This window comes from Cellulomonas avistercoris, from assembly GCF_014836445.1.
GTDB lineage: Bacteria > Actinomycetota > Actinomycetes > Actinomycetales > Cellulomonadaceae > Cellulomonas > Cellulomonas avistercoris.
Map to the genome: position 1 here is coordinate 117469 of NZ_JACSQV010000001.1, position 115343 is coordinate 232811.

At 74.3% G+C, this 115343-nt stretch carries 103 protein-coding genes, 4 tRNA genes and 1 riboswitch (1 of these 108 running past the window's edge); of the genes, 90 read left to right on the forward strand and 17 right to left on the reverse strand.

Annotation, left to right across the window (positions count from 1 at the left end):
- Window positions 1-73: 73 nt before the first annotated feature.
- On the reverse strand, window positions 74-472 hold the full coding sequence (locus H9657_RS00540) for a TOBE domain-containing protein (protein WP_191779290.1): 399 nt from the start codon (window positions 470-472) through the stop codon (window positions 74-76).
- 105 nt (window positions 473-577) lie between these two features.
- On the opposite strand from H9657_RS00540, the gene H9657_RS00545 reads away from it, so the two are divergent.
- Entirely contained in the window at window positions 578-1033 is a 456-nt protein-coding gene (locus tag H9657_RS00545; RefSeq protein ID WP_191779292.1) for a molybdenum cofactor biosynthesis protein MoaE, read from the forward strand.
- Window positions 1034-1052: 19 nt separating this feature from the next.
- Here the strand turns inward: H9657_RS00545 and H9657_RS00550 are convergent, their stop codons facing one another.
- Both H9657_RS00550 and moaA read right to left on the reverse strand, forming a co-directional pair.
- On the reverse strand, window positions 1053-1358 hold the full coding sequence (locus tag H9657_RS00550; protein ID WP_191779294.1) for a MoaD/ThiS family protein: 306 nt from the start codon (window positions 1356-1358) through the stop codon (window positions 1053-1055).
- 4 nt (window positions 1359-1362) lie between these two features.
- On the reverse strand, window positions 1363-2412 hold the full coding sequence (gene moaA / locus H9657_RS00555) for a GTP 3',8-cyclase MoaA (protein WP_191779296.1): 1050 nt from the start codon (window positions 2410-2412) through the stop codon (window positions 1363-1365).
- 87 nt (window positions 2413-2499) lie between these two features.
- On the opposite strand from moaA, the gene H9657_RS00560 reads away from it, so the two are divergent.
- Genes H9657_RS00560 through H9657_RS00570 form a run of 3 tightly spaced genes read left to right on the forward strand, consistent with a single transcriptional unit; the run spans window position 2500 to window position 4716 of the window.
- The gene (locus H9657_RS00560; protein WP_191779297.1) at window positions 2500-3747 is read left to right on the forward strand and encodes a molybdopterin molybdotransferase MoeA; all 1248 of its coding nucleotides are present in this window, start codon (window positions 2500-2502) and stop codon (window positions 3745-3747) included.
- The gene (gene moaC, locus H9657_RS00565; protein ID WP_191779299.1) at window positions 3744-4223 is read left to right on the forward strand and encodes a cyclic pyranopterin monophosphate synthase MoaC; all 480 of its coding nucleotides are present in this window, start codon (window positions 3744-3746) and stop codon (window positions 4221-4223) included. The genes H9657_RS00560 and moaC overlap by 4 nt, the downstream gene beginning before the upstream one ends.
- Entirely contained in the window at window positions 4216-4716 is a 501-nt protein-coding gene (locus H9657_RS00570; protein ID WP_191779301.1) for a MogA/MoaB family molybdenum cofactor biosynthesis protein, read from the forward strand. The genes moaC and H9657_RS00570 overlap by 8 nt, the downstream gene beginning before the upstream one ends.
- 21 nt (window positions 4717-4737) lie before the next feature.
- On the opposite strand, the gene H9657_RS00575 is transcribed toward H9657_RS00570, so the two are convergent.
- Window positions 4738-5079 (reverse strand): cupin domain-containing protein, encoded by a 342-nt coding sequence (locus tag H9657_RS00575; protein ID WP_191779303.1) that lies wholly within the window; start codon window positions 5077-5079, stop codon window positions 4738-4740.
- Between the two features lie 293 nt (window positions 5080-5372).
- Between H9657_RS00575 and H9657_RS00580 the strand changes: the two genes are divergently transcribed.
- Window positions 5373-6794 (forward strand): MFS transporter, encoded by a 1422-nt coding sequence (locus tag H9657_RS00580; RefSeq protein ID WP_404813121.1) that lies wholly within the window; start codon window positions 5373-5375, stop codon window positions 6792-6794.
- Entirely contained in the window at window positions 6794-10963 is a 4170-nt protein-coding gene (locus H9657_RS00585; protein ID WP_191779304.1) for a bifunctional nitrate reductase/sulfite reductase flavoprotein subunit alpha, read from the forward strand. The genes H9657_RS00580 and H9657_RS00585 overlap by 1 nt, the downstream gene beginning before the upstream one ends.
- Before the next feature lie 16 nt (window positions 10964-10979).
- Here H9657_RS00585 and H9657_RS00590 read toward each other — a convergent pair whose 3' ends face one another.
- On the reverse strand, window positions 10980-12563 hold the full coding sequence (locus H9657_RS00590; RefSeq protein WP_404813122.1) for a molybdopterin-dependent oxidoreductase: 1584 nt from the start codon (window positions 12561-12563) through the stop codon (window positions 10980-10982).
- A gap of 195 nt (window positions 12564-12758) precedes the next feature.
- Here H9657_RS00590 and nirB point away from each other — a divergent pair, with 195 nt between their 5' ends.
- The 6 genes from nirB (at window position 12759) to H9657_RS00620 (ending at window position 19734) form a co-directional block, all read left to right on the forward strand.
- Window positions 12759-15317, forward strand: coding sequence for a nitrite reductase large subunit NirB (gene nirB, locus H9657_RS00595; RefSeq protein ID WP_191779306.1), 2559 nt, complete (start codon window positions 12759-12761; stop codon window positions 15315-15317).
- Window positions 15314-15733: a nitrite reductase (NAD(P)H) small subunit gene (locus H9657_RS00600; protein ID WP_191779308.1), complete on the forward strand. Its 420-nt coding sequence runs from the start codon at window positions 15314-15316 to the stop codon at window positions 15731-15733. The genes nirB and H9657_RS00600 overlap by 4 nt, the downstream gene beginning before the upstream one ends.
- The gene (cobA, locus tag H9657_RS00605) at window positions 15730-16998 is read left to right on the forward strand and encodes a uroporphyrinogen-III C-methyltransferase (protein WP_191779310.1); all 1269 of its coding nucleotides are present in this window, start codon (window positions 15730-15732) and stop codon (window positions 16996-16998) included. The genes H9657_RS00600 and cobA overlap by 4 nt, the downstream gene beginning before the upstream one ends.
- 8 nt (window positions 16999-17006) lie before the next feature.
- Window positions 17007-18116 carry a uroporphyrinogen-III synthase gene (locus H9657_RS00610; protein ID WP_191779917.1) on the forward strand — a complete coding sequence of 370 codons (1110 nt, stop codon included), beginning with the start codon at window positions 17007-17009 and terminating at the stop codon, window positions 18114-18116.
- Window positions 18113-18853, forward strand: coding sequence for a sirohydrochlorin chelatase (locus tag H9657_RS00615; RefSeq protein ID WP_191779312.1), 741 nt, complete (start codon window positions 18113-18115; stop codon window positions 18851-18853). The genes H9657_RS00610 and H9657_RS00615 overlap by 4 nt, the downstream gene beginning before the upstream one ends.
- A gap of 86 nt (window positions 18854-18939) precedes the next feature.
- Entirely contained in the window at window positions 18940-19734 is a 795-nt protein-coding gene (locus H9657_RS00620; protein WP_318241202.1) for a glycosyltransferase family 2 protein, read from the forward strand.
- A gap of 241 nt (window positions 19735-19975) precedes the next feature.
- Here H9657_RS00620 and H9657_RS00625 read toward each other — a convergent pair whose 3' ends face one another.
- The 4 genes from H9657_RS00625 to H9657_RS00640 form a co-directional block, all read right to left on the reverse strand.
- Entirely contained in the window at window positions 19976-20143 is a 168-nt protein-coding gene (locus H9657_RS00625) for a hypothetical protein (protein WP_191779314.1), read from the reverse strand.
- 416 nt (window positions 20144-20559) lie between these two features.
- A tRNA-Val gene (locus H9657_RS00630) sits at window positions 20560-20634 on the reverse strand.
- Between the two features lie 16 nt (window positions 20635-20650).
- Window positions 20651-20721, reverse strand: a tRNA-Cys gene (locus tag H9657_RS00635).
- A gap of 49 nt (window positions 20722-20770) precedes the next feature.
- Window positions 20771-20842, reverse strand: a tRNA-Gly gene (locus H9657_RS00640).
- A 184-nt stretch (window positions 20843-21026) separates the two neighbouring features.
- On the opposite strand from H9657_RS00640, the gene H9657_RS00645 reads away from it, so the two are divergent.
- The gene (locus H9657_RS00645) at window positions 21027-21890 is read left to right on the forward strand and encodes an aminotransferase class IV (RefSeq protein WP_191779316.1); all 864 of its coding nucleotides are present in this window, start codon (window positions 21027-21029) and stop codon (window positions 21888-21890) included.
- A gap of 82 nt (window positions 21891-21972) precedes the next feature.
- On the opposite strand, the gene H9657_RS00650 is transcribed toward H9657_RS00645, so the two are convergent.
- Window positions 21973-22401, reverse strand: a complete 429-nt coding sequence (locus tag H9657_RS00650) for an SsgA family sporulation/cell division regulator (RefSeq protein WP_191779318.1) — start codon at window positions 22399-22401, stop codon at window positions 21973-21975.
- Window positions 22402-22756: 355 nt separating this feature from the next.
- Here H9657_RS00650 and H9657_RS00655 point away from each other — a divergent pair.
- From H9657_RS00655 to H9657_RS00750, 20 genes are all read left to right on the forward strand, one after another.
- Window positions 22757-22828, forward strand: a tRNA-Val gene (locus H9657_RS00655).
- 80 nt (window positions 22829-22908) lie between these two features.
- The gene (locus tag H9657_RS00660; RefSeq protein ID WP_191779320.1) at window positions 22909-24975 is read left to right on the forward strand and encodes an NAD(+) synthase; all 2067 of its coding nucleotides are present in this window, start codon (window positions 22909-22911) and stop codon (window positions 24973-24975) included.
- 122 nt (window positions 24976-25097) lie between these two features.
- Entirely contained in the window at window positions 25098-27110 is a 2013-nt protein-coding gene (gene thrS, locus H9657_RS00665; RefSeq protein ID WP_191779321.1) for a threonine--tRNA ligase, read from the forward strand.
- A 3-nt stretch (window positions 27111-27113) separates the two neighbouring features.
- Window positions 27114-27686, forward strand: a complete 573-nt coding sequence (locus tag H9657_RS00670; RefSeq protein ID WP_191779323.1) for an HIT family protein — start codon at window positions 27114-27116, stop codon at window positions 27684-27686.
- A 7-nt stretch (window positions 27687-27693) separates the two neighbouring features.
- Window positions 27694-28305 carry a phosphatidylinositol phosphate synthase gene (pgsA, locus tag H9657_RS00675; RefSeq protein WP_191779325.1) on the forward strand — a complete coding sequence of 204 codons (612 nt, stop codon included), beginning with the start codon at window positions 27694-27696 and terminating at the stop codon, window positions 28303-28305.
- Complete coding sequence (locus H9657_RS00680) at window positions 28302-29357, forward strand: phosphatidylinositol mannoside acyltransferase (RefSeq protein ID WP_191779327.1); 1056 nt, start codon at window positions 28302-28304, stop codon at window positions 29355-29357. Before pgsA ends, H9657_RS00680 begins: the two co-directional genes overlap by 4 nt.
- A gap of 14 nt (window positions 29358-29371) precedes the next feature.
- Window positions 29372-30559 carry a glycosyltransferase family 4 protein gene (locus H9657_RS00685; protein WP_191779921.1) on the forward strand — a complete coding sequence of 396 codons (1188 nt, stop codon included), beginning with the start codon at window positions 29372-29374 and terminating at the stop codon, window positions 30557-30559.
- On the forward strand, window positions 30556-31230 hold the full coding sequence (locus tag H9657_RS00690; protein WP_191779329.1) for a hypothetical protein: 675 nt from the start codon (window positions 30556-30558) through the stop codon (window positions 31228-31230). Before H9657_RS00685 ends, H9657_RS00690 begins: the two co-directional genes overlap by 4 nt.
- Window positions 31231-31392: 162 nt before the next feature.
- Window positions 31393-32307, forward strand: coding sequence for a pyridoxal 5'-phosphate synthase lyase subunit PdxS (gene pdxS / locus H9657_RS00695; protein ID WP_191779331.1), 915 nt, complete (start codon window positions 31393-31395; stop codon window positions 32305-32307).
- Window positions 32304-32924, forward strand: coding sequence for an NUDIX hydrolase (locus H9657_RS00700; protein ID WP_318241203.1), 621 nt, complete (start codon window positions 32304-32306; stop codon window positions 32922-32924). The genes pdxS and H9657_RS00700 overlap by 4 nt, the downstream gene beginning before the upstream one ends.
- A 52-nt stretch (window positions 32925-32976) precedes the next feature.
- Window positions 32977-33588 (forward strand): pyridoxal 5'-phosphate synthase glutaminase subunit PdxT, encoded by a 612-nt coding sequence (gene pdxT, locus H9657_RS00705; protein WP_191779333.1) that lies wholly within the window; start codon window positions 32977-32979, stop codon window positions 33586-33588.
- An 89-nt stretch (window positions 33589-33677) separates the two neighbouring features.
- Complete coding sequence (locus H9657_RS00710; protein WP_191779335.1) at window positions 33678-34433, forward strand: YebC/PmpR family DNA-binding transcriptional regulator; 756 nt, start codon at window positions 33678-33680, stop codon at window positions 34431-34433.
- A gap of 88 nt (window positions 34434-34521) precedes the next feature.
- On the forward strand, window positions 34522-35088 hold the full coding sequence (gene ruvC / locus H9657_RS00715; protein WP_191779337.1) for a crossover junction endodeoxyribonuclease RuvC: 567 nt from the start codon (window positions 34522-34524) through the stop codon (window positions 35086-35088).
- A gap of 91 nt (window positions 35089-35179) precedes the next feature.
- The gene (gene ruvA, locus H9657_RS00720; protein WP_191779338.1) at window positions 35180-35788 is read left to right on the forward strand and encodes a Holliday junction branch migration protein RuvA; all 609 of its coding nucleotides are present in this window, start codon (window positions 35180-35182) and stop codon (window positions 35786-35788) included.
- Window positions 35781-36869, forward strand: coding sequence for a Holliday junction branch migration DNA helicase RuvB (gene ruvB / locus H9657_RS00725; RefSeq protein WP_404813123.1), 1089 nt, complete (start codon window positions 35781-35783; stop codon window positions 36867-36869). The genes ruvA and ruvB overlap by 8 nt, the downstream gene beginning before the upstream one ends.
- Before the next feature lie 131 nt (window positions 36870-37000).
- Window positions 37001-37393, forward strand: a complete 393-nt coding sequence (yajC, locus tag H9657_RS00730) for a preprotein translocase subunit YajC (protein ID WP_191779340.1) — start codon at window positions 37001-37003, stop codon at window positions 37391-37393.
- A gap of 83 nt (window positions 37394-37476) precedes the next feature.
- On the forward strand, window positions 37477-39273 hold the full coding sequence (gene secD / locus H9657_RS00735; RefSeq protein WP_225214343.1) for a protein translocase subunit SecD: 1797 nt from the start codon (window positions 37477-37479) through the stop codon (window positions 39271-39273).
- Window positions 39273-40358, forward strand: a complete 1086-nt coding sequence (gene secF / locus H9657_RS00740; RefSeq protein WP_191779342.1) for a protein translocase subunit SecF — start codon at window positions 39273-39275, stop codon at window positions 40356-40358. Before secD ends, secF begins: the two co-directional genes overlap by 1 nt.
- Window positions 40355-40933, forward strand: coding sequence for an adenine phosphoribosyltransferase (locus H9657_RS00745; RefSeq protein ID WP_191779343.1), 579 nt, complete (start codon window positions 40355-40357; stop codon window positions 40931-40933). Before secF ends, H9657_RS00745 begins: the two co-directional genes overlap by 4 nt.
- Before the next feature lie 98 nt (window positions 40934-41031).
- The gene (locus H9657_RS00750; protein WP_191779345.1) at window positions 41032-43422 is read left to right on the forward strand and encodes a RelA/SpoT family protein; all 2391 of its coding nucleotides are present in this window, start codon (window positions 41032-41034) and stop codon (window positions 43420-43422) included.
- A gap of 31 nt (window positions 43423-43453) precedes the next feature.
- On the opposite strand, the gene H9657_RS00755 is transcribed toward H9657_RS00750, so the two are convergent.
- The 3 genes from H9657_RS00755 to H9657_RS00765 all read right to left on the reverse strand — a co-directional run bounded on the left by H9657_RS00755 (window position 43454) and on the right by H9657_RS00765 (window position 46694).
- Window positions 43454-44041 (reverse strand): hypothetical protein, encoded by a 588-nt coding sequence (locus H9657_RS00755; protein ID WP_191779347.1) that lies wholly within the window; start codon window positions 44039-44041, stop codon window positions 43454-43456.
- 74 nt (window positions 44042-44115) lie between these two features.
- Window positions 44116-45915, reverse strand: coding sequence for a DUF349 domain-containing protein (locus H9657_RS00760; protein WP_191779349.1), 1800 nt, complete (start codon window positions 45913-45915; stop codon window positions 44116-44118).
- Complete coding sequence (locus H9657_RS00765) at window positions 45912-46694, reverse strand: peptidylprolyl isomerase (protein WP_191779351.1); 783 nt, start codon at window positions 46692-46694, stop codon at window positions 45912-45914. The genes H9657_RS00760 and H9657_RS00765 overlap by 4 nt, the downstream gene beginning before the upstream one ends.
- Window positions 46695-46901: 207 nt before the next feature.
- Here H9657_RS00765 and H9657_RS00770 point away from each other — a divergent pair, with 207 nt between their 5' ends.
- The 7 genes from H9657_RS00770 (at window position 46902) to H9657_RS00800 (ending at window position 54418) form a co-directional block, all read left to right on the forward strand.
- Window positions 46902-47624 carry an MBL fold metallo-hydrolase gene (locus H9657_RS00770; RefSeq protein WP_191779352.1) on the forward strand — a complete coding sequence of 241 codons (723 nt, stop codon included), beginning with the start codon at window positions 46902-46904 and terminating at the stop codon, window positions 47622-47624.
- A 76-nt stretch (window positions 47625-47700) separates the two neighbouring features.
- Window positions 47701-49086 (forward strand): histidine--tRNA ligase, encoded by a 1386-nt coding sequence (hisS, locus tag H9657_RS00775; protein WP_191779354.1) that lies wholly within the window; start codon window positions 47701-47703, stop codon window positions 49084-49086.
- Between the two features lie 71 nt (window positions 49087-49157).
- Window positions 49158-49796 carry a hypothetical protein gene (locus H9657_RS00780; RefSeq protein WP_191779355.1) on the forward strand — a complete coding sequence of 213 codons (639 nt, stop codon included), beginning with the start codon at window positions 49158-49160 and terminating at the stop codon, window positions 49794-49796.
- Window positions 49797-49827: 31 nt separating this feature from the next.
- Entirely contained in the window at window positions 49828-50871 is a 1044-nt protein-coding gene (locus H9657_RS00785; RefSeq protein ID WP_191779357.1) for an Rv2578c family radical SAM protein, read from the forward strand.
- 121 nt (window positions 50872-50992) lie between these two features.
- Window positions 50993-52774: an aspartate--tRNA ligase gene (aspS, locus tag H9657_RS00790; protein WP_191779359.1), complete on the forward strand. Its 1782-nt coding sequence runs from the start codon at window positions 50993-50995 to the stop codon at window positions 52772-52774.
- Between the two features lie 14 nt (window positions 52775-52788).
- Window positions 52789-53556 (forward strand): GNAT family N-acetyltransferase, encoded by a 768-nt coding sequence (locus H9657_RS00795; RefSeq protein ID WP_191779361.1) that lies wholly within the window; start codon window positions 52789-52791, stop codon window positions 53554-53556.
- 82 nt (window positions 53557-53638) lie between these two features.
- Window positions 53639-54418, forward strand: coding sequence for an SDR family oxidoreductase (locus H9657_RS00800; RefSeq protein ID WP_191779362.1), 780 nt, complete (start codon window positions 53639-53641; stop codon window positions 54416-54418).
- Between the two features lie 20 nt (window positions 54419-54438).
- On the opposite strand, the gene H9657_RS00805 is transcribed toward H9657_RS00800, so the two are convergent.
- The 3 genes from H9657_RS00805 to H9657_RS00815 form a co-directional block, all read right to left on the reverse strand.
- The gene (locus H9657_RS00805) at window positions 54439-55893 is read right to left on the reverse strand and encodes a lipase maturation factor family protein (protein WP_191779364.1); all 1455 of its coding nucleotides are present in this window, start codon (window positions 55891-55893) and stop codon (window positions 54439-54441) included.
- Between the two features lie 79 nt (window positions 55894-55972).
- Window positions 55973-56395: a ribosomal maturation YjgA family protein gene (locus H9657_RS00810; RefSeq protein WP_191779365.1), complete on the reverse strand. Its 423-nt coding sequence runs from the start codon at window positions 56393-56395 to the stop codon at window positions 55973-55975.
- A gap of 23 nt (window positions 56396-56418) precedes the next feature.
- Window positions 56419-58650, reverse strand: a complete 2232-nt coding sequence (locus H9657_RS00815; protein ID WP_191779367.1) for an MMPL family transporter — start codon at window positions 58648-58650, stop codon at window positions 56419-56421.
- 108 nt (window positions 58651-58758) lie between these two features.
- Between H9657_RS00815 and H9657_RS00820 the strand changes: the two genes are divergently transcribed.
- The 32 genes from H9657_RS00820 (at window position 58759) to nusB (ending at window position 92210) form a co-directional block, all read left to right on the forward strand.
- Complete coding sequence (locus H9657_RS00820; RefSeq protein ID WP_191779369.1) at window positions 58759-60168, forward strand: replication-associated recombination protein A; 1410 nt, start codon at window positions 58759-58761, stop codon at window positions 60166-60168.
- Between the two features lie 233 nt (window positions 60169-60401).
- The gene (gene rpsD, locus H9657_RS00825; protein ID WP_191779370.1) at window positions 60402-61028 is read left to right on the forward strand and encodes a 30S ribosomal protein S4; all 627 of its coding nucleotides are present in this window, start codon (window positions 60402-60404) and stop codon (window positions 61026-61028) included.
- A 151-nt stretch (window positions 61029-61179) separates the two neighbouring features.
- Window positions 61180-61545 carry a DUF948 domain-containing protein gene (locus H9657_RS00830; protein ID WP_191779928.1) on the forward strand — a complete coding sequence of 122 codons (366 nt, stop codon included), beginning with the start codon at window positions 61180-61182 and terminating at the stop codon, window positions 61543-61545.
- Entirely contained in the window at window positions 61542-61925 is a 384-nt protein-coding gene (locus H9657_RS00835) for a hypothetical protein (RefSeq protein WP_191779372.1), read from the forward strand. Before H9657_RS00830 ends, H9657_RS00835 begins: the two co-directional genes overlap by 4 nt.
- Window positions 61926-62018: 93 nt before the next feature.
- Window positions 62019-64712 carry an alanine--tRNA ligase gene (gene alaS / locus H9657_RS00840; RefSeq protein ID WP_191779373.1) on the forward strand — a complete coding sequence of 898 codons (2694 nt, stop codon included), beginning with the start codon at window positions 62019-62021 and terminating at the stop codon, window positions 64710-64712.
- Window positions 64705-65289 carry a Holliday junction resolvase RuvX gene (ruvX, locus tag H9657_RS00845; protein WP_191779375.1) on the forward strand — a complete coding sequence of 195 codons (585 nt, stop codon included), beginning with the start codon at window positions 64705-64707 and terminating at the stop codon, window positions 65287-65289. The genes alaS and ruvX overlap by 8 nt, the downstream gene beginning before the upstream one ends.
- A 7-nt stretch (window positions 65290-65296) precedes the next feature.
- Window positions 65297-66508: an endolytic transglycosylase MltG gene (gene mltG, locus H9657_RS00850; protein WP_191779377.1), complete on the forward strand. Its 1212-nt coding sequence runs from the start codon at window positions 65297-65299 to the stop codon at window positions 66506-66508.
- Window positions 66505-67356, forward strand: coding sequence for a shikimate dehydrogenase (locus H9657_RS00855; RefSeq protein WP_191779379.1), 852 nt, complete (start codon window positions 66505-66507; stop codon window positions 67354-67356). The genes mltG and H9657_RS00855 overlap by 4 nt, the downstream gene beginning before the upstream one ends.
- 122 nt (window positions 67357-67478) lie before the next feature.
- On the forward strand, window positions 67479-69152 hold the full coding sequence (locus H9657_RS00860) for a GspE/PulE family protein (protein ID WP_191779380.1): 1674 nt from the start codon (window positions 67479-67481) through the stop codon (window positions 69150-69152).
- A 95-nt stretch (window positions 69153-69247) separates the two neighbouring features.
- Window positions 69248-70768 (forward strand): type IV pilus twitching motility protein PilT, encoded by a 1521-nt coding sequence (locus tag H9657_RS00865; RefSeq protein ID WP_318241204.1) that lies wholly within the window; start codon window positions 69248-69250, stop codon window positions 70766-70768.
- Window positions 70768-72003 carry a type II secretion system F family protein gene (locus H9657_RS00870; RefSeq protein WP_191779384.1) on the forward strand — a complete coding sequence of 412 codons (1236 nt, stop codon included), beginning with the start codon at window positions 70768-70770 and terminating at the stop codon, window positions 72001-72003. The genes H9657_RS00865 and H9657_RS00870 overlap by 1 nt, the downstream gene beginning before the upstream one ends.
- A gap of 11 nt (window positions 72004-72014) precedes the next feature.
- Window positions 72015-72458, forward strand: coding sequence for a type II secretion system protein (locus tag H9657_RS00875; RefSeq protein ID WP_191779386.1), 444 nt, complete (start codon window positions 72015-72017; stop codon window positions 72456-72458).
- Window positions 72459-72620: 162 nt separating this feature from the next.
- Entirely contained in the window at window positions 72621-73055 is a 435-nt protein-coding gene (locus H9657_RS00880; protein WP_191779388.1) for a prepilin-type N-terminal cleavage/methylation domain-containing protein, read from the forward strand.
- A 364-nt stretch (window positions 73056-73419) separates the two neighbouring features.
- On the forward strand, window positions 73420-73890 hold the full coding sequence (locus tag H9657_RS19470) for a prepilin-type N-terminal cleavage/methylation domain-containing protein (protein WP_318241205.1): 471 nt from the start codon (window positions 73420-73422) through the stop codon (window positions 73888-73890).
- A gap of 102 nt (window positions 73891-73992) precedes the next feature.
- On the forward strand, window positions 73993-75852 hold the full coding sequence (locus H9657_RS00890; protein WP_191779390.1) for an Ig-like domain-containing protein: 1860 nt from the start codon (window positions 73993-73995) through the stop codon (window positions 75850-75852).
- Complete coding sequence (locus tag H9657_RS00895; RefSeq protein ID WP_191779392.1) at window positions 75849-76538, forward strand: PulJ/GspJ family protein; 690 nt, start codon at window positions 75849-75851, stop codon at window positions 76536-76538. The genes H9657_RS00890 and H9657_RS00895 overlap by 4 nt, the downstream gene beginning before the upstream one ends.
- Complete coding sequence (locus tag H9657_RS00900) at window positions 76535-78124, forward strand: RICIN domain-containing protein (RefSeq protein ID WP_225214347.1); 1590 nt, start codon at window positions 76535-76537, stop codon at window positions 78122-78124. Before H9657_RS00895 ends, H9657_RS00900 begins: the two co-directional genes overlap by 4 nt.
- A 25-nt stretch (window positions 78125-78149) precedes the next feature.
- Entirely contained in the window at window positions 78150-78935 is a 786-nt protein-coding gene (locus H9657_RS00905; RefSeq protein ID WP_191779396.1) for a prepilin peptidase, read from the forward strand.
- A 139-nt stretch (window positions 78936-79074) separates the two neighbouring features.
- Window positions 79075-80142 carry a type IV pilus assembly protein PilM gene (pilM, locus tag H9657_RS00910; RefSeq protein ID WP_191779398.1) on the forward strand — a complete coding sequence of 356 codons (1068 nt, stop codon included), beginning with the start codon at window positions 79075-79077 and terminating at the stop codon, window positions 80140-80142.
- Complete coding sequence (locus H9657_RS00915) at window positions 80139-80852, forward strand: fimbrial assembly protein (RefSeq protein ID WP_191779401.1); 714 nt, start codon at window positions 80139-80141, stop codon at window positions 80850-80852. Before pilM ends, H9657_RS00915 begins: the two co-directional genes overlap by 4 nt.
- A gap of 1 nt (window position 80853) precedes the next feature.
- On the forward strand, window positions 80854-81636 hold the full coding sequence (pilO, locus tag H9657_RS00920) for a type 4a pilus biogenesis protein PilO (RefSeq protein WP_191779403.1): 783 nt from the start codon (window positions 80854-80856) through the stop codon (window positions 81634-81636).
- Window positions 81637-81709: 73 nt separating this feature from the next.
- A complete protein-coding gene (locus H9657_RS00925; RefSeq protein WP_191779405.1) occupies window positions 81710-82933 on the forward strand; it encodes a glycosyltransferase 87 family protein in 1224 nt (407 codons plus the stop codon).
- Entirely contained in the window at window positions 82930-84162 is a 1233-nt protein-coding gene (locus tag H9657_RS00930) for a glycosyltransferase 87 family protein (protein WP_191779407.1), read from the forward strand. Before H9657_RS00925 ends, H9657_RS00930 begins: the two co-directional genes overlap by 4 nt.
- A 13-nt stretch (window positions 84163-84175) precedes the next feature.
- Window positions 84176-85393 (forward strand): chorismate synthase, encoded by a 1218-nt coding sequence (gene aroC, locus H9657_RS00935; protein WP_191779409.1) that lies wholly within the window; start codon window positions 84176-84178, stop codon window positions 85391-85393.
- Window positions 85394-85497: 104 nt separating this feature from the next.
- Window positions 85498-87051 carry a peroxidase family protein gene (locus tag H9657_RS00940; protein WP_191779411.1) on the forward strand — a complete coding sequence of 518 codons (1554 nt, stop codon included), beginning with the start codon at window positions 85498-85500 and terminating at the stop codon, window positions 87049-87051.
- A gap of 76 nt (window positions 87052-87127) precedes the next feature.
- Complete coding sequence (locus H9657_RS00945; protein WP_191779413.1) at window positions 87128-87691, forward strand: shikimate kinase; 564 nt, start codon at window positions 87128-87130, stop codon at window positions 87689-87691.
- Window positions 87688-88809, forward strand: a complete 1122-nt coding sequence (gene aroB, locus H9657_RS00950) for a 3-dehydroquinate synthase (protein ID WP_191779415.1) — start codon at window positions 87688-87690, stop codon at window positions 88807-88809. The genes H9657_RS00945 and aroB overlap by 4 nt, the downstream gene beginning before the upstream one ends.
- A 153-nt stretch (window positions 88810-88962) precedes the next feature.
- On the forward strand, window positions 88963-89871 hold the full coding sequence (locus H9657_RS00955) for a DUF559 domain-containing protein (protein WP_191779417.1): 909 nt from the start codon (window positions 88963-88965) through the stop codon (window positions 89869-89871).
- Window positions 89872-89986: 115 nt separating this feature from the next.
- Entirely contained in the window at window positions 89987-90577 is a 591-nt protein-coding gene (locus H9657_RS00960; RefSeq protein ID WP_191779419.1) for a hypothetical protein, read from the forward strand.
- A gap of 16 nt (window positions 90578-90593) precedes the next feature.
- Window positions 90594-91022 carry a hypothetical protein gene (locus H9657_RS00965; protein WP_191779421.1) on the forward strand — a complete coding sequence of 143 codons (429 nt, stop codon included), beginning with the start codon at window positions 90594-90596 and terminating at the stop codon, window positions 91020-91022.
- A gap of 206 nt (window positions 91023-91228) precedes the next feature.
- Window positions 91229-91792, forward strand: a complete 564-nt coding sequence (gene efp, locus H9657_RS00970) for an elongation factor P (RefSeq protein ID WP_191779423.1) — start codon at window positions 91229-91231, stop codon at window positions 91790-91792.
- A gap of 1 nt (window position 91793) precedes the next feature.
- Window positions 91794-92210: a transcription antitermination factor NusB gene (gene nusB / locus H9657_RS00975; RefSeq protein WP_191779425.1), complete on the forward strand. Its 417-nt coding sequence runs from the start codon at window positions 91794-91796 to the stop codon at window positions 92208-92210.
- Between the two features lie 36 nt (window positions 92211-92246).
- On the opposite strand, the gene H9657_RS00980 is transcribed toward nusB, so the two are convergent.
- Complete coding sequence (locus tag H9657_RS00980; RefSeq protein WP_225214349.1) at window positions 92247-94583, reverse strand: putative bifunctional diguanylate cyclase/phosphodiesterase; 2337 nt, start codon at window positions 94581-94583, stop codon at window positions 92247-92249.
- Between the two features lie 195 nt (window positions 94584-94778).
- Here H9657_RS00980 and pyrR point away from each other — a divergent pair, with 195 nt between their 5' ends.
- The 18 genes from pyrR to ribD all read left to right on the forward strand — a co-directional run.
- Window positions 94779-95378: a bifunctional pyr operon transcriptional regulator/uracil phosphoribosyltransferase PyrR gene (gene pyrR / locus H9657_RS00985; RefSeq protein ID WP_191779429.1), complete on the forward strand. Its 600-nt coding sequence runs from the start codon at window positions 94779-94781 to the stop codon at window positions 95376-95378.
- Window positions 95375-96430: an aspartate carbamoyltransferase catalytic subunit gene (locus H9657_RS00990; RefSeq protein ID WP_191779432.1), complete on the forward strand. Its 1056-nt coding sequence runs from the start codon at window positions 95375-95377 to the stop codon at window positions 96428-96430. Before pyrR ends, H9657_RS00990 begins: the two co-directional genes overlap by 4 nt.
- Complete coding sequence (locus tag H9657_RS00995) at window positions 96427-97755, forward strand: dihydroorotase (protein ID WP_191779434.1); 1329 nt, start codon at window positions 96427-96429, stop codon at window positions 97753-97755. Before H9657_RS00990 ends, H9657_RS00995 begins: the two co-directional genes overlap by 4 nt.
- The gene (locus H9657_RS01000) at window positions 97755-98303 is read left to right on the forward strand and encodes a PH-like domain-containing protein (RefSeq protein WP_191779436.1); all 549 of its coding nucleotides are present in this window, start codon (window positions 97755-97757) and stop codon (window positions 98301-98303) included. Before H9657_RS00995 ends, H9657_RS01000 begins: the two co-directional genes overlap by 1 nt.
- On the forward strand, window positions 98300-99520 hold the full coding sequence (gene carA, locus H9657_RS01005; protein WP_191779438.1) for a glutamine-hydrolyzing carbamoyl-phosphate synthase small subunit: 1221 nt from the start codon (window positions 98300-98302) through the stop codon (window positions 99518-99520). Before H9657_RS01000 ends, carA begins: the two co-directional genes overlap by 4 nt.
- A complete protein-coding gene (gene carB / locus H9657_RS01010) occupies window positions 99520-102858 on the forward strand; it encodes a carbamoyl-phosphate synthase large subunit (RefSeq protein WP_191779440.1) in 3339 nt (1112 codons plus the stop codon). The genes carA and carB overlap by 1 nt, the downstream gene beginning before the upstream one ends.
- The gene (gene pyrF / locus H9657_RS01015; protein ID WP_191779442.1) at window positions 102855-103703 is read left to right on the forward strand and encodes an orotidine-5'-phosphate decarboxylase; all 849 of its coding nucleotides are present in this window, start codon (window positions 102855-102857) and stop codon (window positions 103701-103703) included. Before carB ends, pyrF begins: the two co-directional genes overlap by 4 nt.
- A gap of 198 nt (window positions 103704-103901) precedes the next feature.
- Complete coding sequence (locus H9657_RS01020) at window positions 103902-104816, forward strand: hypothetical protein (RefSeq protein WP_191779444.1); 915 nt, start codon at window positions 103902-103904, stop codon at window positions 104814-104816.
- A gap of 136 nt (window positions 104817-104952) precedes the next feature.
- The gene (gene mihF, locus H9657_RS01025) at window positions 104953-105264 is read left to right on the forward strand and encodes an integration host factor, actinobacterial type (protein WP_191779445.1); all 312 of its coding nucleotides are present in this window, start codon (window positions 104953-104955) and stop codon (window positions 105262-105264) included.
- A gap of 105 nt (window positions 105265-105369) precedes the next feature.
- Window positions 105370-105936, forward strand: a complete 567-nt coding sequence (gmk, locus tag H9657_RS01030) for a guanylate kinase (RefSeq protein ID WP_191779447.1) — start codon at window positions 105370-105372, stop codon at window positions 105934-105936.
- Between the two features lie 136 nt (window positions 105937-106072).
- Entirely contained in the window at window positions 106073-106339 is a 267-nt protein-coding gene (gene rpoZ / locus H9657_RS01035) for a DNA-directed RNA polymerase subunit omega (protein ID WP_191779449.1), read from the forward strand.
- A 9-nt stretch (window positions 106340-106348) separates the two neighbouring features.
- Window positions 106349-107599, forward strand: coding sequence for a bifunctional phosphopantothenoylcysteine decarboxylase/phosphopantothenate--cysteine ligase CoaBC (gene coaBC, locus H9657_RS01040; protein ID WP_191779451.1), 1251 nt, complete (start codon window positions 106349-106351; stop codon window positions 107597-107599).
- On the forward strand, window positions 107596-108795 hold the full coding sequence (gene metK / locus H9657_RS01045; RefSeq protein ID WP_191779453.1) for a methionine adenosyltransferase: 1200 nt from the start codon (window positions 107596-107598) through the stop codon (window positions 108793-108795). The genes coaBC and metK overlap by 4 nt, the downstream gene beginning before the upstream one ends.
- A gap of 76 nt (window positions 108796-108871) precedes the next feature.
- On the forward strand, window positions 108872-111016 hold the full coding sequence (locus H9657_RS01050) for a primosomal protein N' (protein ID WP_191779455.1): 2145 nt from the start codon (window positions 108872-108874) through the stop codon (window positions 111014-111016).
- A gap of 39 nt (window positions 111017-111055) precedes the next feature.
- Window positions 111056-112027: a methionyl-tRNA formyltransferase gene (gene fmt, locus H9657_RS01055; RefSeq protein WP_191779457.1), complete on the forward strand. Its 972-nt coding sequence runs from the start codon at window positions 111056-111058 to the stop codon at window positions 112025-112027.
- Window positions 112024-113559, forward strand: a complete 1536-nt coding sequence (locus H9657_RS01060; protein WP_191779458.1) for an RsmB/NOP family class I SAM-dependent RNA methyltransferase — start codon at window positions 112024-112026, stop codon at window positions 113557-113559. The genes fmt and H9657_RS01060 overlap by 4 nt, the downstream gene beginning before the upstream one ends.
- A 66-nt stretch (window positions 113560-113625) precedes the next feature.
- Window positions 113626-114297 (forward strand): ribulose-phosphate 3-epimerase, encoded by a 672-nt coding sequence (gene rpe, locus H9657_RS01065; protein ID WP_191779460.1) that lies wholly within the window; start codon window positions 113626-113628, stop codon window positions 114295-114297.
- Window positions 114298-114364: 67 nt separating this feature from the next.
- Window positions 114365-114498: riboswitch (FMN riboswitch) on the forward strand.
- Between the two features lie 86 nt (window positions 114499-114584).
- Window positions 114585-115343: the 5' portion of a bifunctional diaminohydroxyphosphoribosylaminopyrimidine deaminase/5-amino-6-(5-phosphoribosylamino)uracil reductase RibD gene (gene ribD / locus H9657_RS01070; RefSeq protein WP_404813124.1), read on the forward strand. Its footprint extends 369 nt past the window's final position; the window shows 759 of its 1128 coding nt (coding positions 1-759); it begins with the start codon at window positions 114585-114587; its stop codon lies off the right edge, out of view.

Sequence of the window (115343 nt, forward strand, 5' to 3'; positions counted from 1 at the left end):
GGCGCCCCGGGGGCCGGGGCGCCGCAGCCGGTCACGACGAGCGCGAGACCGACGGCGGCGGCGCGGGCGCGCCTCATCGGCCCTCGACGTGCTCGACGGCGACGTCCGTGGCCTTGACCGAGGCGACCGCGACGACCCCGGGCTCGAGGCCCAGCTCGTCGGCCGCCTCGCGGCTGATGAGGGAGACGACCCGGTAGGGGCCGGCCTGGATCTCGACCTGGGCCATCACGGTGTCGCGCACGACGCGCGTGACGATGCCCCGCAGGCGGTTGCGGGTGGAGCGGCGGGCGCTGCCCGGCTCCGGCTCCGCGCCGAGGGCCCGTGCGAGCTCGGCGAGCGCGAGGCCGTCGACCTCGTGGTGGCCACCGGGACCGCGCGTCGACGCGAGGCGGCCGGAGTCGATCCAACGCCGCACGGTGTCGTCGCTCACCCCGAGCAGCGTCGCGGCGTCCGTCACCCGGTAGGTCGGCATGGGGCCAGACTAGGCGCGCAACGCCGCAGGTGCGGCGGGATCCGGCTGTCGGCACCGCAGGTGCGGGATCGACCCGGGATCGGCGCACCGCCCTAGGCTGGTCCGGTGACCACCGACGACTCGCGCCTGCACGCGCCCGCCCGCCGCGTCGCCGTCGCGCAGGTCACCACGGACCCCGTCGACGTCGACGCGCTGGCACGTGCCGTGGGGGACGACGCCGCCGGCGCCGTCGTCACGTTCGCCGGGGTCGTCCGCGACCACGACCGCGGACGCGGCGTCACGGGCCTGGAGTACGTGGCGCACCCGGACGCGCAGGACGTCGTGCGCCGCGTCGTCGCCGACGTCGCGGCCCGCAGCGACGTCGACGCCGTCGCGTGCGTGCACCGCGTCGGCGTGCTCGCGGTGGGGGACTGCGCGCTCGGCGTGGCGGTCTCGGCCGCCCACCGGCAGCAGGCCTTCGCGGCCGCGGCCCTGCTCGTCGACGAGATCAAGGCGCACCTGCCGGTGTGGAAGCGCCAGGACCTGGCGGCCGGCGGCCACGAGTGGGTGGGCAGCGCCTGACCCGACCGGCTACCGGCGTTCAGCCGCCCGCGAAGGGCGGCAGCACGTCGACGCGCACGGCGGCGCCGACGCGAGCGTCGCGGTCGCGGTGCAGCACGCCGTCGACGAGCAGCGCGCAGCGTGCCGCGACGTCGGCCAGTGCCGGGCCGTGCCGCTCGGCGAGTGCGTCGAGGAGACCTCCGACGGTCGTCCCGGGCGGCAGGTCGACGTGCTCCTCCTGGACGCCCGCCGCCTCGGCCGCGGCGGCGAAGTACCGGACCTCGACGCGGCCGGTGCGCACGCCGGTGCCCGTCGTGCCGCCCACCGGTGCGGGCTGGGGGGTCATCGCGTCATCCTCCGATCGCGCTCATGGTCCGTGCGGGCTGCAGGAAGGTCGGGTCGTCGATGCCGTGGCCCGCGGCCTTGCCCAGCATCGCGGAGCGCCACGCGTCGGCCACGGCGTCGTCGTCGGCGCCGCCGCGCAGCAGCCCGCGCAGGTCGTCCTCCTCACGCGCGAACAGGCAGCTGCGGACCTGCCCGTCGGCGGTCAGGCGGGTCCGGTCGCACGCGCCGCAGAACGGCCGCGTCACCGAGCCGATGACGCCGACCGTGGCACCCGGGAACCCGCGGACGTGCCAGGTCTCGGCCGGGGCCCCGCCGCGCGCGCCGTCGGGCTCGGCCTCGAGGACGAACGCCGCGGCGAGCGCGTCGAGGATCTCCTGGGCCGTCACGAGGTCCTCGCGCCGCCACGAGCCGTGCGGGCCGAGCGGCATCTGCTCGATGAAGCGCAGGTGGTACCCGTGCTCGAGCGCCCACGTCAGCAGCGGCACGGCCTCGTCGTCGTTGACGCCCCGCACCAGCACGGTGTTGACCTTGACCGGCGCCAGCCCCGCGGCCGACGCCGCGGCCAGCCCCGCGAGCACGTCCGCGTGCCGGTCACGACGCGTGATGGTCGCGAAGCGCGCGGGGTCCAGGGAGTCCAGGGACACGTTGACGCGGTCGAGCCCCGCGTCCGCCAGCGCGCGGGCGCGCTTGTCCAGCCCGAGCCCGTTGGTCGTCAGGGCCGTGCGCACGGGTTCCCCGTCCGCGGTGCGCAGCTGCCCGGTCGCCGCGACGATGCCCTCGAGCCCGCGCCGCAGCAGGGGCTCACCGCCCGTGAACCTCACCTCGCGGATGCCGAGCCGCTCGACACCGATGCGGACCAGGCGCACCACCTCGGCGTCGGTGAGCACGGTGTCGTCCGGTGCCCACGGCAGCCCCTCGGCCGGCATGCAGTAGCTGCAGCGCAGGTTGCACCGGTCGGTCAGGGACACGCGCAGGTCGGTCGCGACCCGGCCGTACCGGTCGACCAGGCCCCCCTCGCGCGGCGCCGCGGCACCCGCGGCGCTCACGGCTCGCATCCTGTGATGATACGGACACCCCTGCGCGCCGCACGCGCCTGCCCGCCGCCGGGCGGGGCGGCCGGTGCGTCGCAGTAGGTTGGGCGCATGGTCGACGCCCCCGCCGGAGCAGCGCTCGCGGTGCGCACGGTCCGCTCGCTCGACGAGCACGCCGCGGCCGTGCTCGCGCTGGCAGGGCCACTGCCGGCGGTGCACGTCGCGATCGGCGAGGCCCGCGGTCGCGCGCTCGCGTCCGACGTCACCGCCGCGGTGGACCTGCCGCCGTGGGACAGCTCGGCGATGGACGGTTACGCGGTGCGGGCGGACGACCTGCGGCCGGGTGCGGTCCTGGACGTCGCCGACGACGTCCCCGCGGGCGACACGCGCACCGTCGAGCTGCCCGCCGGGGTCGCCGTGCGCATCATGACGGGCGCGCCCGTGCCGTCGGGCGCCGACGCCGTGCTGCCGGTCGAGCTCACCGACGGCGGCACGAGCCGCGTCCGCGTCGACGGTGCGGTGGCCGTGGGCGCGCACGTGCGGCGGCGCGGCGAGGACGTGCGCGCGGGCGACGTCGTGCTGCGCGCCGGGGACGTGGTGGGCCCCGGTGCGGTGGGGCTGCTGGCCGCGACCGGGCACGCGCGCGTCGAGGTGCACGCGCGCCCGCGCGTCGCGGTGCTGTCGACGGGCTCCGAGCTCGTCGCCCCGGGCGAGCCGCTGCGCCACGGCCAGATCCACGAGTCCAACGGCCCGCAGCTGGCCGCCGCCGCGACCGCGGCCGGCGCCGACGTCGTCGCGGTCGTCGTGGTGCGCGACGACCTGACCGCCGTGCGGGCCGCGCTGGCCGACCTCGCGGCGCGGGCCGACCTGGTCGTCACCACGGGTGGCGTGTCGGTCGGGGCGTACGACGTGGTCCGCGACGCGCTGCTCGCCGACGGCGACGCCGAGCTGGTGCACGTGCGCATGCAGCCCGGCAAGCCGCAGGCGGTCGGCGTGCTCCGCGGCGGCACACCCGTGCTCGCGCTGCCCGGCAACCCCGTGAGCTCGTTCGTGTCCTTCGAGGTGTTCGTCCGACCGCTGCTGCGCCGCATGCTCGGCGCGCGCGACGTGCACCGCCGCACGCTCACCGCCACGCTCGCGGCGGGGCTCCGGTCACCGGCGGGGCGCCGCCAGCTCCTGCGCGCGCGCCTCGACTGGAGCACGGGCGCACCCGTCGCCGACCTCGTCGGCGGCCCCGGCTCGCACCTGCTGGGCGCGCTCGCCCGGGCGGACGCGCTCGTCGACGTCCCCGAGGACGTCACCGAGCTGGCGGCGGGGTCCCCCGTGGCCGTCATCGACCTGAAGGAGCACGACGCGTGACCCAGCACGACCGCCTGACCCACGTCGACGCGCACGGCGCGGCCCGCATGGTCGACGTCGCCGACAAGGACGTCACCGTCCGCAGCGCCCGCGCCACGGGCCGGCTCGTGACGACGCCCCAGGTCGTCGCGCTGCTGCGCGGCGAGGGTGTGCCCAAGGGCGACGCGCTCGCGGTCGCGCGCATCGCCGGCATCCAGGCCGCCAAGCGCACGCCCGACCTCGTGCCGCTGTGCCACCCGATCGCGATCCACGGCGTGCGCGTCAACCTCGAGGTCGTCGACGACGGCGTCACGGTCGACGCGACCGTGCGCACGGCCGACCGCACCGGGGTCGAGATGGAGGCGCTGACGTGCGTCGCGGCTGCCGGGCTGACCCTGATCGACATGGTCAAGGCGGTCGACCGCGGCGCGTACCTCACCGACCTGCGGGTCGAGGAGAAGTCCGGCGGCCGCAGCGGGACGTGGACGCGTGAGTGACGTGCCCGACGCGGCACCGCGTGCGGTGGTCGTGACCGCGTCGGACCGCGCCGCCGCGGGGCAGTACGACGACGTGTCCGGGCCGCTGCTCGTCGACGGGCTGCGCGCGCTGGGCATGGACGTGGCAGCGCCGGTCGTCGTGCCCGACGGGATGCCGGTGGAGCGCGCGCTGCGCGCCGCCGTCGCGGACGGTGCCGCGCTGGTCCTCACGACGGGTGGCACGGGTCTGGCACCCCGCGACATGACGCCCGAGGCGACGCTCGCGGTGGTCGACCGGGTGGTCCCCGGCATCGCCGAGGCGCTGCGCGCCGACGCGGTCCGCCGGGGCGTGCCCGCGGGGGTCCTGTCGCGCGGGGTCGCGGGCGTGGCCGGACGCACGCTCGTCGTCAACGTCGCGGGGTCCACGGGCGCCGCGCGGGACGCGCTCGAGGTGCTGGCCGACGTGCTGCCGCACGCGCTGTCCCAGCTGGCGGGCGGCGACCACCCGGCCTGACGGGCGGCGGTCGCCCGCTCGTCAGCCGTGCGGCTGCGTCGCGACGTTGGTGACCGTGGTGAGCAGCACGACGCTGTCCTCGATCGCGACGACGGAGTGGCGCTCGTGCGTCAGCTCCCACAGCTCGCCCGCGGCGACCTCCTGCTGCACGGTGTCGTCGACCTCGACGCGCACGTGGCCGCTCAGGGCCTGCAGGCTCGCGGCCGGCGGTGAGGAGTGCTCACCCAGCCGGGCCCCGGCCACGAGCGCGAGGACGGTCTGGCGCAGCTCGCCGTCGTGCACCACGAGCTGGGCGCTGCGGCCGTGCGGGTCGGTGCGGGCGGCGGCGAGCAGCTCGGTGGACAGGGTGCGCAGGTCGGGCATGGGGCGATCCTCCCAGGGGTCGGGTCCGGGGCACGGTCCGGCGTGCCGGACCCCAGCCTGCGCCAGGCGAGCCCCACGCGCCACGTCGCGACGTCTTCTCACACCACCGGGAGCGCCCGTGTGCGCTGAACGTTCGCGGCGGGTTACGCGGGCACGTGATCGGGCGAAACACGCCGTCCCTAGCGTCGGAGCACGACGCCGGCACCTCGCGGCGCCACCCGCCGGGTGACGACCCGGCCCCGACGCCCGCAGACGCGTGCCCGAGCACGCGGCCCGACGCCCGGAGGCTCCCCGTGACCCAGACCCCCACGACGCCCGCACCCCCCGAGGACCCGCCCGCAGCGGCCACGACCGCGACCCGGCACGGCGCCGGCGCCGTCGTGCTGACCCCCGCGGGGACCATGCCCGAGCTCGTGCGCCACCGCGGCCGCTGGCTGCACGGCTGGGACCCGGAGGCACCCGACCAGTGGCGGTCGGTCGGGCGCGGGGTCGCACGGCGCAACCTCACGCTGTCGATCTTTGCCGAGTTCCTCGGCTTCGCCGTGTGGGCGCTGTGGAGCATCGTCGTGCCGCAGCTCCCGGAGGCGGGCTTCGCGCTGACGTCCGACCAGATGTTCTGGCTCATCGCCGTGCCCTCGCTCGTCGGGGCGACGCTGCGCATCCCGTACACGTTCGCGGTCCCCGTCTTCGGCGGCCGCAACTGGACGATCGTGTCCGCCCTGCTGCTGCTCGCACCGGCCGGTGCGCTCGCGTGGGCCGTCCAGCGGCCGGACCTGTCCTTCACGGTGCTGCTGGTCGTCGCCGCGCTCGCCGGCGTCGGCGGCGGCAACTTCGCCTCCTCGATGGCGAACATCTCGTTCTTCTACCCCGAGCGGGAGAAGGGCCGGGCGCTGGGCCTCAACGCCGCCGGCGGCAACATCGGCACCGCGGCGGTGCAGCTCGCGGTGCCGCTGGTCATCGTCATCGGCGCGGGCGTGCACCTCGAGCGCGCCGGCCTGATGTTCGTGCCCCTCGCGGTCCTCGCCGCCGTGCTCGCGTGGCGGTACATGGACAACGTCAAGGACGCCGCGGCCGACCCGCGGGCCTACGGCTCGGCGGCCCGCCAGAAGCACACCTGGGTCATCTCGTTCATCTACATCGGCACGTTCGGGTCGTTCATCGGGTTCTCGGGTGCGTTCCCGACGCTGCTGAAGAACGAGTTCCCCGGCATGACGCTGTCGATCGCGTTCCTCGGGGCCCTCGTCGGGTCGGTCGCGCGGCCCGCCGGCGGGATCCTCGCCGACCGGCTGGGCGGCGCGCGCGTGACGGTGGTCGCGTTCGCGGTCATGGCCGCGGGGACGGTATCGGCCATCTTCGCCCTGCGCTCGGGGTCGTTCGGCCTGTTCTTCGGCTCGTTCCTCCTGCTGTTCCTCGCGACGGGCGCCGGCAACGGCTCGGTCTACCGCATGATCCCCGCGGTGTTCCGCCACGGTGCGGGCGACGCGACCGACCGGGCCCGGCGTGCCAAGGTCGCGGCCGGGTGCATCGGCATCGCCGGGGCCGTGGGAGCGGTCGGCGGGTTCCTCATCCCGCGCGGCTTCGCCGTCTCCACCACGGCGACCGGCGGGATCGAGACCGCGCTGTGGGTGATCGTCGCGATGTACGGCGTCATGGCCACCACGACGTGGCTCGTGTACGGCCGCCGCGGCTCGTCGTTCGGCGACGCCCTCATCTGATGACGCTCACGACGACCGCGCAGCCCGGGCGCACGGCCGCGACGCAGGTCGCGACCGTGTGCTCGTACTGCGGTGTGGGGTGCGGCATCGTGCTCGACGTCGGCGACGACGGCACGGTGACCCGCGCGAGCGGCGACCGGTCGCACCCCGCCAACGCCGGGCGCCTGTGCACCAAGGGCGCGACGAGCGCGACGATGCTCGCGGCCGGCGGGCGGCTCACGACCGCGCTGGTGCGCCCCGAGCGCGGTGCGGCGCCCGTGCCGGCCGACGTCGATGCGGCGATCGCGACGGTCGCGCACCGGCTGCGCGAGATCCTCGACCGCGACGGGCCCGACGCGATCGCGCTGTACGTGTCCGGGCAGATGAGCATCGAGGCGCAGTACCTGGCCAACAAGCTCGCGAAGGGCTTCTGGCGCACCAACCAGATCGAGTCCAACTCGCGGCTGTGCATGGCCAGCGCGGGCACCGGGTACAAGCTGTCGCTCGGCTCGGACGGCCCGCCGGGGTCGTACGACGACCTCGACCACGCCGACGTCTTCCTCCTGGTCGGCGCCAACATGGCCGACTGCCACCCGGTGCTGTTCCTGCGGCTGCTCGACCGCGTGAAGGCGGGCGCGAAGCTCGTCGTCGTCGACCCGCGCCGCACCGCGACCGCTGACAAGGCCGACCTCTTCCTGCAGGTGCGCCCAGGCTCGGACCTCGCGCTGCTCAACGGGCTCCTGCACCTGCTCGTGGAGGCGGGCGCGGTCGACGAGGAGTTCGTCGCCGAGCACACGCAGGGCTGGGAGCAGATGCCGGCGTTCCTGGCCGACTACCCGCCCGACGTCGTCGAGGAGCTCACCGGCGTGCCCGCCGCGGACCTGCGGGCCGCCGCCGACCTCATCGCCGGCGCCGGCGACTGGGTCTCGTGCTGGACCATGGGCCTCAACCAGTCGACCCACGGCACGTGGAACACGAACGCCCTGGTCAACCTCCACCTCGCGACGGGTGCGATCGGACGGCGGGGGAGCGGCCCGTTCTCCCTGACCGGGCAGCCCAACGCCATGGGCGGGCGCGAGATGGGCTACATGGGCCCGGGCCTGCCCGGGCAGCGCAGCGTCCTGGATGCCGACGACCGCGCCTTCTGCGAGGACCTGTGGGGCGTGCCGCGCGGCACGATCCGCGCGGACGGCGTGGGCACCGGCACGGTCGACATGTTCCGTCGCATGGCCGACGGCGACATCCGCGCGTGCTGGGTGATCTGCACCAACCCGGTCGCGTCGGTCGGCAACCGGCGCACCGTCATCGAGGGGCTCGAGCGCGCCGAGCTCGTCGTGACGCAGGACGTGTTCGCCGACACCGAGACCAACGCGTACGCCGACGTCGTCCTGCCCGCCGCGATGTGGTCCGAGGCCGACGGCGTCATGGTGAACTCCGAGCGCACCATGACCCTGGCCCGCCGTGCGCTGGCCGCCCCCGGGCAGGCGCTGCCCGACTGGGAGCTCATCGCCCGGGTCGCGACCGCGATGGGCTACGACGGGTTCGCCTACGGCTCGCCGCAGGAGGTCTTCGACGAGCTGCGCCGGGCGTCCAACCCGCGCACCGGGTACGACCTGCGCGGCGTCACCTACGACCGGCTGCGGCGCGAGCCCGTGCAGTGGCCCTGCGCGTCGCCCGACGCGCCCGCGCGCAACCCCGTGCGCTACCTCAACGACGGCGAGCACCGGCCGGTCCTGACGCACCCCGACGGCACGCGCCCGCGCCTGGCCTTCGCGACGCCCACCGGCAGGGCGGTCTTCCACGCGCGTCCGCACGCCGACCCGGCCGAGATGCCCGACGACGACCACCCGTTCTGGTTCACGACCGGACGCGTGCAGCACCAGTGGCACACCATGACCAAGACGGGGAAGGTCCCGGCGCTCAACAGGCTCGAGCCCGGACCGTTCGTCGAGGTGAACCCCGCCGACGCGGCGCGCCTGGGCCTGACGGACCGCGCCCCCGTCGAGGTCGCGTCGCGCCGCGGCCGTGCCGTGCTGCCCGTCGTCGTCACGGACCGCGTCCCCGCCGGGACCTGCTTCGCGCCCTTCCACTGGAACGACGTCTTCGGGGAGTACCTCGCCGTCAACGCCGTGACCAACGACGCCGTCGACCCGCTGTCCTTCCAGCCCGAGCTCAAGGCCTGTGCGGTCGCGCTGACTCCCGTGGCGGTCGTGGACGTCGGTCCGGCCCTCGACCAGGCCCCGGCCGAGCCGCGCCCTGAGGCGGTGATCGACGGCCCGGCGACGATGCGCGCGCTCGCGGCCGCGCTCGGCGTCGACGACGTCGCACCGCCCGCCCTCGGAGACGACGAGCGCCGCTACCTCGCGGGCTTCCTCGCCGGCCTCGGCGGGGGTGCGGCCGGCACGCCGGTGCTGCCGCCGACCGCGCCGCTGCGCGGCGACCACGCGCTGTGGGTCGACGGCGTGCTGGCGGGCATGTTCTCGCGCGCCCCCGCGCCACCGCGGGGTGCGACGTCCGCGCGGACCGTGACGGTCCTGTGGGCCTCGCAGACCGGCACGGCCGAGGAGGTCGCGGGCGTCGTCGCACAACGTCTCGCGGACGCGGGCCGCACACCCCGCGTCGTCGCGATGGACGACGCGCTCGACGACCTGCCGCGCCACGGTGACGCCGTCCTGGTCACCAGCACCTTCGGTGACGGGGATGCACCCGACAACGGCACCGCGCTGTGGGACCTGCTGGCCGACCCGCACGCGCCGTCGTTCAGCGGTGCACGGTTCGCGGTGCTGGCGCTCGGCGACCCCACGTACGACCGGTTCTGCGGGCACGGGCGCCGGCTCGACCACCGGCTCGCCGAGCTGGGCGGGCAGCGGCTCGTCGACCGCCTCGAGCGCGAGCCGGGGGACGACGCGGCCGTCGAGCGCTGGCTCACCGCGCTGGTCGCCGCGCTGACCGGTGCCGCGGACCCGGAGGGTGACAGTCCCACCGGGGCCGTCGTCCGGCGCGACGCGACGACGACCGCACCGCGCGGGCCGGCGCCCGGTGCTGCGTCACCGGCGCGTGCCACGCGGGCGGCACCCGGGACCGCGCGCCTCGTCGGACGCCGCCGCCTCGGCGATCCGGGCTCGGCCAAGGAGGTGCGCGAGATCCTCCTCGACACGTCGGGCTCACCGCTGCCCGTGCCGTACCGCGCGGGCGACGCGCTCGCGGTGCGGCCCGTGACGCCGCTCGCGCTCGTCGAGGAGTGGCTGGCCGCGACGGGCCTGGACGCCGACGCGCCCGTCGTCCTCGGTGGCGTGGTGCGTCCGCTGCACGAGGCGCTGGCGACGGGGCTCGACCTGGGCCGTCCCGCGCCCGCGCTGCTGCGGTTCGTCGCCGATCGCGCCGCGGGCACGGCCGGCACCGAGCTGCAGCGTCTGCTGCGCAGCGAGAACCGGCAGGACCTCGCGGCGTGGACGTGGGACCGCGGGGTCGTCGACGTGGTCGTCGGGCACCGTGTGGAGGCGACCGCCCAGGAGTGGGTCGACGCGCTGCGTCCGCTGCAGCCGCGCGCCTACTCGATCTCCTCGAGCCCGGCGGTCGACCCACGGCTCGTGCGGCTGACGGTGTCGGTGGTGCGCTGGGCGAGCCCGGCGGGGCGTCCGCGCGGCGGCACGTGCTCGACGTTCCTCGCCGACGCGGGGCCGGACACCGAGGTCGCCGTGCACGTGCAGGGGAGCACGCACTTCCACCCGCCCGACGACCCGTCGGTACCCGCGGTCATGGTCGGGCCGGGGACGGGCGTGGCGCCCTTCGTCGGCTTCCTCGCCGAGCGCGAGGCGCGCGGGCACACCGGGGACAACTGGCTGGTGTTCGGCGAGCAGCACGCGGCGACCGACTTCTGGTACCGCGACGAGCTCGACGCGTGGCGCGAGCGCGGCGTGCTGACGCGGCTCGACACCGCGTTCTCGCGGGACCAGCGGCAGAAGGTCTACGTGCAGGACCGGCTGCGCGAGCAGGGCGCCGCGCTGTGGGCGTGGCTCGAGCGGGGGGCGCACGTGTACGTCTGCGGCGACGCCGCACGCATGGCACCGGACGTGGACGCCGCGCTGCGCGACGTCGTGGCCCGGCACGGCGGGCTCTCCGGACCGGAGGCGTCCGCGCACGTCAAGCGCCTGGCCGCCGACCGCCGCTACGCGCGCGACGTGTACTGAGGAGGTCGGGCCGGTGTCAGGCCACGCGCACGAGGACGGTGTCGTAGCCGCTCGCGCCGTCGGGCACGACGTCGGCGGGGACAGCGGTCTGGGGGCCTTCGGGGTCCCAGGCGCGCACGGCCAGGCGGTGCTCGCCGGCCGGGGCGTCCGGCCACGTCCAGCGCCACTGCCGCCACGTGTCGACGCCCGCGTCGGCCGCCAGGTCGGCGTCCTGCCACGGCCCCTCGTCCACGCGCACCTGGACGCGCTCGACCCCGCGGTGCTGGGCCCACGCGGTGCCCGCGACGACGACGTCCCCGGCGCCGACGTCGTCGCCCGGGCGCGGCACCTCGATGCGCGACTGCGTCTTGACGGGCCCGCGCCGCGACCACCCGCGCGCGGTCCAGTACGCCTCGGCGCGGTCGAACCGGGTCACCTCGAGCTCGGTGACCCACTTGGTCGCCGACACGTAGCCGTACAGGCCCGGCACGACCATGCGCACCGGGAACCCGTGCTCGGGCGGCAGCGGCTCGCCGTCCATGGCGATCGCGAGGAGCGCGTCCCGGTCGTCGGTGAGCGCCTCGATCGGGGTGGACGCGGTGAACCCGTCGACGCTGCGCGAGAGCACCATGTCGGCGTCCGCGGTCGGGACGGCGCGCGCCAGCAGCTCGCGCACGGGCAGGCCGAGCCAGCGCTGGTTGCCCACGAGGTCCCCGCCGACGGGGTTGGAGACGCAGGCGAGCGTCACCCACGCCTCGACCAGGTCGCTGGCGAGGAGCTCGTCCCAGCCGATCTCGACCTCCTGCTCGACCATGCCGTGCACGCGCAGCCGCCAGCGCGCGGGGTCGACCTGCGGCACGACCAGCGCCGTGTCGATGCGGTAGAAGTCCGCGGGGGGCGTCGCCCAGGGCCCGACGCCCTCGACACCCACGTCGACGGCGGCCGGGGGCACGGGTGCCGGTCGGGCGGGTGCGGGCAGCCGCAGCGACGCGCGGACGGCCTGCGCGCCGCGGGCACCCGTCGCGGCGACGCGACCCACGACCGTGCCGACCACACCCGCGGCGGCGACCAGGACCGTCATCTGCAGGAACGTGCGCCGACCGGACCGGTGCACCGTGGCCTCGCCGCCCGGAGCCGCGGGCGAGGACGCGCCGTCGGGCAGCCGCCCCAGCAACGTGCTCAGGGCCCACAGGCCGGCGCCCGCCCCCGCCAGCGCGGGCAGCGGTGCGAGCACACCGGCGTCGGGCCGCGTCATGGCCGCGAGGGCGGCCAGCCCGCCGAGGGCCACCACCACGAGGGCGCCCCACGCCCAGCGCCGACGTGCGAGGACCCCGGCGGCGGCGGCCAGCGCCGCGAGCACGAGCACCTCACCGGCGCCCAGCGCGATCTTGTCCGCCGTGCCGAACGCCACGACCGCCCAGTCCTTGAGCCACCCGGGCGTCGCGTCGACGAAGGCGGCACCGACAGCCACCAGGGGGTCGCTCGACGGCCCGGCGAGCACCGCGAGCAGCGCGCCGACGCCCACGGTGAGGGCGCCCGCCGCGAGCCCGGCGAGGGCGGCGCGCGCATCGGCCTGCCGGGCCGGGCCGCCGGCGCGCACGTCCACCCGCAGGTCCGTCACGAGCGCCACGGTAGGTCGTCGCGTCCTGCCCCGCCAGGCCGGCCCTCACATCGGGGGCGCCGCGGGTGAGAGGGAAAAGTTCCGGCGCGGAAACGGGCGCGGGTGCCTGGCCGAAACCCCCCGTTCGTAGCGTCGTCGACACGCCCCACCCCCCGCTCGCCGCACGGACCGCACCGATCTGCACCAGGAGGCCCCATGGACCCCCGTCACCTCGTCGTCGTCGGCGGCGGCATGGTGGCGCAACGCCTCGTCGAGGCGCTGCGCGACCGCGACACCACCGGCACCTGGCGGGTCACGGTGCTGGCCGAGGAGCCCCGCCGGCCCTACGACCGGGTCGCGCTCACGAGCTACTTCTCGGGGCGCTCGCCCGAGGACCTGTCGCTCGGCGACCCCGCGCTGTGGGACGACCCGCTCGTCACGCTCGTGCGCGGCGACAAGGCCGTCGGGATCGACCGCGACGCCCGCGTGGTCACGGCCGAGTCGGGGCGCACGTTCGCCTACGACCACCTCGTGCTGGCGACCGGGTCGTACGCCTGGGTGCCGCCCATGGAGGGCGCCGAGCTCGACGGTGTCTTCGTCTACCGGACGCTCGACGACGTCGCGGCCCTGCGCGGCTACGTCAACGGCCTGGCCGAGGAGCGGACCGTGCGCGGCGTCGTGCTCGGCGGCGGCCTGCTGGGGCTCGAGGCCGCGGGTGCGCTCGACGCGCTCGGCGCCCGGCCCACCGTGCTGCAGGTCGACACGCACCTCATGTCCGCGCAGGTCGACCTCGGGGGCGGCGAGGCGCTGCGGCGCCTGGTCAACCGGCTCGGCATCGGCGTGCGCACGCAGTCGATGACGACGCGTGTCGTGCCGCACCGGCGCGGCGGCGTGGGCCGCGTGGAGCTCGCCGACGGCACACGGCTCGACGCGGACGTCGTCGTCGTGGCCGCGGGCGTCCGCCCGCGCGACGAGCTGGGGCGGGGGTCGGGGCTGGCGATCGGACCGCGCGGCGGTGTCGTCGTCGACGACACGTGCCTGACGGCGGACCCGCACGTGTCGGCCGTCGGCGAGGTCGCCTGCATCCAGGGCGCCTGCATCGGCCTGGTCGCGCCCGGGTACACGATGGCCGAGGTCACGGTCGACCGGCTCCTGGGCGGCGGTGCCGTGTACGCCGGTGCCGACACGGCCACCAAGCTCAAGCTCGCGGGCGTCGACGTCGCGAGCTTCGGCGACGCGTTCGCCCGGACCCCCGGCGCGCTCGAGGTCGTGTGGGCCGACCCGGTCGGCGGCGTGTACAAGAAGCTCGTCATGTCCGACGACGCCCGCACGCTGCTCGGCGGGGTCCTCGTCGGCGACGCGTCGGCGTACGCCAGCCTGCGGCCCATGGTCGGGCGCGAGCTGCCGGGCGACCCCGCCGCGTTCCTCCTCCCCGAGGGCGGCGCGGGTGCACCCGACCTCGAGCTGCCCGACGACGCGAGCGTGTGCTCGTGCAACAACGTGTCCGCCGGCACGATCCGGCACGCCGTGGGTGAGGAGGGCTGCCACGACCTCGGTGCCGTCAAGGCGTGCACGCGCGCCGGGACGAGCTGCGGGTCCTGCCTGCCGCTGGTCAAGAAGCTCATGGCCACCGAGCTCGGCAAGCTCGGCGTCACCGTCAGCAGCGCGCTGTGCGAGCACTTCTCGCTGTCCCGTGCGCAGCTCTACGACGCGGTCAGGGTCGCGGGCCTGCGCACGTTCACCGAGGTGGTCGAGCGGTTCGGCACCCACGGGCGTGGCTGCGACATCTGCCGCCCCGCCGTCGCGTCGATCCTGGCGACCACCGCACCCGCGCACGTCCTGGACGGTGAGCGCGCCGCGCTGCAGGACACCAACGACCACGTCATGGCGAACCTGCAGAAGGACGGCTCGTACTCGGTCGTGCCGCGCATGGCGGGCGGCGAGGTGACGCCCGAGGGGCTCATCGCCGTCGGCGAGGTCGCCCGCGACTTCGGCCTCTACACCAAGATCACCGGCGGGCAGCGCGTCGACATGTTCGGGGCGCGCATCGACCAGCTGCCGCTGATCTGGCGCCGCCTGGTCGACGCGGGCTTCGAGTCGGGGCACGCGTACGGCAAGTCGCTGCGGACCGTGAAGTCGTGCGTCGGCTCGACGTGGTGCCGGTTCGGCGTCCAGGACTCGGTCGCGCTCGCCGTCATGCTCGAGCTGCGGTACCGCGGCCTGCGCTCGCCGCACAAGATCAAGCTGGGGGTCTCGGGCTGCGCGCGCGAGTGCGCCGAGGCCCGCGGCAAGGACGTCGGCGTCATCGCGACGGACAAGGGCTGGAACGTCTACGTGGGCGGCAACGGCGGCTTCACGCCGCGGCACGCGCGGTTGCTCGCCGAGGACCTCGACACCGAGACCCTGGTGCGGACCATCGACCGCTTCCTGCTCTACTACGTGCGCACCGCGGACCGGCTGCAGCGCACGGCCCCCTGGATCGAGGAGGTCGAGGGCGGCCTGGACGGTGTGCGGGCGGTCGTCATGGACGACGCCCTGGGCATCTGCGCCGACCTCGACGAGCAGATGGCGCGCCATGTCGAGGACTACGAGGACGAGTGGCGCTCGACGCTGGACGACCCCGAGAAGCTGCAGCGGTTCGCGTCGTTCGTCAACGCGCCCGACGTGGCCGACCCGTCCTTGGCGTACGTCCCCGAGCGCGGCCAGGTCCGCCCCGCGACAGCCGACGAGCGCGCCGTGCTCGTCGCCGGCACCACCCTGGAGGTCCGCTCGTGACGACCCTCGACGACGTGTCCACCACGTGGCTGACCGTGTGCCGGCTGCGTGACCTCGCGTACGAGCGCGGCGCCGCGGCCCTGGTCCCGGACGAGGTCGCCGGCCGGCCCGTCCTGACGCAGGTCGCGCTGTTCCGCCTGCTCGACGAGAGCGTGCTCGCCGTCCAGCAGCACGACCCGTTCTCCGACGCGCACGTCATCGCGCGCGGCATCGTCGGCACCCGCCGCGTCGCGGAGCAGGACGTGCCCACGGTCGCGTCTCCCATGTACAAGCAGGTGTTCGACCTGCGGACGGGCGTCTGCCTCGACCCGGCCGGCAAGGAGCCGGTGGCCGGCCGGTCGCCGGACCTGCGGACGTGGACCGTCGAGGTCGTCGACGGCGACGTGCGCGTGGCCGTGGGCGGCGGTGCCGGGTGACCGCGCTGCTCGGGGTCGAGCTGGCCGGGCGGGCGGTGCTCGTCGTCGGCGGGGGACCGGTGGCCGCACGGCGCGCCGAGGCGCTCGCCGACGAGGGTGCGCACGTGCACGTCGTCGCACCGCAGCTGTGCGAGCCGCTCGCCGACCTCGTGGTCGCCGGGCGTGCCCGCTGGTCCGACCGCGAGGTCGTCGAGACCGACCTCGACGAGGTGTGGCTCGTGCACACCGCGACGGGGGAGCGGCACACCGACACGTCGGTCGTCGCGTGGGCGTCCGCGCGCCACGTCTTCTGCGTGGACGCGGGCGGTCCGCGCCGTCCCGCTGCGGGCACCGCACGCACGCCCGCGACGACGCGCGTCGGTGACGTGCTCGTCGGTGTCGTGTCGACCACGGGCGCGGACCCGCGACGCAGCGTCCAGGTGCGCGACCGCCTCGCGGCGCTGCTGCGCGCCGGGGACGTCGACCTGCGGAGGCGCCGGGCCGCCCCCGACCGCGGACGGGTCGTCCTGGTCGGCGGAGGGCCGGGGGACGTGGGGCTGCTCACCGTCGCCGGACGACGCGCGCTGGCCGAGGCCGACGTCGTGGTCGCCGACCGGCTGGGTCCCACCGACGTGCTCGACGAGCTCCCCGCCGACGTCGAGGTCATCGACGTGGGCAAGTCGCCGGGCCACCACCCCGTGCCGCAGGACGAGATCAACCGGATCCTCGTCGAGCAGGCGCAGCGCGGACGCCTCGTGGTGCGGCTCAAGGGCGGCGACCCGTTCGTCTACGGGCGCGGCGGCGAGGAGGTCGTCGCCTGCCGGGCCGCGGGCGTGCCCGTCACGGTCGTGCCCGGCGTGAGCAGCGCCTTCGCGGCGGCCGCGGCGGCGGGCATCCCGCTGACCCACCGCGGCGTCGTCGGCGCGGTGCACGTCATGAACGGGACGGACGGCTGGTCGGCGGCCGCGCTCACCGGTCTGCGGGACGGCTCGTGCACCGTCGTCGTCCTCATGGGCGTCGCGGCGCTGCCCGGGCTCGTGCGCGACGCGCTCGCGGGCGGCGTGGACCCCGACGTCCCCGTCGCCGTCGTCGAGCGTGCCACGCTCGTCGACCAGCGCGTGACGCGGGCCCCGCTCCACGAGGTCGCGGCGCTCTGCGCGGCCCGCGGGGTGCGCTCACCCGCCGTCGTCGTGCTCGGCGAGGTCACCCGGCCCGGGCTCCTGGACGGTCCGGCGGACGTGCCGGTGGACGCGGACGCCGCCGACCCGGCGAGAATGGGCGCGTGACGGGGGAGATGATCGACCAGACGCTGGCCGGCTGCGTCGTGCTCGTCACGGCCGACCGCCGGGCCGCCGAGCTGAGCGCGGCCCTCGAGCGGCGCGGCGCGAGCGTGCGGCACGCGCCCGCGCTCGGCATGGTGCCGCACACCGACGACGCGCTGCTGCTCGAGCGGACGCGCGACCTGCTCGCCGACCCGCCGGACACGCTCGTCGTGACCACGGGCATCGGGTTCCGCGGGTGGATCGAGGCGGCGGACGCCGCCGGCGTCGCCGACCGCCTGCTCGAGGTGCTCGGCGCGAGCCGGATCGTCGCGCGCGGCCCCAAGGCGCGCGGCGCCATCCAGGCCGCAGGCCTGAGCGCCGACTGGGTCGCCGAGTCGGAGACCAGCGCCGAGATCGCCGAGACGCTGCTCGACGAGGGCGTCGCGGGCCGCGACATCGTCGTCCAGCACCACGGCGCCGGCGCCGACGGGCTCGACGAGGCGTTCGCGGCCGCCGGTGCGCGGGTGCGCAGCGTCGTCGTGTACCGCTGGGGCCCGCCGCCGGACCCCGCGCTCGTCCGCGAGTCGGCACGCGCGGTCGCCGACGGCGAGATCGACACGGTCGTCTTCACGTCCGCGCCCGGTGCCGCCGCGTGGGTCGCCGCCGCCGTCGAGGCCGACGCCCTCGACGGCGTGCTGCGCCGCCACCGGTCCGGCGGCGTGGTGTTCGCGGCCGTCGGGCCCGTGACGGCCCGGCCGCTGCAGGACGCGGGGATCGAGCCGCTGGTCCCCGACCGTGGACGTCTCGGCTCGCTCGTGCGGGCCGTCGTCACGCACTACGGAGGGCTCGAGGCGCTCGACACCGTCGCCGGACCGCTGCGCGTGCGTCGTGGCGCCGCCGTGCTCGACGGCCGGGTCCTGCCGCTGTCACGCACGGGGCTCGAGGTGCTGCGGCTGCTGGCGCACGCGCGCGGCTCGGTCGTGCCGCGCGAACGGGTCCTGGCCGCGCTGCCGGGGGTATCGTCCGACCCGCACGCGGCCGAGGTCGCGATCGCCCGGCTGAGGGACGCCTCCGGCAGCCGCGCGCTCATCCGCACGGTGGTCAAGCGCGGCTACCGGATCGAGCTCCAGGAGCAGACATGACGTCGCACGTCCCCCCCGCTCCCGTGCTCGTCGGCTGCTCGCACGGCACCGACAGCGTGACGGGGCGCGCGGCGATCGCGTCGATCCTCCGGGACGTGGCCGCGGCCCGGCCCGACCTCGACGTGCGCGAGGCGTTCGTCGACGTGCAGCAGCCGGAGCTGCCCGACGTCGTCGCCGGCGCCGTCGTGCAGGCCCCGGCGGTCGTCGTGCCGCTGCTGCTCTCGACCGGCTTCCACGTCAAGACGGACGTCGCCGAGGCCGTCGACCGGCCCGGTGCGGCGGCGGGCCGGCCGATGGGACCGGACCCGCGTCTCGTGGAGATCCTCGCCGACCGGCTCGCGGCGGTGCAGGTCGCGCCCGAGGACGCGGTCGTCGTCGCCGCAGCCGGGTCCAGCGACCCGGACGCCGCGACGGCCGTGCGCGAGGTCGTCGCCGGGCTCGCCGCGCACCTCGGGCGACCCGTGACCGTCGGGTACGGGTCCGGGGCGCACCCCCGCGTGCCCGTGGCGGTCGCGGCCGCGCGCGCGGGGCTCGCCCCCGGTGGCCGCGTCGTCGTCGCCTCCTACCTGCTCGCGCCGGGCTTCTTCCTCGACCGCGTGCACGAGGCCGGCGCCGACGTCGTCACGGCGGCCCTCGCCCCGGACCCGCGGCTCGCGCAGATCGCGCTCGACCGGTACGACGAGGTGGCGGCGCGGGCGTCGGCGACGTGGCCGTCGGACGTCGCGGCCGACGCCTGAGGCACGACTCACCCTGCTGCGGGGTGGCCTCCGAGCCGCACGCCCGTGAGGATCGTCCCCATGAGCACGTACGTCGCCGGTGGACCGTGACGAGGGCGGACGCGGGCGACCCCGCATCCGTGCGCACCACCGGGCAGGACTCCGCCGCGGTGCCGCGCACCGGGAGCGCGACCGTCTCGGTGGTCATCCCCGTCCGGGACGACGCGCAGCACCTCGACGCGTGCCTCGCGCTGCTGGGGCGCCAGACCCGACGGCCCGACGAGGTCGTCGTCGTCGACAACGGCTCGACCGACGCGAGCGCTCTGGTCGCGCGGCAGCACGGCGCTCGCGTCGTGGTCGAGCCGCGCCCCGGCATCCCCTACGCCGCCGCGGCCGGCTACGACGCCGCGCGCGGCGACCTGATCCTGCGGCTCGACGCCGACTCACGGCCCGGGCCGGACTGGGTGGCGCACGCGGTCAGGGTCCTCGCCGACCCGGACGTCGAGGCCGTCAGCGGTGCTGGGCGCTTCGACCTGCGCGGACCAGGTGGCGCGCTGCTCGCGCACGCGTACCTCGGTGCGTACTACACGCTCGGTCACCTCGCGGCGGGCCACCCGGTGATCTGGGGGTCGTCGGCTGCTTTCCGCGCGGACGCGTGGCGCCGCGTCCGGGAGCACATCACCCGGTCCGGTGACGTGCACGACGACCTGGACCTGGCGATGGCGCTCGGCCCCGACGCTCGCGTGATTGTGGACCGCACGTGGCGCGTCGGGGTCTCGGCGCGCTCGCTACGGCCCGGGCGGCAGTGGGTACGGCGCTTCGGGCGCGCGTTCCGCACGCTGCGCCGGCAGTGGGACGTCATGCCACCGTGGGAGCGCTGGCGGGTGCGCCTGCAGGGCTGACCGTGCAGAACAGCCGGTACTCGCGGGCCGTCGTGCCGAGGAGAGCAATCGGGGATGCGGCCGGATGCCGAACGCGGAGCCAGCCATGGACGGCGACGCGCCCTGATGACCAGTTGGCAGGTCGCCGGGAGCTGAGGCAGGGCTCGGCGTCGGGCGCGGGTTCCGCACGCTGCGCCGGCAGCGGGACGCCATGCCGCCGTGGGAGCGCTGGGGCTCCGGCTGCGCCGCTGAACCGCTGAGCTCAGCCCTTCTCGCACCGCTGGAGCTCCCGCGCCCACTGCTTCCCCTCGGAGCCGTGGTCCGCGAAGTGGTGGGTGGGCACGGGGTCGTGACACCAGCGGCGGAACGCGCAGCACAGCAGCGGGCCCCGCACGGCCGTCGACAGGGGGAGGAAGAGTGCGCCGCCCACGAGGATCAGTAGCGCGGCCGCCCACCAGGGGGGCGACGAGGGGGCGACGGGCGTGATCGCGGGGGTATGAGCGGACCGGGCATCTCGAACACCCCCTCGTGCGGGCAGACCGCGAGGACACCTGTGCCCGGGCACGACCAAGGCCCCAGGTCGATGACCCGGGACGTGGATGTCGAGCGGCTCACGCGCCTCCGCGCGTTGCAGGAGGACCTGGCTGTCACGGGTGAGCCTGTGCCGCAACGTGGTCCAGGGTGACGCTCGTACCCGCGCTCACCCGATCAGGTCCGGGCGTGGCGACGGGGCGCACTGCGCAACCCGGGTTCGGGGGCGCTCCTCCGTCGAGGGAACGAGGAGGTGGCTGCTGCGCGCTCCCTCCGGTACGACGAAGGCCCCAGGTCGATGACCTGGGGCCTTGCTGGTGGGCGATACTGGGATCGAACCAGTGACCTCTTCCGTGTCAGGGAAGCGCGCTACCGCTGCGCCAATCGCCCATGGGAGTGCAATACGAGGTGGAGACGGGATTCGAACCCGTGTATACGGCTTTGCAGGCCGCTGCCTCGCCTCTCGGCCACTCCACCGCTGAGACCGCAGTCCACAACGGCTGGGAGCCGAAGGGGATAGCCTCCGAGCGGACGACGGGATTCGAACCCGCGACCCTCACCTTGGCAAGGTGATGCTCTACCACTGAGCCACGTCCGCGCGTCAGTTCCGCCGTTTCACCGGCGTTCCTGGTGCGTCGAAGACTCTAGACGACAAACTCGTGGAGAGTCCAACTGGCCCTCGTCAGCGGGTCGCCAGACACGTCTGCCGACCCGGCCCCGGGGGTGCGCGCCGCCGTCGTGACGGGCGTCGCCGCAGGTGTCGTGGGTGGGAGGATGAGCGCGTGGACCTCGCGATCTGGGCCGGCGGACGGCTGCGCACGCCGGACGAGCCGGTGCTCGCAGCCGTCGACCACGGGCTCACCGTCGGGGACGGGGTGTTCGAGACGTGCGCCGTCCACCGCGGTACCGCCTTCGCGCTCACGCGCCACCTCGCCCGCCTCGAGGCGTCGGCCCGCGGGCTCGGCCTGCCGCCCCTGCCGATGGACGAGGTCCGCGAGGGTGTCCGCGCGGTGCTCCGGGCCGCGGGGGAGCACGCTGGGCGCCTCCGCATCACCGTCACCGGCGGCCCCGGCCCGCTGGGCTCGCACCGCTACCCGGACGACGAGGTGCGCCCCACGGTGGTCGTCGTGGCAGGTCCTGCCGCGACGTCCGACGTCGCGCGTGCCGTGCGCGTCCCGTGGGTGCGCAACGAGCGCTCGCCGCTCGCAGGGCTCAAGACGACCTCGTACGGCGAGAACGTCGTCGCGCTCGCACGGGCGCGTGAGCGCGGTGCCGACGAGGCCCTGCTGGCCGACACCCGCGGACGCCTGAGCGAGGGCACCGGGTCCAACGTCTTCGTCGAGCTCGGCGGCGAGCTGCTCACGCCGTCGCTCGAGACCGGAGCGCTCGCGGGCGTCACGCGGGCCCTGGTGCTGCAGTGGGGCGCCGAGGCGCGTCTCCCGGTGCGCGAGGCGCGCCCCGACGAGCTGGCGTGGGAGGTGCTCGACGAGGTCGTCGCGGGTCGCGCGCACCTGGCGCTGACGGGATCGGTCCGCAACGTCACGCCCGTCGTGCGGCTCGACGACCACGACGTCGCCGTCGGTGCGCTGTCCCGCGAGGTCCAGCGGCTGTTCCTCGCGCGGCTGGACGACGACGTCGACCCCTGATCGCGTCGTGCCACGTGCGCCCGGACGCACGACAGCCGGCCCCGCGTCGCGGGACCGGCTGGAAGCCGTGGTGGCGCCGAGGTCAGGCGGTGAGGAGAGCCGCGATGAGCGCGGTGATCTCGCCCTCCATCTTGTCCGACTCGGCCCCGATGGGGACGAGGGCCTCGGTCGCGGCGATGAACCGCAGGAGTGGCTCGGTCGGCGCTGCGAGCAGCGCGCTGCCCTCCACGCCGGAGAGCGACACGAGGGTGTAGTCGGGGTCGTCGTCGCGCCACACCTGCACGTCGCCCGTGCCGGCCGGTGCGTCGGCGACCGCGTGCACACCCTGCGCCAGCAGCTCACGGCCGAGGAGCCAGGTCGACATCGTGTGGGCGCCGGTGAAGACGGCGCGCACCGTGTACGGGTCGGTGGTGCGGAAGCACATCTCTGCGGACACCGGGATGACGGTCGCGTCCGACCCGATGAGCTGCATGGCAACGACCTCGATGACGTCGTACGACGTATCCGTCATCGGGTCCTCCTGTCGCATGGTGGGGCCCCGATCGGGCCGTGAGGTCACATCATGGCAGGACGGATGTCCCATTGGACCGATGCTCGGGCACAGTTCACCCGCCCGGACCCTTTCAGGTGGTATGGAAAACGTTGCACATCGCTCTCTCGGGTGCCGAAGCCGACATTTCACCCCGGTTCGCCCGGGCATGTCCGCCCTCGGTCGGGCGTCGCGCCGCCCGTCGCGACGCGACGTCCGCCGGTTCGGAGATCTGCCCGACGTCCGCTAGCATCGTCTCCCGTGCCGCCTACGGGTGGTCCGCACGACTCCTGCCCACGGGCCGGGGAGGCGGGCACACGTGGCCGGCGCAGGCAGCGGGCGATTGGCTCAGTGGTAGAGCGCCTCGTTCACACCGAGGAGGTCACTGGTTCGAACCCAGTATCGCCCACCCGCACGAACGCCCCCGGCTTGAGCCGGGGGCGTTCGTCGTTCCAGGTGAGCGCGTCGTCGGCGTGCCAGACTCGCAGCGTGGACTTCCTCTCGGCCTACTCCCACGGGTTCGCGCGGGTCGCCGCGTGCACCGTGCCCGTCACCGTCGCGGACCCGGCGCGCAACGCGGCAGCCGTGATCGCCGCCGCACGCACGTGCCACGACGACGGCGTCGCGGTCGCCGTGCTCCCCGAGCTGTGCCTGTCCGGCTACGCGATCGACGACCTCTTCCTGCAGGACACGCTGCTCGACGCCGTGCGGGCGGCGCTCGGCGAGGTCGTCGCCGCGTCGAGGGACCTCCGTCCCGTGCTGGTCGTCGGGGCGCCTCTCGCGCACGGCAACCGGGTGCTCAACACCGCGGTCGTCGTCCACCGCGGACGCGTGCTCGGGGTCGCGCCCAAGTCCTACGTGCCGACCTACCGCGAGTTCTACGAGCGGCGCTGGTTCGGGCCCGGTGACGACGTGCGCGGCACGGTCACGGTCGCCGGCCAGGAGGCCCCGATCGGGCCCGACCTGCTCTTCGCCGCGACCGACGTCCCCGGCCTCGTCGTGCACGTCGAGGTCTGCGAGGACATGTGGGTCCCCGTCCCGCCGAGCGCGACCGCCGCGCTCGCCGGCGCGACGGTCCTCGTCAACCTGTCGTCCAGCCCCATCACGGTCGGGCGCGCCGAGGACCGCCGGCTGCTGGTGCGCTCGGCGTCCGCGCGGTGCCAGGCGGCCTACGTCTACGCGGCCGCGGGCGCGGGGGAGTCGACGACGGACCTGTCGTGGGACGGCCAGACGCTGCTGTACGAGCTCGGGGAGCTGCTCGCCGAGGGGGAGCGCTTCGTCGACGGCACCGTCGTGACGGTCGCGGACGTCGACCTGGACCGGGTGCGCCAGGAGCGGCTGCGCATGGGCACCTTCGACGACAACCGCCGCACCCTCGGCATGGCGCCCGCCGGGGCGTCGCACCGGACGGTCCGGTTCACGGTCGACCCACCGACCGGCGACATCGGCCTGCGGCGCGCGGTCGACCGCTTCCCCTTCGTGCCCGACGACCCGCAGCGTCTCGCGCTCGACTGCTACGAGGCCTACAACATCCAGGTCAGCGGGCTCGAGCAGCGGCTGCGCGCGGTCGGCGACGCGAAGGTGGTCATCGGGGTGTCCGGTGGCCTGGACTCGACCCACGCGCTGATCGTCGCGGCGAACGCGATGGACCGTCTCGGCCGGCCGCGCAGCGACATCCTGGCCTTCACGATGCCGGGCTTCGCGACGTCCGACGTGACGCTCGGCAGCGCGCTCGCGCTGATGGAGTCCCTGGGCACGACGGCCGAGACGCTCGACATCCGGCCTGCGGCCCGGCAGATGCTCGCCGACCTCGGGCACCCCGCGGGTGCCGGCGAGGAGGTCTACGACGTCACCTTCGAGAACGTGCAGGCAGGCCTGCGGACCGACTACCTGTTCCGTGCCGCCAACCAGCGCGGCGGGATCGTGCTGGGCACGGGCGACCTCTCCGAGCTCGCGCTCGGGTGGTGCACCTACGGCGTGGGCGACCAGATGTCGCACTACGCGGTCAACGCGGGCGTGCCCAAGACCCTCATCCAGCACCTCATCCGCTGGGTCGTCTCGCAGGACCACTTCGACGAGGCCACCAACGACGTGCTGCTGCGGGTCGTCGAGCAGGAGATCTCGCCGGAGCTGGTCCCGGCGCGCAAGGGTGAGCCGGTCCAGTCGACCGAGTCGACGATCGGTCCGTACGCGCTGCACGACTTCGCGCTCTTCCAGGTGCTGCGCCACGGCACGCGGCCGAGCAAGATCGCCTTCCTCGCGTGGCACGCGTGGCACGACGCGCAGGCGGGGGCGTGGCCGCCGGCGTGGCCCGACCACCGCCGTCCCGCGTACGACCTGCCCGCCGTCCGGCGCTGGCTCGAGGTGTTCCTGCGCCGGTTCTTCGCGAGCCAGTTCAAGCGCTCGGCGCTGCCCAACGGCCCCAAGGTCAGCGCCGGCGGGACGATGTCGCCCCGCGGGGACTGGCGCATGCCGTCCGACGCCTCGGTGGCCGCGTGGCTGGCCGAACTCGAGGCGCACGTCCCGCACGACCTGCCGTTCCACGGGTCCGCCTGACCCGCGGCGCGTATCAGGTCCTGGCGCGGGCGTCGCGGTCGGTAGCATCGACCACGTCCGTGTCGGCGACCGCCGACCCGCCGCGGGACGCGGCGCGGGCAGACCCGAGGAGCTGGCGCAGCGTGCCCGAGCAGATCACCCTGACCGTCGACGGCGTCGAGACCCCGGTCGCGCAGGGCACGACGGGCACCGAGCTGTTCGCCGACCGCCGCGACGTGGTCGTCGTGCGCGTCGACGGCGAGCTGAAGGACCTCGCGCTGCCGCTGCCCGACGGTGCGGTCGTCGAGGCCGTGACCATCGGCTCCCCGGACGGCCTGGCGGTGCTGCGGCACTCGGCCGCGCACGTCCTGGCGCAGGCCGTGCAGGAGGTCAACCCGAAGGCCCGGCTGGGCATCGGCCCGCCCATCACCGACGGCTTCTACTACGACTTCGACGTCGAGACCCCGTTCACCCCCGAGGACCTCAAGGCGATCGAGAAGGTCATGGGCCGCATCGTCAAGGAGGGGCAGACCTTCCGGCGCTGGGACGTCACCGAGGCGCAGGCGCGCGAGGAGCTCGCGGCCGAGCCGTACAAGCTCGAGCTCATCGGGCTCAAGGGCGACGCGGGCAGCACCGACGGTGCGTCGGTCGAGGTCGGCCTCGGCGGGCTGTCGATCTACCAGAACGTGCGGGGCGCGGGGCGCGAGTCCGAGGCCGTCGTGTGGCAGGACCTGTGCCGCGGCCCCCACCTGCCCAGCACCCGGCTCATCGGCAACGGCTTCCAGCTGACCCGCTCCGCGGCCGCCTACTGGCGCGGCTCGGAGAAGAACCCCCAGCTGCAGCGCGTCTACGGCACCGCGTGGCCCACGAAGGACGAGCTCAAGGCGTACCTCGAGCGGATCGCCGAGGCCGAGCGTCGCGACCACCGCAAGCTCGGCAACGAGCTGGACCTGTTCTCCTTCCCCGAGGAGATCGGCTCCGGCCTGGCGGTGTTCCACCCCAAGGGCGGCATCATCCGCATGGAGATGGAGGAGTACTCGCGGCGCCGGCACGTGCAGGCGGGGTACTCGTTCGTCAACACCCCGCACATCACCAAGGAGCAGCTCTTCCAGATCTCCGGGCACCTGGACTGGTACGCCGACGGCATGTACCCGCCCATGCAGCTCGACGAGGAGCGCGACGCCGAGGGCCACGTGCGCCGGGCGGGGCAGAACTACTACCTCAAGCCCATGAACTGCCCGATGCACAACCTGATCTTCGCCTCGCGCGGCCGCTCGTACCGTGAGCTGCCCCTGCGGCTGTTCGAGTTCGGCACCGTGTACCGCTACGAGAAGTCCGGCGTCGTGCACGGCATGACCCGGGCGCGCGGCTTCACCCAGGACGACGCGCACATCTACTGCACCCGCGAGCAGATGAAGGACGAGCTGACGAGCCTGCTCACCTTCGTCCTCGACCTGCTCAAGGACTACGGGCTGGACGACTTCTACCTCGAGCTCTCGACCCGCAACCCGGAGAAGTCCGTGGGCCCGGACGAGGTGTGGGAGGAGGCGACCGAGACCCTGCGGCAGGTCGCCGAGGCCTCCGGGCTGGACCTCGTCCCTGACCCGGGTGGCGCCGCGTTCTACGGCCCCAAGATCTCCGTGCAGGCCAAGGACGCCATCGGCCGCACGTGGCAGATGTCGACGATCCAGCTCGACTTCAACCTGCCCGAGCGGTTCGAGCTCGAGTACACGGCGCCCGACGGCAGCCGGCAGCGTCCCGTCATGATCCACCGCGCCCTCTTCGGGTCGATCGAGCGCTTCTTCGCCGTGCTCACCGAGCACTACGCCGGCGCGTTCCCGGCCTGGCTCGCACCCGTCCAGGTGCTCGCGGTTCCCGTGGCGGAGCCGTTCGAGCCGTACCTGGACGACGTGGTCGCGCGCCTGCGTGCCCAGGGGATCCGCGCCGAGGTCGACCGGTCCGACGACCGCTTCGGCAAGAAGATCCGCAACGCCTCGACACAGAAGATCCCGTTCGTGCTCATCGCGGGCGGCGAGGACGCCGAGGCCGGTGCGGTGTCGTTCCGCTACCGCGACGGCCGCCAGGACAACGGCGTGCCCGTCGACGAGGCGGTCGAGCGGATCGTGTCCGCCGTGCGCGACCGCGTCCAGGTCTGAGCCGTGGCCTCGTCCGACGACGTCGAGGTCGAGAACGCCGGGGCCTTCGCGGGCGAGCCGGACGGGCTCGACCGGCTGTGGACGCCGCACCGCATGGTGTACATCGGCGGGCAGGACAAGCCGGCCGACGACGCGCCAGGCGACGGCTGCCCGTTCTGCCGCATCCCCGCGCTCCCGGACGAGCAGGGGCTGGTCGTGCACCGCGGCGAGGTCGCGTACGTCGTGATGAACCTCTACCCGTACAACTCGGGGCACCTGCTCGTCTGCCCGTACCGGCACGTCGCGGACTACACCGAGCTCACCGAGGCCGAGGCGCAGGAGGTGTCCGCCCTCACGCGGACCGCGATGCGCGTCGTGCGCGGGGTGATGGCACCCGACGGGTTCAACCTGGGCATGAACCAGGGCCAGGTCGCCGGTGCGGGCATCCAGGCGCACCTGCACCAGCACGTCGTCCCGCGCTGGGGCGGCGACGCGAACTTCCTGCCGATCGTCGCGCGCACGCGCGCGCTGCCGGCCCTGCTGGGCGACACCCGGGCGGCCCTCGCGGACGCCTGGCCCGCCACGACGAAGGGATGACCGACCCGTGCTGAGCCGACTGCGCGGCGTGATGACGCGGCTGTGGACGCCGCTCGCCGACGCGCTCCTGCGGGCCGGCGTGACCCCGGACGCCGTGACGATCACGGGGACGCTCGCCGTGGTCGTCACCGCGCTGTGGGCGTTCCCCACGGGCCACCTGCTCCTCGGCGGGCTGCTCATCGCCGTCTTCACGCTCACCGACTCGATCGACGGCGTCATGGCACGGCGGTCGGGCCGCAGCGGGCCGTGGGGCGCCTTCCTCGACTCGACCCTCGACCGGTTCGGCGACGGCGCGATCTTCGCCGGGCTCGTGCTCTGGTACATCGGTGCGGGCGACTCGCGCCCCGACGCGGTGCTCGCGCTGGCGTGCCTCGTGCTCGGCTCGATCGTGCCCTACGCCCGCGCGCGCGCCGAGGGCCTCGGCATGACGGCGGCGGTCGGCATCGCGGAGCGGGCCGACCGGCTGTTCGCCGTCCTCGCCGCGACGGTCCTGGTCGGGGCCGGCGCGCCCGACGTCGTCATGACGGTCGTGCTCGCGCTGCTGACGGTGGCGTCGGCGGTGACGGTCGTGCAGCGCATGGCGACCGTGCGGCGCCAGGTCCGGCAGGCGGCGCCGTGAGCGTCGACGTCGCCCGCGCCTACCACCTCGCGTGGCGCGTCGGTCACCGGCTGCCGGGTGGTCTCGTGCGCGCGGCGACGGCCCTGGGTGCGGATCTCGCCTGGTGGCGGCGTGGCTCGGGCGTGCGACGCCTCGAGGCGAACCTCGCGCGCGTGCGGCCCGAGCTCGACGCCCGCGCGCTGCGTCGCCTCTCGCGAGCCGGCATGCGCTCCTACATGCGCTACTTCGGCGAGGCGTTCACGCTGCGCGGCCTGAGCCCCGAGCAGCTCGCCGCGCGCGTGCGCGTCGAGGGCATGGAGCACCTGCGCCCCGACCTCGACGCGGGCCGGCAGGTCGTCCTGGCGCTGGGCCACATGGGCAACTGGGACCTCGCGGGCGCGTGGGCGACGGCGCACGTGGCACCCGTCACCACCGTCGCGGAGCGGCTCCGGCCCGAGGAGCTGTTCCAGGAGTTCCTGGCCTTCCGCGAGAGCATCGGCCTGCGGATCATCCCCTTGTCGGGCGCGGGTGACGTGTTCCGCCGGCTCGTGCGCGTCGCACGGACCGGCCCGGGACTGCTGCCTCTGCTCGCCGACCGCGACCTGACGGCCAAGGGGCTCGAGGTCGACCTCTTCGGCCACCGCGCACGGGTCGCGGCCGGTCCCGCAGCCCTCGCGGTCACGACGGGCGCCACCCTCGTGCCCGCCACCATCACCTACGAGCGGCTGCGCCGTGCGCGGCGACGCGCGGCCGGGGGGCCGTGGGGCATCGTCATCCGCTTCCACGCCCCCGTCGAGGCCGGTCCGGACGTGCCGCGCGCGCAGCGCGTCCAGGCGCTCACGCAGGCGTGGGTGGACGTGCTCGCCGAGCAGATCCACGCGCACCCGCAGGACTGGCACATGCTGCAGCGCGTGTTCGTCGCCGACCTCGACCCCGAGCGCGACGCCGCGCGGCGGTCGGCGGGTGCGCAGCCCGACGCCGCCTCCGACGAGGGCGACGGCGACGACGAGGCCACGGGTGACGGCGCCGGGACGTCCGGCGGCGACCCCCTCGACGTCGGGACCGCCTCGTGATCGCGGGACGCCCGCTGCGGGTGGGGATCGTGTGCCCGTACTCCTTCGACGTGCCCGGCGGCGTGCAGTTCCACGTCCGGGACCTCGCGGAGGCGCTCATCGCCCGCGGTCACGAGGTCTCGGTGCTCGCGCCGGCCTCGGACGACACGCCCGTGCCGCCCTACCTCGTCGCCGCGGGCCGTGCGGTGCCCGTGCACTACAACGGGTCGGTCGCGCGCATGACGTTCGGGCCGGTCACGGCAGGCCGTGTGCGGCGCTGGCTGGCGGCGGGGGAGTTCGACGTGCTGCACCTGCACGAGCCGGTCACCCCGAGTCTGGGCATGCTGGCGCTGTGGATCGCGGACGGCCCGGTCGTCGCGACGTTCCACACCTCCCTCGTCCGGTCGCGCCCGCTGCAGATGGCCTACCCGCTCGTGCGGCAGTCGCTCGAGAAGATCTCGCTGCGCATCGCGGTGTCCGAGGACGCGCGGCGCACGCTGGTCGAGCACCTCGGCGGGGACGCGGTCGTCATCCCCAACGGCGTGTGGGTCGACACGTTCGCCGCCGCGGGTACCGACCCGCGCTGGACCGGCACGCCGCAGGCGCCGACCGTCGCCTTCCTCGGCCGGCTCGACGAGCCGCGCAAGGGCCTGGCGGTCCTGCTGCGCGCCGTCCCGGGCGTGCTCGACGCCTACCCCGGTGCACGGTTCCTCGTGGCCGGCAGCGGCGAGACCGGCCAGGAGCAGGCGCGCGAGGTGCTGGGCGAGCGGGCGTCCGCCGTGGAGTTCCTCGGCGGTGTCAGCGAGCAGGACAAGGCGCGCCTGCTGGCGTCGGCGGACGTGTACTGCGCCCCGCAGACCGGTGGCGAGAGCTTCGGCATCGTCCTCGTCGAGGCGATGAGCGCCGGCACGACGGTCGTGGCGAGCGACCTGGGCGCCTTCGCGCGGGTCCTCGACGACGGAGAGGCGGGCGTGCTGTTCCGCACGGGCGACTCCGCCGACCTCGCGGCGACGCTCGTGCGGGTGCTGGGTGACCCCGCGTTGCGCACCCGCGTGAGCGAGCACGCGTCGCGCGTCGTGCGGCGCTACGACTGGTCGGCCGTCACCGACCAGGTGCTCGCGGTGTACGAGATGGCCGTCGACGGGGCGAACGCACCCGTCGGGGAGGACCCGTCGTCGCTGCGCGGGGCCCGCCTGATCGAGCTGCGGCGGGGTCGCTCGTGACCGCCGGGTCGGACGTCACGGTCGTCCTGGTGGTCGTCGCCGTCGTGCTGCTGCTCGCCTGGCTCGTGTGGGTGCGGGCGAGCCGCCTCGACCGGCTGCACCGCAAGGTCGGCGCGTCGCGGGCGGTCGTCGACGCCCAGCTCGTGCGCCGGGCGTCCGTCGCGGCCGAGCTGGCGACGAGCGGTCTGCTCGACCCGGCGAGCTCCCTCGTGATCGGCGAGGCGGTGTGGGGGTCCTTGACGGCCGGGGGCGCGGGCGACGTGCCGCCCGGTCTGCTGCCCGTCGACCTGCGGGAGCCGCTCGCCGCCGGCGCGGTCACGGGCGCCGTGGACCGGGCGCAGGTCGAGAGTGACCTCACGGCGGCGCTGCGGGAGGTCCTCGACGACGCCGACGAGGTGGCCGCGCTGGCGGACGACCCCGAGGGCGGCCGGCTGCTCGACGCGCTCGCGGCCGCCTGGTACCGCGTGCAGCTCGCGCGGCGGTTCCACAACGAGGCCGTGGCGCAGACCCAGCGCGTGCGTCGCGGCGGGATCGTCCGGCTGCTGCGCCTCGCGGGCCACGCGCCCGAGCCGCAGACCCTCGAGCTCGACGACGCCTGGCCCCAGGGCCTGCCGCGTCCGGGGGAGGGGACGCGCGCCACGCGGCCGGGGGCCACGGAGACGGGCGCCTGACCTCCCGTGTCCGGGTGGCGGGCGGGCACCCCGGCACCGTGCGGCGACGACCTAGGATGACGACGCACCGACCACGGCCGCCCGCGCCACCGGTCCTGCCCGGACCCCGGGGGGACCACGCGGACGCCGGGCGTCCCGAACCACCGATCGAAGAGGTCTGACGTGACCGAGAACCCCCAGCCCGTCGCCCCCGCCGGTGAGGTCGGGACCGCGCGCGTCAAGCGCGGCATGGCCGAGATGCTCAAGGGCGGCGTCATCATGGACGTCGTCACGCCCGAGCAGGCGAAGATCGCCGAGGACGCCGGCGCGGTCGCCGTCATGGCGCTCGAGCGGGTGCCCGCCGACATCCGTGCGCAGGGCGGCGTCGCGCGCATGAGCGACCCCGACCTGATCGACGGCATCATCTCGACGGTGTCGATCCCCGTCATGGCGAAGGCGCGCATCGGCCACTTCGTCGAGGCGCAGGTGCTGCAGTCCCTGGGCGTCGACTACGTCGACGAGTCCGAGGTGCTCACGCCCGCCGACTTCGCGCACCACATCGACAAGTGGGCGTTCAACGTCCCGTTCGTCTGCGGTGCGACCAACCTGGGCGAGGCGCTGCGTCGCATCACCGAGGGCGCCGCGATGATCCGCTCGAAGGGCGAGGCGGGCACGGGCGACGTGTCGAACGCGACGACCCACATGCGGACCCTGCGCGACCAGATCCGGCGCCTGACCTCGCTGCCCGAGGACGAGCTGTACCTCGCCGCGAAGGAGCTGCAGGCACCGTACGAGCTGGTCAAGGAGGTCGCGACGGCCGGCAAGCTGCCCGTCGTGCTCTTCACCGCCGGTGGCATCGCGACCCCCGCGGACGCGGCGATGATGATGCAGCTGGGCGCCGAGGGCGTGTTCGTCGGCTCCGGCATCTTCAAGGCCGGCAACCCGGCCGAGCGGGCGGCCGCGATCGTCAAGGCGACCACGTTCTACGACGACCCGGACGTCATCGCCAAGGTCTCGCGCGGGCTGGGCGAGGCCATGGTGGGCATCAACGTCGACGACGTCCCGGTGCCGCACCGCCTCGCCGAGCGGGGCTGGTGACCACGCCCGACCCGCAGAACCCCGGGGTCGTCCCCCTCGTGCCCCCCGGCGCCGCCCGGGGCCGCCCCGCCCCCGGGCACGGCCCCGCCGCCGTCCTCGACGGGGGCTGGGTGCCGGGGCGTGACGGCGTCCTGTCGCGCAGCGCCGCTCGCGTGATCCTGCTCGACGAGGCGGACCGCGTGCTGCTCGTGCGCGGCCACGACGTGGACGCCCCGGACCGCTCGTGGTGGTTCACGGTCGGCGGCGGCATCGACCCCGGCGAGGACGCGCGGTCCGCAGCGGTGCGCGAGGTGCACGAGGAGACGGGGATCGTGCTGACGGCCGACGAGCTCGTGGGCCCGGTGTACACGCGCTCGGCGCTGTTCGACTTCGCGGCCCGCACCTGCCGCCAGCACGAGGACCTGTTCGTCGCCCGGGTGCGCAGCACGGACGTCGCGCTCAGCCGGGACGGCTGGACGGACGTCGAGCGGGACGTCATCGACGAGCTCCGGTGGTGGGGGCTCGACGAGCTCGCGCGCGTCGAGATCGAGGTCTTCCCCGCGGGCCTGGCCCAGCTCGTCCGCGACGTGCTCGTCTGGGACGGCACCACCCGGCACCTCGGGCTCGTCCGGGAGTGAGCCGCGCAGGGACGCACGCCGACGTGCCACGACCCACCTAGGATCGTCGACCGTGAGCCCCACCATCGGTGTCCTGGCGCTGCAGGGCGACGTCCGCGAGCACGTGGCCGTGCTGACCTCGCTCGGTGTCGACGCGGTCGGCGTGCGACGCCCCGCCGAGCTGGACGCCGTCGACGCGCTCGTCCTGCCCGGCGGGGAGTCGACGACCATCGACAAGCTGCTGCGCGCCTTCGACCTGGACGGACCGGTGCGCGACCGGCTGCGCTCCGGCATGCCCGCCTACGGGTCGTGCGCGGGGATGATCCTGCTGGCGGACCGGATCATCGGCGGCATCGAGGGGCAGCAGACCCTCGGGGGCGTCGACATCACCGTGCGCCGCAACGCCTTCGGCCGGCAGGTGGACTCGTTCGAGACCGACCTGGTCGTGGACGGGATCGCCGACAGCGGCCAGGACCCCCTGCACGCGGTCTTCATCCGGGCCCCGTGGGTCGAGGAGGTCGGCCCCGCCGCCACGGTGGTCGGCCGCGTCGCGGACGGGCCCGCCGCCGGTAGGATCGTCGCGGTGCGCCAGGGCCCGCTGCTCGTGACCTCGTTCCATCCCGAGGTGACCGGGGACCCGCGGGTGCACCGACTGTTCGTGCAGATCGTCCGCGACAGCCTGTGACGTCGCGGGGTCCCCGGCCCGTCCCCAGCAGGACGGCGGCGTGGGGGAGCGACGCGGGCGCACCAGCGGAGACGAAGGGGTAACGAGCCATGTCGGGTCACTCCAAGTGGGCCACCACCAAGCACAAGAAGGCCGTCATCGACGCGAAGCGCGGCAAGCTCTTCGCCAAGCTCGTCAAGAACGTCGAGGTGGCCGCCCGCACGGGCGGTGGTGACCCCGCCGGCAACCCGACGCTCTTCGACGCCATCCAGAAGGCCAAGAAGTCGTCGGTCCCGAACGACAACATCGACCGCGCGGTCAAGCGCGGGTCCGGCCAGGAGGCCGGCGGCGCGGACTACCAGTCGATCACGTACGAGGGCTACGGCCCCGGCGGTGTCGCCGTGCTGGTCGAGTGCCTCACCGACAACCGCAACCGTGCCGCGTCCGACGTGCGGGTCGCCTTCACGCGCAACGGCGGCCAGATGGCCGACCCGGGCTCCGTCGCGTACATCTTCAGCCGGCGTGGCGTCGTCGTCGTGCCCCAGGAGGGGACCGACGAGGAGGCCGTCATGGAGGCCGTCCTCGAGGCGGGCGGCGAGGAGGTCAACGACCTCGGCGACACGTTCGAGGTCATCAGCGCCGCGACCGACCTCGTGGCCGTGCGGACCGCGCTGCAGGAGGCCGGCATCGACTACGACTCGGCCGACGTGGTCTGGTGGCCCTCCACGCAGGTCGAGGTCGACGCCGACGGCGCACGCAAGGTGCTGCGGCTCATCGACGCGCTCGAGGACTCCGACGACGTCCAGAACGTCTACGCCAACTTCGACGCCTCCGACGAGGTCATGGCGGAGCTCGACGCCGAGTGACGCACCGCAGGCCGCGGCCTGCACGCACGGGCCCCGTCACCGGTGTGGCGGGGCCCGTGGCACGCCGGACGCCTGCGACGATGGCCGCGTGCGCGTGCTCGGAGTGGACCCCGGCCTGACCCGGTGCGGCCTCGGCGTCGTCGACTCCCTGCCGGGCCGTCGCGCGCGCCTCGTGCACGTGTCGGTCGCACGCTCCGACCCCACGCTCGACGTCGACCAGCGGCTGCTCCTCATCGAGCGGGCCCTCGAGGAGTGCCTCGAGGAGCACGCCCCCGACACCGTCGCGGTGGAACGGGTCTTCGCGCAGCACAACGTCAGCACCGTCATGGGGACCGCGCAGGTCGCCGGGCTCGCGATGGTGGCGGCCGCGCGCCGGCGGATCCCCGTCGCGCTGCACACGCCCAGCGAGGTGAAGGCGGCGGTCACCGGCTCGGGACGTGCGGACAAGGCGCAGGTCCAGACGATGGTGGCGCGGCTCCTGGGGCTGGCCGAGGTGCCGAGGCCCGCCGACGCGGCCGACGCGCTCGCGCTCGCCATCTGCCACCTGTGGCGCCCGGCGGGGGCCCTCGGGGCGCCGCAGCGCGAACCCGGTGGCATGACGACGGCGCAGCGGCAGTGGGCCGCGGCGGAGCAGGCGGCGCGGCGGCGCGCGTGACGACCCGGGGCGCGACGCCGGCGCGTGTCGTTCGTACACCTGTTCGCCCCGTGTGGGAGAGTGGGGCGGTCGACGACAGGAGGAGCGCGCGGTGATCGCGTCGGTGTACGGGACGGTGCTGGCAGTACGGCTGGACGCGGCGGTCGTGGAGGTCGGGGGCGTCGGCCTGCTGGTCCAGGCGACGCCGGCGACGCTCGCGGGCCTGCGCGTCGGGCAGCCGGGTCGGTTGTTCACGTCGCTCGTCGTGCGGGAGGACGCGCTGACGCTGTTCGGCTTCGCCGACGACGACGAGCGCGACGTCTTCGAGGCGGTGCAGACGGTCTCGGGCGTGGGTCCGCGCCTTGCGCTGGCCATGCTCGCGGTGCATACCCCCGACGGGCTGCGTCGTGCGGTCGCGCACGAGGACCTCGCGGCGCTCATGCGCGTGCCCGGCATCGGCCGCAAGGGCGCGCAGCGCATCGTCCTCGAGCTGGGGGAGCGGCTGGGTGCACCCTCGCCGACGGCGGGCGCCGCCGTGGTCTCGTCCGCGGACCACCGGGAGCAGGTCGTCGAGGCGCTCGTGGGGCTGGGCTGGCCGCTGCGGGCCGCGCAGGACGCGGTCGCCTCGGTGCTCGACGGCTCACCGGCCCCGGTCGGCGCCGAGGAGGTGCCGGGCGTGCTGCGCGCGGCGCTGCGCTCGCTGGGCGGCGCGCGTGCGTGACGCCGGCTCCCCGCGCCTCGAGGTCGGCGGGACGGACGAGGACGGCGACCTGGAGGCGTACGGGGCCGAGTCGCTCGTGCGTCCCGCCGCCGACGAGCCGGAGCGCGCCGCGGAGGCGGCGCTGCGTCCCCGGCGGCTCGACGAGTTCGTCGGGCAGCGGGTCGTGCGCGACCAGCTGTCCCTGGTCCTGCAGGCGGCGCTCGGGCGCGGGCGCGCGCCGGACCACGTGCTGCTGTCGGGCCCCCCGGGTCTGGGCAAGACGACGCTCGCGATGATCATCGCCGCCGAGCTCGGTGCGTCGCTGCGCGTGACCAGCGGGCCGGCCATCCAGCACGCGGGCGACCTCGCCGCGGTGCTGTCCTCGCTCGAGGAGGGCGAGGTGCTGTTCATCGACGAGATCCACCGGCTCGCCCGTCCGGCCGAGGAGCTGCTCTACGTCGCGATGGAGGACTTCCGCGTCGACGTCATCGTCGGCAAGGGGGCCGGCGCGAGCGCGATCCCGCTGTCCCTGCCCCCGTTCACCGTCGTGGGCGCGACGACGCGCGCCGGCCTGCTGCCCGCGCCGCTGCGGGACCGCTTCGGTTTCACCGGGCACCTCGACTTCTACGACGACGCCGAGCTCGAGCGCGTGCTCGTCCGGTCGGCCGGGCTCCTGGGCGTCCCGCTCGACGTGACGGCCGCCGCCGAGATCGCGTCGCGCTCGCGCGGCACGCCCCGCATCGCCAACCGGCTGCTGCGGCGCGTGCGGGACTGGGCGCAGGTGCGCGGCGACGGCATGCTCTCGCTCGCCGCGGCCCGGTCGGCCCTCGAGGTCTACGAGGTCGACGAGCGCGGACTGGACCGTCTCGACCGGTCCGTGCTGGACGCGCTGTGCCGACGCTTCGGCGGCGGCCCGGTCGGGCTGACGACGCTGGCGGTCGCCGTGGGGGAGGAGCCCGAGACCGTCGAGACGGTCGCCGAGCCGTTCCTGGTCCGCGAGGGTCTCATCGGGCGCACGTCGCGCGGTCGCGTGGCGCTGCCACCCGCGTGGGAGCACCTCGGGCTGCCGGTGCCGGCGCCCGCCGACACGCTGTTCGGCTGATCGCCGCGGGTACCCTCGGAGGCAGGTACGGACCGGGAGGGAACCCCCGGGGACGCTCGCACGTTGGAGCGTCGGGCCGCGGCGCCTAGACTGCGGCCGACGTCTGACACGATGCGGAGAACCACCACCTCATGGACTACTCGTTCCTGGTCATCATGCTGCTCGCCTTCGCGGCGCTGTGGTTCATGTCGAGCCGCTCGCGCAAGCAGCAGCGCGAGGCTGCCGACTTCCGCAGCAACCTCGCCGTCGGCGACGAGGTCATGACGGGTTCCGGGCTGTTCGGCACCGTGACCGCGATCGACGGGGACGTCGTGACGCTCGAGTCGACGCCCGGCAGCTCGACCCGTTGGCTGCGTGCCGCGATCGCCCGCCGGTCCGAGCCGGTCGTCGTCGACGACGCGGCGGACGCCGAGCCCGCCGTCGTGGAGGACGTGCCCGTCGTGGACGTCCCCGACGACCTGTCCTCCCTGCCGCCGGAGCCGCCGGCGTCCGGGCGCGAGGACCGCGACCGCGACAACCAGTGACTCCCTGGCCCGGGCGATGACGCCCGGGCCCCGACCCCACCGGCCGCCTCCGTGGCCGGTGCGCGCACGAGAGAAGAACTCCGTTGGCTCCTCCTCCCCGCCGCCGTGAACGGCCGGTCCGCACGCTCGTCACCCTCGCGGTGCTGGTCGTCGCGCTGTTCGCGTCGATCTTCGCCGGCACACGCTGGGGTGACGCGTCGCTGACGCCGAACCTCGCGCTCGACCTCGAGGGCGGGACGCAGGTCATCCTGCAGCCCGTGCCCGAGGCGCAGGGCTCCGTCACGTCGGAGACGATCAACCAGGCGATCGCGGTCATCCGCCAGCGTGTCGACGCCTCCGGCGTCGCCGAGGCCGAGATCACGAGCCAGGGCGGGGACAAGATCGTCGTCGGTCTGCCGGGCCGGCCCAGCGAGGAGACGCTGGACCTCGTGCGCACGTCGGCGCAGATGGAGTTCCGACCCGTCCTGGTGATGGGCGCCGCGGCGGCCACGCCCGACGCCGCGGGCGACGACGCTGCCGCCGACGACGCCGCGCCGTCCGACCAGCCGACCAAGGCCGCGCCGGACAGCCCGAGCGACGTGGCGTACTACGTGACCCCCGCCGTGCAGGCGGAGTTCGACGCGCTCGACTGCACGCTGCCGGAGAACCGGACGGGTGGCGTGCCGGGTGACCCCGACAAGGCCGTCGTCGCGTGCGACCTCGAGGGCCTGGCCAAGTTCATCCTGGGTCCGGTCGAGATCCCCGGTGCCGACATCGCCACCGCCACCTCGGGGCTGGGCACCACGTCGACCGGTGCCTCGACCGGTCAGTGGGTCGTCAACCTGGAGTTCACCGGCAAGGGCACGCCGAAGTTCACCGAGGTGACCACGCGCCTGGCGAGCCAGGGGGAGCCGCTCAACCAGTTCGCGGTCGTGCTCGACGCCCTCGTCATCTCGGCGCCGTCCGTCAACGAGGTCATCCCGAACGGCCAGGCGCAGATCTCGGGGTCCTTCACCCGCGAGACCGCCGCGACGCTCGCGAACCAGCTGAACTTCGGCTCGCTGCCGATCAGCTTCGAGGAGCAGAGCGTCCAGCAGATCTCCGCGACGCTCGGGTCCGAGCAGCTCCAGAAGGGTCTGCTCGCGGGCGTGTTCGGCCTGCTGCTCGTGGTCGTGTACTCGCTGTTCCAGTACCGCACGCTCGGCCTGGTCACGGTCGCGTCGCTGCTGGTCGCGGCCGTCATCACCTACGGCGTCATCGTCCTGCTGTCGTGGCTGCAGGGCTACCGGCTCTCGCTGCCCGGCGTGGCGGGCATCATCGTCGCGATCGGCATCACCGCGGACTCGTTCATCGTGTACTTCGAGCGCATCCGCGACGAGCTGCGCGACGGCCGCTCGCTGGGTGCCGCCATCGAGAAGGGCTGGGAGCGTGCCCGGCGCACGATCCTGGCGTCCGACGCCGTCAACTTCACGGCCGCGATCGTCCTGTACCTGCTGGCCGTCGGCGGCGTGCGCGGCTTCGCCTTCACGCTCGGTCTGACGACCCTGGTCGACCTCGTCGTGGTGTTCCTGTTCACGCACCCGCTCATGGTGCTGCTCGGGCGCACGCGGTTCTTCGCCGAGGGGCACCCCGCCTCGGGTCTCGACCCGCGCCGGCTGGGCGTCGACACGACGCGCTACGCGGGTCGCGGCCGGGTCGCGGGCGGTCCGAAGGCCGCGGCCACCGCGGGCTCCGCGTCCTCGCGCGAGCCCGTCGCGGTCGGTGCGTCCGGCATGACCATCGCCGAGCGCCGCGCGGCCGCTCGCGCCGCCCAGGCGGCCGCAGGACGACCGCAGGACCCACCCACGACCGTTGTCGACGACGAGCCCATCTCCGGCCGTCCTGAGGGGAGCGACCGCTGATGGCCACGGGATTCGCCCAGTGGGGCAACGACCTGTACACCGGTCGCCGCTCGTACGACATCGTCGGGCGCCGACGGACCTGGTACCTCATCTCGGCAGTGCTCGTCGCGATCTCGGGCGTCCTGCTCTTCGTGCCGGGCCTCAACCCCGGCATCGAGTTCCGTGGCGGCTCCGAGTTCGTCGTGTCCGGCGTCGACACGACGGACCAGCAGCTCGCGACCGACACGGTGCTCGCGATCGCGCCGGACGAGGTCCCGCGCGTCACGACGGTCGGCGGCTCGTCGCTGCGCATCCAGACCGCCGAGCTCACGAGCGAGGAGGTCACGGAGGTCACCAACAGCCTCATCGCGGCCTTCGACGTCGACGAGGACCAGGTCACCAGCACCTTCATCGGCCCGACCTGGGGCCAGGACGTCTCGCAGAAGGCGGTCACGGGCCTGGTCGTGTTCCTCGTCTTCGTGTCGATCGTCATGACCGTCTACTTCCGCAACTGGCGGATGGCGGCGGCGGCCATGCTGGCGCTGTTCCACGACCTGATCCTCACGGTCGGCGTGTACGCCGCCGTCGGGTGGGAGGTCACGCCGGCGACGGTGATCGGGTTCCTCACGATCCTCGGCTACTCGATCTACGACACGGTGGTCGTCTTCGACAAGGTGCGCGAGAACACCGCGGACGTGCTCGAGCAGTCGCGGTTCACGTACGCCGAGAAGGCGAACCTGGCCGTCAACCAGACGCTCGTCCGGTCGATCAACACGTCCGTGGTGGCACTGCTGCCGGTCGCCTCGATCCTCGTGATCGGCGCGTTCATCCTCGGTGCCGGGACGCTGCGCGACATCGCGCTGGCGCTGTTCGTCGGCATGTTCGTGGGGACGTTCTCGTCGGTCTTCCTGGCGACGCCCCTCGAGGTGACGCTGCGGGAGCGCGAGCCGCGGATCCGTGAGCACACCGCCAAGGTGCTGGCCGCCCGCGCGGGCGTCTCGACGGACGACGGCGAGGTCGTCGGTGCGGCGCCGCGCGCGGCCGCCGCGCTGCGGCCCGGTGGTCACCTGGGTGCTGCGGCACAGCCGCGGCGCAAGGGCCGATGAGCACCGTGGTGGACGGGCCGGGCGCGCAGCCCGGCCCGTCGGACGACCGGGCGGGTCTCGCCGAGCTGGTCGACAGCATGCTGCGGACCGTGCCGGACTTCCCGGAGCCCGGCGTCCAGTTCCGCGACATCATGCCGCTGCTCGCGGACGCCGCCGCGTTCGCGCGGGTCGTGACGGCGCTCGCCGGGCACCCGCACGGTCCCGTGGACCTCGTCGCCGGGATGGAGGCGCGCGGCTTCCTGCTCGCCGCCCCGGTCGCCGTGGCGCTCGGTGCCGGCGTCGTGCCGGTGCGCAAGGCCGGCAAGCTGCCCGGGCAGGTCGCGTCGCAGTCCTACGCGCTGGAGTACGGATCGGCGTCCGTCGAGATCCAGCCGTCCACCGTCCCCGCGGGCGCGCGCGTGCTGGTGATCGACGACGTGCTGGCCACGGGCGGGACCGCGGCGGCCACGATCGAGCTGCTCGAGTCCTGCGGCGCGACGGTCGTCGGGCTCAGCTTCCTCGTCGAGCTCGGCGCCCTGGACGGCCGCGCCCTGCTCCCGGGGCGGGACGTCGACGTGCTCCTGACCCTGCCCTGAGGGCAGGGCACCCGCCCAGCCGCGCCGACGGCGCCGATGCCGGGACGCGCGCGTCTCGGTCGTAGAATCGTGCGAACGACAGGAGGGGGTGAGCGGCGATGGCGGAGAAGGTCGGAGCAGGGGCTGACGCCGTGACGTCACCGGTGCCTGTCGTCGCCGCGCCCCCGGAGGAGAGCGCGTCGGCCGCCGCGGCCCCGACCGCGCCCGAGGTCGAGCCGGCCACCGGCTCGACGGGTCGCGTGCGGGCACGTCTGGCACGTCTCTCCGGGCGGTCCGCTCCCGCGTACCCGGCGCTGGAGCCGGTGCTGCACGCGGTGCGCACCAACCACCCGAAGGCCGACCTCTCGGTGATCGAGCAGGCCTACGTCGTCGCCGAGCACGCCCACCGGGGCCAGATGCGCAAGAGCGGCGACCCGTACATCACGCACCCCGTCGCGGTCGCCACGATCCTCGCCGAGCTCGGCATGACACCGTCCACGATCGTGGCCGCGCTGCTGCACGACACCGTCGAGGACACCGACTACTCCCTGGACCAGCTGCGGCGTGACTTCGGGCCCGAGGTCGCGATGCTCGTCGACGGGGTCACGAAGCTCGACAAGGTCACCTACGGTGACGCGGCGCAGTCCGAGACCGTCCGCAAGATGGTCGTGGCGATGTCCCGCGACATCCGCGTGCTCGTCATCAAGCTGGCCGACCGCCTGCACAACGCGCGCACGTGGAAGTTCGTGTCCGCGGCGTCGGCGGAGAAGAAGGCGCGCGAGACGCTCGAGATCTACGCGCCGCTCGCCCATCGGCTGGGCATGAACACCATCAAGTGGGAGCTCGAGGACCTGTCGTTCGCGACGCTCTACCCCAAGGTCTACGACGAGATCGTCCACCTCGTCGCCGAGCGCGCGCCCGCGCGCGAGGAGTACCTCGCCACGGTGCGCGACCAGGTCGGTGCCGACCTGCGGTCGGCCAAGATCAAGGCGGCCGTGACGGGCCGGCCGAAGCACTACTACTCGATCTACCAGAAGATGATCGTCCGCGGCCGCGACTTCACGGACATCTACGACCTGGTGGGCGTGCGTGTCCTCGTCGACACCGTCCGGGACTGCTACGCGGCTCTCGGCGCGCTCCACGCGCGGTGGAACCCGGTCCCCGGCCGGTTCAAGGACTACATCGCGATGCCGAAGTTCAACCTCTACCAGTCGCTGCACACGACGGTGATCGGGCCGGGCGGCAAGCCCGTCGAGATCCAGATCCGCACGCACGACATGCACCGTCGCGCGGAGTACGGGGTGGCGGCGCACTGGAAGTACAAGGAGACCGCCAAGAGCAACGGCCCGCAGGACGCGGCCGGCAACGACATGACGTGGCTGCGTCAGCTCGTCGACTGGCAGCGGGAGACGGCCGACCCGGCCGAGTTCCTCGACCTGCTGCGCGACGAGATCGCCGGCGCCGAGGTCTACGTGTTCACGCCCAAGGGCGACGTGCAGGCGCTGCCCGCCGGCTCCACGCCGGTCGACTTCGCCTACGCGGTGCACACCGAGGTCGGTCACCGCACGATGGGTGCGCGCGTCAACGGCCGGCTGGTGCCGCTGGACTCGACGCTCGAGAACGGCGACGTCGTCGAGGTCTTCACCTCCAAGTCCGAGACCGCCGGGCCCAGCCGTGACTGGCTCGCGTTCGTCAAGAGCCCCCGGGCGCGCAACAAGATCCGGCAGTGGTTCACCAAGGAGCGCCGCGAGGAGGCGATCGAGCACGGGAAGGACGCCATCGCCAAGGCGATGCGCAAGCAGAACCTCCCCATCCAGCGGCTCATGTCGCACGAGGCACTCGTGGCCCTCGCGCACGAGATGCGGTTCGCGGACGTCTCGGCGCTGTACGCGGCCGTCGGCGAGGGCCAGGCCTCGGCGGCGTCGGTGGTGCAGCGGCTCGTGCACTCGCTGGGCGGGGAGCCGGCCCAGGAGGAGGACCTCGCCGAGGCGGCGCGCCCGGGCGCGACGGGCCGCCGGGTGCGCAGCGGCGACCCCGGCGTGGTCGTCAAGGGCGTCGACGACGTGTGGGTCAAGCTCGCCAAGTGCTGCACGCCCGTGCCCGGCGACGAGATCGTCGGGTTCGTGACGCGGGGCGCGGGGGTCTCGGTGCACCGCACCGACTGCCTCAACGTCGAGGCCCTGCGCCGCCAGCCCGAGCGCATCGTCGAGGTGGAGTGGACGCACACCAGCTCGCAGATGTTCCTGGTGCAGATCCAGGTCGAGGCCCTGGACCGCAGCCGGCTCCTGTCGGACGTGACCCGGGTCGTGTCCGACCACCACGTCAACATCCTGTCGGCGTCGGTCTCGACCTCGCGGGACCGTGTCGCGCTCTCGCGCTTCGTGTTCGAGATGGCCGAGCCGTCGCACCTGGCGTCGGTGCTGAGCGCGGTCCGCAAGGTCGAGGGCGTCTTCGACGTCTACCGGATCACCGGGTCGCGCGGGGCCGAGGAGCCGGCGATCCGGGCCTGACGCCTGGGAGCAGCCGACGACGGCCCGCGGCTCACACCTGCCGGAGGGTGGCCCGCGCGGTGCGCAGCCCGCGGCCACCGGGGTGCGCGTCGATCCGGCGCAGGGCCTCGTGGGGGTCCAGGCCGTGCGGCAGCAGCATGCGCAGCACCGGTACCGCGGTCGGTGCGGGCACCCAGCGCGCGACGTCGACCGCGGTGCGCGCGACGGTCGTGACGAGCACACCGCCCACGGTCTGCAGGTCCTCGTCGACGAGGTCGGCCTCCGCGGTCGTCCGGTCGGGGTGCGGATCGGGCCGCCGGGCTCCCGAGCGCACGAGGACGGTCACCCGCCGCGGCGGTGCGCCGCCGGCGTGCACCCAGGCCGCGGCGAGCCGCCCGACGGCTCCGCGCGCCGGCACCAGCGGCGCGAACGCGCTCGCGCGGACGGCCGGGTCCTCGCGCGTCCCGCGGACCCGGGCGACGTCGCCCCAGAGCGGCGCGAGCACCCCGTCGAGGTGCAGGCCGGTCCACGCCGAGGCAGGGACGTCGTCGCGTCGCACGACGACGGGCCCGGGCGCCGGCGGACGCGGACGCAGCCGCTGCAGGGAGGCCGGAGCCGCGGACGGGTCGCAGACGATCATGGGAGCCAGGATGCCCGCCCGCTTCCCCGGACGGGGGAGCGGACGGGCATCCTGTGGACGGACGGGTCGCAGCGTCAGCCGCGGGCGTCCTGAGCGGCGCGCTGCACCTGCTCGAGCCAGGCGCGCCGGGCGTCGAGCGCGGCCTGCGCCTCCGTGACCCGGCGCTGGTCACCCGCGGCCTTCGCCTTCTCCAGGTCGGCCTCGAGGCCCGCGATCGCCTGCTCCAGCTGCGCGGCCGCACCCTCGGCACGGGCACGCGTCTCGGGGTTGCTGCGACGCCACTGCGCCGAGTCGGCCTCACGCACCGCCGTCTCGACGGCCCGCATCCGGCCCTCGACCCGCTGGACGTCGGCGCGCGGCACCTTGCCCGCCGCGTCCCACCGGTCCTGCAACGAGCGCAGCGCGGCCTTGGCGGCGCCGAGGTCGCGGACCGGCAGCAGCGCCTCGGCCTCGACGAGCAGCGCCTCCTTGACCTCGAGGTTCGCGCGGAACTCCTCGTCGATCGCCTGGTTCGCGGCGTCGCGCGCGGCGAAGAACGCGTCCTGCGCGGTCCGGAACCGGGCCCACAGCGCGTCGTCGACCTGGCGGTTGGCCCGCCCGGCCGCCTTCCAGCGGGTCATGAGGTCGCGGAAGGCCGCGGACGTCGCACCCCAGTCGGTGCTCGTCGCCAGCCGCTCCGCGTCGGCCACGAGCTGCTCCTTGACGGTCTTCGCCTCGGAGTTGCGCGCCTCGAGCTCGGCGAAGAAGTGGCGCCGCTCGCGGTCGAACGTGGTGCGGGCGTGGCTGAACCGCTTCCAGAGCGACTCCTCGGTGGGCCGGTCGATGCGCGGGCCGGACCGCTGGGCGTCCTTCCACTGGTCCAGCAGGAGGCGCAGCTGCTCGCCGGCGGGCCGCCACTGGATGCGTGACGGGTCGGTCGCGGCGATCTTCTCGGCCTGCTCGACGATCTGGGTGCGTGCGGCGACGGCCGCCTCCCGCGCCGCGGCGCGCTCGGCGTCGGCCTGCGCGCGTCGCTCCGCCGCCCGGGCCCGCAGACCCTCGAGGCGTGCGCGCAGCGCGTCGAGGTCGCCCACGGCGGCCGGCTCGGCGAGCTCCTCGGTGAGGCGCGTGAGGGTCTGGTCGATCTCCTTGACCGAGAGGTCGGTCGCGGACAGCCGCGCGTCGAACAGCGCGACCTTCGCCTGCAGGTCCAGGAACCGTCGGACGTACAGCGCGAGCGCCTCGGGCGCGCTCGCACCGGGGAACTGCCCCACGACGCGCTCGCCCGCCGCCTCGACGACGTGCACGGTGCCGTCCTCGTCGACGCGGCCGAAGGTGGCGGCGTGCGCGGCCGCGGCCTCCTCGTCGGGGGTCGGGACGGGCACCACCGGACCGGCGGGCGACGTCGCGGCAGCCGACGGCCGCGGCACGGGCCGCGGGACCGGGCGCACGGACGCGGGGGAGGGACGCGGAGCGGGCGTGGGTGCTGCCGGGGCCGGCGTGCCGTCGGCCGGGGTGTCCGTGACGTCGTCCGTCGGGACGTCAGCCGGGACCTCGGACGCGGTCACGTCCTGTGCCGGCTCGGGAGCGGCCTCGGTCGTCGCGTGCTCGGTGGCCTCGCCCGAGGACTCCTCGGTGACGGCTTCCGCCGTGGGCTCGGAGGCCTCGCCGGAGGGCTCCTCGGTGGCTTCCTCGGTGGCCTCGCCGGAGGGCTCCTCCGGTGCGGCCTCGGCCGTGGGCTCGGGCTCGGTCGCGTCGGCCGTTGCCGCGTCGTCGACGGGTGCCACCTCGGGCGCCTCGGTCACGTCCGGCGCGGTCGTGCCGACCGGGTCGCCCGTGGGAGGGGGAGCCTGCTCGGCGTCGTCCGGGGACGACGTCGTCGGGTGCTCGGTCACTGGATCTCCACTCCCTCGATGGTGACGTCGGTGACCGGACGTTCGCTGCCGTCCTGGGTCCCCGCGTCAGCGATGGCCTTCAGCACGTCCAGACCGGACGTGATGTGGCCGAACACGGTGTAGCCGCCCGCCGTGTCTGACGGGATCTGCGAGTCCTCGTAGACGAGGAAGAACTGGGAGCCCATCGAGGCGGCGTCGCCGCCGACGCGGGCCATGGCGATCGTGCCTGCCGGGTACATGTCGTCCGACGGTGCGTTCTCGATCGGACCCCACGTGTAGCCCGGGCCACCCGTGCCGGTGGCGGTCGGGTCGCCGCACTGGAGCACGTAGATGCCCTGGGGCACGAGGCGGTGGCAGATCGTGTCGTCGAAGTAGCCCTCCCCGGCCAGGGTCACGAAGTTCGCGACCGCCTGGGGTGCCGCGGCACCGTCGAGCTCGATGCCCACGGCCCCCGCGGACGTCGTGAGGGTGCCGGTCCACGTCCGGTCCTCGGCGAGCGAGGCCTCCGGCAGGACGCCGCCGTTGCCGGTGCGCGGCGGGAAGGTCTCCGCCGGGGCCGCGTTCGCGGCGGGGTCGTCGGTCGCGGCGGCCGCCGGTGCACCGTCGTCGCGCGAGAAGTTGACGACGGCGACAGCCCCCACGGCGAGCGCGAGCACCGCGACGACGCCGCCGGCGATCACCCGCATCCGCTGCTGGCGCGCCCGCTGCGCCTGCAGCTGGCGTGCGTGCAGCTTCTCGTACCGACGGCGCTCGTACTCGCGCTCGCGCTTCGAAGACACCGCTCTCCTCGTCTCGTCGTGCCGACAGCGTGCGGCGCCGTCTGCTCGGGCACCGTCGCCGTCAGGCCTGCGACCACCGGACACATGCCGGACCCCGGACAGTCTAGGCAAGGCCGGGGCGTCGTCGTGCACCGGCGCACCCGCGTGGACGCACGCGTGCCACGCCGGGCGCGGCGCGCGTGCGCGCGCTCGTCTAGCGTGCGGGGCATGGAGATCCTCACGGTCGTCGCCCCCGTCTTCGCCGCCCGGTGCTCCGTGCTCGTGGGCGAGGACGGCGCGTGCGTCGTCGTGGACCCCGGTGCTGGTGCCGGCTTGCAGGTCCGGCAGCTCGTCGCGGCCCGTGGGCTGACGGTCCGGGCGGTGCTCGTCACGCACGGTCACGCGGACCACACGTGGGACGCGCCGGCGCTGTCGAGGGACCTGGACGTGCCGGTGGTCCTCCACGCCGGTGACGCCTACCGCCTCGAGGACCCGTTCGGGACGCTCGGCGTGCTGGACCCCCGCCACGACCCGTCCGGTCCGCTCGCGCAGGCGCTGCGCGCCGCGGGGGTCGACGTCGCGTCCTGGCGCGCGCCGGAGAGCGTCGAGCCGTTCGGTGCCGCCGGGAGCGGCCGCACCGGTGACGTGGAGCTGGACCTCGGCGGCGTGCGCGTCGTCGCGCGCCACGCGCCCGGGCACACCGAGGGCTCCACGCTGTACCTGGTGGACGCGGGGGAGCAGGACCCGGTCGTGCTGTCCGGCGACGTCCTGTTCGCGGGCAGCATCGGGCGCACCGACCTGCCCGGGGGCGACGACGCCGCGATGGCGGCGACCCTGCGCGACGTCGTCGCGGCCCTGCCGCCCGCGTCGCGCGTGCTGCCCGGCCACGGACCGGCGACGGACGTCGCGACCGAGCTGGCGACCAACCCGTACCTGGCCCGCGCCCGCTGAACGGCTCCCGCGCGCGGGCTCCCGCGACGTGGACGCCGGTGCGGGACGGCCCTGCCGGTCTGGGATCATCGGAGGCATGGCGCGACCCACACCCCTGTCCGGATTCCCCGAGTGGCTGCCCGACGGGCGCATCGTCGAGCAGCACGTGCTCGACGTGCTGCGCCGCACGTTCGAGCTGCACGGCTTCGCGGGGATCGAGACGCGGGCCGTCGAGCCGCTCGACCAGCTGCTGCGCAAGGGCGAGACCTCCAAGGAGGTCTACGTGCTGCGCCGCCTGCACGACGAGCCCGCGGCCGCCGACGAGCCCGCCGACCGTCAGGGGCAGCTCGGGCTGCACTTCGACCTCACCGTGCCGTTCGCGCGCTACGTGCTCGAGAACGCCGGGCGCCTGGCGTTCCCCTTCCGGCGCTACCAGATCCAGAAGGTCTGGCGGGGCGAGCGGCCCCAGGACGGCCGGTTCCGCGAGTTCGTGCAGGCCGACATCGACGTCGTCGGCTCCGGTGCGCTGCCGTACCACTACGAGGTCGAGCTGCCGCTGGTGATGGCCGACGCCCTGGGCGCGCTCGCGGACCTCGGCGTCCCGCCCGTGCGGATCCTGGTGAACAACCGCAAGGTCGCCGAGGGCTTCTACCGCGGGCTGGGCCTCCAGGACGTCGAGGCGGTGCTGCGCGGCATCGACAAGCTCGACAAGGTCGGGCCCGAGGCGGTGGCCGACCTGCTCGTCGCCGAGGCCGGTGCGACGCCGGAGCAGGCCGCGGCGTGCCTCGAGCTCGCGGCCGTGCACGGCGGCGACGCGTCCGTCGTCGACCGGGTGCGCGAGCTCGCCGAGCGCCACGGGGCGTCCACGGAGCTGCTCGAGGAGGGCCTCGGCGAGCTCGGCGCCCTCGTCACCGCCGCGGCACAGCGCGCCCCGGGCGTCCTGGTCGCGGACCTGAAGATCGCACGCGGGCTCGACTACTACACCGGCTCGGTCTACGAGACCGTGCTCGTCGGCCACGAGGACCTCGGGTCGATCTGCTCCGGTGGTCGCTACGACACCCTGGCGTCGGACGGCACGACGACGTACCCGGGGGTCGGCCTGTCGATCGGTGTGTCGCGGCTCGTCTCGCGCCTGCTGTCCGCGGGGCTCGTGCGCGCGACGCGCTCGGTGCCCACCGCGGTGCTGGTCGCCGTCACGTCGGAGGAGCGCCGCTCGGCGTCGGACGCGGTCGCCGCGGCGCTGCGCGCGCGCGGCATCCCCACCGAGGTCGCGCCGAGCGCCGCGAAGTTCGGCAAGCAGATCAAGCACGCCGACCGCCGGGGGATCCCGTTCGTGTGGTTCGTCGGCGACACGGACGAGGACGGCGCACCCGCGCAGGACGAGGTCAAGGACATCCGGTCGGGCGAGCAGACGCCGGTCGACGCGGCGACGTGGGAGCCGCCCGCCGAGGACCTGCTGCCGCGCGTCGTCGCCGCCGGCTGACGGGCGCAGCGCCGCGGGAGGCCCGGTCGCGCCGTGGTGCGGCCGGGTCGACCCGCGCCTAGCGTGGCGGCGTGCCCACCGTCGCCCCTGACGTCGCCCCGGAGCCCGTCGTCCTCGACGGGCACATCGCGGGCGCCGGCTCGGCGCACGGCACACGGCTCGTGGTCGGGCGTTGGCGACGCTCACCGCTCGGCGGGTTCGCCGACGTCATGGTCGAGCACCCCGACGGCACGCGGGTGCTGCTGGCGCCGCGGAGCGACGTGGTGGAGCTGATCACGCGGCTGTACACCTTCGACGCCGTGCACGTGGTGCCCGTGCGCGTCGTCGCCGAACCGACGTCGCGCACGTGGACGGTGGTCGCTGGGCCCCTGCGCGCGCGGCTGACGATCGGGGCGCGCACGCCGGTGGGAGCGCTGCTCGGGCTGGTCCCCCCGGTCGTCGTGCGCGCCCGCGCGACCGCGGGCCTCGTCGACGCGGCGGCACGTGCGGTCGTCCCGGGCGTCCGCACGCGTGGCCGGGGCCGCGACGGGTCGACGGAGGTGTACGCCGCGCGCGACCAGCACGCGGTCGTGGCCCTCGACGCGCGGTGGGGCGACCGGCCCCTCGGTGGCCTGCGCCGCGTGGACCCGCCCGTGCGGTTCGGCTTCTCGTCCGTCCCCGCGGCACCCGCCGTCACGGCCGTCGAGGTCTCCGTCGTCGCGACACCTTGACCGGGCGTCGAACACGTGTTCGAATCACCGGGTGCGTTGGGACGGGCAGAAGATCGAGGCGGGAGAGGGTGACGCCCTGCCCGGCCTGGACCTGCGGACGCTCCCCGGCCTGGTCCGCAGCGTCCGCACGCCCGACTTCGCCGGCGTCACGTTCCACGAGGTGCTGTCGCGCACCGCGCTCAACCGCGTCCCCGACGCGTCGGCCGTCCCGTTCCGCTGGACCGTCAACCCGATGCGCGGCTGCCTCCACGCGTGCACCTACTGCTTCGCCCGCGGCACGCACCGCTACCTCGACCTGGACGCAGGCAAGGACTTCGACACGCAGATCGTGGTGAAGACCAACGTCGCCGAGGTCCTGCGCGCCGAGGTCACCCGCCGGTCGTGGACGCGCGAGCACGTGGCGCTCGGCACCAACACCGACCCGTACCAGCGCCCGGAGGGGCGCTACACGCTGATGCCCGGGATCATCGAGGCGCTCGCGGGCTCGGGGACGCCGTTGTCGGTGCTCACCAAGGGAACCCTGCTGCGGCGGGACCTGCCGCTGCTGGCCGCGGCGTCGCAGGACGTGCCCGTGTCGCTCGCGGTGTCGATCGCCGTGCTGGACGACGACCTCCAGCAGCAGCTCGAGCCCGGCACGCCGACCGCCCGGGCCCGGCTGTCGCTGGTGCGGGCGGTCCGGGACGCGGGCCTGCCCGTGCAGGTCCTGGTCGCGCCCGTCCTGCCGTGGCTCACCGACTCGACCGACCACCTCGACCGGCTGCTCGGTGCCGTCGCGGAGGCGGGTGCGCAGGGCGCCAGCGTCATGGCGCTGCACCTGCGGCCCGGCGCGCGCGAGTGGTTCCTCGCGTGGCTCGCGCGCGAGCGGCCGGAGCTCGTGGCCGGGTACGGGCGGGTGTTCCGGGGCGGGTCGTACGTGCACGCCGAGTACCGCGCGTGGCTCGACGCGCGCGTCCGGCCGCTGCTCGCGAAGCACGGCCTCGACCGGCCGCAGCCGGACGCCGAGGGGCTGCGCTGGGCCCGCCGGGACGGCGAGGCCCACCCGGCCGCGGCCCAGCTGCAGCCCGCGCTGTTCTGACCGTCGTCGCGCGGTGGGCGGCACGCGCCGGGCCGTCGATCCCGCGTGGGCCGCCCGCGCGGGCGCACCTATGATCGTCATGCGCCCATCCGGGCGCGGACCCCGACCTGAAGGACCTTCCGTGCTGCGCACCCACACCGCCGGCTCGCTGCGGGCCGAGGACATCGGCACCACCGTCACCCTCACGGGCTGGGTGGACCGGCGTCGCGACCACGGCGGGGTCGCGTTCGTCGACCTGCGGGACGCCTCGGGCATCGCCCAGGTCGTCATCCGCGACGAGGCCGTCGCGCACGGCCTGCGCGCCGAGTACGTGCTGCAGGTCACCGGCGAGGTCGGCCGGCGTCCCGCGGGCAACGAGAACCCGAACCTCGCCACGGGTGAGGTCGAGCTCGTCGCGCACGAGGTCGTGGTGCTCAACGAGTCGGCGCCCCTGCCCTTCCAGGTCTCGGCGTCCGTCGACGAGCCCGTCGGCGAGGAGACGCGGCTGCGCTACCGCTACCTCGACCTGCGCCGGGCGGGACCGTCCCACGCGCTCCGGCTGCGGGCGCAGGTCAACCGCGCGGCGCGTGCGGTCCTCGACGAGCGCGGCTTCGTCGAGGTCGAGACCCCGACGCTGACCCGCTCGACGCCGGAGGGCGCGCGCGACTTCGTCGTCCCTGCCCGCCTCGCACCGGGCAGCTGGTACGCGCTGCCGCAGTCGCCGCAGCTGTTCAAGCAGCTGCTCATGGTCGGCGGGCTCGAGAAGTACTACCAGATCGCCCGCTGCTACCGCGACGAGGACTTCCGCGCCGACCGGCAGCCGGAGTTCACCCAGCTCGACGTCGAGGCGAGCTTCGTCGACCAGGACGACGTCATCGAGCTGGCCGAGGCCGTCCTGACGTCCCTGTGGGAGCTCATCGGCTACACGATCCCCACGCCGATCCCGCGCATGACGTACGCCGAGGCGATGCGTCGCTACGGCAGCGACAAGCCGGACCTGCGCTTCGGGCTCGAGCTGACCGACCTCACGGAGTACTTCGCCGCGACGCCGTTCCGCGTCTTCCAGGCGCCGTACGTCGGGGCCGTCGTCCAGCCCGGCGGTGCCAGCACGCCCCGGCGCGGCTTCGACGCGTGGCAGGAGTGGGCCAAGCAGCGCGGCGCCAAGGGTCTCGCGTACGTCACGGTCGGCGAGGACGGCGAGCTCGGTGGACCGGTCGCCAAGAACATCACGGACGAGGAGCGGGCCGGTCTCGCCGCGGCCGTCGGTGCCCAGCCGGGCGACGCGGTGTTCTTCGCCGCAGGCAAGGTCACCGACGCGCGTGCGCTGCTCGGTGCCGCACGCCTCGAGATCGGACGCCGCGGCGGCCTGATCGACGAGTCCGCGTGGTCCTTCGTGTGGGTCGTCGACGCGCCGCTGTTCAAGCCGACCGGCGAGGACGACGACGTCGCGGTCGGCGGCGGCGCCTGGACCGCCGTGCACCACGCCTTCACGTCGCCGACGCCGGAGTGGGTCGACCGCTTCGAGGAGGCGCCGGGGGAGGCGCTGGCGTACGCGTACGACATCGTGTGCAACGGCAACGAGATCGGTGGCGGGTCGATCCGTATCCACCGCCGCGACGTCCAGCAGCGCGTGTTCGAGGTCATGGGCATCGGGCCGCAGGAGGCGCAGGAGAAGTTCGGCTTCCTCCTGGACGCGTTCGCCTTCGGCGCCCCGCCGCACGGCGGGATCGCCTTCGGCTGGGACCGGATCGTCACGCTCCTGACGCGCTCGGACTCGATCCGCGAGGTCATCGCCTTCCCGAAGTCCGGCGGCGGCTACGACCCGCTCACCGGTGCCCCGGCCCCGATCTCGCCCGAGCAGCGCCGTGACACGGGCGTCGACGTCAAGCCCAAGCCGGCGCCGAGCGCCGCCGCCCAGGACTGACGCGGGGGCCTCGGGTGGCCGCACGGCTGATGGAGCGCCTCCCGCCCGTGCTGCGGGCGCGGCGCGACGTCCTCGACGGCCGGGAGCGCTGGGCCGCCGCGTCTGTCCTCGCGCAGGACGACGCGGCGGTCGTGCTCCTCGTCGACTCGCCCGCCGATGACCTCCTGTGGGCGCTCGGCGACGTCGACCAGCTCGAGGCGCTCGTGCCCGACGCGCTGGCCGGGCACGGCGGCCGCCTGCGGTGGGCCACGGTGCCGCGAGCCGTCGACGTGCCCGCCCAGGTGCTGGACGCGGCGGGCATCCGACGACAGACCTCCTGGGACCGCTTCACGACGGACGCACCGCCGCCGCGGCAGCCGGGGGAGGACGCCGTGGTCGCGCTCGACCCGGTGCGTGACGCCGCAGCCATCAACGCGTGCCTCGACGTCGGCCACCCCACGACGCGCGACCGCCCGGGTGCCCCGGACGACGTGGGGTGGTGGGGTGTGCCCGGCGACGGCGGCGACCTCCTCGGTGTGCTGGGCGTCTCGACCCGCCCGGGCGGGTCGGCGCCGTCGATGCACCTGCACGGACTCGGCGTCGTGCCCGCGGCACGCGGCCGGGGTCTGGGTGCCGCGATCACCGCGACGGCTGCCCGGCGTGCCCTGCAGGACGGCGCGTCGTGGGTCTCGCTGGGCATGTACGCGGACAACGTGCACGCCCGCCGCGTCTACGCCGCCCTGGGGTTCCGGGTGGACGTCGAGAACGCGGGCTACGGACCGCCGGGCGTCACCCACCCCTGACGTCCCCGGCGGCCCCCGCTCGCCGGGCGGTCCTCGTCCCCGTTGGCTAGCGTCGGCGTGTCGCACCACGGGAGGGCGGACGATGACGCTGCAGGACAAGGTCGCGCTGGTCACGGGCGCGGGATCGGGCATCGGGCGTGCCACCGCGGTGCGCCTCGCGCAGGACGGTGCGACGGTGGTCGCGCTGGGGCACAGCCAGGACAGTGCGGACGACGTCGCCGAGGAGATCCGCGGCAGCGGCGGCACGGTGCTCGCGGTGGCCGCGGACGTCGGTGACGCCGCCGCCGTGCGCGACGTCTACGCGCGCGTCGAGCGCGAGCTCGGACGCCTGGACGTGGTCGTCGCGAACGCGGGGATCAACGGCGTGTGGGCGCCGATCGACCAGCTCGAGCCGGACGAGTGGGCCGCGACGCTCACCACCAACCTCACGGGCACGTTCCTCACCGTCCGCTACGCCGTCCCGCTCCTGGTCCGGCAGGGCGGTGCAGTCGTCGTCGTCTCGTCCATGAACGGCACCCGGACCTTCACGACGGCGGGTGCGTCGGCGTACTCGACGAGCAAGGCCGGTCAGGTCGCGTTCGCCCGCATGGCGGCGGTCGAGCTGGGCCCGCGCGGGGTGCGGGTCAACTCCGTGTGCCCCGGTGCGATCGAGACGAACATCCTGGACAGCACCGAGCAGCGGGACACCGAGGGCATCGGCGTGCCCGCCGAGTACCCGCAGGGCCAGATCCCGCTCACGGGCGACGAGTCCGGCTCGTCGCGGCAGGTAGCGGACGTCATCGCCTTCCTGGTGTCCGACGCCGCCGGGCACGTGACCGGCACCGAGGTGTTCGTCGACGGCGGCCAGTCGCTGATCGCCTGACGGCGCACGCGCGGCGCAGGTCACCGCATCCGGGCGAGCCGCGCGCTGTCGGTCGCGTCGACCAGCAGGCCGTCGGGCTCGCGGACCCACCGCTGCCCCGTGGCACGCCGCTCCGCCGGGGTGGTGAACCGGTAGCGGTACAGGCGGGCGCGGACCCAGCGCGGTGGCTCGCCGTCGAACGGGTCGTGCGCGAGCAGGCGCAGCGTCGGACCGTCGGCGTCGAGCAGACGACCGAGGAACGGCACGAACCAGCGCAGCTGCGACGACGAGCCGAGCGCGAGGAACCACATGCCCCAGTCGAGGCGCAGGTGGTACGGCGCGTACTGGCGGGGGAGCCGGCGCACGTCGGTGGGCTTGCCGCGGAACTCGTACTCGAGCCACGTCGCGGACCCCGGGTCCGCGTCGCGCGTGCCCTCCACCACCACCTCGGTGCGCCGCCGTGTCACGGAGCCGAACGCGCCGTAGGCGTTGACGAGGTGCAGCGCGTTGAACGACGCGTTCATCGCCTGCCGGCGCGAGAGCAGGTTGCGCAGCGGGTGACGGCTCAGCCACACGCACAGCACCGCCATCGCCAGCACGACCACCACGTACCAGGTCGGCGGGTCGCCCACGCGTGCGACCGGACCGAGGTCGACGCCCACGAGCCCGAGCGCCCAGCGCCACGACGGGTCGTCGATCGCGGAGCACGCCAGCACGATCGTCAGCCAGTTGAGCCACGCGAAGTTGCCCGACAGCACGAGCCACAGCTGCGTGACGATCATGATCGCGGCGGCGCACGACGCGACCCGACCCGGCACCAGCAGGCCGAACGGCACCACCAGCTGCGTCACGTGGTTCGCCAGCACCTCGACCCGGTGCAGCGGACGCGGCAGCAGGTGGAACAGCCGGCTGAGCGGACCGGGCATCGGCTGGGTCTCGTGGTGGTAGTACAGCGCCGTCAGGTCCCGCCACGCCGGGTCGCCGCGCAGCTTGATGAGCCCCGCCCCCAGCTCCAGGCGCAGGACGAGCCACCACAGCAGCACCAGGACCGGCAGCGGCGGCGCCACGTCGTCGGACCCCAGGAAGGCCGCCAGGAACCCCGCCTCGAGCAGCAGCGACTCCCACCCGAACCCGTAGAAGACCTGCCCGACGTTGACGACCGACAGGTACAGCGCCCACAGCAGGGCGAACGCGAGCAGCGGCAGCCACGGCGGGCCCTGCTGCGGCAGGCCGACGACGAGGGTCAGCGCGACGACGACGCCGACCCACCCCACGACGACGACGAGCCGGTCGCTGTACCAGCGGTGGAACAGGCTCGGGCTCGCCCGGAACGGGACGCGCGCCGTGAACGCCCGCACGGGGAGCAGGCCACGGTCGCCCAGCAGCGGGCGGAACTGGCGGAGCACCGCGACGAACGCGACGACGTGGACGGCCGCGACGCCGCGCTGCACCAGCTCGCGCGCGAGCGTGTACCCGTCCGCGTCGAACCACTCCATCCGGACCACCCCCGGGTGTCGTCCCCGGGTCCAGGCTCGTGCAGGACGGCGTCGCGTGCTCGGCGACCGCCCCGTGGCGTCAGGTGCGACGACGGCGTCGACCGGTGAGGGCCTCCACGCCCGCCACGACGAGCACCCCCGCGAGGTAGGTCAGCAGGTCCGTGGCCACGAACGTCGACCCCAGGACGTAGGCGGCGGGCGGCCACATCTCCCCGACGGCCGCCGGGACGGGCGTGAGCTGGGCGAGCTCCACGGCGACGCACACCCCGAGCGCCACCGCGGCGGCGCGGCCCCCGTGCGCCGCCGGGACGGCGAGCAGGACCAGCAGGTGCACGAGCGCGGCGTACAGCGCACCCCCGGCGAGATCGGCGGCGAGCCCGTCGCCGCGCGACACGGCGAGCCCCGTGACCAGCACCACGAGGACCGGGACCGCCAGCAGCGCTCGCGTGCGCGGCCGCGGGGCATCGAGCGGCGGGGCGCCGGACGGCGGCGACGGGTGCACCGGTGGACCGTACCCGGGTGCGCTCAGTGGAGGATCGCGAAGCGCTCGTACAGCCGGCGCAGCGGGCCGGGAGCCCACCAGTTGGCCCGGTCCAGGATCGTCATGGTCGCCGGGACGAGGAACAGGCGCACCACGGTCGCGTCGATCAGCACCGCGAACGCGAGCGCGAAGCCGACCTGCTTGATGACGACCAGGTCACCCACGACGAAGCCGGCGAACACGACGATGATGATCGCCGCGGCGGACGTGATGATCCGCCCGGACCGCTGCAGCCCGAGCCGGACCGCCTCGTCCGTGGGCAGGCCGTCGTCGTGCAGCTCCTTGACGCGCGAGAGCAGGAACACCTCGTAGTCCATCGCCAGCCCGAACGCGAACGCGACGACCAGGGCCAGCACGTACGTCTCGATCCCGCCCGTCGACGTGAAACCCAGCAGCCCCTCGAGGTGGCCGTCCTGGAACACCCAGACCAGCACCCCGAGCGACGCCACGATGGACAGCGCGTTCGTGATCAGGGCCTTCACCGGGATCACGACCGACCCCGTCATGAGGAACAGCAGGAGCAGGGTGGCCACGCCCACGATCCCGAGCGCGAGCGGTGCGCGCGCCAGCAGGGCGTCGGTGAAGTCGATCTGCGACGCGGCCTGACCCACCACCCACCGCTCGAACGGCACGTCGAGCCCTCGCACCTCGCGCACGACGTCGGCGGCCGCCGGACCGCCCGGGTCGTCGGTGTCCGCGCGCACCCCGAGGACGACGTACGCGCCCACGGGAGCCGGCGGGTCGACAGCGACGACACCCGGCAGCTGCGCGATCTCCTGCGCCCACGCGGTCGCCTCCGGGAGCGACGCGGCCGTGACGACCGTGACGGCCGGGGACGACGCCGCCGGGTAGTTCTCCTCGAGGTCGGCGACGTACTCGCGCTGCGTCGTGCCCGCCGGGAGCAGCTCGAGGCCGCTGATCCGCAGCTCCATCCGCAGCGCCGGCGCCGCCAGCAGGGCCAGCAGCGCCACGCACCCGAGCATGACCCACCACGGGTGGCGCTGCACGCGTCCCGCGAGGTTCGAGAACGCGCCCTCCTCGTGCCGCACGTCCGACGCGCGCCGCAGTCCCGGCACGCGGGCCAGCAGCCCCGGCTTCGCCAGGCGGCGGCCCGTCATCGTGAGCAGCGCCGGGACGAGCGTGACGGCGGTGGCGACCGCCACCAGCACGACGGCCACGCCGCCCGCCCCCACGGCGCGCAGGATGTCGGGGCGGAACACCAGCAGGCCGGCGATCGAGACGGCGACCGTCACGGCGGAGAACACCACGGTGCGGCCCGCCGTCGCCATGGTCCGCTCCACCGCGGCGACGACCGCACCGTCACCACGGCGCCGGCGGCTGCCCGCGCCGTCGTCGGTGCCGACGCTGCGGTGCAGCTCCTCGCGGAACCGCGACACGATCAGCAGGCCGTAGTCGATCGACAGACCCAGCCCGAGCACGGTGACCACGTTGACCACCGACGCGTCGACGTCCATCACGTACGTCAGCGCGAGCAGCGAGCCCAGCCCGCCCGCGATGGAGGCGAGCGCACCCACCATCGGCATCGCCGCAGCCAGGAACCCGCCGAAGACGACCACCATGATGAGCAGCGCGATCGGCAGCGCCACGACCTCACCCGTGCGCAGGTCCTCCTCGACCTGCTGCGTGATCTCGTCGACGATGAGGTGCTCGGCGCCGACCACGCCCTGGACGTCGGGCGCCACGGCGGCGAGCTCGCCCGGCACCTCGAGCAGCCGCTGCTCCACCGCGTCGAGCGCGGCGGCCTGCGCGTCCTGCGTCAGGTCGGGCGCCAGCTCCACGACCACGAGGAACCCGTCGCCGTCCTGGGCGAGCAGCGGGGCCGACGCCGGGTTCTCGACACCGCCCGGCAGCACCAGGGGGTCGATCACGGACGCCACGCCCTCGATCGCGGACAGCTCGGCGCGCGCGGGCTCGAGCGCGGGCCCCAGCTCAGGGTCCGCAGGGTCGAGCCCGGACAGCACGAGGTTCACGCTCGGGCCCGTCGTCCGCTCCGCGGCGAGGATCTCCTGCCCGCGCGTCGACTCGGTGCCCGGCACGCCCGGCGAGCCGGTCGCCACCCGGTCGAACAGGTTCTCCCCGTGCAGGCCCTGCACCGCCAGGGCGTAGCCGAGGACCGTGAGGACCAGCCACACGACGACCGTGGGACGCGGGTGGTGGGCGACGGTGCGACCCAGGCGTGCGAACACGCGGGTCATGCTCGCAGGTCGGGGGGGCCGGGCGCACGTCACGACCGCGGGCCCGGGGGTCGCGCGCCGTCGTGACCGTGCGACCGACCGTCGCAGGGGGCCCGTAGGCTCGCAGGCATGGACCTGTTCGACGCGGTCTCCTCGACCGCGCACGGGCTGCCGGCCCCCGCCGCCGGCGCCCCGCTCGCGGTGCGCATGCGCCCGCGCACCCTCGACGAGGTCGCCGGCCAGGGGCACCTGCTCGTGCCCGGCTCGCCCCTGCGCCGCCTCGTCGAGCCGGCCGAGGAGGGCGCGCGCCGCGCGGTGCCCTCCTCCGTCGTCCTGTGGGGCCCGCCGGGCACCGGCAAGACGACGCTCGCCTACCTGGTCGCGAGCACGTCGGGACGCCGGTTCGTCGAGCTCTCGGCCGTCACCGCGGGCGTCAAGGACGTGCGCGCGGTCGTCGACGACGCGCGCCGCCGGCTCGCGGCCGACGGGTCCGAGACCGTCCTGTTCATCGACGAGGTGCACCGCTTCACCAAGGCCCAGCAGGACGCCCTGCTGCCGAGCGTCGAGAACCGCTGGGTCACGCTCGTCGCCGCCACCACCGAGAACCCCTCGTTCTCGGTCAACTCCCCGCTCCTGTCGCGGTCCCTGCTGCTGACGCTGCAGCCGCTGTCCACCGACGACGTGCGCGTCCTCGTCGAGCGCGCGGTGCGCGACGAGCGCGGCCTCGCCGGCTCCGTCACGCTCGACGACGACGCCCTCGACCACCTCCTGCGCCTCGCCGGCGGCGACGCCCGCAAGGCGCTGACGATCCTCGAGGCCGCCGCGGGCGCGGGGCTGTCCGAGCGCGGCCCCGTGGGCGAGACCGCGACCCCCGTCACGATCGACCTCGCCACGGTCGAGCGCGCGATCGACGTCGCCGCGGTGCGCTACGACCGCGACGGCGACCAGCACTACGACGTCATCAGCGCGTTCATCAAGTCGATGCGCGGCTCCGACGTCGACGCGTCCCTGCACTACCTGGCCCGGATGGTCGCCGCGGGCGAGGACCCGCGCTTCATCGCCCGGCGCATCGTCATCGCCGCCGCCGAGGACGTCGGCATGGCCGACCCGAGCGCGCTGCAGACCGCGGTCGCCGCCGCGCAGGCCGTCGCGCTCATCGGCATGCCCGAGGCGCGGATCATCCTGGCCGAGGCGGTCGTGCACCTGGCCACCGCCCCCAAGTCCAACGCCGCCTACGTCGGGATCGACCGCGCACTCGCGGACGTGCGCGCCGGACGCATCGGCACCGTCCCGCCGCACCTGCGCGACGCGCACTACGGGGGTGCCCAGGGGCTCGGGCACGGCAAGGGCTACCGGTACGCGCACGACGCACCGCACGCGGTCGCGACGCAGCAGTACCTGCCGGACGAGCTCGCGGGCACCCGCTACTACGAGCCGTCCGACCGGGGCTTCGAGCGGTCCGTGGGGGAGCGGCTGACGAGGATCCGGTCCATCCTCGACCCGTCCGGCGGCGGGGACCCGGCGGGCGGACCGGCCTGACGACGGCGCGGCGGCTGATCCGGGCCCGTCCGTCAGGTAGTATCGACCGGTCGTCCGCCGTTGCGCGGACGGCAGCAGTCAGCACCTGGGGCCCTAGCCCGCGGCACCGACCGTCCTCGTGACGACCGGGTGGCCGCACCGTGGTCGGCCCCACGCCCGCCGGAGACCTTTCCGTCCGGACCTCGTCCGGAGCGCGGGTGTGCTCGTCCATCGACACGACAGGAAGTACCACTGTGAGCAGCGTGACCCGTTCGCGTCGCCAGGTCCGCCTGAGCCGCGCGCTCGGCCTGGCCCTGACGCCCAAGGCCGTCAAGCACTTCGAGAAGCGTCCGTACCCCCCGGGCGAGCACGGCCGCGCCCGTCGCCGCACCGAGTCGGACTACGCGGTGCGTCTGCGCGAGAAGCAGCGTCTGCGCGCCCAGTACGCGCTGCGCGAGAAGCAGCTCGCCAAGGCGTACGAGAACGCCCGCAAGGCCCCGGGCCTGACCGGTGAGGCCCTCGTCGAGGACCTCGAGACGCGTCTGGACGCGCTCGTCCTGCGCGCCGGCTTCGCCCGCACGATCCTGCAGGCGCGCCAGACGGTCACGCACCGTCACGTGCTCGTCGACGGCAAGATCGTCGACCGCCCGTCCTTCCGCGTGAAGGAGGGACAGACGCTGCAGATCAAGCCCAAGTCCCAGGCCACCGTGCCGTTCCAGGTCGCCGCCGCCGGCGCCCACCGCGACGTGCTGCCCAACGTGCCGGGCTACCTCGAGGTCCAGCTCGAGAAGCTCAGCGCCACGCTGGTGCGCCGCCCCAAGCGCGCCGAGGTCCCCGTGACGTGCGAGGTCCAGCTGGTCGTCGAGTACTACGCCCGCTGATCCGCTCACGAACGCCCCGCCGCGCACCCGTGCCGGCGGGGCGTTCGTGCGTCCGGCGGGCGCGGCACGCGCGTCGTCCGGGCGTGTCGCCCGGGTAGGGTGACGACGTCCGATCACGGACCAACACGCAGCTGGAGAGAGGTCGGGCATGGTGTCGATCGGTGACGTCGCGGGACTCGTCGCAGCAATCGCTTTCGTCGGCCTGGTCGGCTTCCTCGGGTTCGTGTGCCTGAAGGTGGCCGCCGTGCTGGAGGAGACGCGCAGCTCCGTCAAGGAGCTGACGGACCACACGGTCCCGATGCTCGACGAGGCCGCGAAGGTCGTCGCGTCGTCCGCCTCGCAGATGGACAAGGTCGACACGGTCACGACCGCGGCGGCCCAGGTCGGCGAGAACGTCTCGGCGCTGTCCTCTCTGGTCACCGCCACCGTCGGTGCGCCGCTGCTCAAGGTCGCGGCGTTCTCCTACGGCGTGCGGCGGGCCCTCGCGGGCCTGCGCACGGGCGGCACGGGCCGATGAGGCGCCTGTTCTGGGTCGGCGTGGGCGTCGCTCTCACGGTGGTCGTCGTGCGGCAGGGCCGTCGGGTCGTCGCGCAGTACGCACCCGCCGGCACGGGCGACGCGGTCGACGGCGTGGTCCGGGTCGGGCGCGCGCTGCGGGCCGCGCGCGACGACTTCCGCACGGGCGTCGCCGAGCGGGAAGCCGAGCTGCTCGAGGCCCTCGTCGGTGACGTCGACCTCGACACCGTGCGTGCCAACGCGCCGCGGCACCGCGCCGAGCTGCGCGAGACGTTCGGCCGGCCCGCACAGGGCGGGCTGGCACGCGACCTGTCCGCCCGGGGCTGGGCGGACGAGCCGCTCACCGACCCCGACGACGACGCGCAGGCCCCGTTCTTCTGAGCGGGCCGCCGCGCACCACCCGGGCCCGCGTGCCCGGACCCACCCGAACCATCCGCCGCCGCCGCGCGGTGGACCGCACCTGACGAGGACGACATGCGCACCGCCGAGATCCGCCAGCGCTGGCTCGACTACTTCGAGACCCGGGGCCACGCCATCGTGCCGTCCGTGCCCCTGATCTCCCCGGACCCGTCGATCCTGTTCACGATCGCCGGCATGGTGCCGTTCATCCCGTACATCCTGGGGACCCAGGAGGCGCCGTGGCCGCGCGTGGCCAACGCGCAGAAGTGCATCCGTACCAACGACATCGAGAACGTGGGCCGCACGACGCGCCACGGCACGTTCTTCCAGATGCTCGGCAACTTCTCGTTCGGCGACTACTTCAAGCAGGGCGCGATCGAGCTCGCGTGGGGCTTCCTCACCGGCTCGCAGGCCGACGGCGGCCTCGGGCTGGACGGCGACCGCTTCTGGGTGACCATCTGGAACGAGGACACCGAGGCGGCCGACGCGCTCGTCCGCGTCGGGGTGAACCCGAAGCACATCGTGCGCCTGACGCGCGAGGAGAACTTCTGGGACACGGGCCAGCCCGGCCCCGCGGGCCCGTGCGCCGAGTGGCACTACGACCGCGGCCCCGAGTTCGGCCCCGAGGCCGAGGGCGGGACGGTCGACCCCGGCGGCGACCGGTACCTCGAGATCTGGAACCTCGTCTTCGACCAGTTCGTGCGCGGCGAGGGGCGGGGCAAGGACTACCCGCTGCTCGGTGAGCTCGAGCGCAAGGCCATCGACACCGGGGCCGGCCTGGAGCGCATCGCGTACCTGCTGCAGGGCAAGAACAACCTGTACGAGACGGACGAGGTCTTCCCGGTCATCGAGCGCGCCGCCGAGCTCACGGGGCGTCGCTACGGCGCGGGCGGCGAGGACGACGTGCGGCTGCGCGTCATCGGCGACCACGTCCGCTCCGCCCTCATGCTCATCGGTGACGGTGTCACGCCGTCCAACGAGGGCCGCGGCTACGTGCTGCGCCGGCTCGTGCGGCGCGCGGTGCGCTCGTTGCGCCTGCTGGGTGTCGAGGAGGCCGCGCTGCCCCAGCTGCTGCCCATCAGCCGCGACCTCATGAGCGCGTCGTACCCCGAGATCGCGCGCGACTTCGACCGCATCTCCCAGGTGGCGTACGGCGAGGAGGAGACGTTCCTGCGGACCCTCACCGCCGGCACCTCGATCTTCGAGGGTGCGGTCACCCGTGCGAAGGCCGGTGCCGGCGACGGCGAGGCCGCGCTGACCGGCGAGCAGGCGTTCGCGCTGCACGACACCTACGGGTTCCCGATCGACCTCACGCTCGAGATGGCGGCCGAGCACGGCGTCAGCGTCGACGAGCAGGCGTTCCGCACGCTCATGCAGGCGCAGCGGGACCGTGCGCGCGCCGACGCGCTGGCCAAGAAGACCGGCCACGCCGACACCAGCGCCTACCAGCAGCTCCAGCAGTCGCTGAGCAGCGAGCACGGCGCCCCCGTGACCTTCGTCGGCTACACCGACACGACCGCGCGCGCCAAGGTCGTCGGGCTGCTCGTCGACGGCGCGCCCGCCCCGGCGGCCACCGCACCCGCGCACGTGCAGGTCGTGCTCGACGTCACGCCCTTCTACGCCGAGGCCGGCGGCCAGCTCGCCGACACCGGCACGATCACGCTCGAGAACGGCGGGATCGTCGAGGTCGACGACGTGCAGGCGCCGGTCAAGGGGCTGTCCGTGCACCACGGCCGCCTCGTCGACGGCACCGTCACGCTCGGTGACCAGGGCACCGCGACGATCGACACCGCGCGCCGCCGGGCGATCGCGCGCGCCCACACCGCGACCCACATGGTGCACAAGGCGCTGCGCGAGGAGCTCGGCGACAGCGCCACGCAGGCGGGCTCGGAGAACGCGCCCAGCCGCCTGCGGTTCGACTTCCGGTCCGGGGCCTCGGTGCCGGCGTCCTCGCTCTCGCAGATCGAGGGCCGCGTCAACGAGCGGCTGCAGGACGACCTCGAGGTCACGGACCGCACGATGGCCATCGACGAGGCCCGCGCGCTGGGCGCGATGGCGCTCTTCGGCGAGAAGTACGGCAGCCAGGTGCGCGTCGTGTCCATCGGCGGCGACTGGTCGCGCGAGCTGTGCGCCGGCACGCACGTGCGGCGCTCGGGCGAGCTCGGGCTGGTCACGCTGCTGGGCGAGTCGTCCATCGGGTCGGGCGTGCGCCGCGTCGACGCGCTCGTCGGGGACTCGGCCTACGGCTACCAGGCCAAGGAGCGCGCGCTCGTCAGCCAGCTCTCCGGTCTGCTCGGGGCGCGCCCGGAGGAGCTCGGCGACCGCGTGTCGTCGCTGCTCACGCGCGTTCGCGAGTCGGAGAAGGAGCTCGCGGCGCTGCGCCAGGCACAGGTGCTGGCGGCCGCGGGTCAGCTCGCGGCGGGTGCCGAGCAGGTCGGCGCGGTCCGCGTCGTCGCGCACGACGCGGGCGACGTGGCGGCCCCGGACGACCTGCGCACGCTCGCGCTGGACGTGCGCGGGCGGCTGGGGGAGTCGTCCCCCGTCGTCGTGGCGGTCGGCGGCGTGGCCAAGGGCCGTCCCGTCGTCGTGGTGGCCACCAACGCGGCGGCGCGCGAGGCCGGGCACCGGGCGGGCGTGCTCGTGCGCGCCGCCTCGGGCGTCCTCGGCGGCGGCGGCGGTGGCAAGGACGACGTCGCCCAGGGCGGCGGAACCGACCCGGCCCGGCTGGCCGACGCCCTCGCGGGCGTCGTCGCGGCGGTCCGTGGCTGACGGCCCGACGCCGCCCGCGGGCGCCGACGTCGACGTGGTGACGCGGGGCGTCCGCCTCGCGGTCGACGTCGGCACGGTCCGCGTCGGGCTCGCGTCGAGCGACCCGGACGGCATGCTCGCGACGCCGGTGGCGACGCTCGCGCGTGCCCCCGGCAAGCCGTCGTCGACGGCCGCGGACGTGGCGGCGATCGCGGACGAGGCGCGGGAACGTGGTGCTCAAGTCGTGTACGTCGGGCTGCCCCGTCACCTGTCCGGTGCGGAGGGGTCGTCCGCGGGGGTCGCTCGCGCGTACGCTGTCGCACTGGCGCACGCGGTCCGGCCCCTCGGGGTCCGGCTCGTGGATGAGCGGATGAGCACCGTGACCGCGCATCACGCACTACAGGCGGCCGGCCGATCCGGACGCCGCCACCGGCAGGTCGTCGACCAGGCAGCCGCGGTGGTGATCCTGCAGCACGCGCTGGACGTGGAGAGGTCCACGGGACGACGTCCCGGGGAACGGGTCGAGGTCGACCCGGACCGTTCCGCCCCGGCGCGGGGGGCTGTTGCGGGTGACGACGGCACGACAACCGTGGAGTGACACGCAGGTGAGCAACCAGACGGAGTGGTGGGCCCCCGTGAAGTCGGACGAGAGTGCGACCGAGCTCTTCGGTGGTGACCGTGCCGCGGCCGCGCCCGGTGCGCCCGAGCCGCGTCGCCGTTCGCGGGCCTCCGGACGCAAGCGCGACGAGCGGATGCGCAAGCAGCGTCGCCGCCGGTCGATCTCGGTCCTGGTGGTCGCCCTGGTGCTCGTGGTCGGTGCGGTCTACGTCGTCTTCTCCCTCATGGGCGGCTCTCTCCTCGGTGGCTCCGGCCAGACGCGGGCGGAGACGGACTACCCGGGGTCGGGCAGGCCGGGAGCGCCCACGGTGGTCATCAACGCCGGCGACTCGGGCGCGGCGATCGCCACGACGCTGCACCAGGCCGGGATCGTGGCCTCCGAGGAGGCGTTCCGCGACGCGTTCAACGCGAACCCCGACGCCGCGGGCATCCAGCCCGGCACGTACCAGCTGATGCTGGAGATGAAGGCCGAGCTCGCGGTCCGCGCGCTGCTCGACCCGAAGAGCCGGGTCTCGATGAAGGTCACGATCCCCGAGGCCTTCACCGCCGAGCAGATCTTCACGCGCATCCACGAGGTCACGCTCATCAGCGTCGACGACATCCGCGCCGCCGCGGCGGACCCCGCAGCCATCGGCCTGCCGGCGGAGGCCGGCGGCAAGGTCGAGGGGTGGCTCGCCCCGTCGACCTACCAGATCGAGCCGAACACCTCGCCGCAGAGCATCCTGTCGCAGATGGTCGCGAAGACCGTCGAGACGCTCAACTCCAAGGGCGTGCCGCAGGACCAGTGGCACGACGTGCTGACGAAGGCCTCCCTCATCGAGAAGGAGGCCAAGCTCCACGAGGACCGGCCGATCATGGCCCGCGCGATCCAGAACCGGTTGGACCGCGGCATGACGCTCGACATCGACGCGTCGGTCGCGTACGGCCTGGGGATCTCCGGGACGCAGCTCACGCGTGAGAACACCCAGGACCCGAGCAACCCGTACAACACCTACAAGCACCTGGGGCTGCCGCCGACGCCCATCGCGGCCCCCGGTGTCGTGTCGATCGACGCCGTGCTCAACCCGGCCGAGGGCAAGTGGGTGTTCTGGGTGGCGATCGACCTCGAGACGGGGGAGACCCGGTTCGCCGAGACGCACGACGAGCACCAGGAGAACGTCGCACTGCTGAGGGCGTGGCAGGCGGAGCACGCGGGGTGACGGCTGCGCACCGTCGCGCGGCGGTGCTCGGGCACCCGGTCGCGCACTCGTTGTCGCCCGTGCTGCACCGTGCGGCCTACGCGGCGCTCGGCCTGGACACCTGGGCGTACGACGCCGTCGACGTCACCGAGGACCAGCTCCCGGCCTTCCTGGACCGTCTCGACGGGTCCTGGGCGGGGCTGAGCCTGACGATGCCGCTCAAGCAGACGGTGATCCCGCTGCTGGACCACGTCGAGCCCCTCGCGCAGGTGGTCGGTGCCGTGAACACCGTGCTCGTGCAGGGCTCCGGTCGGGCGCGCACGCTCACGGGTGCCAACACCGACGTGCACGGCCTGGTCGCGGCGCTCGGTGAGGCCGGCGTCCCGGGCGGCCTGCGGTCGGCCGGTGTGGTCGGGGCCGGGGCGACGGCGGCGTCGACCCTCGCGGCGCTCGCGCAGCTGGGGTGCCCGACGCCCCGGGTGTACGTGCGGTCGCAGGCGCGTGCCGGCGCCCTGCTGCGCGCCGCGCACCGCATGGGCGTCGAACCACGGCTGTGCCGGCTCGACGACGCGGCGGGGGAGATCGGTCGCCTCGACGCGGTCGTGAGCACCCTGCCCGCGCACGCGGCGGACCCGCTCGCCGCAGCGCTGCCGGCCCACGTCGGCGGCGCACTGCTGGACGTCTGCTACGATCCGCGCCCGACGGCACTCGGGGCCGCGTGGGCCGCCCGTGGGGGCCGGGTGGTGGGCGGTGAGCGCATGCTGCTGCACCAGGCCGTCGAGCAGGTGCGGCTCATGACGGGACGGCCGGGCCCCCTCGCCGCGATGGATGCGGCGCTGGCCGCGGTGCTCGCCCCGGCCACCGCCTGACCGCGCCCGTCGCGCCCGTGTGCAGGGTGCGGCACCTCGGACGTCCGCCTTCAGAGTGCGGGAGCGCCTGCCGATGACCTTCTCGGAGGCCGACGGCGGTCTCAGGACGAGGAGGCGCGCGCGTGAAGCAGCTCGGGGAGATCCTGCTGACCGAAGGTCTGGTGACGGAGGCGCAGCTGCTCGCGGCGATCGACGAGCAGACGTCGATGGGGACGTCCCTGGGACGGACGCTCGTCGAGCTGGGGATCCTGTCGGAGTCGCAGCTCGTGCGGGCGCTGGCCGCCCAGGTCGGGATGGAGTACGTCGACCTCGACGAGTACCCCGTCGACCGGATGGCCGTCACGATGGTCCCCGCCGCGGTGTGCCGCCGGCACTCGGTGCTCCCGGTCGCGCTGCGCGACGGCGCCCTGGTGCTCGCGACGCCCGACCCCGGCAACGTCGTCGCCGTCGACGACGTGCGCACGCTGTCCGGGATGCGGGTCATCCCGGTGATCGCCGCGTACGACAACGTGCTGCGCGCGATCGACCGCTTCTGCCGTGCGGACGACGAGATGGAGGACCTCTCGTCGGCGTTCGAGCAGGAGCTCGCGCCGCAGGAGGTCGACCTCGGCAACCTCGGGAACGTCTCCGACGACGACGCGCCGATCGTGCGGTACGTCAACCTGCTGGTCACGCAGGCGATCACCGACCGCGCGTCGGACATCCACATCGAGCCCGCCGAGCACGACCTGCGCGTCCGGTACCGCATCGACGGGGTCCTGCACGAGACGCAGCGCTCGCCCAAGAACATCACCGGCGGCGTCATCAGCCGCGTCAAGATCATGAGCGACATCGACATCGCCGAGAAGCGCAAGCCGCAGGACGGCCGCATGTCCGTCGTGCACAACGGCCGCAAGATCGACCTGCGCGTGGCGACGCTGCCCACGGTGTGGGGCGAGAAGGTCGTCATGCGTATCCTCGACAACTCCACGGCGAGCCTGGACCTGCGGGACCTGTCTTTCCTGGACCACAACTACGAGACGTACCAGCAGTCGTACACCAAGCCCTACGGGATGATCCTGGTCACCGGGCCCACGGGCTCGGGCAAGTCGACGACGCTGTACGCGACGCTCAACGCGGTCTCCAAGCCGGAGATCAACGTCATCACGGTCGAGGACCCGGTCGAGTACCGCCTCCCGGGGATCAACCAGGTCCAGGTCAACCCGAAGGCCGGGCTCACGTTCGCCGCGGCGCTGCGCTCGATCCTGCGCTCCGACCCCGACGTCGTGCTGCTCGGTGAGATCCGCGACCACGAGACCGCGCAGATCGCCGTCGAGGCCGCCCTCACGGGTCACCTCGTCCTGTCGACCCTGCACACCAACGACGCGCCGTCGGCCGTCACCCGTCTGACGGAGATGGGCATCGAGCCGTTCCTCGTGGGGTCGGCGCTGGACTGCGTCGTGGCCCAGCGGCTCGCGCGCCGCCTGTGCCCGAAGTGCAAGGAGCTGTACCAGCCGACGCCCATGGAGCTCGAGGCCGCGCAGTTCCCGTGGGTGCCGGGCGAGCCCCTGCCCGAGCTGTACCGGCCCGCGGGCTGCGTCGCGTGCTCGCGCACCGGCTACAAGGGCCGTCTCGCCCTGCACGAGGTCATGCGCGTCACCGAGGACATCGAGCGCCACGCCGTGGCGCACTCGTCGTCGGCCGACATCGCGGCGACCGCGGTGCACCAGGGCATGCGCCGGCTGCGCGAGGACGGCTGGTACAAGGTCGCGTCGGGGCTGACGTCGATCGAGGAGATCCTGCGCGTCGTCGCCTGACGTGACCGGCGGGCGACCCGCCTCAAGTCGGACGCTCCTGCGACCGATGAAGTCCACGGCGCCGCATGCCGGCGCGGACCCTCGGGAGGACGTACGTGACGGAGAACCATCGGGCGTACCCGGGCGAGCCCACGCGGCCGCTCCCGCCCTACCGGCCTGCGGGCCCCACCGCCCAGACGTTCGCCCCGGTGCCGTCGCAGTCGAGCGCGCCCGCGCCGGCGGCGGCCGGCCTGCCCGCGTACGTGCCGCCCCCGGGCGGTCCCGGCGCGCCCCGTCACGGGACCGTGCCCGGGGCGGGTCAGGTGCCGACGCCGGCCCCGCACCTGCCGGACCCTGCGAGGGCGTTCCCGGACCGCGCGGCCGCACCTGCGCAGCCGCCGGCCCGGCCCGTCGCCCCGCCACCGGCGGCCCCGGCCGCCCCGACGGCCCGCCCCGCCGCGCAGGTGCGCCGGCCCGGCAGCGCCGACCGGCAGGAGGGTGACCTCGACATCGACGAGGTCCTGCACGAGATGGTGCGCCTCGGCGCGTCGGACGCGCACTTCACCGCCGGGTCGCCGCCGATGGTCCGCGTCTCGGGCGCGCTGCGCCCACTCGAGCAGTTCGGCCCGGTCATGCCGGACCCGCTGCGTCGCTCGCTGTACGCGATCCTGTCGCAGAAGCAGCGTGAGAAGTACGAGGCGAACCTCGAGCTCGACATCTCGCACGCCGTGCGCGGCCTGGCCCGGTTCCGCGTCAACGTCTACCAGCAGCGGGAGTCCATCGGCGCGGCGTTCCGTGTGATCCCCTACGAGATCAAGCCGCTCGAGGAGCTCGGGGTGCCGCCCGTCGTCGGGCAGTTCGCGTCCCTGCCGCGCGGCCTGGTCCTCGTGACGGGGCCCACGGGTTCGGGCAAGTCGACGACGCTCGCGTCGATCATCGACCTCGCGAACCGCACGCGCGAGGACCACATCATGACGGTCGAGGACCCGATCGAGTTCCTCCACCGCCACAAGAAGTGCATCGTCAACCAGCGTGAGGTCGGCGCCGACACGCACTCCTTCACCAGTGCGCTCAAGCACGTGCTGCGGCAGGACCCCGACATCATCCTCGTCGGCGAGATGCGCGACCTGGAGACGATCTCGGTGGCCCTGACCGCCGCCGAGACCGGCCACCTCGTCTTCGCGACCCTGCACACCCAGGACGCCGCGCAGACCATCGACCGCATCATCGACGTGTTCCCGTCCCACCAGCAGGAGCAGGTGCGCACGCAGCTGGCCGGCGCCATCCAGGGCGTCGTCTGCCAGACCCTGTGCAAGCGGGCCGACGGCGCGGGGCGTGCGGTGGCCACCGAGGTGCTCATCGCGACGCCCGCCATCCGCAACCTCATCCGCGAGGGCAAGACGCACCAGATCTACTCCTCGATGCAGGCGGGCGCCCAGCAGGGCATGCACACGCTCGACCAGCACCTCGCGGACCTGGTGAAGACCGGCCGTATCTCCTACGAGGTGGGGCTCGAGAAGTGCCACCACATCGAGGACTTCAACCGGCTGTCCGGGCGTGACGGCGGCGGCTCGTCCGGCGCGAACCTCGCTCGGTCGGGCATGGGCGGCTCCCACTACTCCGGGGGGATGCAGTGATGGCCCAGCAGACGAAGACCAAGACGTTCGAGTACGCGGTCCGGGACCGGTCCGGCAAGATCGTCAAGGGCCGCATCGAGGCGCCCAACCAGGGCGCGGTGGCCAACAAGCTCAAGACGCTCGGCCTCGCGCCGATGTCGATCAACGAGGTCGGGACGACGGGGCTCCAGAAGGAGCTCTCGATCCCGGGCATGAGCGACAAGATCTCGCTCAAGGACCTCGCGATCATGGCGCGCCAGCTCTCGACCATGATCAACGCGGGCCTCTCGCTGCTGCGCGCGCTGACGATCCTGGCGGAGCAGACGGAGAGCAAGCCGCTGGCGAAGCGGCTGAGCCAGGTGCGTGGCGACGTCGAGGTCGGCGGTGCGTTCTCGACGTCCCTCGCGAAGCACGCCGACGTGTTCCCGCCGCTGATGATCAACATGGTCAAGGCCGGCGAGGTCGGCGGGTTCCTCGACCAGGTGCTCGTCTCCGTCGCCGAGAACTTCGAGGCCGAGGTCAAGCTGCGCGGCAAGGTGAAGTCCGCGATGACCTACCCCGTCGTGGTGTTCATCATCGCGATCCTCGCGGTCGTCGGCATGCTGCTGTTCATCGTGCCGGTGTTCGCGGGGATGTTCGCGAGCCTCGGCGGCGAGCTGCCGATGCCGACGCAGATCCTGGTCAAGCTGTCGGAGGTCCTCAAGTGGACGGGCGTGCCGACGCTGGTCGCGGTGATCCTGTTCTCGATCTGGTGGAGCAAGCACAAGAACGACAAGCCGGTGCGCGAGCTCGTCGACCCGTGGAAGCTCAAGGTCCCGGTGTTCGGCAACCTGTTCAAGAAGATCGCCGTCAGCCGCTTCACGCGCAACTTCGGCACCATGATCCACGCCGGTGTCCCGATCCTGCAGGCGCTCGACATCGTGGGGGAGACCTCGGGCAACCTCGTCATCGAGAAGGCGGCGCGGTCGGTCCAGGAGTCCGTGCGCGCCGGTCACTCGCTGACGGAGCCGCTGTCCCAGCACGCCGTGTTCCCACCGATGGTCGTGCAGATGATGGCCGTCGGCGAGGACACGGGCGCGCTCGACGACATGCTCGAGAAGATCGCCCAGTTCTACGACCAGGAGGTCGAGGCGACGACCGAGCAGCTCACGTCGCTCATCGAGCCCCTCATGATCGTCGTCCTCGGCACGATCATCGGCGGCATGATCATCGCGCTCTACATGCCGATCTTCTCCGTCTTCAACCTCATCAACTGAAGGACGCGACGATGGAACCGGTCGAGCTGCGGCGACACCACGTACGGCGGCGGGACCGCGGCGACGTCGGCTTCTCCCTCATCGAGCTGTTGGTCGTCATCGTGATCATCGGTCTGCTGGCCGCCATCGCGGTGCCCGCGTTCCTCAACACGCGGCACCGGGCCCTGGACGCCACCGTCAAGCACGACCTGCGGACGGTCGCGACGGCGGTGGAGGCCGCACGTACGTCGGACGGCGAGCTCCCGACGTCGGCGGCGGACCTCTCGTCCGACGCGGTCCTGAGCGAGGGGACGACGGTAGACGTCGTGGTCACGGGAACAGAGGTGTGCCTCGCAGGGGACCATTCGACGCCGCCCGGGCCGACGCACGTGTGGGTGTACGACACGGCGCGGGGTGGCCTGGTGGACGACGTCGCAGCGGGGTGCGCCGGCGCGGCGACGTTCACCCTGCCCTGACCCAGCCCGTCCGTGGCGTCCCCTAGTCCGCCCGGGTGATCGTGCGCGGCGAACGGGTGTCCGGCTCAACCTGGCGGGTACGGGTGCCGAAAGGTCAGGCAGCAGGCCTTCTGGCCGGCAACTGATGCAGTACTTCACCTGGAACAGAAACGAGGCCGAGCAATGATCGCTCGCGTGCGCAAGTCCATCGACGAGAAGGACCAGGGCTTCACCCTGATCGAGCTCCTCGTCGTCATCATCATCATCGGGATCCTGTCCGCGATCGCCATCCCGGTGTTCCTCAACCAGCGCAAGAAGGCCGTGGACGCGTCGGTCAAGTCCGACCTGCGCACGGTCGCCAACGAGTTCGAGACGTACTTCACGGACAAGCAGGTCTACCCGACCGTCGCGGCAGGCACGGGCTCGATCACCATCGGGGCGGCGCCGGACCCCGTGACGACCGTCAAGCTCAGCCCGGGCAACATCTTCACGCCGAGCACGACGGCGGCGACCGGTACGTTCTGCTTCGTCATCTCGAACCCGAACGGCACGGCGACGACCGGTTTCGCGTACGACTCCGACGACGGCGGCGTGCAGAAGGACGACAGCTGCGTCTGACCTCGAAACTTCATGGAGCGGGTCGTGGGTTTCCCACGGCCCGCTCCGTGCTTGCAGCGCCCTGCGCCCGGCCCAGGCGTGACGGGAGCGGTCCGGTCCGCACCTAGCCGGAACGGCACGGCCACGCCCGTCGGCGTACGGCGCCACGACCCCGGTGTGCAGACGGACGCCCCTGGCACTTCCTCTCAGGGCGATGTCGTGCGGTGCCCAACCCCCGGGTGCGTCCTTCTAAGCGCGGGAGCGGTACATCTGCGCTGAACGAGTGATTTCGCCGGCGGGCCGGGTCCGGCGGCTCAACGTCACGTGCCGCGGTGCCGAAGGACCGGTCAGCAGACCTTCGAGGGATGCACCTGTAGCAGTTTCCGTGTCGAACCAGAATGAGGTCGAGCACATGATCGCTCGCGTGCGCAAGTCCATGGACGAGAAGGACCAGGGCTTCACCCTGATCGAGCTCCTCGTCGTCATCATCATCATCGGGATCCTGTCGGCGATCGCCATCCCGGTGTTCCTCAACCAGCGCAAGAAGGCGGTCGACGCGTCGATCAAGTCCGACCTGCGCACGGTGGCCAACGAGTACGAGACGTACTTCACGGACCTGCAGGTCTACCCGGCGGGAACCTTCGCGAGCGGCGTCGTGACGCTGCCCGTCGCCTCGGGCACCGCCCCGACGGTCAAGCTGAGCCCGAACAACACGTTCGAGAACCTCACCGGTACGGGCGTCGCCACCGGCACCTTCTGCTTCCGGGTCTCCAACACGAACGGGACGACCTCCACCGGCTTCGTCTACGACTCCGACAAGGGCGGCCTGCAGGCCGCCGGTGCCGGCTGCTCCTGAGTCGTCATGCCGAAGGCCGGGGTCGAGGACCCCGGCCTTCGGCCGGCGGGGCGGCACCGTCGTCCCGCGCCCGAGACCTGACTGATGGCACGAGGAGATGACGTGACGACCCACAGCCGCACGGGCGCCCACGCCGCGCGACGCCCAGCCGTGCTCCCGGACGGCGGCTTCACGCTGGTCGAGGTCATCGTCGCCCTCACGCTCCTCGCGCTGCTCTCGACGGCGGCGCTCTACTTCTTCGTCAGCGGGTCTCGCGCGGTCACGCACCAGCAGCGCTCGCACGGCGCGGTGTCGGCGGCGAACGACGCCATGGAGCAGGTCTTCTCCTACGTGCCGCAGATGGCCGGGTCGACCGTCGCGACGACGTCCTCCGGTCTGCTCGTCGGTCGCCTGGACTCCGATGTCACCGCGGCCTGGAGCGCCGCCGCCGCGCGCGGCATCCCCGGGATCGCGGAGACCTACCCGGGGTGGGACCGCGCTGCGGCGCCCGCCCCGCAGCCGGGCGGGGCCGATGACCGGATCAAGCTGGTCCGCACCGTGAGGTCCTCCGGTGTGACCTACGACGTCACGACGCTCATCGGCTACTGCTACCGCGTCGACAGCAACCCGAACGCGGTCTGCACGCGCGTGGGCGGGGACTCGATCGGCAACCCGAACCCCGGCTACGTCCGGATGCTGCGCTCCATCGTGGTGGTGAGCTGGCCCGGGACGACGTCATCGTGCGTCGCCGGCACGTGCTCCTACCAGATCCAGTCGCTCATCGACCCGAACTCGGACCTCAAGTGGAACAACACCACGCGCCTGCAGTCGTTCGACGACGCGGTGCAGGTGAACGCGGGTGAGTCGGTGACGATCGACGTGCTCGCGAACGACTCGGTCATGGAGCTGTCGAGCAACCCCGTCTCGAAGACCAGCGAGCCGATGCGCGGCGGCACCCCCGTCGGTACCGCCACCGTAGACACGTCCTCCGGCAAGATCGTGTACCAGGCACCCGCCGACGGGTGGGGCGAGGTGACGTTCGGCTACCGGGTGGAGGTCGGTGCCCGCATCACCCAGGCGACCGTGCACGCCTACGTGACACCGAAGGCGCCCGACCTGTCGGCGTCGGTGCGCATCGGTCAGGTCGTCGAGCTGCCCGTCGTGCACGGCAGCGGTGTGACCGCCGGGTCGTTGACGCTGACCCAGGCGCCCGGCGCCGGGAGCGTCTCGATGCCGAGCGGCGTGCCGCGGTTCCGCTACCAGGCACCCGCGACCGCGGGGACCTACCAGTTCCGGTACACGTTCAGGGACAGCACCAACACGACGAGCCTCGTGGGCGTCGCCACGGTGACGGTGTACACGTACGACCCGGGCCTGGGACCGAACCTGCAGTACCCGTTGGTGACCAACCCGGTCACGACCTGGCCGGCCCAGTCGTCGGCTGCCGCCCGCACCCTGGACGTGCGGGCCAACAGCGGTAACCCGACGGGGTACAGGACGATCGTCAGGTCGCTCCCGACCGGGGGGTCGCTCAACGTGGCCCTCAACAACCCGGTCACGGGTGCGCTCACCTGGACCCAGCCGGCGAACTCGGCAGGGGCCTTCTCGTTCACCTACCAGGTCGTCGCTCCCGACGGGAGCAACCCGTCTCCCACCGGGACCGTGACGCTCCTCGTGCCGCCGGTGGCGAACAACCAGGAGATCACCATCAAGCGCAGCACCTCGAAGGCGGTCACCCAGACGGTCACCCTCACGAGCTACCCGGCCTCGGGGATGACGTTCACGCGTACATCGAGCCCCTCATGCTCGCCGAACGTGTCCGTCAAGACGACGTCGTCGGCCAACGGGGCGACACAGGTCGTCGAGGTGCCGAGGAGTGCCGGCGCCACGACCTGCAAGTTCACGTTCACGACGTCGGTGGCCACTGCGGCGGGCGTCCTGACGTCCGCACCGGGGACCGTGACGGTGAAGGTGACCACGTGACCGGCGCGGCCGGGCGCGCACGAGCCGTCGCCTCCCGGGAGGCCGGCCTCTCGTTGCCCGAGCTGCTGGTCGCGATGCTCATCCTCACGGTCGTGTCGTCCGTCTTCATGGCCGGTGTCGTCCAGATGTCGCGCAACACCGTGGAGTCGGAGGTGACGGTCGACGCCGCCGACTCGGTGCGCCGGGTGTTCCAGCGGCTCGACAAGGAGATGCGGTACGCGGACGCGGTCAACTTCCCCGGCACGTCGGGGACGGGCCGGCACTACCTCGAGTTCCGGGTACCAGCGGTGGCCGCGCGGTCCGGGGCCACGACGTGCGTCCAGTGGCGCTGGGACCCGACGACCAAGCTCCTGGAGTCGCGCACCTGGGCCGAGTCCGCGCCGTCGCTCCCGGCGTTCGGGACCGTGGCGGAGAACATGGTGATGGGGACCGACCCGTCGCCGATCGACCCGGACGACCCGCCGTACCCGTACCCGTTCGGGCTGGAGGTGGCGTCGCCGGAGCACCCGCGGCAGAGCGTGACGGTCCGGATCCAGATGCGCGCCGCCGTGGGCAAGCGCGACGTCCAGTCCCAGTCCCTGTTCGTCGCCCGCAACAGCACCGTCGACTCCGCCGGCAACACCGACACGAACGGCGACAAGGTGTCGGACAGCCCTGCCTGCTGGCGTGCCGGGGTCCGGCCGTGAGGAAGGACCTGGACATGGACACGTTCAACGCCCGCCTGCGTGCGGCTGCGCGCCGCGAGGACGGCGTGGCGATGATGACCGTCGTCATGCTCACGCTCATCCTCATGTCGCTCAGCGTCCTCGTGCTGGGGATGGTGGTGTCGCAGGTCGCGCCCGCGCAGTTCGCGCGCAAGAACACCGAGACGGTCTTCGCTGCCGAGGCCGGTCTCGAGACCGCCATGGGACGCATCCGGACGGCCCAGGCGGGCGGCGACTTCACCGGTGCCGTCTACGGCAAGCCCAACCTGCTGCCCTGCACGGTGGAAGGAGTGGTGGGCCAGCCGGGCAGCCAGACGACCTACGCCGCGACCGTCCGGTACTACGCGGACGACCCGACGGGCAAGAGCCCGACGTGGCTCAACGCCAACAAGCTGGCCTGCACGCCCGGCTCCGGCACGGGCACCGTCCTGCCGTCCTTCGCGTACATCGAGTCCGCCGGTGACGCGCCCGCCGCGGGCAAGGTCGGTGCCACGCAGGGTGACCGCGCGATCGCGATGGTCTACCGCTTCGAGACGACGACCACCAACATCAAGGGCGGGCGCATCTTCTCCTGGTTCAACGGCAACGAGGCGCAGTTCTGCCTGCGGGCGACCAACACCACACCCGGCTCGACCGTGACGTACCGCCCGATCGGGGAGTGCGGTGCGGTGAGCAACGACAACGTCGAGCTGTGGATCTACGACACCGACTACACGTTGAAGCTCGCCAGCTCGACCCTCACCGCGACGTCGCTGTGCATGACGAACGAGAGCGGCACCGTTCGGCTGCGCGCCTGCACCGCCTCGTCGACGCAGGCGTTCGCCTGGCACCCCGACGGCAACGCCACGTGGGTCGCGCAGAACTCGAGCTTCCAGAACAACGGCACCTGCCTGAAGTCCTCGCAGTCGTCCGGCGTGCCCTCCACGGGCAGCACCCTGCAGGTCGGCACGTGCGCGAACCAGAACGCCTGGGGCTCCTTCGCGCCCGACCCGGCGGTCGGACCGGGTGCCGCCAGCATCAGCACCAAGCAGATCGTGAACTTCCTCGAGTTCGGCCGCTGCTTCGACGTGACCGACACCAACGTCGGCCGGCCGTTCATGATCTCCTACCCCTGCAAGCAGGACCCGCCGTCGGGCGCCGAGCTGTTCTGGAACCACAAGTGGTACTACGAGGAGCCGCTGGTGGGGACCACCGCGCCCCCCCAGCTCATCTACGTCTACCAGAACAACGACCTCTCGAAGGACTACTGCCTCCAGGCCCCGTCGTCGCAGACGGACCCCACCGAGTCGGGCGTCAACGCGGGCTACTATCCGACCCTGACGGCGTCCTGCTCGACGTCCGACCCCCGCCAGATGTGGACCCGGAGCACTGCGACGGGCGTCAAGGCGACGAGCTGGACCATCAGGGACAACTCCGGGCGCTGCATCGGGGTGGGCGGCAGCAAGTACCTGGACAAGTGGTCGGCCCTGGTCGTGTCGGCGTGCGACGGTGCCGCCGCCCAGAAGTGGAACGCACCGGCGGACAGCGTCGAGGCGAAGGTCGGCGGCTACCTGGAGGAGAAGGGCTGATGATGCACGACGGACGGCGGCGCGCGTGACGGGCTTCGTCGTCGCCGTCTGCGCGGCCTTCGGCCTCGTGATCGGCTCGTTCCTCAACGTGGTGATCTGGCGCGTCCCACGGGGCGAGTCGGTCGTGCGTCCTCCGAGCGCGTGCCCGGGCTGCGGCGCGCCGGTGCGACCGCGCGACAACGTTCCGGTGCTGTCCTGGATCCTCCTGCGCGGCCGGTGCCGCGACTGCGGCGAGCCCATCAGCGCCCGCTACCCGGTGGTGGAGGCGCTGACGGGTCTGCTGTTCGCGGCGACGGCGTGGTTCTTCGGTCCCTCCTGGGACCTGCCGGCGCACCTCTACCTGGTCGCGATCGGCGTCGCCCTGGCGTACATCGACATCGACGTGCACCGGCTGCCGGACGCCATCACGCTGCCGTCCTATCCCGTGGTGCTCGCGCTGCTCGCCGTGGCCGCGGCGGGGACGGGGGACTGGTCGTCGTACCTGCGGGCCGTGGTGTGCGGCGCGCTCCTGTGGGCGTTCTACCTGCTCCTCGTCCTGGTCTACCCCCGGGGCATGGGCCTCGGGGACGTCAAGCTGGCCGGCGTGCTCGGCATGTACCTGGGCTGGGCGGGCTGGGGCGCGTTCGCGGTCGGCACCTTCGGTGCGTTCCTCGTCGGCGGCGTGTTCTCCCTCGGCCTGCTCGCCACGCGTCGTGCGGGGCGCAAGACGGGCATCCCGTTCGGCCCCTGGATGCTCATCGGGGCTGCGCTGGGCATCGTCGTCGGTGAGCCGCTGTGGCGGGGCTACCTCGATCTCACCCTCGGGGCCTGACGCCCCGACGTCGGCCGTCGTCGGGGCGCTGCGGTGCAGAACGCCGGGCACCCGAGGCCCTGCAGCCCTCAAGACGTGCGTCCTGCCCGCCGATATCCCCTCCAGCGCCACGTTGGCGCGCCATTGGAAGGGACGGGTTGTGGCCAAGACCCAGGTGATCGGGCTCGACATCGGTTCCACCGCGGTGCGGGCGGCTCAGGTCGAGTTCTCCGGCAAGGCGGCCTCCCACACCAGGGCGGCGACGCTGGTGCGCTACGGCGAGGTACCCATCCCGCTCGGCGCCGTCCGTGACGGCGAGGTCGCCGAGCCGGAGATCGTCGCGCACGCGCTGCAGGAGCTGTGGTCGCGCGCCAAGTTCGACTCCAAGGACGTCGTCCTGGGTGTCGGCAACCAGCGCGTCGTCGTGCGTGACCTGTCGGTCCCCGCGATGCCGGTGGCGCAGATCAAGGCCTCGCTGCCGTTCCAGGTGCAGGAGCTGCTGCCGATGCCGGTGGACGACGCCCTGCTGGACTTCCTGCCCACGGGCTCGGGCGACGGTGAGCACGGTCCGGTCGTGCACGGCCTGCTGGTCGCCGCCGTGCGCCAGACCGTGAGCGCCAACGTGCTGTCCGCCGCCAGCGCCGGCCTGTCCCCGACGATGGTGGACCTCAACGCACTGGCGATCCTGCGGGCCATGTCGCGTGGTCAGCTGCGCGAGCACGTCGTCGCCCTGGTCGACATCGGGGCGCGCGTGACCAACGTCGTCATCGCCGACCGTGGCGTCCCCAAGTTCGTCCGGGTCCTGCCGTCGGGCGGCCAGGACGTCACCGACGCCGTTGCCCGCACCGCGGGGATCTCGGCGCAGGAGGCCGAGAACCTCAAGCGCAGCGTGGGCCTCGGTATCGGCAGCCAGGCTCAGTCCGCCGAGGTCCAGGAGGCGATCACCTCCACGGTGCGCACGCTCGTCGAGGCGATCCGGAGCTCCTTCGTGTACTACGCGTCGAACAACGCGGGGCACCCGCTCGAGGGCGTCGTCCTCACCGGGGGCGGTGGGCACCTGCCGGGCCTCGGGCAGTACCTCGCCACGTCCGCCCGGGTCGCCGTCAGTTTCGGCGACCCGCTCGAGACCGTCACCGTCGCGAAGTCGGCCGGCGGTCGTGAAGCCTTCACCGGCCGGGAGTCGCTGCTGGCGCTGCCGCTCGGCCTGGCCCAGGGAGTCGCAGCATGAGCACCTTGACCGAGCGCGCACGCAAGGCACCGGCAGGCGCCGCGCCGGACGTCAGCGCGGTGTGGCCGCAGGTCAACCTGCTGCCGCCGGAGATCCGGGCCGCCCAGGGGCTGCGCCACCTCAAGAAGTGGCTGGCCGCGGTCGTCGGCCTGGTCGTCATCGTCCTGGTGCTCATGTACGGCCTCGCCCTCATGAGCAAGCAAGCGGCGGACGCCGAGCTGACGCAGGCCGCTGACCAGGCGGCGGCGCTCGCTGCCCAGCAGGCGCAGTACGCCGAGGTCACGCCGGTGCTGGGTGGTCTGCAGCGGAGCAAGGAGGCGCGCCAGACCGCGGGCGCCACCGACGTGCTCTGGAAGAGCTACTTCGACGCGATCGCCGCGGTGCTGCCGCCGAACGTCAGTATCGACTCCGTGTCGGTCATCCAGACGACCCCGATGACGCTCGCTGGGGCGGCCGCGCCGGACCCCCTGACACCCCCGGGCATCGCGTCCCTCACGATCGCGGCGAAGGCGACGGGACTGCCCGACGACGCGGCGTTCACGGACGCGCTCAACACGATCCCCGGCTTCTACGCCGCACAGACGTCGACCAGCGTGATCGGCACGACCGAGTCCGAGGCCGTGATGTACGCGGTCTCCGCGTCGGTGCAGGTCGACGAGTCGGCGTTCTCGCGGCGCTTCGAGCCGGCCCAACCCGCAGCGGAGGAGTGACGTGAAGGAAGCCAAGAGCGGACCCTGGATCGCCGGGACCGTGGTCGTCAGCCTCCTGCTGGGGGCTGCGGGCTGGTTGCTGATGATCTCGCCGGCGTTCGCCGCCGCGTCCGAGACGCGCGTCGAGGCCGAGGCGCAGGTGGCGCAGAACGACCTCACGCGGATCCGGATCAACGAGCTGAAGACGCAGTTCGAGCAGATCGACGCACTGAAGGCCGAGCTGAACGGTCTGCAGGCACAGATCCCCACGGACGGCCAGCTGGCCGAGTACCGGCGTCAGATCGCCGTGACCGCGGCTGCCCACTCGGTCACGGTCGTCGCCCTGCAGACCTCGACGCCGACCCCGGTGCTGCCGCCGGTCGTCGAGGCGCCGGTCGAGGCGCCCGCGGAAGGGGAGGCGGCGCCGACCGACGACGCCGCGGCCGCGCCGGCCGCCCCCGACCCGGCGGTCGCCCAGCAGGCGCTGTACGCGATCCCGGTGACGATCGACATCGTCGGGACCTACCAGAACGTCCTGGCGTTCCTGGCGGACGTGCAGTCGAACCAGCCTCGGCTCCTTGCCGTGGAGACCATCACGGCGACGTCCCAGCAGGCGGCGGAGGCGAGCGGCGGCAAGCCCGCCACCGCGCCCGGCGACCTCGGGCTCGTCGTCGCCGGCTACCTGTTCGCGCTCCCGGACGCGGCACCGGTCACGCCGGAGGTGCCCGCCGACGGTGAGGCACCCGCACCGGCGCCACTCCCGGTGCCGGACCCGGCGAAGAACCCGATGGTGCCGCTCGGCTGATCCGCCGTCCCCCCCCCCCGGGCGGCCCGGGGGGGGGGGCGTCTGTCCGACCACCTCGCCGACAAGGAGTCCCGTGCTGTCCGACGCTCGCGTGCCCACCAGCACGCCCACGGAGCACGTCGCGTGGCTCGAGCTGGCGGCGCGTCGGCCGCGGACGGCCGCGGTGCTCGAGGCGCTGTGGCGGCGCCCGTCCGCCGTGCTGGGGGCGGTCGCGGCCGCGACGATGGCGGTCTCCGTCGAGGGCCTGCAACCCTCGGACCTGTCGTGGTTCGTCGACGGTGCGCGCGTCCTCACGTCCGCCGACACGTGGCAGGTGTTCACCGACCCGGGTCTGCAGGTCGGGCCGGTGCACCTGCTGCTGGTCGGGGCCCTCGTCCGCGGGGCCGAGGCCGTCGGCGCACCCGTCATGGCCGTCCTGGGCGCCGTGCTGGCCGTCGTGCTGGTGTGGGCGACGGACGCCGTCACGCGGACGTGGGCGGCGATCGGCAACGTGCCGTCCCTTCCGGCACGGTGGGCCGTGGGCGGGGCGCTGGTCTCCGGGGGCCTCCTCACGCAGGTCTCGACGTCCGGACACCAGGAGGAGATCCTGCTCGCCGTCGTCCTGGCGGCGGCGGCAGCGGCCGTCACGAGGGGCCAGGCGGGCCGAGCCGGCGCGCTGCTCGCCCTCGGCGCCGGGCTGAAGATGTGGGCCGTGCTGGGCGGCCCGATCGTGCTGCACGGGCGACGTCCGCGGACCGTCGTGGTGGGAGCACTGACCGCGTGCGCCCTGGCGGGTGCGACGTACCTGCCGTTCTTCTGGTGGGGCGAGGTGCGCACCTTCGAGTTCTCGTGGGGCATCGCCGACGGGCCGTCGATGCTCGGCGCGATCGGCGCGCTCACCGGGCTCGACGACTGGGGTCTGAGGTGCGTCCAGGCGGCCGGCGCGGGCATCGCCGCGACGCTCGTCGCGCTGCGTCGGCACGGGTCGGCGCTCGCCGTCCCCCTCACGGTCGTCGCCGTCCGGCTGCTGCTCGATCCCGTCACAGCCGTGTACTACCTGGCACCGTTCGTGCTGCTGGCGGTCCTCTGGTGCTGGACGAGTGCGGCCCGTCCCGGTCCCGTCGGCCGCGCGGCCGCACTGCTGGCCGTCCCCGTCTGCGTGGTGCACCCGTACGTCCTGGGCAGCACAGCCGGACTGGTCCTGGAGACGGCGCTGTTCGTCGGTGTGCCGTGCGTGGTGCTGCTGCGCGAGCGCGCCGCGGCGCGGGGTGCCCGCGGTCCGTCGTCGCCCCTGGCTCCGGTGCAGGGCCAGCCGTGAGGCGCCGCGTCTGGGGCGAGGACGTCACCGAGGTCGTGTCCCGCCACCCGCGGCTGGTGTCCGCCGCCACCTGGTTGTGGCGACGACCGCTCGTCCTCCTGGTGCCGCTCGCGGTCGTGCTGATCGCACCGATGGTGGAGCGCGCCCAGCCCGTCGACGCCCTCGGCTTCGTGCGTGCGGGTCGCACGATGCTGTCGCCCGAGATCTGGTCGGTCTTCGCCGACCCGTGGCTGCAGGTCGGTCCGCTCCTGGTGCTGAGCAGCGGCGTGTGGGCCACGGTCGCGGATGCTCTCGGTCTCCCCGCGCTGCTGCTCGTCGCGACCGTGCACAGCTGCGCGGTCATCTACCTGGGCGACGTCGTGACGCGCCTGTGGGTGCCCGTGCGCCGCGACCCGACCGCAGCGCGCTGGGCCGTGGGGGCGGCACTGACGGTCGGGGGAGTCATGGAGCGCTCGTTCCAGATCGCCCACGAGGAGGACCTGGTCGTGGCGTTGCTGCTCGCAGCCGCCGCGGCCGCCCTCGCCGGCCGTCACGTCGTCCGCGGGGGTGTGCTGCTCGCGCTCGCGTTCGGCTTCAAGGCGTGGGCGGTGCTCGGCGGTGGTCTCGTGCTCACCGGTCGGTCGCCGCGACGGGCGCTGGTCGCCGGCGGCACCGCGCTGGCCGTCGTGGTGCTGATGTTCCTGCCCTTCGTCGTGTGGGGCGAGGTACGCACGCTGGAGCACTCCTGGGGCATCGCCGACGGGCAGTCGCTCTTCGGGCGGCTCGGACGCGCGTCGGGTCTGTCGGACTGGGGCCTGCGCGCGGTCCAGGCGGCCGTGGCGGGGCTCGCGGGCGCCGCCGTCGCGCTGCGGCGGCACGGGTCGGTCCTGGCCGTCGTCATCACGGCCGTTGCCGTGCGCCTGCTCCTCGAGCCCCACCTGCTCGACTACTACTGCAGCCCGCTGGTGCTGCTGACCGTCCTGTGGGCCTGGACCACACCGGACCTGCGCGCGCGCTGGGTGCGGTGGGCCACGCTCGGGGGGACCGTGGTGTTCCTGCAGCACTACTACTTCGTCGGCGTCGACGTCCTGCGCGTGACGGAGGCCGCCACGTACGTCCTGGTCCTCGCCCTGGTGCTGGGGACCGAGCTACGGGCGTCCGCACGCGTCCGCGCCGAGACGCCCACCGAGGGTGCCGTCGCCCCCGCATCCACCGGACGGGACGCGGACACCGCACCCACCGGTGCATGAAAGGATCGCCCCCATGCTCCGATGGTTGACCTCCGGCGAGTCGCACGGTCCCGCGCTCGTCGGCATCCTCGACGGTCTGCCCGCCGGTGTGCAGGTGCAGACCTCCGACGTCCAGGCCGCGCTCGCGCGGCGTCGTCTCGGCTACGGGCGTGGTGCCCGCATGAAGTTCGAGCAGGACGAGGTCCGCCTGCTCAGCGGTGTGCGCCACGGCCTGACGCAGGGCGGTCCGCTCGCGATCGAGGTCGGCAACACCGAGTGGCCCAAGTGGGCTGACGTGATGTCCGCGGACCCGGTGGCGCCCGAGGCGCTGACGGTCGACGCCGGCACCGGGGACGTCAAGGAGATCGCGCGCAACCGGCCGCTGACCCGGCCCCGCCCGGGTCACGCCGACCTCGTCGGCATGCGCAAGTACGGCTTCGACGACGCCCGACCGGTGCTCGAGCGAGCGTCGGCCCGCGAGACGGCCACACGCGTCGCGCTCGGCACGGTCGCGGCGGCGTTCCTCGAGCAGGTCGCGGGCGTGCGGCTCGTGTCGCACGTCGTCGCCATCGGGCCGGTCGCGGTGCCGGACGACGCACCGGCCCCGACGCCCGACGACGTCGCCGCCCTGGACGCCGACCCCGTGCGCTGCTTCGACCCCGCGACGAGCGCGGCGATGGTCGCCGAGATCGACCAGTGCCACAAGGACGGTGACACGCTCGGCGGTGTCGTCGAGGTCCTGGTGCACGGCCTGCCGTCGGGCATCGGCACGTACGTGCAGGCGGACGGCCGGCTCGACGCGCGGCTCGCGGGTGCCCTCATGGGCATCCAGGCGATCAAGGGCGTCGAGGTCGGCGACGGGTTCCGCACCGCGACCCGCCGCGGGTCGCAGGCGCACGACGAGATCGAGCGCGACGCGTCGGGCCGCATCGTGCGGCGCACCAACCGCGCGGGCGGCATCGAGGGCGGCATGTCCAACGGCGAGGTCGTGCGCGTGCGCGCCGCGATGAAGCCGATCTCGACGGTCCCGCGGGCGCTCGCCACCGTCGACACGGCCACGGGGGAGCCGGTCACGGCCCACCACCAGCGCTCGGACGTGTGCGCGGTGCCCCCGGCCGCCGTCGTCGCCGAGGCCATGGTCGCGCTCGTCGTCGCGCAGACGCTCCTGGAGAAGACCGGTGGCGACAGCGTCGCCGAGGTCCGACGCAACCTCGAGGCGTACCTCGCGTCGATCCCCGAGCTGCTGGCCTGACGAGCGTCCGCGGCGCCCAGGCGCCGGGCGTATCAGGTCGTTCGCCCGGTCCCTCATCCTCGGCGGAACCGCTGCGCCCGCAGCGGTCCGTCCGAGGGGGGACCATGACCGAGAAGCCACCGCGGGCGGGGCGGCACCACGCGCCCCGGACCGCCGAGCAACTGACGGCGCGCGGCTCGGCCGCGCACGGCCTGGGGTACGGGCAGCGCCCCGCGCGCGGCCACGGCCACGAGGCACGCGGCCTGCAGTACCTCCCGCTGTCGGCGCTGCACGAGGGACGGTTCGGACGCCTGTTCCGGCTGCCGCCCTACGTGCCGTCCGACGCCGAGATCGCGCGCGTCGCCGCCCTCATGACCGAGGGCAGCACCGGCGGCGACCGCACGCTCGACAACCCGGCCATCCCGGCCGGCTACACCTACCTGGGCCAGTTCGTCGACCACGACCTCACGTTCGACCCGGCCTCGAGCCTCGAGCGGCAGAACGACCCCGACGCCCTGACGAGCTTCCGCAGCCCGCGCTTCGACCTCGACTCCGTCTACGGCCGCGGCCCCGCCGACGACCCGTTCCTCTACGACAAGGCCAGCCAGGTCGACGGGGCCGCGAAGCTCCTGATCGGGTCGAACGGACGCGACGACGACCTGCCGCGCAACACCCAGGGCGTCGCCCTGCTCGGCGACCCGCGCAACGACGAGAACACGTTCGTCGGGCAGCTGCACCTGACGATGCTGAAGTTCCACAACGCCGTCATGGACCACGTCCTGGGCGACCCGCACCTGACCCGCGGCAGCGAGACCCCGTTCGAGACCGCGCAGCGGATCGTGCGCTGGCACTACCAGTGGGTCGTCGTGCACGACTTCCTGCGCCGCACGATCGGTGACGCCGCGCTCGCGGACCTGCTCGTCACGTCGCCCGACGGCCGGCCGCAGGCGCGGCTGCGCCACTTCACGTGGCAGCGGGCGCCGTACATCCCCGTGGAGTTCTCGGTCGCGGCGTACCGGTTCGGGCACTCCCAGGTGCGCGGGCGCTACCGCTTGAACACGGTGGTCGGCGCACCCGACCCGGCGGACCCGCAGGCGCGGCCGGGTCTGCCGACCTTCACGCCGGACCCCGTCGACAAGGAGCCGCTCGGCCACTTCGGCGGGTTCCGTCCGCTGCCGCAGTTCTGGACGATCGAGTGGGCGCGCTTCTTCGAGGTCGACGGCGCCGGCTCCGACGGGTTGCAGCACAGCCGGAAGATCGACACGCACCTGGCCAACCCGCTCGCGGCCCTGCCGCCCGAGATCGGCGGCGCCATGCCGTCGCTCATCGCACGCAACCTGACCCGCGGGGCGCGCCTGCTGCTGCCGTCGGGCCAGGCCATGGCGGCCCGCATGGGCGTCGCGCGGCTGTCCGAGGACGAGATCGGGCTGGGCGGCGCCCCTGCGCCCCTGTGGTACTACGTGCTGCGCGAGGCCGAGGTCCGGGCCGGCGGCGAGCACCTGGGGGAGCTCGGCGGCCGGGTCGTCGGGGAGGTGTTCCTCGGGCTGCTGCAGGCCGACCCGTCGTCGTACCTGCGCAACGAGCCGACGTGGACGCCGTTCCTGGGCACCGGCGACGACTTCGCCATGCCCGACCTGCTGCGCGTCGCGGGTCACGGGCTGGGCCCCACCCCGGGCTGACCCGTCGCGTCCCGTGCCGCCCGCCCGTCCCGTGGACGGCACGGGACGCCTCCCACGGCGGGACTAGGCTGCGGCCGTGCCCCGTGCTACCCCCACCTCCGGACCTCGTGTCGTTCTCGTCGGCCCGCCCGGCGCCGGCAAGTCCACCGTCGCCGCCGCGCTCGCGGAGCGCTGGCAGCTCGCGTCCCGTGACACCGACACCGACGTCGAGACCACCGCGGGCAAGTCCGTCGCCGACGTCTTCGTCGAGGACGGCGAGCCGCACTTCCGGGCGCTCGAGCGCACCGCCGTCGCGACCGCGCTCGGTGAGCACGAGGGCGTCCTCGCCCTCGGCGGGGGAGCCGTGCTCGACCCCGCGACGCGCACCCTGCTGGCGGTCTACCGCGACGGCGGCGGGGTCGTCGTCTTCCTCGACGTCAGCCTCGCGCACGCCGCCGGACGTGTCGGGCTCAACCAGTCGCGCCCGCTGCTCGTCGGCAGCCCGCGCGCGCAGTGGCAGTCGCTCATGGACGCCCGGCGTCCGGTCTACGAGGAGGTCGCCACCGTGCGGGTGTCGACGGACGGGCTGCGTCCCGTCGAGGTCGCCGAGGCCATCGAGACGACGCTGCGCGAGCAGCGCGTCGCGGAGCCGGGCGCATGAGCGGCGAGGCCGTCGTCACGGTCGCGGGCGAGCAGCCCTACGACGTGGTCATCGGGCGCCACCTGCTCGGTCACCTGCCCGCGATGCTCGGCGACACCGTGCGCCGGGTGCTCGTCGTGCACCCGGCCGCCCTGGCCACGTCCGCCGAGACGGTCCGCGAGGACCTCGCGTCGCACGGCTACCAGGTCTACCTCGCGCAGGTGCCGGACGCCGAGGAGCAGAAGACCGCCCAGGTCGCGGCCTTCTGCTGGGGCGTGCTCGGCCAGGCGGACTTCACGCGCTCCGACGCGGTCGTCGGGCTCGGCGGGGGAGCGACCACCGACCTCGCCGGATTCGTCGCCGCGACGTGGTTGCGCGGTGTGCGCGTCGTGCAGGTGCCCACCACCGTGCTCGGCATGGTCGACGCGGCCGTCGGCGGCAAGACCGGCATCAACACCGCCGAGGGCAAGAACCTCGTCGGCGCGTTCCACCCGCCCGCGGGTGTGCTGTGCGACCTCGCGTCGGTGGAGTCCATGTCCCCCTACGACTTCGTCGCCGGGCTCGCGGAGATCGTCAAGTGCGGCTTCATCGACGACCCGCGGATCCTCGAGCTCGTCGAGGAGAACACCGCGCTGCTGCAGGACCCCGTGGCCGCCGCGTCCTCACCCGTGCTGGCCGAGCTCGTCGAGCGGGCCGTGCGGACCAAGGCGCGTGTGGTCGGTGAGGACCTGCGCGAGGCCGGCCTGCGCGAGATCCTCAACTACGGCCACACGTTCGGCCACGCGGTGGAGCAGGTCGAGCGGTACCGGTGGCGCCACGGCGCCGCCGTGTCGGTCGGCATGGTGTTCGTCGCGGAGCTCGCCCGGCTGGCCGGACGGCTCGACGACGACGTCGTCGAGCGGCACCGCACCGTCCTGAGCTCCCTCGGCCTGCCGACGACGTACCGGGGCGACCGCTGGGAGCAGCTGCTCACGGCCATGCGCCGCGACAAGAAGACGCGCGGCGACCTGCTGCGCTTCGTCGTCCTCGACGGTCTGGCGCGCCCGTCGCGCCTCGAGGGCCCGGACCCGACCCTCCTGGCGGCCGCCTACGCCGAGATCTCGGCGACCCCGGAGCGGTCGACAGGCATCCTGCTCTGACGTGAGAGCAGGGGACCCGGGCCCGTGACGCCCGGATCCTTCGCTGTCACCCATGGGTGGTGAACCGTCCACAGGTGAAGGAGCGGGCGCGGCGGTCCACAGATCGCTCTCGTGGTCGGTCAGGTCGCTTCGGGGTGCAGCAGGTTCCCGTGCGTGGCTCCCACCGTCGACCGCACCTGGACCCCGCCCGCTGCAGCGGGGCGACGCGGCGTCTTCACACGTGCTGAGGCCGTCGCAGCGGGTCTCACCGAGGACCAGGTGCGCCACCGCATCGAGTCGGGGGCGTGGCGGCGCGTCTGCGGTGCCGGGCTCGCGCTCGCCTCGGCACCGCGCGACCCGTGGCTCGACGCGCACGCCGCCACCGTGACCTGGCCCGGTGCGACGCTCGCGCTCACCAGCGCGGCGCTGCTGCACGGCATGCCGGTGCCCGACGACGGCCGCGTGCACGTGGTCGTCACCGGACCCCGCGCGCGCCGCGGCCGACTGATCCCGCACCGGCACGTCCTGGCACCCGTGGACCGGGTCGTCCTGCGTGGGGTGCACGTCACCGGACGCGTCCGCACAGCGGTCGACTGCCTCGGGTCGCTGGCCCGTGCCGACGCCGCCCGCCTGCTCGCCTGGGTCGGGACCCGCGGCATCCTCGGTGCGGACGACCTCGACGGCTGGGTGGGTGCCCACCCCGGGCACCGGGGCAACGCGCAACGCACCTGGTGCGCCGACCGGCTGCGCAGCGGCGCCCTCAGCGTCGCGGAGGAACGGCTGCACGGCCTCCTGCACAGCGCGGGCGTGACGGGCTGGGTGGCGAACGCGTCGCTCCTCGACGCCCTCGGCGTCCCCGCTGTCGTGGACGTGTGGTTCGCCGACGTCCGCCTGGTCGTCGAGATCGACGGCCGCGTCGCGCACGGGCCCGACCGGTTCCAGGACGACCGCACCCGCCAGAACCTGCTCGTGGGCGCCGGGTGCACGGTGCTGCGCTACACCTGGCACGACCTGACCCGCCGGGCCGGCCACGTGGTCGCCCAGATCGTCGAGACCCGTCGCCGGCTGCGCACGCATCGGTGAGGGTGAGGGTTCCGGGAAGGATCTGCCCGGAATTCTCTCCCTCACCGTCAGGGTCGAGCCGGGAGGACAAGTGTGGGGACTTGTTCGGGGTGGTACAAGGTGAGAGACTTGTCGCGTGTTCGTCATGACGATCGACCAGCGCGGGAGCCGCCGCGGGACCGACCGGGTGCCCGAGCTGCTCGCCGCGCTCGCGGACGTGCCGGTCGTCCGCGGGTTCGAGCGCACGGTCGGTGACGAGGTCCAGGGCGTGCTCGACGACGCCGACGTCGTCGTCGACACCGCGCTGCTCGCGCTGCGCGACGGCGGGTGGAGCGTGGGGGTCGGTGCCGGTCCCGTCGACGAGCCGCTGCCGCGCTCGCCGCGCGAGGGCTCCGGAGCGGCCTTCCTGCTCGCGCGCGACGCCGTGGAGGCGGCCAAGAACCGGCAGCGTCCCGTCCCGCTCGCCGTCCGGGGCGTCGACGAGACCGCAGCCGCCGACGCCGACGCGGTCCTGGTGCTGCTCGGGGCGCTGGCGGCGCGGCGCACGGCCGCCGGCTGGGCCGCGGTGGACGCCGTCCGCGCGGCCGACGCGGGTCAGGACGTCGTGGCCCACGCGCTCGGCGTGTCGCAGCAGGCCGTGAGCCAGCGCCTGCGGACCGCGATGTGGGCCGAGGAGCTCGCCGCACGGCCCGCTGCGGCGCGTCTGTTGACGCGCGCGGCCGACTGACGCCAGGGTCGGGCCCGTGCACCCTGCCCTCGTGGCCGGCATCTGGGCCGGCGCCCTGCTCCTCTCGTCCGCGGGGGGCTGGCTCGTCACCCGCCTCGTCCTGCGCCTGGCGTCCCGCTCGCGCGACGCCGGCCGCCGCCGCGGCCACGGCCCGGTGCTCCTCGAGCGCCTGAGCCTCAGCGACGGGCCCGAGGGGGAGGGCGCCCAGATCGTGCTGCGCGGCGGCACCTGGATCGGGGTCCTCGAGCGGCTCGCCGTCACGGGGAGCCTGCTGGTGGGCGTGCCCGAGGGCGTGGCGGTCGTCGTGGCCGTCAAGGGCCTCGGTCGCTACCCCGAGCTCCGCGAGAACCCGGGGGCCTCCGAGCGCTTCGTCATCGGCACGCTGGCCTCGCTGCTCTGGTCGGCCGTCATCGGCCTGGCGGCCGCGCGCGTGCTGCTGACCTGACACGACCGCGCGGGCGCTAGGATGGTCGACGGCCTGCGGCCGGTCCGTGCACCTCGTGCACCGGCCCGGCCGGGCACAGAGAGTCGGACGCGGTGGGCACCAGGTGCCCGCCCGACGGCTCCGTGGCCGGCAGCCGTCCCGTGGGGCGCCTGTGCTCCGGACGCGCCGTACGGCGCGCACCACCACCGACCGGGAGATCGACGCTCGTGGCGACCACCAACGACCTGAAGAACGGCATCGTGCTGCGCATCGACGGCCAGCTGTGGACCGTCATCGAGTTCCAGCACGTCAAGCCCGGCAAGGGCGGTGCCTTCGTCCGCACCAAGCTCAAGAACGTGCTGTCCGGCAAGACCGTCGACCGCACGTTCAACGCCGGCGTGAAGGTCGAGACCGCCAGCGTCGACAAGCGCGACATGCAGTACCTGTACAAGGACGGCGACGACTTCGTGTTCATGGACACGGACACGTTCGACCAGCTCAACGTGCCGGCCGCCACGGTCGGGGACGCCGCGAACTTCATGCTGGAGTCGCAGACGGCGCTCGTCGCGACCAACGAGGGCGTCCCGCTGTACGTCGAGCTGCCGCCGTCGGTGGTGCTCGAGGTCACCTACACCGAGCCGGGCCTGCAGGGCGACCGCTCGTCGGCCGGCACCAAGCCCGCCACGCTCGAGACCGGGTACGAGATCCAGGTCCCGCTGTTCCTCGAGGCCAACACCCGGGTCAAGGTCGACACCCGCGACGGGTCGTACCTCGGCCGCGTGAACGACTGACATGGGCGCCCGGACGAAGGCACGCAAGCGCGCGCTCGACGTGCTGTTCGAGGCCGAGCAGCGTGGCGTCGACGTCGCCGAGCTCCTCGCGCAGCGCGTCGTGGAGCCGGGCACCGAGGCGTCGCTGCCCCAGTACGCGGTCGAGATCGTCGAGGGCGTGCTCGAGCACTCCGAGCGCATCGACGAGCTGCTGGCGACGCACGCGCACGGCTGGACGGTGGCGCGCATGCCCGCGGTCGACCGCGCGCTGCTGCGCCTGGGTGCCTGGGAGATCCTCTGGAACGACGACGTGCCGGACGCCGTGGCGGTCGACGAGGCGGTGTCGCTGGCCCGTGAGCTGTCGACCGACGACTCGCCGGCGTTCGTCAACGGCCTGCTCGGTCGCCTCGTCGTCCTGAAGCCGACGCTGCTGGCCTGACCGGCCGCACGAGCACCACCCGACGCCCGGGCACCCTCACAGGTGCTCGGGCGTCGTGTCGTCCAGGGCGCCCTGCAGGACGCGCAGCGGTCGCGCCCCGAGCTGCGGGCGTCGGCGCGGCAGGCGAGCCCCGGCCGGACGCAGGTCCTCGACCGCTGCGAGCCCACCGGGCAGCCGCGGCTGCGGCCGTGCTCCCCGGACGGGCAGGCCCGGTGCGGGCCGGCCCACGAAGTTGCCCTGGGCCTGCGGGACGCCGAGCTCGACCAGCATCTGCAGGTCGCCGGCCGACTCGACACCCTCGGCCACGACGTCCAGGCCGTGGTGCTCCGCCAGCGCCACGATCGCCCGGACCGGTCCCGCGCCGCGCGGCGTGCGGACCTCCCGGACGAACGACCGGTCGATCTTCAGGACGTCGACGGGCAGGCGCGCCAGCCGAGCCAGCGAGCTGAACCCGGTCCCGAAGTCGTCGAGCGCGATCCGCGCCCCGCGGGCGCGCAGCTCGGACAGCACGGGCACCGCGGCGGCCGTGCGCAGCATCGTGGTCTCGGTGATCTCGATGGTCAGGTGCTCCCACGGACCCCCGGACCACGCGGCGTCGATGCGCTCGAGGACGTCCGGCTCGTGCAGCTCGCGCGCCGAGAGGTTCACGGCCACCGGCATGTGGTGGCGGTCGAGGGCACGCCGTGCCTGGCGGATCATCGACCTGCCGATGGGCACGATGAGGCCGCTCTGCTCGGCGAGCGTCAGCCAGTGCTCGGGCAGGATGAAGCTGTCGCCCTCGCGCCAGCGCGCGAGCGCCTCGAGGCCGACCACCTCGAGCGTGCGCGTGTCGACGATCGGCTGGAAGTAGGCCGTGATGCGGTCCTCCTCGACCGCACGCTCGAGCGCGGCGCGCAACCGGCGCGCGTCCTCGGCGCGCGCCCGCAGCGCCGGGTCGAAGACGCGGTGCCCGGACTGGGTCCGCTTCGCCTCGAGCATGGCGGCATCCGCGTGCCGCAGCAGCGCGTCGGGGTCCACGATGTCGGTCGGGTTCCACGTCGCCACGCCGCAGGTCAGGCGCGGGCCGGCCACGGTGCCGACGCGCGCGCCGAAGCCGCTGCGGATGCGGCGTGCGAGGTCGGCGAGCTCCTCGTCGCCGGGTGCGCGGCACACGACGACGGCGAACTCGTCGCCCGCGAGCCGGGCCACGTAGGTGTCGTCGTCGACCCAGCCGCGCAGGAAGCCCGCCGTGCGTCGCAGCAGGTCGTCACCCGCGGCGTGCCCCTCGCGGTCGTTGACGTCCTTGAAGCCGTCGATGTCGCAGTAGACGACCGAGACGCGCGTGCGCTCGACCGCGGCCCGCTCGAGCACCTCGAGGAGGTGGGTGTCGACCGCGCGGCGGTTCGGCAGACCGGTGAGGGTGTCCGTCACCGCGGCCCGCGACAGCCGGTCGGTGAGCGTGTACCGCTCGGCCGCGGTCGAGACCACGAGCCCGAGGTCGATGAGGAAGGTCCGCTCGTGGGCCGCGAGCCGGTCCGGGTCGGCGGGGAACAGGTCGGCGACGTAGCGGTCGCGCTGCAGGGGGCGCAGCGACCCCTCGATGCTGGGGTCGGCGAGGACCTCGCGCGCGGCGTCCCGCGCCTGCAGGAGCAGCGCGTCCGCGTCGCGGTGGAACCAGGCGCTGTTGGTCACGGCCGCCAGGGCGTCGCGCATGAGCTCGCGGCGGTGCGCGGTGAGCTGCGCGCGGCGCAGGCGCACGGAGGCCAGCCACTCGAGCCCGACGGCGAGCGGCAGCGGCCACAGGCTCGCGAGCAGGGCGCCCACGGGCCGGCCCGCCAGCAGGATCCCCGCGGTGAGCGCGACGAGGGACACCCCCGCGGCACACACCAGCAGCACGCCGAGCCGGTTGAGCCGCACGCTGCCGAGGGCAGCCACGACGTACCCGACGACCACGCCCAGGACCACGAAGAGCAGCGCGACCGCGACGGGCCGCCCCGTCGGCGCGCCCGGGTCGTCGACGGGGCCGAACGTGAGGAACCACAGGGCGGTGCGCAGGACGAGGACGACGACGGCCGTCGTGACCCACGGGCGCAGCCGCGGGCCACCGCCGCCGAACGCGCGCGTCGCGGGCAGGCACAGCAGTGCCACGACGCCCACGAGCTGACCGTGCAGGAACGACAGCGCCTCACGGCCCTCGGCGCCGGTGACGACACCGTGCAGGCCGGCGACGAGCACGAGCCCCGCCATCGCCACGGACAGGGCGAGGGACCACGTCGACCCCTCGGAGCGCAGCGCGCCGCGCCACCAGACCCACTGCAGCACGCAGAAGCCACCGACCAGACCGGCAGCGAGGAACTGCAGGACGGTGGTCCACAGGGGGACGTCGCCGAGCATGTGGGGTACATCGGCGCACGTCGGGCCCGGCATGAACGGCAACCGGGTGACGCCCACCCGCCCGTCCGGCCGCACCCCGGGCGTGCCGCGCGTCACGTCGCGCCGTGCGGGGGCGATGCCACGGGCGACGGTAGGGTGGGCGGTGAGCAATCTCCCTTTAAGCCCGTCCTGTGAGGCGGGGAAGGAGTCGCACGCATGAGCACTGGCACGCCCACGTCCACGTCCGGGGGGTCTGACCCCGCGCACGCGGCGCCCGGCACCACCGTCCTCGGTGCCGACGACATCGCCCGCGCGCTGACCCGCATCGCGCACGAGGTGGTGGAGCGCAACAAGGGCGTCGACGACGTCGTCCTGCTGGGCATCCCCACGCGCGGCCTCCCGCTCGCCCGCCGCCTCGCGCAGCGGCTGGAGCAGGTCGAGAACGTGCCGGCCGCGGACCTCGTCGGCAGCCTCGACGTGACGATGCACCGCGACGACCTGGCGCACCAGCCGACCCGCACGATCGGCGAGACGTACGTCCCCGGCGACGGCATCGACGGGCGGGTCGTCGTGCTCGTGGACGACGTCCTGTACTCGGGGCGCACGATCCGCGCCGCGCTCGACGCCATCAGCGACCTCGGCCGGCCCCGCGCCGTGCAGCTCGCCGTCCTCGTCGACCGGGGGCACCGCGAGCTCCCCATCCGCGCCGACTACGTCGGCAAGAACCTGCCCACCGCGTCGGCCGAGCGTGTCCGGGTCCTGCTGTCCGAGACCGACGGCGAGGACCGCGTGGTCATCGAGGGGGGCGTGCGATGAGGCACCTGCTCTCCGCGGCGGACCTCGACCTCACCGAGGCCGTCCGCGTGCTCGACACGGCGGCCCAGATGGCCGCGACGCAGGCCCGCGAGATCAAGAAGCTCCCGACGCTGCGCGGCCGCACCGTCGTCAACCTCTTCTTCGAGGACTCGACGCGCACCCGCATCTCGTTCGAGACCGCCGCCAAGCGCCTGTCGGCCGACGTCATCAACTTCTCCGCCAAGGGGTCGAGCGTCTCCAAGGGCGAGTCGCTCAAGGACACCGCCCTGACGCTGCAGGCGATGGGTGCGGACGCGGTGGTGATCCGGCACCCGGCCTCCGGCGCGCCGCACACGCTCGCGCACGGGGGCTGGACCCGCGGGGCCGTCGTCAACGCCGGTGACGGCATGCACCAGCACCCGACCCAGGCGCTGCTCGACGCCTACACGCTGCGCCGCCACCTCGTGGGCGACGGCGGTCGGGCGGACGCGACGGGTCGTGACCTCGCCGGCGTGCACGTCGCGATCGTGGGTGACGTGCTGCACAGCCGCGTGGCGCGGTCCAACGTCCAGCTGCTGCGCACGCTCGGCGCGCGCGTCACCCTCGTGGCGCCCCCGACGCTCGTGCCCGTCGGCGTGCACGCCTGGCCCGCGGAGGTGTCGTACGACCTCGACGAGGTGCTCGCGACCGGTCCCGACGCCGTGATGATGCTGCGGGTGCAGCGCGAGCGGATGTCGAGCGCGGGCGGCGGGTTCTTCCCCAGCCCGCTCGAGTACTCGCGGGGCTACGGTCTGGACGCCCGGCGGCTGGCCGTGCTGCCCGACCACGCCGTCGTGCTGCACCCCGGTCCGATGAACCGTGGCCTGGAGATCTCGGCGGACGCGGCCGACTCGCCGCGCGCCGTGATCGTCGAGCAGGTCGCCAACGGTGTCGCGGTGCGCATGGCGGTGCTGTACCTGCTGCTGGCGGGCGGCGAGCCGGCACGCGGACGTGACGACGCGGCGGGTACGCCGGCGGCGGAGGGGCAGGAGCGCACGGAGATGCGCACGGACGAGACGAGGACGCACGCGTGACGACGTATCTGCTGACCGGGGCCCGGCCGCTGGGCGGGGACCCGACCGACATGCTGATCGCCGACGGCGTGGTGGCCGCGATGGGCGCGGACGCGCGACGGGGCGGCGCGGACGCGCGGACGGGTGGCGCGGACGTCGTCGTCGACGCCGCCGGCCTCGTCCTGCTCCCCGGGCTGGTCGACCTCCACACGCACCTGCGCGAGCCGGGCCGCGAGGACGCCGAGACCGTCGAGTCCGGGACCCGCGCGGCCGCGCTCGGCGGGTTCACGGCCGTGCACGCGATGGCGAACACGACGCCCACGCAGGACACCGCGGGCGTCGTCGAGCAGGTCTGGCGCCTGGGTCGCGACGCGGGCTGGTGCGACGTGCACCCGGTCGGCGCGGTGACCGTGGGGCTGGCGGGGGAGCGCCTCGCGGAGCTGTCGGCGATGGCGCGGTCCGCCGCGGCGGTGCGCGTCTTCTCGGACGACGGCAAGTGCGTGCACGACCCCGTCGTGATGCGCCGCGCGCTGGAGTACGTCAAGGCGTTCGACGGGGTCGTCGCGCAGCACGCCCAGGAGCCGCGGCTCACGGAGGGCGCGCAGATGCACGAGGGCGTGATCTCCGCCGAGCTGGGCCTGACGGGCTGGCCCGCCGTGGCGGAGGAGGCGATCGTCGCGCGCGACGTCCTGCTCGCGGAGCACGTCGGGTCCCGCCTGCACGTGCTGCACCTGTCCACCGCGGGCTCGGTCGAGATCGTGCGGTGGGCCAAGGCGCGGGGCATCGACGTGACGGCCGAGGTGACGCCGCACCACCTCATGCTCACCGACGACCTCGTGCGCGGCTACGACCCGCGCTTCAAGGTGAACCCGCCGCTGCGCACGGCCGCCGACGTCGAGGCGGTCCGCGAGGGGCTGGCCGACGGCACGATCGACACCGTGGGCACCGACCACGCACCGCACGCGCGGGAGGACAAGGACTGCGAGTGGGGCGCGGCCGCCTTCGGCATGACGGGCCTGGAGACGGCGCTGTCCGTCGTGCAGGCGACCATGGTCGACACCGGCCGGCTGACCTGGGCGGACGTCGCACGGGTCATGTCGACCGCGCCCGCACGCATCGGGCGCGTGGCCGGCCACGGCCGGCCGGTCGCGGTCGGCGAGCCCGCCAACCTCACGCTCGTCGACCCGGCCGCGCGTCGCGTCGTCGTCCCGGAGGAGCAGGCGACCGCCAGCGTCAACTCCCCGTTCGCAGGCCGCGAGCTGCCCGGCCGCGTGGTCGCCACGTTCCTGCGCGGGCGCGCGACCGTGCTCGACGGCGCACCCGTCGAGCGGGGGGTGCACGTCTGATGCCCGTCTGGCTCTCCGTCACGGTCCTGGCCGCGCTCGCGCTGCTGGGCCTGTGGGGCATGTGGCACGGCTGGCAGGCGCGCGGACGGCGGACCTCGGCCCTCGTGCCGAGCCTGCCCGACGTGCCCGGCACGCTCGGCGCCCCGCTCACGGACGACGTCGAGGCGGTCTACGTCTCCTCGACGCGCTCGGGCGACTGGCTCGACCGCGTCGTGGCCCACGACCTGGGCGTGCGCAGCCCGGCACGCGTGCGGGTCCACGCGGACGGCGTGCTCGTCGCCCGCACGGGCGCGCGCGACGTCTGGGTCCCCGCCGGTGCGCTGCGCGCCGTCGGCACGACGAGCGGGCAGGCCGGCAAGTTCGTCGGCCGCGACGAGCTCGTCGTCCTCACCTGGGTGCCCGACGCCACGACGGGCACCGCCATCGACACCGCGCTGCAGGTGCGCCACGACGACGCACGCCCCGCGCTGCTCGCCGCCGCGCGCACCCTGGCAGCGCCCACCGACACCGACACGGCGCCGCCCGCGGCGCAGGAGGAGCAGGCATGAGCGACGCGATCCTCGTCCTCGAGGACGGCCGCACGTTCGCCGGGCGGGCCTACGGGGCCACCGGACGGACCGTCGGCGAGATCGTCTTCAACACCGGCATGACGGGCTACCAGGAGACCCTGACGGACCCGTCGTACCACCGGCAGATCGTCGTGATGACGGCGCCCCACATCGGCAACACGGGTGTGAACGACGAGGACCCCGAGTCCTCCCGCATCTGGGTGGCGGGCTACGTCGTGCGCGACCCCGCGCGGCGCTCGTCGAGCTGGCGTGCGCGTCGGTCCCTCGACGAGGACCTCGTCGCGCAGGGGGTCGTCGGCATCAGCGACGTCGACACCCGCGCGCTCACGCGGCACCTGCGCGAGCGCGGGGTCATGCGCGCCGGCATCTTCTCGGGCGACGCGCTCGTGCGTCCCGAGGGTGAGCGACGCCCTGTGGACGAGCTGGTCGACGAGGTGCTGGCCGCGCCGCAGATGGCCGGGGCCGACCTGGCGGGGGAGGTCAGCGTCGACGAGTCGTACGTCGTGCGCGCCCTGGACGCGGACGGCGCTCCTCTGGACGCCCCCCGCGCGCGCGTCGCGGCGGTCGACCTCGGCATCAAGTCGATGACGCCGCAGCGTCTGGCGGAGCGCGGCGTCGAGGTGCACGTGCTCCCCGCGACGTCGTCGATCGAGGACGTGCTCGCGGTGCAGCCGGACGGCGTGTTCTTCTCGAACGGACCCGGCGACCCGTCGGCGGCGCGCCACGAGATCGACGTGCTGCGCGGCGTGCTGGACCGGCGGATCCCGTTCTTCGGCATCTGCTACGGCAACCAGCTCTTCGGCCGCGCGCTCGGCTTCGGCACGTACAAGCTGCGCTACGGGCACCGCGGCGTGAACCAGCCCGTCGTCGACCGCACGACCGGCAAGGTGGAGATCACGGCCCACAACCACGGCTTCGCCGTGGACGCCCCGCTGGACGGTGAGACGGCCGCACCCTTCGACGGCGGACGCTACGGGCGCGTGCGGGTGTCGCACGTCGACCTCAACGACGACGTCGTCGAGGGCCTCGAGGCGCTCGACCTGCCCGCGTTCTCCGTGCAGTACCACCCGGAGGCGGCCGCCGGACCGCACGACGCCGCCTACCTGTTCGACCGCTTCCTCGACCTCATGACCACGCACCGCGACGGCACCGGCTCGGCCGCGGACGCCGCCACCACCGGAAAGGGCGCCGCCTGATGCCGCGTCGCGACGACCTGAAGTCCGTCCTCGTCATCGGCTCCGGCCCGATCGTCATCGGGCAGGCCTGCGAGTTCGACTACTCCGGCACGCAGGCGTGCCGCGTGCTGAAGGAGGAGGGCCTGCGGGTCGTCCTCGTCAACTCCAACCCCGCCACGATCATGACCGACCCGGAGTTCGCCGACGCCACGTACGTCGAGCCGATCACCACCGAGGTCCTGACGTCGATCATCGCCAAGGAGCGCCCCGACGCGCTCCTGCCGACCCTGGGCGGCCAGACCGCGCTCAACGCGGCGATCGCGCTCGACGAGGCGGGCGTGCTGGAGAAGTACGACGTCGAGCTCATCGGCGCGAACATCGCGGCGATCCAGAAGGGTGAGGACCGCCAGGCGTTCAAGGAGGTCGTGGCGATCGCGGGCGGCGAGTCCGCGCGCTCGGTCATCATCCACACGGTCGACGAGGCGCTCGTCGCGGCCGAGGACCTCGGGTACCCGATGGTCGTGCGGCCGTCGTTCACCATGGGCGGTCTGGGCTCCGGCCTCGCGTACGACGAGGCGGACCTGCGCCGGATCGTCGGGCAGGGCCTGCACTACTCGCCGACCACCGAGGTGCTCCTGGAGGAGTCGATCCTCGGCTGGAAGGAGTACGAGCTCGAGCTCATGCGCGACAAGCACGACAACGTCGTGGTCGTCTGCTCGATCGAGAACGTCGACCCCGTGGGCGTGCACACCGGCGACTCGGTGACGGTCGCGCCGGCGCTCACGCTCACCGACCGCGAGTACCAGCGGCTGCGCGACATCAGCATCGCGGTCATCCGCGAGGTCGGCGTCGACACCGGCGGCTGCAACATCCAGTTCGCGGTGCACCCCGACACCGGGCGCGTCATCGTCATCGAGATGAACCCGCGCGTGTCGCGGTCCTCCGCGCTCGCGTCGAAGGCGACGGGCTTCCCGATCGCCAAGATCGCCGCGAAGCTCGCGATCGGCTACACGCTGGACGAGATCCCCAACGACATCACGCGCTCGACGCCCGCGTCGTTCGAGCCGACGCTCGACTACGTCGTCGTCAAGGTCCCGCGCTTCGCGTTCGAGAAGTTCCCCGCCGCGGACGACACGCTCACCACGACCATGAAGTCCGTGGGCGAGGCCATGGCGATGGGCCGCAACTTCACCGAGGCGCTCGGCAAGGCGATGCGGTCGCTCGACAAGAGCGGCTCCACGTTCCACTGGGACGGCGAGCCGGCCACGGGCGAGGAGCTCGAGGCCCTCGTCGCGACGATCTCGCGGCCCACCGAGCACCGGCTCGTCGACGTGCAGCAGGTGCTGCGCGCAGGGGTGTCCGTGGACGACGTGTACGCCCGCACCGGCATCGACCCGTGGTTCCTGGACCAGGTGCAGCTCGTCAACGAGGTCGCGCGGGCCACGGCCGACGCGCCGGCGCTGACGACCGACGTGCTCGTGCACGCCAAGCGGCACGGGCTGTCGGACACGCAGGTCGCGTCGCTGCGGCAGACCAGCGAGGACGCGGTGCGACGCACGCGCTGGGCGCTGGGCGTACGGCCCGTCTACAAGACGGTCGACACGTGCGCGGCGGAGTTCGAGGCCCGCACGCCGTACCACTACTCGTCGTACGACGAGGAGACCGAGGTGCGGCCCCGCGACCGCCCCGCCGTGCTCATCCTGGGCTCGGGACCGAACCGCATCGGTCAGGGCATCGAGTTCGACTACTCGTGCGTGCACGCCGCGCTGGCCCTCAAGGGCGAGTACGAGACGGTGATGGTCAACTGCAACCCGGAGACCGTCTCGACGGACTACGACACGGCCGACCGCCTCTACTTCGAGCCGCTGACCTTCGAGGACGTCCTCGAGGTCTACGAGGCCGAGCTCGCGGCCGGTCCGGTCGCGGGGCTCATCGTGACGCTCGGCGGTCAGACCCCGCTGTCGCTCGCGCAGCGGCTGTCCGACGCCGGGCTGCCCATCCTGGGCACGCAGCCCGAGGCGATCGACGCCGCGGAGGACCGCGGCGAGTTCGGCGCGGTCCTCGCCGCCGCGGGCCTGCCCGCACCCGCGTTCGGCACGGCGACCAACCTCGAGGCCGCGCGTGAGACGGCCCGCCGGATCGGCTTCCCGGTCCTCGTGCGCCCGTCGTACGTGCTCGGCGGACGCGGCATGGAGATCGTCTACGACGAGGCGCAGCTGACCGAGTACGTCGATCGCGCGATCGCCGAGCAGCTGGGCGGCGACCGCGGCGGGAGCCTGCCGCCGCTGCTCATCGACCGGTTCCTCGACGACGCGATCGAGATCGACGTCGACGCGCTCTACGACGGCACCGAGCTGTACCTCGGCGGCGTGATGGAGCACATCGAGGAGGCCGGCGTGCACTCCGGCGACTCGGCCTGCGTGCTGCCTCCCGTCACCCTGTCGGTGTCGGAGCTCGGCCGGATCCGCGACTCCACCGAGGCGATCGCGCGGGGGGTCGGGGTGCGCGGGCTCCTCAACATCCAGTTCGCGCTCGTGTCCGACGTGCTCTACGTGCTGGAGGCCAACCCGCGCGCGTCGCGCACGGCTCCGTTCGTCTCCAAGGCCACAGGCGTCTCGCTCGCCAAGGCCGCGGCGCTGGTCATGACGGGCCGGACGATCGCGCAGCTGCGCGAGCAGGGTGTCCTGCCCGCGACCGACGCGAGCGTCGTCGACCTCGACGCGCCGATCGCGGTCAAGGAGGCCGTGCTGCCGTTCAAGCGGTTCCGCACGGCCGACGGGACCGTCGTCGACACCGTGCTCGGCCCGGAGATGCGGTCGACGGGCGAGGTCATGGGCTTCGACGTGGACTTCCCGACCGCGTTCGCCAAGTCGCAGGCCGCGGCGTTCGGCGGGCTGCCGACCGGTGGCCGCGTGTTCATCTCGGTGGCCGACCGTGACAAGCGCTCGATCGTCTTCCCGGTGAAGCGCCTCGTCGAGCTCGGGTTCGAGGTCCTGGCGACGGAAGGGACGTCGGCCGTGCTGCGACGCAGCGGCATCGTCGCGCGCATCGTGCGCAAGCACTCGGCCGGTCGCGGCCCGGACGGTGAGCCGACGATCGTCGACCTCATCTCCGCCGGCGAGATCGACATGGTCGTCAACACCCCGTCGGGGCAGGGCGCTCGGGCCGACGGCTACGAGATCCGTGCCGCCACCACCGCGGCCGACAAGGCGATCGTCACGACGGTCCAGCAGCTCGGTGCCGCCGTGCAGGCGATCGAGGCCCGGCAGGCGGGTCCGTTCACGGTCACGAGCCTGCAGGAGCACGACGCCGCGGCCGCGGCGCGGCGGGCGGCCCGGGACGCGGCGGTGGTCGCGTGACGGGCGCGCCGTTCGGCGCGCGCCTCGCGGCGGCCATGGACGCGCACGGGCCCCTGTGCGTCGGGATCGACCCCCACTCGTCGCTCCTCGCCGAATGGGGCCTGCCCGACGACGCGACGGGCGTGCGCGAGTTCGCGCTGCGGGTCCTGGAGGCCGTCGCGGGCCGGGTCGCGGCGGTCAAGCCGCAGGCGGCCTTCTTCGAGCGGCACGGCTCCGCGGGTGTCGCGGTGCTCGAGGAGGTCGTCGCGGTCGGCCGCCAGACCGGGACGCTCGTCGTGGTGGACGCCAAGCGGGGTGACATCGGCTCCACCATGGGCGCCTACGCCGACGCGTTCCTGCGGGACGGCTCGCCGCTCGCCGGTGACGCGCTGACCGTCTCGCCCTACCTCGGGTTCGGCTCCCTCGACCCGGCCGTCGACCTCGCGCTGGCGACGGGCCGCGGGCTGTTCGTGCTGTGCCTCACCTCCAACAAGGAGGGGCACGAGGTGCAGCACGCGCGGACGCCGGAGGGCGTGAGCGTCGCGGCGACGATGGCCGCACGAGCCGCCGAGATCAACGCCGGGGCGGTGCCGCTCGGTTCGGTCGGGCTGGTGGTCGGTGCGACGGTGGGCGACGCCGCGGTGCGTGCGGGCGTCGACCTGACGCGCGTCAACGGCCCGCTGCTGGCGCCCGGGGTGGGCGCGCAGGGCGCCGGCGCGGCCGAGCTGAGCCGGGTGTTCGGTGCAGCTCGGCACCAGGTGCTGGCCTCGTCCAGCAGGGGAGTGCTCCGGGCAGGCCCGGACGTGGACGCGCTGCGTGCGGCGGCGCTCCGCGCGAGCTCCGAGGCGGCCGCAGCCCTGCGCTGATCGGGCGTCGGGTGCGCCGGGCGGGCGCTTTCGTGGCTGTCGATGGCAGACAATAACGGAACCTAGCGCCGAAACGCGCTAGAGAACTGACCACAGGGGCCGCCTAACGGCGGCCCCGCAGGGACCAACGAACGACCCAGAGCGCGGGGGCCGGTCGCGCCGGCGTCCGATGTCCGAGCCGGTCGCTAGGGTGCGGACGTGCCGAGCGACGCGACCGTGGAACAGGCGGTGGGTCGGTACCTCGGGCTGCTGGGGGACCGCCACCCGAGTACCGCGCGCGCCTACCGCTGGGCGCTGACGAACCTGCGGGACGTCGTGGGGGAGCAGGGGCTGTCCCACGTGCTCGGCGGCGAGGTGCTGGGCCTGTGGCTCGTGTCGCCGACGGGCGCCGGGCGGGAGCCGTCGGCGGCGTCCGTGCGGCAGCGCGCGACCGCCGCGCGCGGGCTGGTGCGGTTCACGGCGGACGCACGGCTCGTCGACGCGGCCACCGCGGACGCCGCGCTCGCCGTGCTCCGACGGCCGGCTACCCCACCCGTCGTGCGTGACACGGCTCCCGCTCGTCTGCTCCTCGCGCGCGCCGAGGGGCGACGTCCCCACGGCGTCTCGTGGCACGTCTGGGTCCGGTTCCGCGCGCACGCGCTGACCCTCGCCGACACCGGTGCGACCGAGCGCGACCTGGCGCGGGCGTGCGTGACGGACCTCGCCGCCGACCGCACGGCTCTCGTGCTGGGAGGGACGGCGCACGAGTGGGGCGAGTCGACGCGCCATGCCGTCACGACGTGGCTCTCGTCACGCGAGCAGCTGGTCGCGACGCTCCAGGGCAGCCCGCCGCCGCAGCTCTGGGTACGGGCGCACCCCTCGGTCCACCCGCGGACCGGAGCGGTCGCGGCCGTCGGCATGCCCATCACCGCACGAGGGCTGCGCAAGGCGTTCCAGGACGTGGTCGCGGCGCTCGTCGACGGCGACCCCCGCCTGGCGACCTGCACCGTCGCCCACGTACGGGCCCTCGCGCCCGTCAGGACCGTGGCCCGGGGCGAGCCCGTGGCGCCCGCCCTCCGCCGTCCGGAGCGCCCTCCGGAGAGCTCTCCGGAGGGCGTCGTGGAGCAGGTCTGACCGGCGTCGGCGCAGGTCCAGGCGCGACACGCGACCCGCCCGCGTTGCCGAGCGGCAGTCCCGTCGCTAGTTTCGTCTTCAGATCCCGCGCATCGGCGACAAGGATCTCCGGCCCAGTGACGAGAAGGTGAAGCGCGTGGCTCTTCCTCCGCTGACTCCCGAACAACGAGCCGCCGCGCTCGAGAAGGCTGCCGCGGCGCGGCAGGCCCGTGCCGAGGTGAAGAACCGCCTCAAGTACTCGCAGGGTTCCCTGTCCGAGGTGATCGAGCAGGGACAGCGGGACGAGACGATCGGCAAGCTCAAGGTCGCCGCCCTGCTGGAGTCCCTTCCCGGTGTGGGGAAGGTCAAGGCCCGTGCGATCATGTCCGAGATCGGCATCTCGGAGACGCGTCGGGTGCGTGGCCTCGGCCCGCACCAGGTGAAGGCGCTCGTCGACCGGTTCGGCTGAGCGTCCCGTGAGCCCCACGGCGCCCCGTCCGAAGCCGGCCGGGGCGCCGTCTCATGTCCGGGAAACGCCGGACGTCCATCCCTGATCTGGAGCGGTGCACCACCCATGACCACCACGCCGGCACGGCTCACCGTGCTCGCCGGACCGACAGCCGTGGGCAAGGGGACGGTCTCGGCCGACATCCGCGCCCGGTACCCCCAGGTCTGGCTCTCCGTCTCGATGACGACCCGCGAGCCGCGACCGGGCGAGGTGGACGGTCTGCACTACCACTTCGTGTCGTCCCAGCGCTTCGACGAGATGGTGGCGCGCGGCGAGCTGCTCGAGTGGGCGGTCGTGCACGGCCGCAACCGGTACGGCACGCCCCGTGGGCCGGTCCTCGAGCGGCTCGCCGCAGGGGAGCCCGCGCTCCTGGAGATCGACCTGCAGGGCGCGCGCCAGGTGCGCGAGTCCATGCCGGACGCGCGGTTCGTGTTCCTCGCCCCGCCGTCCTGGGACGAGCTCGTCCGGCGGCTCGTCGGCCGGGGGACCGAGGGCGAGGAGGAGCGCGAGCGCCGGCTCGCCACCGCGCGTGTCGAGCTGGCCGCGGAGCCGGAGTTCGACCACGTCGTCGTGAACGACGACGTCCACCGCGCCACCGACGAGCTGGTGCGGCTCATGGGCGTCGTCGTCTGACCTGCGGGGCGGGGCGTCCCTGCCCGACCGGGTACGATGGGGCCGACTGCGCCGCTCGCCGCCCGAGCATCATCCCGGGCGATCGCCCGCGGCGCCTGCGAACCCGCACCACTCTCCGACAGGACGGGAGTCCTCCGTGTCCGGAACCGTTGCCGCCCCCACGGGCATCACCGACCCGCCGATCGACCGCCTCCTCGAGCGCACCGACTCGAAGTACGCGCTCGTGCTCTTCTCCTCGAAGCGCGCGCGGCAGATCAACGCCTACTACGCCCAGCTCAACGAGGGCCTGCTCGAGTACGTCGGGCCGCTCGTCGAGACGCGCCCGCAGGAGAAGCCGCTGTCGATCGCGATGCGCGAGATCGACGCCGGCCTCCTCACGTCGGAGCCGGTCGAGGGCGACTGACCCTCCGTCATGCGCATCGTCCTCGGCGTCGCGGGCGGCATCGCCGCCTACAAGGCGGTCCTGCTGCTGCGGCTCCTGCGCGAGCAGGGCCATGCCGTCCGCGTCGTCCCGACGCGCTCGTCCCTCGAGTTCGTCGGGCGCGCGACGTGGGAGGCCCTCTCGGGTGAACCCGTCACCACCGACGTGTTCGAGGACGTCGACCAGGTCGCCCACGTCGCCGTCGGCAAGGGCGCGGAGCTCCTCGTCGTCGCGCCGGCCACGGCCGACCTGCTGGCCCGTGCGGCCGCGGGGCGCGCGGACGACCTGCTGACCGCGACGCTGCTCGTCGCACGCTGCCCCGTGCTGCTGGCGCCCGCGATGCACACGGAGATGTGGGACCACCCCGCGACGGTCGCCAACGTCGCGACGCTGCGTGCGCGCGGTGTCCACGTGCTGGAGCCCGCATCCGGGCGCCTGACGGGCCAGGACTCCGGCCCCGGGCGCCTGCCCGAGCCCGAGGAGATCGCCGCGGCCGCGCTCGCGCTCCTGGCGCCGGCACGCCCGGCGGACCTGTCGGGTCGGCGCGTGGTGGTGTCGGCAGGCGGGACCCGCGAGGCGCTGGACCCCGTGCGGTTCCTGGGCAACCGGTCCTCCGGCCGCCAGGGCGTCGCCCTCGCGCAGGCCGCGACCGAGCGTGGCGCCCTCGTCACGCTCGTGGCCGCCAACGTCGGTACCGAGGTGCTCGCGGGGCTGAGCCGCGGCGTCGACGTCGTGCCCGTCGAGTCGGGCGAGGACCTGCGCCGCGCCGTCCGGGACGCCGCACGCGCCGCCGACGTCGTCGTCATGGCCGCCGCGATCGCGGACTACCGCCCCGCGACCGCGTCGGACAGCAAGCTCAAGAAGTCGGGCGGTGGCACCACGCTGACGCTCGTCGAGACGACGGACGTGCTGCGCGAGCTGGTCACGGACCCGCCGCGCCGCGGGCAGGTTGTCGTGGGGTTCGCCGCCGAGACCGGGGACTCCGAGGGCTCGGTCCTCGACCACGCGCGCGCCAAGGCGGTCCGCAAGGGCGCCGACCTGCTCGTCGTCAACCCCGTCGGTGACGGTCGCGGCTTCGGCACGTCCACCAACGACGTCACCGTGGTCGACGGCTCCGGTGACGTCGTCACGACGGCGTCGGGCACCAAGCTCGAGGTCTCGCACGCGATCTGGGACGTCGTGGTCCCGGTCCTGGACGGTCGTGCGGCGCAGACCGGCGACGCCGTTAGCATGCGCGCATGACCTCCTCGCACCTCCGCCTGTTCACCTCGGAGTCGGTGACGGAGGGGCACCCCGACAAGATCTGCGACCAGATCTCCGACGCGATCCTCGACGCCATCCTCGAGCAGGACCCGACGGCCCGGGTGGCGGTGGAGACCATGGTCACCACGGGTCTCGTGCACGTCGCAGGCGAGGTGACGACGTCGGCGTACGTCGAGATCCCGCAGATCGTCCGTGAGGTGGTCCGGGGGATCGGGTACACCTCGTCGCTCATCGGGTTCGACGGCGACTCGTGCGGCGTGTCGGTGTCGATCGGGCAGCAGTCGCCCGACATCGCGGCGGGCGTCGACAAGGCGATCGAGGTGCGGCAGGACGACCGCGACCTCGACCCGCTCGACCTGCAGGGCGCCGGCGACCAGGGACTCATGTTCGGGTACGCCAGCGACGAGACGCCCACGCTGCTGCCGCTGCCGATCTGGCTGGCCCACCGCCTCGCCGAGCGGCTCGCGCAGGTGCGCAAGGACGGCACGCTGGCGGGCCTGCGGCCCGACGGCAAGACCCAGGTGACCGTCGGCTACGACGGGGACACCCCCGTCTCGCTCGACACGGTGGTGCTGTCCACGCAGCACGAGCCGAACCTGGCGGAGTCGACGCTCGCGGCTCAGGTCGCCGAGCTGGTCGTGGCCCCCGTGCTCGCGGACGCGGGGATCGACACCTCGGCCCACCGCCTGCTCGTCAACCCCACGGGCCAGTTCGTCATCGGCGGCCCCCAGGGCGACGCAGGGCTGACGGGTCGCAAGATCATCGTCGACACGTACGGCGGCATGGCGCGCCACGGCGGCGGTGCGTTCTCCGGCAAGGACCCGTCGAAGGTGGACCGGTCGGCCGCGTACGCGATGCGCTGGGTCGCCAAGAACGTCGTGGCCGCCGGGCTGGCCCGGCGTTGCGAGGTGCAGGTCGCGTACGCGATCGGCAAGGCGCACCCGGTCGGCCTGTACGTCGAGACGTTCGGGACGGGGACCGTGTCGGACGACCGGCTCACGCAGGCGATCACGGACGTCTTCGACCTGCGACCCGCCGCGATCATCCGCGACCTCGACCTGCTGCGGCCGGTGTACCGGCGCACGGCCGCCTACGGCCACTTCGGGCGTGAGCTGCCGGAGTTCACGTGGGAGCGGACCGACCGCACGGCCCACCTCCTGTCGGCCCTCGGCTGACTCCGCCCGCGCGGAGCACGTGCGCGGCGGCGCACCCGGCGGCCCGTCGCCGCCCGTGTCCGCGCGGCGTGGTGGGATGGCACCCGTGACCGACGTCCTGCCCCCCGAGCAGCCCGCGCTGGCGGGCCTCGAGGTGCCTCAGGCGCGACGTCGACGTGTCGCGGCACCGCCCGGCCCTGCCGCGCGGCTGCCGGTGGCGCGCGTGTGCGTCGACCTCGCACCGCCCCACCTCGACCGGCCGTTCGAGTACGTGGTCCCCGAGACGCTCGACGCGGCCGCGCAGCCCGGCGTCCGGGTCAAGGTGAGGTTCGCCGGGCAGGACGTCGACGGCTGGCTCCTGGAACGTGTCGACCACGCCACGCACGAGGGGCGTCTGCTGCCCGTGCGACGCGTCGTGTCGCGCGAGCCCGTCGTCGCACCGTCGGTCGCGCGCCTGGCACGCGCGGTCGCGGACCGCTGGGCGGGCACGCTCGCGGACGTCCTGCGCCTCGCCGTCCCGCCCCGGCACGCGCGCGTCGAGGGCGAGCCGCGCCCGGGCGACGACGGCACGGCACCCGGCCGGGACGACGCACCGCCGGCCGCTGCCGCCGTCGACGGCCAGCCCGTGGCCGCGCCGCCGACGGCGCCGGCGTGGGACGCCTACCGAGGCGGCCCGGCCTTCCTGCGGCACGTGGCGTCCGGCGGTGCCCCGCGCGCGGTGTGGACCGCCCTGCCCGGCAGCGGCGAGCACCGCTGGGCCGCCGCGGTCGCCCAGGCGGTCGCGACGTGCGTGCACGGCGGTCGCGGTGCTCTCGTGGTGGTGCCCGACGGGCGCGACGTCGACCGGGTGTGCGCCGCGCTGGCGGACGCGGGACTCGCGGACGTGGCCGACGGCGGTGTCGTCGCGCGCCTCGTGGCCGACGACGGACCGGCGGCCCGCTACCGCGCCTTCCTGGCGGCGCTGCGCGGTCGCGCCCGCGTCGTGGTGGGGACGCGCGCGTCGGCGTTCGCGCCCGTGGCGGACCTCGGCCTCGCCGTCTGCTGGGACGACGGCGACCTCCAGCACGCCGAGCCGCGCGCGCCGTACCCGCACGTGCGCGAGGTCCTCGCGCTGCGGTCCGAGCTCGAGGGAGCCGCGCTGCTCGTCGGCGGGCACGCGCGCACGGTCGAGGCGCAGCAGCTGGTCGTGTCGGGGTGGGCGCGCGAGGTCGTCGCGGACCGCGCGGTCGTCCGGGCGCGCACGGCGCGGGTCACGGCGCTGACGAGCGTCGAGCTGGCGCGCGAGGGCCCCGCCGCGGCAGCGCGTCTGCCCGGGCCGGCGTGGCGCGTCCTGCGCGACGCCCTGCTCGCGGGTCCCGTCCTGGTCCAGGTCCCACGCGCCGGCTACGTGCCGGTGGTGGCCTGCGTCCGCTGCCGGACGCCCGCCCGCTGCAGCACGTGCCACGGGCCCCTGGGCCTGACCAGCGGTGACGGGCCGCCGTCCTGCGGCTGGTGCGGCCGGCTGGCCGCCGACCGGCGGTGCGACGAGTGCGGCGCGTCCGGCCTGCGCTCCGTGCGCGTGGGGTCCGAGCGCACCGCCGAGGAGCTCGGGCGCGCCTTCCCCGGCGTCACCGTCCGCGTCTCGGGGGCACGCGCGGCCGGTGGCGTCCTCGCCGAGGTGCCGGACCGCCCCGCGCTCGTCGTCGCGACCCCGGGCGCCGAGCCGCATGCGCCGTCCGGCTACGCGGCGGCGGTGCTGCTCGACGCCGCGGTCGCCAGCGCGGGCGAGCGGCTGGGCGCCGAGGTCGACGCGCTGCGCCGGTGGCTGGGCGCCGCCGCACTGGTCCGGCCCACGGGCGAGGGCGGCCAGGTGCTGCTCGTCGGCGACGGCGCGGCCCGCCCCACGCAGGCGCTGGTGCGGTGGGACCCCGCGGGGCTCGCGGAGCGCGAGCTCGACGAGCGCCGAGGGCTCCGGCTACCGCCCGCCGTGCGTGTCGCGGCGCTCACGGGCACGCGGGACGCGGTCGCGGCGGTCGTCACGCGCGTGGACGTCCCGGTCCTGGAGGTGCTCGGACCCGTGCCCCTGCCCGTCGACGACCGGGACGGCCCGGCGCTGGAGCCCGAGGTCCGCACGCTGCTGCGGGTGCCCCCGAGCGACGGAGCGGCCCTCGCACGGGCGGTCGCGGCGTCGGTCGCGATCCGGAGCGCACGTCGCGAGGGCGGCACGGTCCGTGTCCAGGTGGACCCTGCCGACCTCCTGTGAGAGCCAAGGGGACCGCTCCCGCGACCTAGGATCGAGCCCATGCGTCTGCTCTTCGCGGGAAGCCCCGCGGCCGCCGTGCCCTCGCTCGAAGCCCTCCTGGGATCCCGGCACGAGGTGGTCGCCGTCCTGACGCGACCCGACGCGCGCGTCGGGCGCGGGCGGACGCTGCAGCCCTCGGCGGTCGCGGCCGTCGCGCGCGACCGCGGCCTGCCGGTGCTCACGCCGACGACGCTGCGGGACCCGGACGTGGTCGCGCAGATCGCCGGGCTCGGCGTCGACGCGGCGCCCGTCGTGGCCTACGGCGTGCTCGTGCCCCGCGACCTGCTGGACGTGCCCACGCACGGGTGGGTCAACCTGCACTTCTCCGTGCTGCCCGCGTGGCGGGGCGCCGCACCCGTGCAGCACGCGCTCATGGCGGGTGACGAGGTGACGGGTGCCTCGACGTTCCGGCTCGAGGAGGGCCTGGACACCGGGCCCGTGTACGGGACCCTGACCGAGACGATCCGACCGACCGACACGTCGGGCGACCTGCTGGGCCGGTTGTCGACCGCCGGTGCCGAGCTGCTCGTGCGGACCCTCGACGCGCTCGAGGACGGCGTCCTCGAGGCGGTGCCGCAGCCCACGGACGGCGTGAGCCACGCGCCCAAGCTCACGAGCGTCGACGCGCGTGTCCGGTGGACGCACCCGTCGCACGTCGTGGACCGCCGGATCCGCGGCTGCACGCCCGCCCCCGGCGCCTGGACGACCCTGCCGGACGGTCAGCGCCTCGTCCTCGGCCCCGTACGCCCCGTGCCGGAGGTGACCGACCTGCGCCCGGGCGAGCTGCGCGCCGACAAGCGCGAGGTGCTCGTCGGCACCGGGTCGGGAGCCGTGCGGCTGGGGGACGTCACACCGCCGGGCAAGCGGCCGATGCCGGCCGCCGACTGGGCCCGCGGCGCACGCCCCGCGGCCGCGACCGTGCTGGGGCTCGACGCCGGCACGACAGCAGCAGCGACGGCGGACGCCCGATGAGCGGCGACGAGCGGCGCGGCCGCGACGACCGCACGCAGGACGCCCGCCGCGACGCGCGCGGACGCCAGCGCGGCGAGGCCCGCGCCCAGGGCCGTGCCGGGCGCACCACGGCCGCACCGGCGAACCGGGCGCGAGCGGGGGACGCCGCGCGCGGCGCCGCCTACGACACGCTGCGCGCCGTCGAGGGGTCCGACGCCTACGCGAACCTCGTCCTGCCGCCGCTGCTCCGCGAGCGCCGCATCGCGGGGCGCGACGCGGGGTTCGCCACCGAGCTCGCCTACGGGACGCTGCGCCTGCAGGGCCGCTACGACGCGGTCCTCGCGCAGGCGTCGTCCCGCCCGCTCGACCAGGTGGACCGTCCCGTGCTCGACGTCCTGCGGCTCGGCGCCCACCAGCTGCTCGGCATGCGGGTCGCCCCGCACGCCGCGGTGTCCGAGACGGTCGGGCTCGCCCGCGAGCGCGTGGGCGCCGGTGCGGCGCAGTTCGTCAACGCGGTGCTGCGTCGGGTGGCGGAGCACCCGCTGGAGGTGTGGCTCACGCGCATCGGTGACGCGGCGGACCCGGGCGGCCAGGACGCGGTGGCGCGGCTGGCGGTCGTCGAGAGCCACCCGGCGTGGGTCGTGCGGGCGATGCGCGAGTCCCTCGTCGGGTCGGGCCGGTCGGCCGACGAGCTGGGGGCCCTGCTGGCCGCGGACAACCTCGCGCCGCGCGTGACGCTCGTGGCGCGTCCCGGTCTGGTGTCGGCCGACGAGGTCGCGGAGCAGACGGGCGCGCAGCCCGCGGGGCTGGCCCCGACGGCGCTCGTGATGTCGGGCGGCGACCCGGGGGACGTGCCGGCGGTGCGGGCGGGTCTGGCGGGTGTGCAGGACGAGGGGTCGCAGCTCGTGACGCTCGCGCTGGTGGCCGCTCCCGTGGAGGGGGCGGACGAGCGGTGGCTCGACCTGTGCGCGGGCCCGGGCGGCAAGGCGGCGCTGCTGGGTGCGCTGGCGGCGCAGCGGGGGGCGCGGCTCGTGGCGAACGAGGTGCAGCCGCACCGCGTGCGGCTGGTCGAGCAGGCGCTGCGCGCGGTGCCGCGCGACGCGGTCGAGGAGGTGCGCACGGGCGACGGGCGTCGCGTGGGGGAGCAGGAGCCCGCGTCGTACGACCGTGTGCTGGTGGACGCGCCGTGCACCGGGCTGGGTGCGTTGCGACGGCGTCCGGAGTCCCGCTGGCGGCGGACGCCGGCGGACCTGGCGACGTTGAGCGCGCTGCAGCGTGAGCTCCTGGCGTCGGCGATCGCGGCGGTGCGGCCGGGGGGAGTGGTGGGGTACGTGACGTGCTCGCCGCACCTGGCGGAGACGCAGCTGGTGGTGCTGGACGCGGTGCGGGCCGCGGCGCGTGCGGGGACGGCGGTGGAGGTGCTGGAGGCGGCGCCCGTGGTGGCGCAGGTCGCGCCCGCGTGGGAGCCGGTGGGCGGTCGCCGCGACGTGCAGCTGTGGCCGCACGTGCACGGCACGGACGCGATGCACCTGACGCTCCTGCGGCGGGTGTGAGGGCTGGTGGGGCGGCGCGCGGTCGCGGGCGCGCGGTCGCGGGTGCGGGCTGGGTAGCGTGGGCCCGTGGCTCCCGTCCTGATCAACCCGAGCATCCTGTCCGCCGACTTCGCGAACCTCGAGCGTGACCTGCAGCTGATCGCGTCGGCGGACTACGCGCACGTGGACGTGATGGACCAGCACTTCGTGCCGAACCTGACGATCGGCCTGCCGGTGGTGCGTCGGCTCGCCGAGGTGAGCCCGGTGCCTCTGGACGTGCACCTGATGATCGAGGACGCGGACCGGTGGGCGCCGCAGTACGCCGAGGCGGGCGCGGCCTCGGTCACGTTCCACGCGGAGGCGGCGCAGGCGCCGGTGCGCCTGGCGCGTGAGCTGCGTGCGGGCGGTGTGCGCGCGGCGGTCGCGCTGCGCCCGGCGACGCCCGTCGAGCCGTTCCTCGACCTGCTGGCCGAGGTCGACATGGTGCTCGTGATGACGGTCGAGCCGGGTTTCGGTGGTCAGGCGTTCATCGAGGGGACGTTGGCCAAGGTGCGCCGGACGCGTGCCGCGATCGACGCGGGCGGTGCCGCGACCTGGGTGCAGGTGGACGGGGGCGTGTCGCGCGACACGATCGGGCGCATCGCACGGGCGGGGGCCAACGCGTTCGTCGCGGGGTCGGCGGTGTACGGCGCGCAGGACGTGCCGGGGGAGATCGCGGCGCTGCGGCGCCTGGCGGAGCACCCGGTGGTCGAGGCCTGAGCCTCGTCGCGCGCGTGGACGTCGCGCAGTCAGGAATGCGGGCTGTGGCATCATCGTTGACGAACACACACGTGCTCCGGGGTCGGTGAAAGTCCGAGCCGGCGGTGACAGTCCGCGACCCGTGAGCCCCGCGAGGGGTGAGCGGTTGACCTGGTGGAACTCCAGGACCGACGGTGAAAGTCCGGATGGGAGGAGACGCGTGCGCGGTGCGCCCCAGGCGTGCCGTGCCGGTGCGGCATGCCGCCCGAGCGACCCCGGAGCCCTCGAGGCGACGGAGGTGCAGGGTGATGAGCGCGACGACCGGTGCGACGTGCGTCCCCGGACGCGACCCGGTCGTGCCCGGCGCGGCCCCCCACGAGCTCGCGGCGATGGGCCGTGCCCTGGAGCTCGCCGCCCGCGGCCCGTACGGCCCGAACCCTCGCGTGGGGTGCGTCCTGCTGGCGCCGGACGGCACGACCCTCGGTGAGGGCTGGCACCGGGGTGCGGGCACCGCGCACGCCGAGGTGGCCGCTCTCGCGGACGCCCGCGAGCGCGGTGCGCAGGTGCGCGGTGCGACGGCGGTCGTGACGCTGGAGCCCTGCGACCACACCGGGCGGACGGGGCCGTGCTCCGTGGCGCTGCTGGACGCGGGCGTCGCGCGCGTCGTGGTGGCTGTGTCGGACCCGAACCCGGTGGCGGCGGGAGGAGCGGACCGGCTGCGCGCGGCGGGGGTCGACGTCGTGACCGGTGTCCTGGGGGAGCAGGGCGTCGAGGCGCTGGGTGCGTGGCTGCCGGCCGTGCGCGGTGGCCGACCGTTCGTGACGCTGAAGATCGCCACGTCGCTCGACGGTCGGGTCGCCGCTGCCGACGGCACGAGCCGCTGGATCACGTCGGAGGTCGCGCGGCGGCACGCGCACGCGCTGCGGCAGCAGGTCGGGGCGATCGTCGTGGGGACGGGCACGGCGCTCCTGGACGACCCGGCGCTGACCGCGCGCGCGGTGGACGGGTCCCTGGTCGAGCAGCAGCCCCTGCGCGTCGTCGTGGGGTCGCGCGACGTGCCGGCGGGC

Excerpts from the sequence above, each read along its gene's own strand:
- nirB (WP_191779306.1), top strand. The coding sequence starts at position 12,759 with ATGGACCCCCGTCACCTCGTCGTCGTCGGCGGCGGCATGGTGGCGCAA.
- fmt (WP_191779457.1), top strand. The coding sequence starts at position 111,056 with ATGCGTCTGCTCTTCGCGGGAAGCCCCGCGGCCGCCGTGCCCTCGCTC.
- H9657_RS00750 (WP_191779345.1), top strand. The coding sequence starts at position 41,032 with ATGGCGGAGAAGGTCGGAGCAGGGGCTGACGCCGTGACGTCACCGGTG.
- H9657_RS00745 (WP_191779343.1), top strand. The coding sequence starts at position 40,355 with ATGAGCACCGTGGTGGACGGGCCGGGCGCGCAGCCCGGCCCGTCGGAC.
- H9657_RS00990 (WP_191779432.1), top strand. The coding sequence starts at position 95,375 with ATGAGGCACCTGCTCTCCGCGGCGGACCTCGACCTCACCGAGGCCGTC.
- H9657_RS00875 (WP_191779386.1), top strand. The coding sequence starts at position 72,015 with ATGGAACCGGTCGAGCTGCGGCGACACCACGTACGGCGGCGGGACCGC.
- nusB (WP_191779425.1), top strand. The coding sequence starts at position 91,794 with ATGGGCGCCCGGACGAAGGCACGCAAGCGCGCGCTCGACGTGCTGTTC.
- H9657_RS00560 (WP_191779297.1), top strand. The coding sequence starts at position 2,500 with ATGGTCGACGCCCCCGCCGGAGCAGCGCTCGCGGTGCGCACGGTCCGC.
- carA (WP_191779438.1), top strand. The coding sequence starts at position 98,300 with ATGAGCGACGCGATCCTCGTCCTCGAGGACGGCCGCACGTTCGCCGGG.
- secF (WP_191779342.1), top strand. The coding sequence starts at position 39,273 with ATGGCCACGGGATTCGCCCAGTGGGGCAACGACCTGTACACCGGTCGC.
- yajC (WP_191779340.1), top strand. The coding sequence starts at position 37,001 with ATGGACTACTCGTTCCTGGTCATCATGCTGCTCGCCTTCGCGGCGCTG.
- hisS (WP_191779354.1), top strand. The coding sequence starts at position 47,701 with ATGGCGCGACCCACACCCCTGTCCGGATTCCCCGAGTGGCTGCCCGAC.
- H9657_RS00540 (WP_191779290.1), bottom strand. The coding sequence starts at position 472 with ATGCCGACCTACCGGGTGACGGACGCCGCGACGCTGCTCGGGGTGAGC.
- H9657_RS00610 (WP_191779917.1), top strand. The coding sequence starts at position 17,007 with ATGATCGACCAGACGCTGGCCGGCTGCGTCGTGCTCGTCACGGCCGAC.
- H9657_RS01060 (WP_191779458.1), top strand. The coding sequence starts at position 112,024 with ATGAGCGGCGACGAGCGGCGCGGCCGCGACGACCGCACGCAGGACGCC.
- H9657_RS01000 (WP_191779436.1), top strand. The coding sequence starts at position 97,755 with ATGCCCGTCTGGCTCTCCGTCACGGTCCTGGCCGCGCTCGCGCTGCTG.
- H9657_RS00800 (WP_191779362.1), top strand. The coding sequence starts at position 53,639 with ATGACGCTGCAGGACAAGGTCGCGCTGGTCACGGGCGCGGGATCGGGC.
- aroC (WP_191779409.1), top strand. The coding sequence starts at position 84,176 with ATGCTCCGATGGTTGACCTCCGGCGAGTCGCACGGTCCCGCGCTCGTC.
- H9657_RS01050 (WP_191779455.1), top strand. The coding sequence starts at position 108,872 with ATGGCACCCGTGACCGACGTCCTGCCCCCCGAGCAGCCCGCGCTGGCG.
- H9657_RS00650 (WP_191779318.1), bottom strand. The coding sequence starts at position 22,401 with ATGACGGATACGTCGTACGACGTCATCGAGGTCGTTGCCATGCAGCTC.
- coaBC (WP_191779451.1), top strand. The coding sequence starts at position 106,349 with ATGCGCATCGTCCTCGGCGTCGCGGGCGGCATCGCCGCCTACAAGGCG.
- H9657_RS00805 (WP_191779364.1), bottom strand. The coding sequence starts at position 55,893 with ATGGAGTGGTTCGACGCGGACGGGTACACGCTCGCGCGCGAGCTGGTG.
- H9657_RS00940 (WP_191779411.1), top strand. The coding sequence starts at position 85,498 with ATGACCGAGAAGCCACCGCGGGCGGGGCGGCACCACGCGCCCCGGACC.
- H9657_RS00870 (WP_191779384.1), top strand. The coding sequence starts at position 70,768 with ATGGCCCAGCAGACGAAGACCAAGACGTTCGAGTACGCGGTCCGGGAC.
- metK (WP_191779453.1), top strand. The coding sequence starts at position 107,596 with ATGACCTCCTCGCACCTCCGCCTGTTCACCTCGGAGTCGGTGACGGAG.
- H9657_RS00585 (WP_191779304.1), top strand. The coding sequence starts at position 6,794 with ATGACGCTCACGACGACCGCGCAGCCCGGGCGCACGGCCGCGACGCAG.
- gmk (WP_191779447.1), top strand. The coding sequence starts at position 105,370 with ATGACCACCACGCCGGCACGGCTCACCGTGCTCGCCGGACCGACAGCC.
- carB (WP_191779440.1), top strand. The coding sequence starts at position 99,520 with ATGCCGCGTCGCGACGACCTGAAGTCCGTCCTCGTCATCGGCTCCGGC.
- moaA (WP_191779296.1), bottom strand. The coding sequence starts at position 2,412 with ATGCGAGCCGTGAGCGCCGCGGGTGCCGCGGCGCCGCGCGAGGGGGGC.
- H9657_RS00980 (WP_225214349.1), bottom strand. The coding sequence starts at position 94,583 with ATGCTCGGCGACGTCCCCCTGTGGACCACCGTCCTGCAGTTCCTCGCT.
- pyrR (WP_191779429.1), top strand. The coding sequence starts at position 94,779 with ATGAGCACTGGCACGCCCACGTCCACGTCCGGGGGGTCTGACCCCGCG.
- alaS (WP_191779373.1), top strand. The coding sequence starts at position 62,019 with ATGCGCACCGCCGAGATCCGCCAGCGCTGGCTCGACTACTTCGAGACC.
- H9657_RS00820 (WP_191779369.1), top strand. The coding sequence starts at position 58,759 with ATGGACCTGTTCGACGCGGTCTCCTCGACCGCGCACGGGCTGCCGGCC.
- H9657_RS00770 (WP_191779352.1), top strand. The coding sequence starts at position 46,902 with ATGGAGATCCTCACGGTCGTCGCCCCCGTCTTCGCCGCCCGGTGCTCC.
- H9657_RS00915 (WP_191779401.1), top strand. The coding sequence starts at position 80,139 with ATGAGCACCTTGACCGAGCGCGCACGCAAGGCACCGGCAGGCGCCGCG.
- H9657_RS00615 (WP_191779312.1), top strand. The coding sequence starts at position 18,113 with ATGACGTCGCACGTCCCCCCCGCTCCCGTGCTCGTCGGCTGCTCGCAC.
- H9657_RS00815 (WP_191779367.1), bottom strand. The coding sequence starts at position 58,650 with ATGACCCGCGTGTTCGCACGCCTGGGTCGCACCGTCGCCCACCACCCG.
- aroB (WP_191779415.1), top strand. The coding sequence starts at position 87,688 with ATGAGCGGCGAGGCCGTCGTCACGGTCGCGGGCGAGCAGCCCTACGAC.
- H9657_RS00575 (WP_191779303.1), bottom strand. The coding sequence starts at position 5,079 with ATGCCCGACCTGCGCACCCTGTCCACCGAGCTGCTCGCCGCCGCCCGC.
- H9657_RS00755 (WP_191779347.1), bottom strand. The coding sequence starts at position 44,041 with ATGATCGTCTGCGACCCGTCCGCGGCTCCGGCCTCCCTGCAGCGGCTG.
- H9657_RS00835 (WP_191779372.1), top strand. The coding sequence starts at position 61,542 with ATGAGGCGCCTGTTCTGGGTCGGCGTGGGCGTCGCTCTCACGGTGGTC.
- H9657_RS00550 (WP_191779294.1), bottom strand. The coding sequence starts at position 1,358 with ATGACCCCCCAGCCCGCACCGGTGGGCGGCACGACGGGCACCGGCGTG.
- H9657_RS00880 (WP_191779388.1), top strand. The coding sequence starts at position 72,621 with ATGATCGCTCGCGTGCGCAAGTCCATCGACGAGAAGGACCAGGGCTTC.
- H9657_RS00710 (WP_191779335.1), top strand. The coding sequence starts at position 33,678 with ATGTCGGGTCACTCCAAGTGGGCCACCACCAAGCACAAGAAGGCCGTC.